Raw genomic sequence first — 115,343 nt, 5'->3', positions numbered from 1 at the left:
ACGAACTTGTGACCAGCCCCGATCATCGCCTGGATTGAAGCCATATCCGCCTGGCTAATATTCTTCTCGTCGTCGAGGAGCGTGCCGTCTAAATCAGTAAATAAAAGTTTCATCAAGCCAAATATAGAAAGTCCGTCTAGCCAATCCGAAATATTTATTTACATTTTTCAAAAAAGAAGGAAAGCCTTATGCAAATCGATGATTTACTGAAAGAAGCAAAAAGCGTTGCCATTTTTGGGCACGTACGCCCCGATGGAGACTGCGTGGGTTCTACGCTCGGTCTTTACAACTACATCTGCGACAACTACCCGACTACGAAAGTCCGCATTTTCTTGGAACGCTTCCCGGAAAACTACAAGATTCTCTCCAATTCCAACGAAATTAATGAATTTTACAACGATGAATTCGGCTCGTTCGATTTGGCATTCCTTTTGGATTCATCCACATTCGATCGCGTCGGCGCAAACGGCGAAAGTTGCATCAAGGCCGCTAAAAAGACTTGCAACATCGACCACCACATCAGCAATCCGCTGAATCTCTGCGACGTCAATTACGTGGATGCAAAGGCAAGTTCCGCTTGTGAAGTCCTTTACTTTTTAATGGACCCAAGCAAAGTCAGCAAGGCCACCGCAGAATGTTTGTACCTCGGCATCGTGCATGACACAGGCGCCTTCAAGTTCAGCAGCACCGGGCATAAGACGATGACTGTCATCGGCGACCTGCTTGAAAAAGGCATTGACTTCACACGCATTATCAACGAGACGTACTACACGAGAACGTACACCCAGACGCTCGTAACAGGCTATGTGATGATGAGCAGCAAACTCGCTCTCGACGGAAAGGTCGTCTACAGCTACCTCACGCCCGAGGACATGGACCGCTATTCCGTAACTCCGGTTGAACTCAGTAGCGTCATCGACACCTTGCGCGAAGTCACCGGCACCGAAGTCGCCATATTCCTGTACCCGGTCAACGGCGAATACAAGATTAGCCTGCGCAGCAATTACGTTGTCGATGTCAACAAAGTTGCAGGAGTATTTGGCGGAGGCGGCCACGTCCGTGCTGCTGGCGCAAGTTCCAAGGACTCGCCCGAAGAGACGATTGCAAAGCTATTGAAGGTTATTCAGGAACAACTTTAGACAAAAAACAGCGCGACAGCCAAGAAGACGAACACCGCACCGCTGAACCAGTTCAGATTGCGGTTCGCCTTCGGCGACGTCAAAAGGAACTTCTTGACAGTCCCTGCTAAAAGCGCAATGCACCCAAATACAATCATTGTCGCTAAAATAAATTCACCGCCGAAAATAGCCATCTGCAAGCTCGGGTGAATCGGACGATCCAAGCGCACCGCCGGCGGAATCAGCGAAAGCACAAAAAGAATCACCTTCGGATTCGTGAGATTCATGATAATGCCACGCATGTAAAGGCTACGCGCACTTGTCATTCCCGGCTCCGACCGGGAATCTCCACTCATCTGAACAACGCCGGCCTTCACACCGAAACTCTTGTACGCGAGATAGAGCAGATATGCCGCGCCGAGGCACTGGATGACAAAAAACGCCGTCGGGCTAGCCGCAATCAACGCCGAAACGCCCGCCACAAGCAGACAGGTATGAATAGCAATTCCTGTGCAAAGTCCAAGGATAATGCAAAAACCGAGACGCGCCCCGTAAGTAGCGCTCTGGGCAAGCACAAAAAGGTTATCTGGTCCAGGAGCGATCCCAATGACAAGCGCGGCAATGAAAAATTCAAGCATTACAGTTTACTCAAGAAAGCGTCCACGTCGAGGTCTGCAAGGTCTTTTTGCAATGCGTCAAGTTCATCATCCGTAATTGCAGTGTGATTTTGCTCACGTTCGTCGGCACGTGCATTCGAGACATCGACAAGCTTTTTGAGTGCATTGGCGACCTCGCCCACCGTGCCATCCTGACGCATCACGACGTTCAAGACCTTCGAAAGTTTTTCACGCAATTTCGAGAACTCTTCGCGGTCTAGCTCAGATATTTCCCCATGATAGCACATCAAGGGGGTCTGGCACCTAGCACACGGAAACACCATCATATTAGAGAAGTCTCCGTCTATCTGGACCTTAAATTTCGTTCCGCAATGCGGGCATTCGATATCCATTTCACTCATATACCATAATGTAGAATTTTTTACAATTCCTAGCCAAATACAGCAACAATATTTTATCTTTACGGAGTCCATCTCGATTTGTGCTCTCACTATATTTTTCCCTATTACCTAAAACCTATTACCTAAAACCTAAACTATGCTTTGCCACTGGCTATATCAAACAACAAACATTGACCTTTTTGACGGTCGTCTGTTCCGTGCGGGTGTTGCCGCCATGCTTTCCATCATCCTGGTGCTCTTCTTCATGCCGAAGTACATACGCTTCTTGCAGAGATTGGACGCCACGAGCGATTTCGACAAGGACGGAAAGACAAAATCTCCTCCGATTATGGGCGGCCTCCTCCTCGTGATTGTCGTTGAAATTGTTTCACTGCTCGTTTGCCAGATGAACGGCTACACCATCTCGACTCTCGTGATTTTGGCACTGTTCAGCGCCGTGGGCGCCACCGACGATATGGCCAAGGTCCGCGCCAAACGCCTCGTGAACCAAGGCAAGCTCAAAGCCGCCGAATACATGGACAAGGCGGACGGCATTTCCAGCTCTCTTAGACTTTTCCTCTACTTCTTGTTTAGCTTTGTCGTTGCCGTTTTCTGCTACAAGTTCATTCCCGAACTCAAGGGCGATTTGACCATTCCGTTCTGCCCGATTGACGTTTTCCAAATCCATCTTCCCAACTGGATTTTCGTTGCCTTCATGACGTTTGTCATCGCCGCATCCGCTAACGGAACGAACTTCACGGACGGTCTCGACAGTCTTGTTTCTGTACCAATCCTCACCAGCATGGTGTTCGTTGGACTCGTCGCTTACGTGAGCGGAAACTTCATCTTTAGCCAGTACTTGAGCGTGCCGTACCTCCCCGGCTGCGACGAACTCTTCCCGCTCGCCACCGCCATCGCAGGCGCACTGCTCGCATACCTGTGGTTCAACAGCCCTCCGGCTGAAATCTACATGGGTGACGCCGGCTCCGTCGGCTTCGGTGCAGCCATCGGCATCATGTTCATCTTGGTTCAGGCAGGGCTTTTCCTCCCCATCGTTTGCATCATTATCATCGCCGAAGCTTGCTCCGTGTTGATGCAAATTACATGGTTCAAGATTACCAAGAGAACGACCGGCACCGGCAAGCGCATTTTCCTTTGCGCCCCGCTCCACCACCACTACCAAAAGAAATGGGATGGCCGCTTCCCGAGCAAGCCGCTCATGAACTCCAAGATTGTGTGGCGCATGCACCTCGTGAGCATCTTCGCCCTCATCTTTAGCATGGTTGTGTTCTTTGGTATTAGATAGTATGCGGCTTCGCCGCAGTTACTAGTTATCAGTTAATAGTTACTAGGAAAGCCCCAACCGCAAATACAAAACTTGTCATGCCCGCCACCGAGCGGGCATCTCCTTTTTATTATATTACATCGCATGAATATTATCGAAACTTTGAACGCCGCAGGTCAGCAAGAACTGGCCCAACATTTGGAATCCTTGACGGGTGATGCCCGCGCAAATTTGGAACGCGATATTTTGAGCCAGGACTGGCAAGAGCTCAAGGCTTTGCATGCCGAAAAGTCCGCAGCCAGCTTGAGCGATAACGTTTCTGCCGACCTTACTCCGATGCCGTGGAAACTCGCGACCGACGATCTCCGTTACGACTTCTGGAAAGAAACGGGTGAAATTCTCCTCGGTCAAGGCAAAGTTGCCGCATTCCTCGTAGCAGGCGGTCAAGGTTCTCGTCTCGGTTTCGATGGTCCGAAGGGCATGTTCGATATCGGTCTCCCAAGCCACAAAAGTTTGTTCCAGCTGCAGGCCGAACGTTTGCGCAACTTGGGTGCCCGCGTGGGTCACGCCATCCCGTGGTGCATCATGACGAGCCCCTTGAACCACGAAGCGACCGTCAACTTTTTCACTGAAAACAATTTCTTTGGCCTGAACCGCGAAGACATTCGATTCTTCCAGCAGGGAACGATTTGCGCCCTCACCGCTGACGGCAAGGCTGTCCGCGATGGTGAAGACCATTTGGCTCTTGTGCCCGATGGAAACGGCGGTTGTTTCCGCGCTCTCGCCCAGAGCGGAACGCTCGCTTGGCTTGTGGAACGCGGCGTGCAATACGTGTTCCTCTACAGCGTCGATAACGCCCTCTGCCGCATTTGCGACCCGGCATTCATTGGTGCCCTCGCCGAAAAAGGCACGATTCTCAGCGCATCGAAGGTTGTGCACAAGGCCGGCCCAAACGAAAAAGTCGGCATTTTCGCATTCCAGAACAAGAAGCCGGGCGTTGTCGAATACAGCGACCTTCCGGAAAACTTCCGCGACATGACGAATGCAGATGGCAGCCTCACGTTCGACGGCGGCAACATTGCTATTCACTTGTTTAAAATCAGCGGACTTCGCAAGTTGCAGACAAGCAAGCTTCCGTGGCACACCGCACGCAAAACCGTTTGCGGCATCGAAAAGTGCTTCAAGTTTGAACAGTTCCTCTTTGACGCCTTCCCGCAGCTCGGTTCCATGCTCCCGTTCGGCGTCGTGCGCGAAGAAGAATTCAGCCCGGTCAAGAATGCCGAAGGCAACGATTCTCCGAAGACAGCTCGCATCATGATTGGCAAGCTTCACCGCGAATGGCTCCGCAAGGCGCACGTCAAGATTGACGAGAAGAAGTTGTACGAAATTTCGCCGACGATTAGCTACGCTGGCGAAGGTCTCAAGCAGAGCATCTTTGACCGCGAACTCGGAAGAAACATCCTGGAATTTGAAGAGGATTAACCAGGCGTCAGCCTGTCATTCCCGCGAAAGCGGGAATCTCCATTTCAGCAAAAGGAGATGCCCGACTAAATCGGGCATGACATTAGTGAGAAAAACTTTATATAAAATTTTTCTACATACCTTATTATGTTTGCCGAACATATTCTATTCGGCATTTTTTACAGTCGTTTTCCCAATTTACAAAGCTTTGCACAAGAAGCGCGCCTACGGGCGCGTTGAAAAGCACTTGGCAGCCGCAAAGGAATACGTTATACGGAAAAGCGACGGCACTAACAAGATACCGCGCAATATGAAAAGCCCGAACATAAGCACGATTGCAAAGATAAATGCGCGCGACACATTCAAAGGCATCTTCTGGAATGCACTCGAATCCTACCGCGGACTCGCCCGTTTCAAAAGCGTTGAAAAACGAATCGTGTACGAAAACGAACACATCATTCGCGATGCCATCGCAGATTGCGCCAAACAAAACGCCCCCATCGCTGGCATCAGCATCCACCAGGGCGCATTCGAACTTTTGCACCGCGCTCTTTGCCGCTACAGCGAACACGTACACCTCATTACAGATTCCGTCGGCGACATCGCATTCCGCGAAGTCCTCAAAGACCTCCGCAGTGATCCGCACCTGACCGAATACCATCCCGACGAAACAGGACGCCTAATCCGCGAACTATTCCGCACTAAAGGCATTTTAGCGATGGTCATCGACCAAGGCAAGCATACCAAAGGGAACACGGTCTCGCTATTCGGTCGTCCAAGCACGCTTTACTTGCGTCTCCCGAAAAAAATAAACGAGATGGGAGCAGGAATCGTTACATTCCGCACGTGGAGCGAAAAGAAGCGCATCGTCATCCGCTTCGAAAAATATTACCCGCCAAAGTACGATATACAACATGGTCGCGAGACGTCCGCCAGATTATACGATCAAAGCTTAAAAAATGCCGCGCCATCAGAAAGCCCGCTCGTCACGGGAATCGCACGCGAAGTTGAAACGTGGATTGCCGAGCACCCCGAACAGTGGAGCTGGAATTACCACGGGAATTTCACAACCGCACTCTAAAGCAATCACACCCCAATTCACGAGTTCGATTCTACGTCATCCCGAACGTAAGTGAGGGATCCAGTAAAGTTTTTGCTTTTTTATTTCGTGAATTAAATCTTTTTTATATTTAAACACAAAAAGAGATTTACAATGCCTTTAAATGCCGAAGAAGAATTTCAGTTAGAGTGGATCAAGAACCACCAAATGGAAGACAAGGACGAACTTGCCGAAATCCAGGCCGAGGCAGAAGCCGAAGCAAGACCGCAACGCGCCACACGCGGCAAGAAAATGCGCCGCAATCCCGCTGCATGGGAAATGCCGAACCCCGAAGATGAAATCGACCTTCACGGCCTCACCTCCGAAGAAGCCGCCGAAGCCGTCGAACGCCGCATCGACGACCTCCTGATTGCAGGCCTCAGCGTTCTGCGCGTGATTCACGGAGGAGGCAACCCGGAATACGGCAACGTCAAGCGCATCATCGACCGCAAAGTCCGTTCCGAATGGAAAAATCGAGTCGTTTTCTACAAGGTTGAACCCGACAACGCCGGTTCCAGCATCATGAAAATCGGCAAGCCGCGCCCGCAAGTTGCAAAAAAGAAGAAATAATGAAAAAAATTTCACTTTTTTTGCCCTTACCCCTTTAAAAGTCGATAAGAATTAACTATAATTGTGCGCGTCAACGACGAACCGTCAAGACAAAACAAAACGGAATATAGCTCAGCCTGGTAGAGCGCTTGCTTCGGGAGCAAGAGGTCGTGAGTTCGAATCTCGCTATTCCGACTAAAACAAAAAAAGACTCCTTTACGGAGTCTTTTTTGTTTTATACAGCATAGAGCAAATGAGAACTCACAAAGTGAGTTCGACTAAATTGCCCAGAGAGCGAAGCGAACTACGGGCGATTTAGAGATTACGCCGCAAGGCGTAACCCGAAGGGTAAAATACGAAACGCAAGTGAGGATTTTATCTTATCTCGCTATTCCCTTATCTCGCTATTTCATATGATTCCGGCTCGAGGCCGGAATGACGTTAAAAGAAACTCATAACACGTCAAGCCATAACCCGCAGAAGCATCCATCACTACCAGCAAGGCGAGTGAAGCGAAAACAAACTTGTTTGTTTTCATTTCCGAGCCATAAAGGGAGGCTCTTTAGAGCCATCTCGGCTCGAGATTTTTAATCTTAAAATTCTTCTTAGAACTTGATCTCGAACGAGTCGGCTTTTTTGTCGTCTTTTTAGAGGATTTGGAGTTTTTATGGGAGTTATTGTTCATTTTTGACATAAGGATTGCCTTTGACGCACCAACGTACGCCGATTTTAATTAAACTTTTTTGAGGGTAATTCCGACACCTTGTCGGAAAAACACAAGAAAGGCGGATGCAATCCGCCTTATATTTATAAGGACTCTATTCTATTTTCGTACATCTAACCGAGAAGCCGTTAGCCTTCAATTCTCGATGATTTTTAGAAACAGGATTTTCATTTAAAGCAGAGATTAAACCATGATGAGCACGGATTTCCTTATCTTCTTCATATTCTTCTGGGCGGAACCACGCAGCAAATCCATCTATTTTTTCAAATTCGCCATCTACGTTTCTCAGACCAGCACCAATTAAGGAGAATCCACTTGTATTTTTTCCTTGAAAACACTGCGAACGAAGGCCTTTTACTCCATCGCCGTATTGATCGTTATAATCTCTAATTATCTCGTAATCATTCCAAGTAAACAAGCGCCAACCATCCGGACAAATACCTTGATGTTTACGCCTTATATAATCAGAACAACTTTCTGTATTGCAACGGCTAGGCAACTGCATCATTTCGGCCCACTGGTACAAGCCACCATACTTGTCACAATTCGTGGTATCGTTATTGTAGCAATAGCGTTCAATCTTCGTATCGTCATTTTGATCATTTTCACCAAGAACCATTTCACCGATATTCAGATTTTCAGCCATAACGGTCACCTTTTCCCCAGTCTTTGAAGAAACTGCGGTATAGTAGTAGTAACTACGGCCATTACGCGGGTCGGTAAACTGTTTGTAAACTTCCTTCTCTATATTCCAGTTCCACGCCAAGCAAGTACTATGGTCATAAGGAACATACTCGCTACTGCTAGACACTTTTTTACTTGAACTCGATGCAGGAGCAACAGAAGATGACGAGACAATCTTTTGGCTAGAACTGGATTCTACTTTTTTGCTAGAAGAGGATTGCTGACTGCTACTGGATACTTCGCTGCTGCTCAGGACAACGGAAGAAGATGAAGAAACAGTCTTGACAGAAGATGAGGAAGTAATCTTTTGACTAGAACTTGACGGATTCCCTTCGCTACGCTTCGAGGATGACGATTTCACGTCATTGCGAGGAGTCGAAGACGACGAAGCAATCTTTTGACTACTAGAAGAAGATGTCTTCGTCACACTTGATGAAGACAGCTTCTTGACCGAGGAAGAAGATTCATCCTTTTGGACACTGCTGGAAGAATCTTTTTCTTCGCTATTGGGTGACGTACCGCTATCGCCGCCACAAGCGATGAGGGCTATGGACAAGAAAAGAGCTAGCAGGGATTGCTTCGCTACGCTCGCAATGACGCTATTCATTCCAAACTTTCTCATTCTGTACTCCTTTTTCAGCAGCAAGCGCAAAACAAGCACATGCCGCAGACCTCTTCCATATACCCAATAAATATTAGAAATTTATTATTAAGCACCTCAAGAGGTCCTGAGACCATAGGCCACAGAACCCGTTTGAGGTGTAAGAATTAACCCTTATTGACTTCTGGGATACCGATTTCGATTTTTCCGTACTTGGCTTCGTAAGCCTTGAGGGTTGCACCAAGCATAATGGCGAGGCGCTTAGCCGTAAACGGAGTCATCACCACACGTTCGGCGAGATCAACATCGACCTTTTCCTGGTTCATTTTCCAGGCGCGATTCACTCCCATGAGCACCATAACTTCTTCGCGGCCGGCAACAACATTGGTCGCATTCACATAAAGGCTCTTCATGCTCGAGTCGTTCCACACGACTTCAGGTTCGTTAGAAACAACTTTTTTTTCTTCGGACATTTTAATCTCCAAATTTTAATACATTACAACTCGTTTATGTAAGTCGTTTACAGTCAACAAAATACGTTATTTTAAAGCTACAAAATTCCTTCATTTTCGCGAAATTTCGTTTAAAATAAGCAATATTGCCAACTTTTCACGCTTCACACAAACGATAGAATATAGTATAAATTATCAAAAATCAAGCTTATAATTTAAATAGTGGGAAAAATCACTATTCTGCCTCTCCCCACCGTTTTTCCGGATTCGGGCAATGGTCCTCATGACCGTCTGGCCAAACCCAAACTTCATCTGCAAACGGACATGATTCGCACTTACCGCCAACAGCACAAATGTCAGCGCTATTATTAAAGAATAGACTTCCTTCATGCATCACATTCGAAACAGAAAACGCTCCCGACCGCAAATTATTACGCAACGATTCTAGCGGCGCATCATCCAACGCATACATTTCACGGAGCGCTTGCGAAGCGGAACTCAGCAACACCACTTTATTCCACTTGATTCGATCAACCCCAATTGCAGAAGCCCAAGACATAATCTCCGGCACATCCTGCAAATTTTTCTTGTGCAGTGTCACTTGCAGCGAGACCGTCGCGCATCTCGCATTCCCGCGCAACTTGTCGCGCACCCGAACCAACTTTTCAACGTTCGCTTTCCAGCCATCAAACTGTTCCGATGCCAAATAGCTTACCTTAATGTCGCTGCAAGAGCGCAACAGCAATTCCATCGCAGCATCACTTCCCCAATTTCCAGGGAACGTCCCATTCGTCGTGAGGTTCAGCGGAAGCCCAAGCGAATCGCACAATTTCAGCAGTTCATCAAAATGCGAATAGAGTAACGGTTCTCCCATCGTCGAAGGAATCACTTCTCGTAACAAACGTTTGCCCGAAACATCCCGCTCCGCAGCATACTTTTCAATCGCCGCCCGTGCAATTTCAAAATTCATTTCGCCCATGCCAAACGCGCGACGTTCCTTATTACAATAAAAAAAGCGTTCCCTACCATTATCCGGCGGGCAATCCCCGTTACCATTCTCAGCACTCCGCGCATTACAATTACGCAAAGCCCGCTGGTTCAAAAAACACAGCGGACAATGCAAGTTGCAAACGTCGGGATTTGTAAGTAAAGTAACGCGACGCATTTTCAGCGCGCCTTACTCTCTATGTTCTCTAAGGTACTTAATTGCAGCAAGTCCCGCAATAGCGCCTTCGCCAACGGCTACAGCCACCTGGAGCGTGCCACCCGTGCAGTCGCCAGCAGCAAAGAGTCCTGGAACTGTTGTCTGGAAATCCTTATCAAGCACGAGCTTTCCAGCATCGAACGCAGCGCCAGCTTTCAAAGCCAGATCCGTTGCATTCGCACTACCCATAGCCACAAACATGCCGTCAAAATTGGCTTCAAGGCCATCGTCAAACTTCACGCCTTCAAATTGCCCAGCGCCCTTGAGCCCCGTAATCTTGCGGGTTTCAATCTTCACGCTTTCAGGGAATTTCGCTGTGAGCTCAGCACCGTTCGTCAAGAGTGTTACGCTGTTGACTACAGACAAAAGTTCAGTCGCTTCGTGCAACGCATACTCGCCCGAACCAAGCACAGCCACATCCTTTTTACGATAAAAGAATGCATCGCAAACAGCGCAATAGCTCACGCCGTGGCCTTCCATCTCCGCCATTCCTGGGAGCGGGGTCTTCTTGCGGGCAGAGCCTGTTGCCATCACGCAAACCTTTCCGCGATACGTACCATTCAAGCCCGTCGCCACAAAACCAAAACCGTCAAACATGAGGTCCGTTACCTCATCGTCCACGATTTGCGCACCAAGAGCAATTGCCTGTTTCTTGCCGACTTCGGCAAGTTCAGCCCCCGTGAGCGGTTTTTCAAGACCAAAATAATTTTCAATTTTGTGGGCCTTTGCAAGCGCGCCTACATCCTTACCCACAAGCTGAACCTCAAGTCCAGCACGAAGACCATAAAGGGCAGCCGAGACACCGGCCGGTCCATGCCCCAAAATCAATATATCAGCCATAATAACCTCAACATCAATATACGATTTTATTTATTTTAAAACACATAATAATTAATGATTTTGGATACCAGGACGATGTTGCAACGCTACCCGACGCGAGATTTATTTGTTGAAGCTGGATATGGTCCCAATTTTGCGGACCAGCTTATTCAGAATGCCTATAGCAAACTTTTTGAGGGCGATCCGATCGACGAGCGCATCTACTTCGAAGCGTCCGACGACATGGCATACATCATCGACATTGGGCACGACGACATCCGTTCTGAAGGCATGAGCTACGGCATGTTCATTGCCGCGCTAACCGACCACGAAGTCACGTTCGACAAGCTCTGGAACTTTTCCAAGCGTTTTGTCCGCAACAACGATGGTCCGCACAAAGGATATTTTTCATGGCAAGTCAACACGACCGACTTTTCCATGATGGACCCAGGCGCAGCTCCTGATAGCGAAGAATACTTTGCCGCCGCCCTCCTTATCGCCGCAAAGAGATTCAACCGCGAAGACCTCCTCAACGATGCCAAAGAGCTCATCCATGATATCAAGTACAAACCGCAGAACGAACTTGTAGGCCCGATTATCGATCCGGAACGCAAGCTCATCAAGTTCTCCCCCGTTCTCGGCAACGACTTTACCGACCCAAGCTACCACACAATGGCATTCTACCGCATGTTCGCCGAAGCAACAGGCGATGAATCCTGGCTTGAAGTCGCACAGGCGAGCATTGAATTTTTGCAGAAGGCGGCCCACCCGGTCACCGGTCTTTGCGCTGACTATGCCGAATACGACGGCACACCAAAGGCCATGCCCTGGTTCCCCGAAAGCAACAACTTTAGCGGAGACGCATGGCGCGTTGCGCTCAACTTGAGCCTCGACTATGCCATCTTCCACGGACACGAAAGCGAAAAAGAGATCTGCGAACGCATCTTGCACTTCTTCCAGAACTGCACGCCGTACCTCTCCGACTACTCCGTCGACGGAGGCCCGTACCCGCACCAAGGCCGAAACGCGACGCCAGGGCTTATCGCCATGAACGCGGCCGCCACGCAAGTGCTCCCGTTCGATGACCCACGCATTACGCCGTTTGTCAGACGTCTTGCAGCGCTCTCCGTGCCCTATCGTTTTTGGCGTTACTATGACGGGATGTTGTACTTAATCGGATTACTCGCCACCGCGGGAAAAATCACACTCTAAGGAGGATCGTATGAAACTACCTGCCATCTTATTCATTGCGGCAAGCTCTATTGCTTTTACCGCCTGCGACGATGTTCGTGTTGAAAAATACCCGAATGGGAACGTCCGCTTCGAAGCCACCTACGTCAACGACAAGAAGGAAGGCATCGAAAAGGAATACTACGATGACGGTACGCTCAAGCGAGAATCCAATTACGTGAATGACCGCCGCGAAGGTGTGACCAAGGAATACTACAAGGACGGTACACTCCAGGCCGAACTCCCGTACGCGAACGGTTACATCGAAGGAACAGTTATCCGTTACCACAAGAACGGCAAGGTTGCGACAAAGGCCGAATACAAGCAAAATAAGCAAGTTGCATTCGGTGAAACTTACAACGAAGATGGCAGCCCAGCTACAAGCGGCAGCTACAAGGATCCGCGTGACGGCATCTCCTATGAATGGATTGTCATTGGCGACCAGCTCTGGACTGCAGAAAACATGAACTTCGCCACCGCCTCCGGTGCAATTTGTTCACAATGTAACCACTGGGGACGCCTTTACGATTTCCAAAACGCACAAAAAGCTTGCCTTGAAGGTTTCCACATGCCGAGCAAAGCCGAATGGCAAAAGCTCCTGAAAGTCGCCGGCAAAAAGCCGGGTGTCGCGCTCAAGGCTGGATACGGCTGGGATCCAATCAAGCCGGAATCCCCGATTTTCGGAAACGGCAAGGATGAACTCGGATTTGGCGCAAAGGCTGGCGGCGCACACTTTGCCAAGAGCGATGTCGCTATAAAGGACCGCAAGTTTGATGAAGCCGGTAAAAAGGCATACTTCTGGACAAGCGAAGGTGACGTCCTCGTATTCTTCCACGACAAGGATATCGCCAAGTTCGAAAAGTTCAATCCCGAATTCGGTGCAAGTCTCCGCTGCTTGAAAGACTAGTCGTCATTAATTTTATATAACAAAAAACTCCTCGGCATCACCGAGGAGTTTTTTCAACTTTAGCAACTAGTTACGTTGTATATTCTGCGTTGATTTTCACATAGCCGTAGCTCAAGTCGCAAGTGAATGCGCTTGCAGATGCCTGGCCGATGTTCAGCACGAGCGTTACTTTGTATTCACGCTGACGAACCACGGCATGCAGTGCAGCCGTCTGCTTTTCATCCAGCTGTACCGGACGGCCACCTTCGAGAACCTTGACTTCACCGAAGTAGAGGTCCGTGTGTTCGGCAACCATGTTGCAGCCGCTAGAACCAGCACTGCTGAGGATGCGGCCCCAGTTCGGGTCTTCACCGAACATAGCGCACTTGGCGAGGTTCGACGTACCGATGAAGCGGGCCATGCGGAGTGCTTCTTCGTGGCTTTCAGCCTTTTCAATGCGGAGTTCGATGAGCTTCGTTGCACCTTCACCGTCGCGGACAATGTCCTTGGCGAGGCTCTGCATCACGAGCGTCAAAGCTGCGCGGAATTCACCCTGTTCGCTGAGGGAGAGGTCTTCGTACTTGATGCCGCTCATGCCGTTAGCAAGCATGATGCAAGTGTCGTTCGTGCTAGTGTCACCATCAACCGTAATAGCGTTGAAGGAGTCTGCGATGTTAGCGCGAAATTCAGCAAAGAAGTCAATCGGCAAAGCAAGGTCAGTCGTGATGAAAGCGAGCATCGTTGCCATGTTCGGGTGGATCATGCCAGAACCCTTGCAGGCGCCACCGATAGTCACCACACCCTTTTCCGTCTTGATTTCCACAGCGTGGCTCTTGAGAGCAAGGTCCGTCGTGAGGATGGCGCGGCCGAATTCTTCGGAAGCATCAGCGTGGAGCTTTTCCACGAGCTTCGGGATACCGGCTTCGATCTTGTCCATCGGCATCAAGTGGCCAATCACGCCCGTGCTGCAAACAAGCACGCTCTTCGGCGTGAGCTTGAGAGCTTCTTCGGTAAGCACAGCCATGCGTTCAGCATCGGCATAGCCCTTTTCGCCCGTGCAAGCATTAGCGTTACCGCTGTTCACGATCACAGCAGATGCAAAGTGGGCATGTTCCAAAGCGGCCTTGTCGTAAAGGACCGGGGCAGCCTTCACCTTATTGGTGGTAAAAACGGCGAAGCAGCGGGCAGCCTTTTCGCTCTTGAGAAGAGCCATATCGGCATTGCCGCTGGCCTTGATTCCGGCGCAAATTCCAGATGCGGTAAAGCCCTTGGGGGAGCAAACGCCGCCTTTTTCCAACACAGTGTACATAGTATCTCCTAAAAAGAAGCTTTCTTTGCGATTCTGGGCTCGCAAAGCCCGTTAAAATTTTTACCTTATGGAGCATGGAAAAGATCATGTTTACACAAGAGGCTTACGACAAGCTCGTTAAGGACCTTGAAAATTTAAAAAATGTTGAACGTCCCCGCGTACTTCAAGAATTAGTTGATGCCCGTGCACAAGGCGATTTGAGTGAAAACGCAGAATACCATGCTGCCAAGGAGCGCCTTGCCTCTATTGACAACATCGAAATGCCGAAGCTCCAGGACCAACTCGCCCGCGCCCAGGTGATTGCTTTTGATGCGAACTCCGACACCATCAAGTTCGGCGCCACCATCACGGCCAAGAACCTGAAGACCAAGCGCGAAATCGTCTACCAGCTCGTCTCCCCCGAAGAAGCCGACGCCCTCAATGGCAAGATTAGCTTCAAGAGCCCGATTGGTGCAGCCCTTATGGGCAAGAAGCGCGGCGATACGGTCGAAGTCGTAACGCCCAAGGGCAAGAACCAGTTCGAAATCATCGATTTCAAGTAATCCATGTTCGTAACGCTCATCGGCAAAGACCAGTTCAGCAAGGACAAGCGGATTGAAAAATTCCTGTCCGAGACTCTTGGCGACCGGATTTCAGATCCGATGGCCAAGCAGGTGCTGTACGCCACAGACACAAACATCGCTTCCATCTCCGATGTCATCATCGAAGCATGCGATTCCGTGTCGATGTTCTCGCCTGAACAGGTCATCGTCGTACGCAAGGCAGAAGCCCTCAAGACCGACGACATGAAAGCACTCGCCAAGTGGCTCCCCCATGCAGCAAGTGGCAAGTTGCTCTTCGATTTTGAAACGCTTCTCGCCTCCAGCGAGCTCTACAAGGCCCTCGCAAAGGTTGGCAAGGTCGAAAAGTTCGACGTTCCGAAGCAATACGAAATGGCAGACTGGATTTCTGCAGTCATCCCGACACACTTTAACAAAGCGATTGAGCCTGCGGCATCGCAGTACCTCGCCGAAGCGCTCGGCAACGACACCAAGCTCGTGAGCGAAGAAGTCGAGAAAATCATCCTCTACGCTCCGGACTGCAAAAAGATTACGCTCGACCTCGTGAAAACGATGGTCGTCTCCCAGCGCGATATCCCGACCTACGAGATTGAAGGATTCTTTGGCATGCAGAATGCCAAGGCATACGTCCAGAAGCTAAACGAACTCTTGAACAGCGGCGTCGACGCCATCCGCATTTCGAACACGCTGTACAACTACGCGCTCTCGCTTTTGAACTACGGCTCGCTTACCGCAAAGGGCGTCTCGCCCGAAGAAGCCGCTAAAAAAATCGGCAAGAACTACTACATGTTCGTCAAAAAAGGGCAAGCCGCCGAATGCTGCCGCCGTTGGCGTAAGCCGCTCCTCGTGCGCGTACTTCGCCGTCTCGCCGACCTCAATTACGAAATCAAGAGTGGCAAGTGTCCGACCCGCATGAGCCAGGAACTCGCCCTCGCCGCCCTCGTCGTGCGTTAATTAGAACATAGAACGGACGCTTGCTTGCGGACTACAAATGAAAAAGCCCTGGCAGAGCCAGGGTTTTCGAATTTACTAATTATTAATTCCAGTCGTCGTGAGAGTTTTCCGGAACCGGAGCTTCCGGAGTTTCACCCGTCACTACCGGAGATGTCATAATCTTGTCATCGACCGGCTTGAGTTCCGGTGCTGTGCCAGAAACTTCTTCAGACTTTTCAGAAATATCGACATTACCGATGTAATTGCGGATAATGCGCGGCGTCACAAAGATTACGAGATCCTTCTTCGTAATAGACTTGCGGGTATACTTGAAGAGGTTGCCCAAAAGCGGAATGTCCTTGAGGAACGGAATGCCGCTTTCGCTTTCCGTATTTTCGTTACGGGTAAGGCCACCGATCACGACCGTTTCACCGTCAGCCACAACCACCTTGGTCTTTGCTTCCTGGGTCGAAATCACGACTTCACCCTTTTCGTCATAGCCGTAGGAGTTGTTTTCCGGATGGAGGTCAAGCAAGATGCGGTTGTCGCCAGAAACATGCGGCGTCACTGTGAGCTTGATACCCGTTTCCACCATCTTGGTCGAAGATTCGCCACTATCGTCAATTACGCGGATTGAGACCTTGTCACCCATGAACACCAAAGCTTCGGTGTTGTCGAGCGTAGAAACCTGCGGAGAAGCGAGCACTTCCGTAGAAGCGTCACCCATCAAGTTCGAAATGGCAATCTGGAGATTGTTGTCGAGGAGGCTTGCCGTAATAGCAGTGTTAGCCTTGGACACAGCCGGAGAAGTACCGTTCGGGAAAGACTGGATTGCACCACTGATTCGGCTAGAACCGGCAGTAGCACCCGTTGCTGCAGCTGCTGTACCCGGAGTGAGAGATGCAGAACCCAAAGCAGCCGTCCAGTCCACACCAAGTTCACGGGCAAGTTCGCTGTTCACGACAACAAGCTTAGCCGTAATCATGATCTGGAGCGTTTCGACGTCAAGTTCAGTAAGGGCATTGCCCATCTGTTCGATCTTGCTTTCGGTATCGTAAACGATGATGGAGTTCGTGCGTTCCACCACAGAAATCTTGCCACGGTTGGACTTCATGCTTTCGAGCACCTTGACCAGTTCATCAGCCTTGGCATGGTGCACCTGGAAGTTCTTACGGACCAGAGGAGCATTCTGTTCGGCCTGATTTTCTTCGTCGGCAATCTTCTTCTGTTTGGCCTGGTAAGTGCTCAAGCGCTGGATGGAAATGTACTTGTCCTGAATCACCCACGTGAGGTCATTCATGTTACAAATAATGTCCAAAGTTTCCTGCCAGGTCTTCTTGGTCACGCGCAAGCTGATCTTGCCCTTGACATCGGGGGCAATCAAGATATCCACGCCGGCAATGACCGACACGGAACGGAAAATGGCTTCGTAGTCCATGTTGACGAAGTTGAAGTCATATAACTTCTTATTCGGGGCAACGGAACCTTCGGCAGGAGCAGCCCACGAGGTCGCAAAACTTGCAACCATGATAAGAATCGTCAGAATTTTAGTCAGCTTTTTCACTTTTGACCCCCAAATTTATCGGGAAGACCCATAGAGTAGCGACGGCTCACCCCGAATTCCTGAATCAAGAAGAGCACATCAGTTTGTGTAATTTTAAGAACTTTTCCGTTCATGATCTTATCGCCTTCTTTAATCGTATAAGACACGCCCGAATTTTTGGAGTCAACAAGGATTGCCACCGGCTCCTCGGATTCCCAAATAATACCCACCAGTTCCACCTGGTCAATATTAATCCCTTCTTCAACAAGTCCCTTGATTTCGACAAACGGATCACGGCGACCGAAGGAACTGTAAGTCACACGATCTTCATAAAGTTCGTCAAGAGCGCTTCCACCAGGTCTCATGCCCTGCGTGAGCAATTCACCGCGTTCCTGGTCCACCTTCTTCAAGCGTTCCATCTGCACGGCAGAAAGTTCATCGGTAAAGCTCACAGCGCGGCGGTTCACATAACCAATCTTGTTACCCACCTGCACCTTGCGGTAAAGTCCAGTCAAGTCCATGTTTACAAGGCGGTCACCAAAGACCACACGCTGCATGACCTGGGACTTTTCACTCGGAGAAGCATAGAATTCCGTTTCATCGGCGACGACAATCAATTCACGCACAACCGGGCGCAAATGGAATGTCTGCGTACTAGAGACGACCTTCTTGCTTTCCTTTTCGTAAGTCTTCACAAAATCCGAGAATTCCGGCACAGCATCCGGAGACTTCATCCAATCACGAACGTAGATACCGTTCGGGCGAGCACTCCAGAATACAAAGCCTTCGCGACGGATTGCATTTTCAGACGTCTGCAAAATCAAGGCGCCATCCTGCACAAGGATTGCCGGGCGGGCACCAGCAGAAAGCTGGATATTGAGGCCATTCGGATCCCAGAAGACAGACTTCACGAGAGAACCCGCATTCACCTTGAACACCGGAGAGCGATCCGGGCCCTGAATTGCAACTGTAATCAAGAACGAACCATTCGGGTCAGAAACGTTGCCAATGCTCAAGCGGGAATTAGCCACCAAGCGGAACTGTTCCATGCCAGAACCGATAAGCACCGTCATTTCCTTTAAACCCGGAAGCAAAGCCGATGCCCCAGCAGGCGTAGCCGCAGCGGCCTGTGCGATATTTTCGCGGGCAGCCTTTTCGGCGGCCTTGCGTTCAGCGGCCATGCGCTTTTCTTCTTCGCGGGCGGCCTTACGGTCAAGAGCAGCCTGCTTTTCAGCAGCCTTGCGGTCGAGTGCGGCTTGTTTTTCTGCGGCCTTGCGGTCCAGGAGAGCCTGTTTCTCTGCAGCCTTGCGTTCGGCAGCCAAGCGCTTTTCTTCTTCGCGAGCGGCCTTTTCGGCAGCTGCCATCTTACTGGCAAATAGCTTCGAAAGCGTCCAGGACTTGCCATTCTTGCCAGCAAACTTCAAGAGGAAGCTAGACTTATTCAAGGCAATGGCGTTCTTGTCCGAATTGACCGAAGCGCCCACCTTCATTTCAATCTTCAAGAAGTCCATACCGCGATACGGTTCCTTGAACACCTTCATGGAACGCACATACGGCGAAGACTGGTCGACATCGAAATCACCGACGCCAAGGGCGAAGTCGGCATCCGAGAAACCGACGGTCAAAGTTTTTGAAGCGTTATCATACTTCTGGAAGAATGTCGGCAAATTCTTGTCAGAGGCAAACTGGAATACCATCTGGCAATTCTTTGAACAATCAAAGCGGACATCCTTAATCAGTGCAGCCTGCAAAGCAACTGCACTCGATAACAGCATAAGAAGGAACTTGCATTTCATTATTTGCCAACCTTCTTGGATGTATAAGTGGTCAAGTTGAAGTTCACCGACATGGTAATCGGCGTCCAACCGTGAGTTTCAGCCTTCTGCACTTCGGCAGCGATGCCCGAATAGCGAGAAAGTTTCAAGTTCGTAATCGCAGTCGGGTAATTGAAGTTTGCAATTTCAGCAAACAGGTAACCGAGCATGTGATAACCGGAATTGACCGCAATGGAATAGCGGTTTTCGATGTAGTGTTCCCTCTCGGAACGACCTTCCGGATTGAACTTCTGGATTTGCACGCCGGAGCTACGAAGCACAGAATAGAGGTCCTGCAAGCGCAGAGGAACCTTTTCTTCTTCCGGGAACATTTCCTTCAGCTTCTGGAAATCCTTTTCGGCCTGCGCCAATTGCATTTCGAGTTCTGCAACGCGGTTTCTCTTGGATTCAATCTTCTTGAGTTCGTTCGTTGCAGAATCTAGCTGACGCACAAGATCGGTATGTTCTTCCTCAAACGGAACCCATACATACTCATAGACAGAATATGCCGCCAGCAAGATGACAACAATCATCGCAATGCAGTATATATTCTTTTTGTCTTTAAAGTCAATATTAAGGTTGCCCATATCAACCCTCCTCTCCAAGGTCTTTCTTGAGTTCGACCTTGAGTGTAAAGCTATAGGCCTCGTCGCCATCCACCTTCGTTGTAGAAATGGATACCAGCGAAACCTTCTCTACGCTGACTTGCTTTTCGAGCTTGACCATGTATTCTGCGACTTCGGAGAAGTCAAACGTCGTCCCCTTCATTTCGAGATTGAATTCGCTCACCTGCGACACGCTCATAAGCCACATGTTCGGAGGCAGCACCGAAGAAATATTCTCGAACAGGACGACCCAGCGCTTTTTGCTAATCTGGATGGACTTGAGCGCGTTAATCTTGGTATTGATAATGGACTGGTGCTTTTCGAGTTCGCTGATTTTCTTGAGCAGCGGGCGTTCACGTTCTACAGCAGCTCTTGTAGACTGGAGTTCAGCTTCCTTGCTAGAAATCTTTTCGAGCGTGTAAGCATAAATGAACAAAGCCGCAAAAATAGAGACAATGAAAAACACCGTAGGCCACACGACACGGCGGTCAGTAAGCCAAGTCAAGTCCTTTTGCTTTTTGCGGTGTTCACCCGGCAAAAGGTTGATTGTAATTGCAAGCGCCTTGTTGGCACCCTTATTCTTCTTCGTAGCCATTAGAACTTCCTCATTGCAAGTCCCAAAGCCGGGGCGTAAATGTTAGAGAGAGCAACAGACATGCCTTCCTTGTCGACCACGCTAGAATCGCATTCCACAGAGCGGAAGGGGTTCACAGTCGCCGTTTCAATCCCGGTCTTGTCTGCAATATACTGCAAGAGACCCGGAACAGAAGCTCCACCGCCACCGATCAGGATTCTTTCGAGCGGACGGGAATCTTCCGCAGAAGAATGATAGCGGATACCAAAGGTAATCTGGGACATGAGTTCTTCGAAAGCGACCTTCATGGCGTCTTCGAGAACAGAAATAGCAACGCCTTCAACAACCTTCAGGTCGTTCTTTTCGAACATTTCATGACATTTTTCGGCAGGAATATCAAGGCTAGAAGACAGTTTGTTAATAATGACATTCAACGAACCGCCATTCATGGATCGCACGGAGTGGAAGGCGCCATCCTGCATAAAGCCCACACTCATCTTGTTGTCACCAATATTAAAAATGGCCGTTGTCTTCTTGCGTTCTTCATCGGTTGCAGTCATGGCGAATGCATTCAGAAGGCCGAAAATATCGACATCCAGCGCCGAAAGTCTAATGCCCTTGCGGGTAAAGAACTGCGCCCAGGAATCGAGCATGGAGCTCTTTGCAGCCACCACGTTCACCTTGACTTCATCGCCTTCGCGGGAGACAACCTCGTAGTCCAGAACGTTGTCCTGGTCGTCGAACGGCGGACGGGACTGAGCAGTCTGAACAATAATCGCTTCTTCGTTTCCGTTCTTGGGGACCTTGATCGAGAGGCGGTCGACAAGCACACCACCTTCGCCGGCACCGCAGTTCACCGATGCCACAACATCCACATTTTCATCAATCGGGTGGCGAAGCATCAACTTGGAGAAAGCCTCGCCCAACTTGTCGAAGCCGTCCTTCTCCTTCTTTGCGCCATTTTCAGCAGTCAAATCTTCGGAATCACGTCTTTGGATAAGACCATTGATGATGGAGCCTGCAGGAACAGGTTCCAAATCCACTTCGCGCACAATTCTTTTACCGTTAGCATCATGATAGACCTTAACGTACTTGATGCTGTAGTGGCCAACATCTATGCCAACAGTTTCGCGCTCTCCACGAATTCTAGCAATCAACCCTAAAGCCAAAATAAACTCCGATAGGAAACAATACTATGTAAATTTTACTTTCATAAACATCGAATGTCAAGCGAAAAATCATCTCTAAAACACATAAATCTAAGTTGTTACGCCATTTACCTCGTTTTTCTTAGACTTTGTTTTGCGCGTGACCTCAAAAATGTACTGGAGGACGCGTTCCTGGGTCCAAGCATACGACCCAGTGAACACCGCCGAGATGGAATTGAATAGCGGGAAATTGGGGTTACGGCGCCCCAAATTGTTCAAAATCTTGACATCGACATTCTGAACGCCAAACGTCGGAAGTTCAAATGAAATGGAAATCTGCTGATCCGGTTTCACGTCTTCGGCAAGTCCAAGCAGAATACCGCCAGCAGAAAGGTCGTAAAGGACCCCCGAGTGCACCTCGCCGTTCGGGAACGTCGCCGTCACCGGGAAATCAACGACCTCACGGACCCACTTACGCAACTGTTCCTTGTCGAGCTGGTCGCTATGGGTAAAAATTACGTTATCTGGAGTAGCCGCAAAAACCGTCAATCGTTTTGAATAAACGGCATCGTTCATACGGGTCCAACGGATAAGCACACGCGAGCCCTGCAACGACTTGGCGAGCGCCACAGACCCATCAATCTTTACGCTCCAGGTCTTTTCGGAACGTTCAACGATTTTCACGCGTCTAAAAACTTGACCGCTTTCAAATTCCAAGTCCACAGAATCGCCGACATTGAACTGCCTTGTCGAGCTAACCATGGCCAAAGGATTTGAACCGGTAAAATCCATCTTGCGTCTCAAGCCCGCAATCGCTTCGAGAGTTTCATCGCGGACAGAGAACACATTACGGATGCGATAAAATTCCGAGACAGCAGCTTCAAAAAGTCCAGAAGAATTGAGCACGGCGTCCTTGTTTTCGAACTTGGACGAGCGAACGAGTTTTTCCAGAGTACGCACTTCCTTGGGCGTAAATTCAAACGCCTTAATCTTCTCGTTGAACGCATCTGTACCAAACATCACTTCATTTTCGCGACGATTGTACATCAGCTGCACTTCAATCAGCACAAGCGCTACAAACGGAAGAACAGGAAGAATATAGTACTGGAAAATTTTCCAGGCTTCTTGAAGACTACTTTCCATCGGCCCTCACTACAGTTCTGTCCAAACCCCGTTGATGTAGCTTGCGAGGATGGACGACGGGAGAACCTTCCCCGTAAGCGGGGAATTGCAGACGTGGCCAGCAAAGTCGCTTTCGAGAACAGTGTGCGTCTTTTCCGGAGCAAGCACCACCACGCTTTCGCCGGCGGATTCTGCACCAGCCAAACGAGCAGGAGCAGTCGAAAGGAGTTCGATAGCACGAGCTTCGCCAACACTTGCCACAAGTTTGTTCCAAATAGCAGGGAGTGCGACTTCCAAGGAAAGTGCGCCCGGCACGGAATCTTCGAAGTTCACGACCGTATCCTGGCGGAGCACCGGCGTGTGGTTCACGCTAATCGCATTGACGGTTCCATCGACAACACCCTGCCACAAGGCTTCGCGGTCTGCAGCCGAGCGAATCGGCGGGAGAATGTGGTATGCGGAATCGAGCGTTTCGAGGCAGGAATCGTCCAAGAGCAAGTGGTACAAATTCACATCGCAAGTGACATCGATACCGTTCTTGCGAGCGTTACGGACGAGTTCAAGAGTTTCACCGCAAGTGACCTGCTTGAAGTGCACCGGCACCTGGAGGAATCGAGCCGTTTCAAGAACTGTATAGGCGGCAATCGTTTCGGCAATGCGAGGAATGCCCTTCATGCCGAGCATGTCGGAGTAGGCACCTTCGTGAACGCAACCACTGTGGCGGAGCGTCTTGTCCATCGGCTGGAAGAAGAAGCGCTTGCCCGTCATCTTGCCATATTCCATCGCCAAGCGGAGGAAACGGGAATGCGGAATCACGCCGTTACCATCGCCAAAACCAGCGACACCGGCTTCGGCAAGTTCGACCATTTCGGCCAAGCTATCCGAGCCAAAACCCTTGCTGTAAGCGCCGAGGAACTTGATATCGAAAGCATCTTCGCCGCGTTCTTCGGACTTGAAGCGGTTCACCATTGCAGTGTACTTGTCGGCATCGTCAATCGGGTTTGCGGCACTTTCGTAAAGGCCACCGTAGAAACCGCCCTTGCGCAAGGCATCAAAGCCATCGGCAAACGTGTAGACGTCATCGCGGAGCGGTTCCATAAAGTCAATGCCAAGGCCAAAGAGGGCCGGCATCACAAGCGCGCCGTTGCAGTCAAATTCAACCGTTTCGGCATTTTCGCAAGCGTTCAGGCGAACTTCGTTCTGAAGTTCAAAAGACTTGCCGTTCCAGAACTTTGCATTTTTCAGAACGACATTCACAAGACGACCTTTACAAGGTTTACGCATTTTCATTGTTGCGACCTCCAGCCAAAAGGAAGAGAACGGCCATACGGACGGCGACACCGTTGGTCACCTGATCAAGAATTACAGAATGTTCGCCATCGGCGATGTCGGAATCGAGTTCCACGCCGCGGTTGATTGGACCCGGGTGCATGATGATGACCTTGTCCTTAGCGCATTCGAGGAGTTCTTCCGTGATGCCGAACGTATTGCGGTATTCGCGCATGCTCGGGAGGAGAGCATCGTCCATGCGTTCTTTCTGCAAGCGGAGAGCAATGATAGCGTCGGCGTTTGCAACAGCCTTCTTCACATCCGGTTCCCATGTCACATGGTTCATGAGGTCTGTATTGCGCGGCACAAGTGTCGAAGGTCCACAGAGCGTCACGTGAGCGCCCATCGTGGACATACCCCAGAGGTTACTGCGGGCGACACGGCTATGGCGGATATCGCCAATGATCGTGACGTTCTTGCCTTCGAGCGTTCCAAGCTTTTCTTCGATTGTAAGCATGTCGAGGAGAGCCTGCGTCGGGTGTTCATGGGCGCCGTCGCCAGCGTTCACGATAATGGCGTTGCTGTTGTCCGCAAGGAACTTCGGCACGCCCGTCCCCTTGTGACGGACGACCACGATGTCAATCTTCATGGCTTCGATGTTGCGGAGCGTATCGACGAGCGTTTCGCCCTTCTTGACGCTGGAATTCGAGCTTGCGAAGTTCACCGTATCGGCAGAGAGGCGCTTTTCGGCAAGTTCAAAGCTAGTGCGCGTACGGGTGCTGTTCTCGAAGAACAAGTTCACGACCGTCATGCCCCGGAGGCTCGGCACTTTCTTGACCGGACGTTCGAGAATTTCGCGGAACTGTTTTGCATGGTCCAGAATCAGACGGATATCATGCTTGGACACTCCACGAAGTCCAAACAGGTGTTTAATTTCCAAAGCGCTCACTTTACGCCTCCACTTCTACGAGATAAACGGAATTTTCTTTATCAATAGGTTCTATCGCCACGCGGACTTCCTGGTTCCTAGCGGTTTCGACCGTAAGGCCTGCACAATCCGGCGCAATCGGGAGCTCGCGGTGTCCGCGGTCCACGAGCACGCAAAGGCGAATCGCCGCCGGACGGCCAAGGTCCAAGATGGAGCGCATGGCAGCCAAAGCCGAACGGCCCGTGTAGAGCACGTCATCCACGAGAATGACCGTCTTGCCTTCCACAGAAGCAGGCATTTCGGTAAAGCGCATTTCGGTCGCCACCTTCTTGCGGTAATGGAAGTCGTCACGGTAATACGTGGCATCGAGGCAGCCCATTTCAATGGGCTTGCCAAATTTCTGGGAAAGACGCTCGGTGAGCTTTTTGGCAAGTGGAATTCCGCGGCTAGCCATGCCGAGCACAATCATGTTGTCGGCGGACGGATGCATCTTCGCAATCTTCGCCGCCATTTCGTCCAGCGCAAATTCCATCGTCTGCGCCGTAAGAAGCTCGCTTACTTTTTTGCAGTTATCGTTCATAAAACAGTCTTAGTTATTAATCGTTAATCTTCAGTCTTTTAATTTCCTGACCATATTTTTAGGTGAATGTAGTTTTTTTAGGGGCTATTTGCCTTAGCTAGTTGTAAAACACCCCCTTAATTTTATATATATAGGCAAAAAAACACTAGTTACAGGAGCCCCAAATGGCATTTAATCAGTTAGACAAACCGCAGGCAGGCGAAACCATCGCCATCATGAAAACCAACCATGGCACCATGAAACTCCGCCTTTTCGAAGAAATCGTCGGCGAATGCGCCACAAACTTCATTGAACTTGCAAAGCAGGGCAAGTACGACGGCGCTCCGTTCCACCGCATCATCAAGGACTTCATGATCCAGGGCGGTGACTTTACACGTAAAAACGGCACCGGTGGCCACGCCGCAAAGGGTCCGGGTTCCACCATCGGCGACAAGTACGACAGCCGCCTCACCCACGTCCGTGGCGCTCTCAGCTGGGCAAAGACTTCCATGCCGCACTCCATTGGCAGCCAGTTCTTCATCGTTCATGGTAACAACGTGCACTTCCTCGACCACGAACAGTGCGGTCCGGGCCCGGCTGACGGCTACTCCGTATTCGGCCAGCTTTACGAAGGTTTCGATGTGCTCGACAAGATCGCCGGTGTCGATACCGACCGTATGGACCGCCCGTACGACGACGTGATTATCGAATCCGTCACGATCGAAAAGGCTTAATAGACAAAAAGCCAGTCTTTACGCGATGTCATCCCCGCCTCCGAGCGGGGATCTCTTTTTTAAAACAATTTTGAAAAAAATTTCAGTTTTTTCAAAACGCACCCTTGACACGCACAACAACTCATTCTATATTTGTGCGCGTCCTCGGGGTTATAGCTCAGTTGGTAGAGCGCCTGCATGGCATGCAGGAGGTCAGGAGTTCGACTCTCCTTAGCTCCACTAAAAAGACTCGCTAAAAAGCGGGTCTTTCTTTTTTTTGTTCAAAATGTATACCCAGTTATAGCCAAATTAAATACGTTGAAAAAACACCCCGAAAATCCATTACTTTTTTCAGTAGGCCTGTCATTATAAAATAATATTTTTGTATTTTATTCAACATTATGGTCAGGCTTACAAAAATTTCGTCATTCATACTCACCGCCGGAGCTCTCTGCTTCGCCGATAACGCAAGCACCGTCTGCGACGCATCCAAGATGGACGCGTTCGCTTATGAGGACTGCATCGCCGTCCAACGAGGTGCAAAACTCGACAACACGGACTTTTCCGAAAGGGCAGCCCCGCCGGCCGAACTGGTTTCGGAATCTTACGTTGAGCCTTTTAAATACGATCCGTTCAACCGCGACGCCTACCTCACATCATCATTCGGCGAAAACCGTGGCACCCGCTACCACGCCGGCATCGACTTCTCCACACAAATGGAAGAAGGCTGGCCCATCTACGCTCCCGAAAACGGCTACATCAAAGAAATCAAGACCTCCCCATTCGGTTATGGCAAAGTCATGTTCTTTGAAGGCGAAAGCGGAAAGACCTGGGTATTCGCCCACCAAAGTAGCTTTACCTCGACCGTAGAAGACCTGATCAAACAAAAGCAGTACGCGACCAAGAGTAATGACGTTTCCATCAAGCCGAACCTCCGTTTCCGCAAGGGCGATACGCTTACCTTCTCGGGAAGCACCGGAATCGGAAATCCGCACTTGCACCTCGAAGTCCGCCTGAACAAAGACGACGTTACATCGCCATGCCAGCTCGGTGTCAAGTGCCTCGACACGATTGCACCGCAGATTTTCGGAGTTGCCGTTTGGCAAGGGAACGAACTTTCGCTCACGACTGACGAATCCCTCCGTAACGGTTGTGTCGAAACACCCGTCAAGAACGAGTTCAACTTGTCCATGGCCATCAAGATTGCCGACTACAGCCGCGAACCCAAAGATAACCCGATGGCCATCCGCCGTCTAGAACTGTGGCGCTACGACGACAAGATTTATAGCAAAGTTATGGACAACCTCAGCTATAAAAAGATGCTTGACATCCGCAACGAACTTCTTTGGGCAGAAGAAGCCGACACCGCAGGCGATTGGCACTACATCGATGCAAAGCTCGGCCCCATTTCCACCTACAGGCTTGAAGTCGAAGATTTTAGTGGACACGTTATCAGACGCGAATTCAATTTCCACCAGTCTTGCAAGGACAATGGCAAGCTCGTTCTTACTAAAAACCAGAACACGCCTCTTTACACGTTCTTGAGTAAGAGCATGCTCGACATTTACCGTTGCGAATCCGGCTACAAGTTCGCCGCTTTGAACAAGGACGAACAGCCCATCAACAACGACCTCTGCAAGATTTTCGATCACAGCAAGCCGCTCCCGATAGGAAAAATCGTCGAGACATTCCCCGAAACAAGATTCATCCGCTACAGCGCCGATGCAGGCTCTACAGGCACAGGCCGCAGCGTGAACGAACTGATTTCAATTTATCCTTACGGCAAGTACAAAACGAACATCAACTGGTATACCAAAGTCGGTAACGTGAAGATTTCCCAGAAGATTTCGGGCATTCCGGTTGTTGGCGACACATCGCAGAGAGTCCTCGCCGTCACGCGCAATCAAACAGATAGCGTAGACTTTTACGAATTCCACCCGAAGGGATTGCAATTCTACGGCAAGTGGAATGTATGCATCGAAAACGACGACAACTCCGCCCCGCTCTACTGGCTCGGCGAAACGTCACGCCGCTGGTTCTACTTTGAAAAGCAGACAGGTGGGAAGAATCGTTGCGCCACAACAAACGAACTTAGAGACCTAGCCAACATCACAGACGAAGACGGATTCTCTCTCGGATTCCCCTACTGGGCAGAAACGCTTGTCGCAGGCATGTACCAATCTGCATTGAAGATTCCGCTTTACTCCAGATACGCAGGCATCCCGGACGGGAACGCCATCAGCGTCAAGTACAAGAACAAGTGGATTGCCGCAGAATACGATTCCGAACCTAGAGAAATCATCCTTCTCGGAGACGCACTCCCCGACGCAGGCGAAACAATCACCGTTGAAATCACGGACGATTCCAAACGCAAGACTAAGAGGGATATTACAATTCCGGGATTCTAAAGTTCGCGGTAAAGCGTAAGGCGGCGCTTGCAGCCAAGCGCAAGCCGAATAAGGTCACGAATTTTGTCGTTCAGACGCGGGAAATCCACCGGATGGACGGCAATACGTGGAACGCCGAACGGGATTTTCAAAATGCCTTCGGCATACAGAAAAGCAGCCTTTTCTGTTGATTTCGGAATGCCCGCAAAACTGGCCACAGGCGATGCATAGCGGACACCTTCAGCAGTCGTAAGCGAGAAGCGGTCTTCGTACAACATTTTTTCTGCACGGACTTGACCTTGCAAGAACTTGTTGCTAAACCAAGTCGGCGGAACAAACGCCACAGGCGCGTCCGCATTTCCGTTTTCATCAGCAAATAACTTTTTCCAAGATTCTAGGGCCGCTTGCAAAAGGCGGCTCGATTCATATTCGGAAAGCCCCGCAAATTCAGCCTCGCCTCCCGTGAGATTCATACCCACAAGCCCCGCATAGCTGCGGCCCTGGCTGAATTCGGCTTTATGCTTAAAGCCATGCAACGCAAGTTCAAATCCTTCGGACTTGAGCTTCACGAGAGCAGCGCGAAAATTTTCAATGGCTTCGTCTGTAGCGTTCTCCGTATCGGGAATTACAAGTAAGCTAAAAGGCCCTCCGGCCAATTCCTTGAGCTCTTCAAGAATCGGAGTCACTTTCTGGTAGTTCCAGATGCTTAAATCATGAAAACAAAGGAGAAAACGCTTGCACATGGTTGTGAAGATAGCAATAGTTCGGAAAACTAATTTACTACATTTACCTTACTATGTTCGAATCTATCATTCTCGGCCTGTTGCAGGGCCTCGCCGAATTCCTCCCCATCTCTAGCTCCGGCCATTTAGTGCTCGGGCACGAACTTTTAGGCATGAACGAAGCAGGCATGTTCTTCGACATCATGCTCCACGCAGGCACACTGCTTTCAATCTTCGTGGTGTTCCACAAGAAGATTACAGACATCATCGTCGGATGCCTCCGCCGTGACCGAGACCAGCTCCGCGAAGCGGGCTACATCATTCTCGCTAGCATCCCGACAGCACTCATCGGCCTCGGCTTCAAGGACGCACTCGAAAGCCTGTTCGAAAATCCGCGCGCCGTCTGCGTTGCAGAACTTTTCACCGGTCTTTTGCTTTTCACATCGCAGTGGGGCCCGACCGGCGCCAAGCACCCGGATAACGAAGGCGTCAAGATGAACTGGTGGCGCGCTCTCGTGACCGGCACCGTGCAGGGCATCGCTTGCATTCCGGGCATCAGCCGCAGCGGTTCGACCATCAGCGCTATGATGTTCATGGGCGTGAACCGCAAGTACGCCGGCGAGTTCAGCTTCCTCATGAGCATTCCGGCCGTTGGCGGTGCAGCACTTCTCGATTGCATCAAGTGGATCAAGTGCCAGACAATGACTCCGGAAAAAGCGCTCCTCAACCCGGAAAAGGCTTTGAAGTGCGTTGACGCCGGCGGATTCACCCCGGAACTCTTAGTCGGCATGATTGTCGCATTTATCTTCGGAATCATCGCCCTCAAGTGGCTCATGAACTTTGTCCAGAAAGGCAAGTTCCAGCACTTCGCTTGGTACGTCTGGGCAGTCGGTATATTGGGATTGATTTTCATAAAGTAAAAAATTAAAAAAAGTCCTTTTTTTTCAGCAGCACTCGCTTTGCGAGTGCGATTTTTATTTTTTTTGCTTATCTTTATTTTTATAAGAAGGGGAATTTTTATGGCGAGATTTATTTTAGCGTTTTTATTCGTATTTGCTGTTTTTGCGAACGCCAATGTTGCCCGACCATCCACACATGGGAAGCTCCACGTTGTAGGTTCAAACCTCTACGACCACAAAGGCAATCTAGCCGTTCTCAAGGGATTCAGCACACACGGGCTCACTTGGTTCCCTAAATACGTCAATCAAGGTCTTTTCCGCCAAATCAGTTCCGAGTGGAACACCAACTTGATTCGACTCGCCATGTATTCTTACGACTACTGCAACGGTAACAAAAAGAAAAATTTGGAAATTCTCGAAAAAGGTGTCGAACTCGCCATCGCAAACGACATGTATGTCATCATCGACTGGCACATTTTACAAGACAATAATCCCAACGAAAACCTTGCTGAAGCAATCGATTTTTTTAACAAGATTGCAAAAAAATACGCCAATATTCCCAATGTCATTTTCGAAATCTGCAACGAACCCAACGGCAATACCACTTGGGACGACATCAAGGAATATTCAAATCTGATCATTCCCGTCATCCGCAGATACAATCCCGATGCATTGATTCTTGTCGGAACACCGAACTACAGTCGAGAAATTCAATTCCCTGCCAAGGATCCTTTGGAATTTAAAAATGTCATGTACGTGTTCCATTTTTACGCGGCCTCGCACAAAGATGATTTTCGCCAAAAGCTTAGAAAAGTCGTAGCCTCAGGCACGCCCATTTTCATTACCGAAAGCGGTCTCTGCGAAGAAGATGGCGATGGGCATATTGACTTGGAAAGCGTCAAAAAATGGTACAGCCTTGTCGATTCATTACATCTAAATTATACAATTTGGAGTTTATCCAACAAAGATGAAACTTGCGCCATTGTCAATTCGGATTCTCGCGCATTAGAACACCTGACCGAAAAAGATTTGACATATTACGGGAAACTCGCACGAGCAATTATACGCAAAGAAGATGTCGATTCGATTATACCCGACAAAAGCATCACTTCCGATTTCAAGTTGATGTCACGAACGAAGCCCTACATGCTTTGGCTTATATTTGCTGCACCGGCGCTCATTATCGTTTTATTATTAACAGTAACAAAAATCGTTCTAAAAAATTTAAAAAGAAACCAAATCAAGACCTATACGCAATTATACAAATACGGGCACACCGAAGATAAAGTACGCAAGCCAAGTTTTTGGAGAAACGCCGTACTGATTATAGGAACTATTTGTACCTTGATTTACCTTTGCTGGCGAATGACATGTTCCATCCCATTTGCATTCGGAAACATCGCCGTAATAGGAAGCGTCATTTTGCTCGCTGTAGAAATTCTCGGATTCATAGAATCATTGATTCATTACAACGACATGCTCAACTTGAGGAAATATCCGCTACCGCAAATCAAGCCCGAAGAATTCCCGGATGTCGACATTTTCATATCCACTTACAACGAACCTGTTGAACTTTTGCGCAAGACCATTATCGGCTGCAAGTACATAGAATATCCCGACAAGAACAAAGTACACATTTATCTTTGCGACGACCATCGCCGCCCCGAAATGCGTAAGCTTGCCGAAGAACTGGGCGTAAATTACTTTGACCGCCCCGATAACAAAGGCGCCAAAGCCGGGAACCTGAACGAAGCCTTAAAGCGAACAACATCGCCTTACATAGTGACTTTAGATGCAGACATGATTCCGCGCCGCAAGTTTTTACTCAAGACCATCCCCTACTTTATCGATGCCGAAAAAATCAACGAAACTTTGCCCGAAGAAAAGCGCTTTCCGCTCGGCATTGTACAAACACCGCAAAGTTTTTACACACCGGATGTTTTCCAACATAATTTGTATGCAGAAACAATTGTTCCGAACGAACAAGACTTTTTCTACCGCGTAATCGAAGCGGCAAAGACTTCCTCAAACAGCGTGATTTACGGAGGCTCCAATACAATTCTTTCAAGAAAGGCGCTAAACAAAATCGGCGGTTTTTACACGGAATCCATCACCGAGGACTTTGCAACCGGCATGCTGATCGAATCATCTGGATTTGCAAGCCTTGGGCTTTCGGAAGCGCTCGCCTCGGGAATTGCGCCCAACTCGTTCAAAGAGCACATCCAGCAGCGCACCCGCTGGGGGCGCGGAGTCATCGCAACGGCCAAGCAGCTCAAGTTTTTACGAAATCGCAAATTGAACTTTGCGCAAAAATTAAGCTACCTGAGTTCCGTTTTATATTGGTTTTCCCCCATCAAGCATCTAGTTTATTTGCTATCACCCTTGATGTTTGCCGTTTTTTGCATTCCCATTTTCAAATGCACCTTGCTAGACTTGATTTTATTCTGGCTACCGATGCATATTATGCAGATTATTTCGCTGCGCGTTCTTAGCCGCAACATGATTTCAACTCGTTGGAGCGGCATTTACGAAACATCCGTCATGCCATTCTTGCTGATACCCATCATTAAGGAAGCGCTTGGCCTCACGCTTTCGACATTCAAAGTCACCAAGAAAGAAAAAGCAAACGAAAGAATTATCGACAAAAAGAGCCTTATTCCCTTTATTGTGTTATTGACACTGACCGTTTTGGGAATTGCGCAAATGACTTACATGTTCATTGTTTACGAATACATCGGAGTACTCGCCATATTGTTCTGGCTATTCATCAATTCGTATTACCTTATCATGTGCATTATGCTTGTTCTCGGACGCGATGCAGATGGCGAAAACGTGAAAGTTCGAGCCGCGGAATTGGTTGAGGTCACTAAAGAAGACGGCTGCCGCGTAAGTGGCATTACCACAAAACTACTTGAACACGGAGTCGACATTTACACAGACAACATGAACGATTTGTACCTAGGTGAACCCATCAATTTTGAAATTCAAACGACGAGCTACACGCTGCAACTCAAGGGAACTGTAGTTGCAGAACATCGTTCTAATAATCCGCACATTCCAAGCGTCTATACCGTCGAAATTCTCGATTTTAACGGCAAAAAGGACGAATACATCCAGATGCTTTACGACCGCATTTCAACTCTGCCGCAATACCTGAAAATCGGCCGAGGAGCACTATTCGACATCTGGAGAAACATTTCTCATAGAATATCGTCTTAAAAATCGAGACATCATTACTATCAAACGAGATTGCGCGAGCGGTCTTGTGTGAGCAAAAAGCGCCTCGTATTAACGAGGCGTGATTGACGCTTTCAGCGTCCGCGGCTTTACTCGGTCATGAAATTATGCAAGCTTAATTTCGCGACGCTCGTTTTGCACGCTTTTGCGAGAGCGAACGCTCTGAAGGTGTTGTTATTTTGCATTAGCGCGAGCAGTCTTGTGTTGGCACGGTTATTGCATATATTCCCGCGAAAACAGAGCGGAAACACGCAAAATGTTTCATTTTGAAACTTTCGAAAGTTTCCTGCTTCAAAATTTAACAAAGGACAAGAAAACATGGCAACTGAGAAGATGGAATTCCAAACTGAAGTTCGCGACATGCTGAACTTGATGATTCACTCGCTTTACAGCAACAAGGAAATTTTCCTCCGCGAACTCGTTTCGAACGCAGCGGACGCACTCGACAAGCGTCGCTTCCTCTCGCTCTCCGACGCAAGCCTCCTCCCGGTAGGCACTCAGCTCAAGATTGACATTTCCGTGAACAAGGAAGGCAAGCGCCTCGTTGTCGAAGACAACGGTATCGGCATGAACAAGGAAGACTTGATTAACTGCTTGGGCACGATCGCTCGTAGCGGCACCAAAAACTTCATCAAGAACTTGAAGGATGCCGACAAGAGCAGCGTTGATTTGATTGGTCAGTTCGGTGTGGGTTTCTACTCCGTGTTCATGGTCGCAAAGAAGGTCGAAGTCTTGACGCTCAAGGCTGGCGAAACGCAGGGTTACCTGTGGAGCTCCGAAGGCACGGGCGAATTCGAAATCAGCGAAGCTCCGCGTACCGACGTGGGCACCAAGATTACGCTTTACCTCAAGGACGGCGAAGAAGACGAAGACTGGACCTCTGAATGGAAGATCAAGGATATCGTCCAGAAATACAGCGGTTTCGTGAGCTACGGCATTTACTTCCACCCGGAAGCAACGAAGAACGACAAGGGCGAAATCGAAGAAAAGCCGGAAGAACGTTTGAACGACAAGACCGCTTTGTGGCGCCAGAGCGAAAAGGACGTCACCGAAGAACAGTACAAGGATTTCTACAACGTCATCAGCCATGAAGCCGACGAACCGGCCGCCTGGAGCCACAGCCACGCCGAAGGTTCCCAGGAATTCTGGAGCCTCGTCTACATTCCGTCCAAGGCTCCGTTCAACATTTGGCACAACGACGCTTTGCACGGCCTCAAACTCTATGTGAAGAAAGTCTTTATCATGGACGACTGCAAGGACTTGTTGCCGCCTTGGCTCCGCTTTGTGCGCGGCGTGGTCGATTCCGAAGACTTGCCGCTGAACGTGTCCCGTGAAATCTTGCAGAACAACAAGATTATCACGAACATCCGCAAGCATGTGATTAAGAAGGTGCTCGACGCCTTGCAGAACATGGCCGACAAGGATGTCGCTAAGTACAACGCCTGGTGGCGTGAACTCGGCATGGTCTTGAAGGAAGGCTTCTACATGAACTGGGAACATCTTGACGAACTCAAGAAGTTGCTCCGTTTCGAAAGCACCAAGACCGAAGGCGACGCTCTCGTTAGCCTCGACGAATACGTAAAGCGCATGCCGGAAGGTCAGAAGGAAATCTACTACCTCGTGGGCGACAAGAACGCCATCAAGTCGAACCCGATGCTCGAAGCCTTCAAGGCCAAGGGCTACGAAGTATTGCTCATGAGCGACGGCATCGACGAATTCATGATGTCTAGCCTCACGGAATTCGGCGACAAGAAGTTCCACGACATTTCCCGTGGCGATGTAGACTTCGAAAAGACCGAAGAAGAAAAGAAGGCCGAAGAAGAAAACAAGGGCATTTTCAAGGGCCTCTGCGAAAACTTGCAGAAGGTCTTGGACGAAAACATCAAGGAAGTCCGCGTGTCTAGCCGCCTCAAGGACAGCCCGTGCTGCCTCGTGACGAGCGAAGATGCTATGAGCGCCCAGATGGAACGCATGATGAAGGCTATGGGCCGGAAGAACTTGCCGAAGAGCAAGCGTATTCTGGAAATCAACCCGACGCACCCGATTTGCGAAATGCTCAAAAAGAAGGCCGAAGCGAACGAAGATCTTGGCGATTGGCCGAAGGCCCTCTACGGTCAGGCTTTGCTTGCCGAAGGTTCTCCGCTCCCGAACCCGGCTGAATACGTCGCTGCGGTCACACGACTGCTCGGCCAAGCTGCTGGTAAGTAAATCCTACCGGGCCTCGCTCTCGTTGCCACGCCCGGTTAATACCGGGCGCTTGCAACTCACAACCAAGTTGCTGACTGCAAGCGTGAAGTGACGCCTTCGGCGTCATCCTGAGCGACCTCAGGTCGCGAAGGATCCAGTAACACATTTCATACAAAAAGGCCGCGATTCACTCGCGGTCTTTTTTGCTTTTCTGCGACACTCGATTTGCTAGTCTTTGCACTACTTCGTAGTGCAAATCGCTTCGCCTCGGTCATGGGAAAGCAAGCTTTCCCGCGACACTCGGCTTGCTAATTTTTGACGCAGCGGACTGGAAATGCATTGTCCTTACCCGTGTTGCCCACAAATGAATCATCGTTTAAGCTTGTCAAAGACACATTGCACGCGACGACTCTTCTGCAAGTCTCATCGCACCACTCATCGCTTTCGGCCTCTGTAGACGTCCACAAAACCCCGAGATAGCCAATCTCGCTGTAAATGGGATATATTCCATTGATAAACCTGTATCCAGCAGGCGACGCCGAAAAGGAATAATCATCCGTACCGTTACCGCCTTCAGACCAACCAGAAGTTGATTTGAGTTTTTCACCTGCAGTCTCGGAGCCGCCAATTGCGGCAAACAAAGTATCATATTCAGCCTTCGTAGGCAAATGCCAGCCACTGGGACACGCCCCCTGCACTGGATAGGTGGGTGTACACGTTTTTTGATAACCGCAGCCTTTGCCGTTTTCACTCCATACGCCAGCACTGTCCATTGCTGCGGCCCAAGTGTAAAGGCGACCGTACTTGGAGCAGTACTTAGCGGAGTCATTGAAGCAATAGGAACTATCCGTCTCAAAATTAAGATTCTCAGCCATCCAAATCTGCGAACCTATCTTCACGGTTTTATAAGTTTGTTTATCACGGGAGTCCGTTAGCGTGCCATATTCGCATTCATCTTTAGTTTTTGTTTTGCAGGCTTTTGCCTCGGGCACTATAATAACCGGGGGTTCTATAATTTTAGGTTCGACATCCATCACGCAACGAACAGAATAGCCGTCGTCTTTGTTTCCAGAGCGGATATCCGCACCATCATACACACTCTGAAAATACACGCATCCACTACTGTTTTCATATTCATTAGAACTCCAAAAGAGCGCTTGATACCCCTCCTCGTAATAATCGTCTTGGTAGAGCCAGTCCCTGTAACCAGCAGGAAGCACAGAAAAACCGAAAGCATCAGTCGCATCGCCACCGCGATTCCATCCACTCGTCTTGAGTGTTATGCCAGCGACTTCTTCGCCCCCCACCGCGTCAATCAAGGTTTTCCATTCCGCTGTGGATGGTAGATGCCATCCCTCGGGACAAGCGTCCGCAGCTGCAGTCCATACATATAAGCGCCCAAACTTATCGCATTTATCTTTTGAATTATTGTAACAATAGCAATAATCGTTTTTGTATTTAGCCTCTCTCCTGTAATTCAGGTTCTGGGCCATCCACCACTGGTCACCGATTTTCACAGTCTTGTAAGTTTGTCCGTCGCGGTCATCCACCAATTCGCCATACTCGCAATTATCTTTAGTTGAAGTTTTGCAGCCTTTGGGCACAGCTACAGAGCTCCCCGATTTCGCAGATGAAGAAGACTTTGCGCTAGAAGAAGAGTTTGCCTTGCTACTGCTAGACTTTTCATTAGACGAAGTTTTGGAATCCAGAATGCAACGGACGGACATTGCATTGATCATCGGCTCACCCCAAATATCAGCCTTTGCGTAACGATTCTCCAAAGACATGCAGAACGCGTGATCAACTAGAATCCTATTGCCATCAAGCCTAGTCGATGTTTCAACATCTTCCGTAGAACTCCAGAAATACGCCTCTGTCTTGTCGCCAATAAAATCGTACGATTCAATATTCTCAGTGACATAATCACTCAAATCGTCTTCCTTTCTGAAGCCTCCAGGGAGGGCCGTAAAACCATACTCATCCGTTCCAACAGTTTCTTTTTTCTCAAATTTCCAGCCGTCAACAGACTTGAGCTTTATTCCCGCATTACCGCTACCGCCAACTGTTTGGATCAAGGTTTCAAATTCGTCCTTAGAGGGCAAGTGCCAGCCGCCAGGGCAAACTTCCGTCGCGGCATCCCACTTGTAAAGGCGACCGTATGTACCGCACAAGCCCGGATGACTATTTTGCATGTATGAAGGTTCTTCGCCAAAGCAGTAGCTAAGGCCCGAATTATAATTCAAGTTTTCCGCCATCCAGACCTGGTCGCCGATTTTCACGGTCTTGTAGGTTTTGTTGTCGCGAGGGTCCTTCATGGTGTTGTTTTTCTCGTCATATATAGCCTTAGCGCTGTTCGCACTTGAGGATGTTTTCGCAGACGAAGAAGACTTAGCAGAACTAGACGAAACTTTTTTACTTGACGAGGAGTTCGCGTTGCTGCTGCTGGATTTTTTCACAGCGCTGCTAGACACAGGTTCTTCTGAATCAGCATTGCTGCCAGAATCACCACCGCAGGCGGTAAAGACAGACATAGCCGTCACAAGCAAGAACGGCAAAAACCTAGCAAACATTTTCATAAACATCTCCTCCCCATACATTTGAGGTAAATATAAGTAATTTGAGGATTTAAAAAGGCGATCCCGGAACAAAAGCAACCAAGGCGAACGCTGCGAAAATGCTTGCATTTTCATAGCTGAGCCGAAGGGCTTTGTACTTGTACAAGTCCGGGATGACAAAGCAAGAAAATCTCATTCCACAATTTTTTCAAGCAGCGAAATAGCCTTTTTCATCTGTTTTTCGGGAACAGATGAATAATTGATGACAAATTCATGTTGCGAAGGTTCGTCCATCGTGTAGTAATCCGAAAGCGCTCCGATGCGTACGCCTTTTTCAAGCGCTTGTTTGCAGAATTCTTCGTCAGAAAGTGCTGTGTTTATTTTTAGAATAAAATGCAGACCGGCATCCTGTTCGGCAATTTCAACGCGATCACGAAGTTTGCTACGACGAATCGTTTCAAGCAGAGCATCACGACGATGGCGGTAGAAATTACGCATGCGGTTGATGTGCTTTTCGTAATGTCCGCCGCTGATGAATTTTGCAAGCACATACTGCACGAGATTCGAAATCGTACAAGTGTAAAACGAAAACTCTTCGCGAAACTTTTTCGCAAGCGGTTTCGGGAGAATCATATAGCCCACGCGCACTGTCGAGGCAAGCGTTTTAGAAAATGAATTTATATAAATCGTTTTGTCTTGCACATCAATGTTTTGGAGAGCCGGAATCGGGCGCCCCACCATACGGAACTCGCTATCATATTCGTCTTCAACAATGTAGCGGTTGCTAGATTTTGCAGCCCAGCTTAAAAGTTCATAGCGACGGCTCACAGGCATCACCTTGCCAGTCGGGAAATGGTGCGACGGCGAAAGATGAACGACATCTGTGCAAGTTTCTTCAAGCTGGTCTATGCGAACGCCCTGTTCATCTAGCGGGATAAAATTGCAAACGACATTTAGCTTTTGGTAGATTTTAGAAATTTTGCTATAACCAGGATCTTCAACGCCATACTTTTTATCAAAGCCCAAAAGCTGCACAAGCCAAGTGTAAAGGCAATCTGTTCCAGCACCGACGACAATCTGTTCTGGATCCACGCGCATCCCGCGAAACTCTAGAAGCATCTTGGCGATCGCTTTTCGAAGCGCGATAACGCCAGAATTCGGCGAACGAGTCAGCAGCTCATTTTGCTGTTCGCAAAGAACTTTTCGCGTAATCTTCGCCCACGTCGAGAACGGGAACGTCGAAGCATCTACTTGATTATTGACGAAATCGGCAATGTAATGTAGAGCCTTAGGCGGTTCAATGCGTTGCGATTCACGGGATTGCTTGGCGGGAATAGGCTTTGGGAGAATTCGCGGATTTTTTGATTGAATCACCGCAACGAAAAAGCCCTTGCGCGGGAGCGAGTAAATAAAGCCTTCGGCTAAAAGCTGCTCGTATGCATTTTCAACAGTCACGACGCTCACGCCCAACGCATTTGCAAACGGACGCTTCGACGGAAGCTTCGCATCCGCCTCCAGACGCCCCGACAGAATATCATCCTTGATAGAACGATACAAGAAATGATAAAGAGTATCATCCCCCGCCTTTGAGATATCATATGAAAGCATTTAGGAAATCCTTTTCTGTAAACCAAGAAGGCGATGCCCGAATAAATCGGGCATGACATCATTATTATAACGAGCGAGGACCGTTTCGAGTGTTTTTACAAAGCGACAAAGAGTAATTCATAAACTGACCACAATCTGACATTAAACTGAACCTATTAAAATAATAGAAATTTGAATATTTGATAAAGTCAATAAAAAGTCTAATTTAAGCCTCAAAACGAAACAAACGCAACAAGGAGAACCCAATGCCTACAGAAAACCGCTACGAACTCAACAAGAATCTCGCCCAAATGCTTAAAGGCGGAGTCATTATGGATGTGACCACCCCGGAACAAGCAAAAATTGCAGAAGCAGCCGGTGCTGCCGCCGTCATGGCACTCGAGCGCATCCCTGCCGACATCCGCGCCGCAGGCGGAGTCTCGCGCATGAGCGACCCCAAGATGATCAAGGGCATCCAAGACGCCGTTTCCATCCCCGTGATGGCCAAGTGCCGCATCGGTCACTTTGTCGAAGCACAACTTTTGGAAGCCATCGAAATTGACTACATTGACGAAAGTGAAGTACTCTCCCCCGCCGATGACGTCTTCCATATCAACAAGCACGAATTCAAAGTGCCGTTCGTCTGCGGAGCCCGTGACCTCGGCGAAGCCCTCCGCCGCATTGAAGAAGGCGCTTCCATGATCCGCACCAAAGGCGAACCGGGAACAGGTGACATCGTGCAAGCCGTCCGCCACATCCGCCTCATGAATCAGGAAATCGCACGCATCACCTCTATGCGTGAAGACGAACTCTTCAACCGCGCCAAGGAATTGCAAGTTTCGTACGAACTCGTAAAGTACGTTCATGACCACAAGCGACTCCCCGTCGTGAACTTTGCCGCAGGTGGCGTTGCCACCCCTGCTGACGCCGCCCTCATGATGCAGCTCGGCGCCGAAGGCGTGTTCGTCGGATCAGGTATTTTCAAGTCCGGCAATCCGGCCAAGCGTGCCGCCGCGATCGTGCAAGCTGTCACAAACTACAAGGACGCCAAACTCATTGCCAAGCTCTCCGAAGATTTAGGCGAAGCGATGGTCGGCATCAACGAAAACGAAATTGCACTTTTAATGGCTGAACGAGGAAAGTAAATGAGCGAAAACAAAACAAACATCCACATCAAAATCGGCGTACTCGCCGTACAAGGTGCATTTGCTGAGCACCGCCAGATCCTTGAGAAGCTCGGCGTTGAAACGTTTGAAATCCGCCAGTTGCGAAACCTCGAACAAGATTTCGATGGGCTCATTTTACCCGGCGGCGAAAGCACCGTACAAGGAAAGCTTTTGCACGACCTCAGACTTTTCGAGCCTTTACGCGAACGCATTGAAAGCGGACTCCCCACTTTTGGCACTTGCGCAGGTCTTATATTGCTTGCCGAGAAATTGAGCAATGACGGTCACACGTATTTTGCGACAACGCCCGTCACTGTAGAACGCAATGCCTACGGTCGGCAGCTCGGGAGTTTTTACACCGAAGAAAATTTTGAGGGAATCGGGAAAATCCCGATGACATTCATCCGAGCCCCGCTCATACAGCGCGCAAGCCAGGATGTGCAAATTCTCGCGACCGTTCAAAATCAAATTGTCGCTGTGCGATACAAGAATCAACTCGCTATTTCGTTCCACCCAGAACTCAATAGCGATTTACGAGTGCATCAATATTTCGTGGAGGAAATAGTGAAAGCGAATCAAATACAGGCAAAGAAAGCTGCTTAAATAATTAGCGCGTAACGAGCGCGATAATAGCTGTTATAAGACCGCCAACAGCAACACCCGCCAGCACAATAAAAGCCACCATCATCCACTTGACGTACTTCGCCAGGCGAACAACCATGGAATTTTGGTCTTTGGCAAATTGCTGATAAGCGTTGAGAGCAGCCATCACCGTAAAGCCCACATCATCAAGCCAGCCAAACAGCGGAATCGTATCCGGGACCGCATCAATCGGAGATAAATCGTAAACCACCGCAAGCATAGCGATAATCACAGAAAGCGCTTTCCAGACAACGGGAGCGCCATTCTGTTCATCCCCCGTTTTCACAGTTTTCCTTTCACGATGCATATCGTTCATATCGTGAACTTCAACATCATCGTAAACTTTACCATTAGCCATTCAAACCAATCCTTCTAATCAAATTACTTTTTAAATATACAAACAAAAAGAAAAAGACTACCGATTTCTCGATAATCTTTTTCTAAAAGTATCTGCTATTTGCGCCGTTTAGCGAACGTTCCTAGCCATGATATAATTTACTTGTCTGGTAATTCGGTTCAGACGTGAGGTTCACACCGAGGCGGCGGAACACACCAACGTCAACCTGCGAAAGAATCACGCTGGAGTGGACTTCGCAATGGCGGAGTTCCGGGAGTTTTTCGAGCGCAATCTTTGCATTGTAATCCGTCAGAGCGCAAACGGAGAGAGCCACGAGGACTTCGTCCATGTGGAGGCGCGGGTTCTTATGGCCGAGCTGCTTGGTCTTGAGGTTCTGAATCGGTTCAATCACCATCGGAGAGAGCAAGCGGACTTCGTCCGGAATGCCAGCCAAGTGCTTGAGAGAATCGAGCAACATAGCAGAAGAAGCACCAAGAAGCGAAGAAGTCTTACCCGTAATGATCGTGCCATCGTTCAATTCAATAGCGACTGCCGGACCGTTCGTTTCTTCAGCCTTTGCCACAGCGGCGACAGCAACCTTGCGGTCCTTAGCGCTGATGTGAGCCTGTTCCATCACAAGTTCAAGCTTGTAGACTTGATCCTTTTCGGCATTGCCCTTGCGGACTTGGCACAAAGTATTGTAGTAACGGCGAATGATTTCAGCATTGGCGGCTTCGCAAACAGCGGCATCGTCAACAATGCAGTTGCCAGCCATGTTCACGCCCATGTCCGTCGGAGACTTATACGGAGACTGTCCCAAAATGCGGGTGAAGAGAGCGTTCAGCACCGGGAAGATTTCGACATCGCGATTGTAGTTAATCGTCGTTTTGCCGTAAGCTTCCAAGTGGAACGGGTCAATCATGTTCACGTCGTTCAAGTCAGCCGTTGCAGCTTCGTAAGCGAGGTTGACCGGGTGCTTGAGCGGGATGTTCCAAATCGGGAACGTTTCAAACTTGGCATAGCCAGCCTTGACACCGCGCTTGTTTTCATGATAAATTTGCGAGAGGCAGACAGCCATCTTTCCACTACCCGGACCCGGAGCGGTCACCACCACGAGTTCGCGAGAAGTTTCAACAAATTCATTCTTGCCATAACCATCATCGCTCACCACGAGCGGGATGTTGCTCGGATAACCGGCAATCGGATAATGGCGATAGACCTTGAGTCCGAGGCCTTCGAGCTTTTTCTGGTAAGCAACTGCGCTCGGCTGTTCTTGCCAGCGGGTCAGCACCACACTGCTCACATAAAGACCATAACCGCGGAAAGCGTCAATCAGGCGAAGAACGTCCTGATCGTAGGTAATGCCGAGGTCGCCACGAACCTTGTTCTTTTCGATGTCGCCAGCATTGATGGCGATGATGACTTCGGCCTTATCCTTGAGCTTTTCGAGCATGCGAATTTTGGAGTCAGGAGCAAAGCCCGGCAAAACGCGGCTTGCGTGATGGTCATCAAAAAGTTTACCACCAAATTCAAGATAAAGTTTTCCACCAAATTTAGAGATACGTTCTTGAATTTTTTCAGATTGAGTTTTTAGATAAGCATCGTTATCAAAACCAACTTTAAACATATATCACTACCATTTTTAGGGTTTTCACAATTATAAAAAAATGTAAACCACTATCTCAAGTCCAAAAAACTATTTTTTTGCCATATTTCTAAATTTGTGGCATACATGTTTACATATCGCTACAGAGAACTCGCTGTCGCCCTTGAAAAAAAAGGCGAAGTCCGTCTTGCGCTCGCCAAGACGCTCCGAGTGAACCCCGAAGAAATCTTCAATCTCGAAGTCGAACGCTTTTCGCTAGACTCCAGACGCAAAGGCGACTTGCACTGGTCTTACAATGTCGTTTTCGACCTGAAGCGCAAAGTCCGTGCTACGGGGAACAACGCCCGCGGGCTCATCGAATCCAAACGCGAGATTCGCAGCCTCGATGCAGAACCGTTAAAAGACACTGTAGCGATGGCTAGCCACGTGGATGTCATTGGAGCAGGGCCTAGCGGTCTTTGGGCTGCGCTACATCTTTTGCGCAAAGGGTTCTCTGTCGACATTTACGAACAAGGTAAGCAAGTTGAAGAACGTTTTCGCGACATCCGCAAATTCTTTGTAGACCGCAAGTTCAACGCCTACAGCAACGTGTTATTTGGTGAAGGTGGAGCAGGCGCATTCAGCGATGGCAAGCTCAACACCCGTAGCCGCAACCTGTTCAGCGAAACCGTACTCAAGGACATGGTAGACTTTGGCGTTGACGAAAGCGTTGTCACGTTTGCAAAGCCGCACATCGGCACAGACAAACTCGTACTCATGTTGCGTCAAGTCCGCGCCGAGATTGTCCGCCTCGGCGGGCATATTCATTTCAACACGAGCCTTGAAGATATTGAAATCAAAGATGGTCGCATTTGCGCGATCAAGCTAAGGGAGATTCCCGCATGCGCGGGAATGACAAGTGCGGGCGCAGGGATCGCGGAATCGCATTGGCAACCGTGCGAAGCGCTGGTCCTTGCAGTCGGGCATTCCGCTCGTAGCGTTTACGAGATGCTCCACGCTCGCGGCGTGACTCTCGAAAGCAAGGCGTTCGCCATGGGCGTCCGCGTCGAACACCCACAATCGCTCATCAACATGCGACAGCTCGGACTGAACGTAGATACAAGACTCACTGGAGCCGCCGAATATTTCCTCGCCACGCCGACAATCAACAAGACTTCGAGCGCCTACAGCTTTTGCATGTGCCCCGGCGGAGTCCTTGTGCCATGTGCCTCGGAACCGGGAACGCTTGCAACAAACGGCATGAGCTACAGCCGCCGCAATGGTGCATTCGCGAACGGAGCCATCGCCGTCCCGATTACAGCAGGCGCCGAAGGCTTTGACATTCCTTCAAGCGGTTCGCTTTTTGGCGGTCTCGACTTGCAACGAAAAATCGAAACAGACGCCTACAACGTCGGCGGAAAAGTTTACGCCGCTCCCGCGCAAACGATCAAGAACTTCCTCGCCCACCGCGAAGACAAAACGCTCCCCAAAACCACCTACCCTTGCGGACTCGTGCCAAGCAATCTGTGGGATTGGATGGACAAGACGATATGCCAAAGTCTCGCCGAAGGCTTCCAAAATTTTGACCGCAAAATTCCGGGATTCATCAACGAAGGCCTGATTGTCGCCCCCGAAACGCGCACTAGCTCGCCGCTCCGCATCACGCGCAACAACGAAACACTCGAAAGCGTAAACACCCAAGGGCTCTTCGTCCTCGGCGAAGGAGCTGGCTACGCAGGCGGAATCGTCACCAGTGCCGCAGACGGCGTACGACTTGCACACTACGCCAAAAAATGCAAGTAAACCATTAACTAGTAACTAAAAATGATTACACGTACTATCGATCGCAATTTTGCAAACATGCGCCTTGACCGTTTCCTCCGCAAGGCATTCCCCGAAGAATCGCTCTCGGTGTTCTTCGCTGTCATCCGCAAAAAGAAAGTCCGTGTAAACGGCGTTGTCGGCAAGGCAAACCAGATGCTCGTCGAAGGCGACGTGGTCAACATTTACGAGAACTTCAAGTCGGTAAGTGACGACGACCAAAAAGGGGAAAGCCTTCCCCTCGCTTCCGCCGCCGAAGCGGCTCCCGCTACCCCTTCGAGCGGGGACACCCCGCAACGCCCCGATGCAAAAAGCGCAACAGGATTTGCCAAGAACAAGTCCACCTGGGGCCGCCACCTCACAGGCGCCGAAAAGCAAGCACACTGGGGCGCTCACGAGCTCGACCTCGTCGTGCAAACCGAAGATTACGTGATTGTGAACAAGCCCTCGGGACTCGCAAGCCAGCCGGGCAGCGGCACGCGCCCAGGCGAAAGCCTCGTAGAATACCTCTGGGAATGGGGACGTAACGAAGGTCTCGATTTCAAGCCGACCATCGCCCACCGCCTCGATCAAGAAACTTCCGGCCTCATCATCGCCGCACTCCACGGCGACACGCTCCGTGACTTCACCCGCATGATTCGCGAACATGTCGTAGATAAATTCTACTTTGCACTCGTCAAAGGCAACCTCAAGAAAGACCGCGGCACCATCAGCGAATCGCTTTTGCGCACAGACAGCGCCAAGGGCAGCAAGATGCTCGTCAGCCAAGATGACGAAAATGCACAGAAGGCTATCACGCATTACCGCGTCAAGCAGCATTACGAAGGCTACGATCTCGTGAAAATCAAGCTCGAAACCGGTCGCATGCACCAGATTCGCGCCCACTTCGCAAGCATCGGGCATCCGCTTCTCGGCGATACGCGTTACGGCGACTTCGCGCTCAACCGCGAAGTCAAAAAGCTGTTCGGACTGAACCGCTTATTCTTGCACAGCTGCCGCTTGGAATTCGATTGGCAAGGCGAACATAAAGTTTTTGATTGCCCGCTCCCCAAGGAACTCCGTGACGTCATCAAGCAGCTCAAGCCGATGCGTTACGAGCGTCCTGAAAACAACTTCCAAAGAAGCAGACGATAAAAGAGCTAAGCACGCACTAGCGGGAAATCGAACTGAATCGAGCGCGGGGTCGCAAACTTGTCAAAAGTAATTTCGTAACAGAAGTTCTTTTTATCGACACCGCTAACGGTCCCGATTCCAAAAATCTTGTGAACCACACGATCGCCTACCGCAAATTCTGCCGTAGGCGCTTTCTTTACCGCGCCAAGACTCTCGTCTTCATCAAAATCGCCCATCAAGTCGCGATTGCGGTCCGCTTCCGCAATAAAAGCCCGTGCCGCCAAAAGCAAATCATCCGAGAATCCACGCGCCACATCGAGCTCGCCCATGTCCATTTCGAGCAAGAATCTCGACGGATAACGCGACCCGCTCTCGCCTGCCACGCCATCTTCGGCATCGCTCAGACATAGCACATTTTCGGCACGCGTGAAAGCCACATACGCAAGCCTGCGCTCTTCTTCGAGCTGAATCTTGTTCTGCACGCGCTTCACCGGGAAAAAGCCCTCGTTCAAGCCGCACACAAAAACATACGGGAATTCTAGGCCCTTCGCATTGTGGATTGTCATGAGCTGTACGCGATCCTTTTCCTGCGAATCTTCATCGGCATTCGTGAACAGCACGATGTTCTGCAAATACTCATCCAGCGATGCATCTTCTTCGTAGTAATTCTCAAATTCGAGAATCCCCTGCTTGAGTTCCGCGAGATTGTCCAAGCGGTCTTCATCGCCATCCAGGCGAAGCATTTCCTCGTACTTCGTCTCGCGAAGCATCTTCGAAAGCAATTCCGAAACGCGCATATCCTTATAACGCGAGCGGTACTTTTCAATCAGCTTCACGTATTCAACGACATTGCTTCTCGACAAGAATTCCTTGCAGTCAAAATCGATTTTCCGATGGTCATTACCGACCGACGAAAGTTCCGCCTGCGTCGTGACATCAGGCGCCACATCGTTCAAGCGCCCCGCCTCATACACAATTTCAAGCAGAGCCTCGTAAAGTCCGACCTTGCGCGTATCCGCAAACGCCTGCAAAATCGCCATTTTCTTCGGCCCGAACTGGCGCTTGGGCGTATTCACCGTCCGGATAAACGACAAATCATCGGCATACACGAGCATTCGCAAATAGCAAATGATATCCTTGATTTCCTTGCGCTGGTAAAAGCCAACCCCGCTATAGACCTTGTAAGGGATAGACTCCGACATCAGAGCCTCTTCGACAGAACGCGACTGCGAATGCATACGGTACAAGACCGCAATATCCTTGTAATGCACGCCGCCCGCGCCATTTTTCACGGAGTTTTGCACCGCATTCTGGATGCGCTCTACAATCCATTTCGCTTCTTCGCGAGTGTTCTTCGCATGGTAAAACACAGGCGTCTTGCCACCTGCACGAACCGGTTTCAAGACCTTTTCGATTCTATACTTGTTATTCTTGATAACCGCGTCCGGCACCTTCAAAATGCTCGGCGTCGAGCGGTAATTGTTCTGCAACAGGATTGTCTTCGTGCCTTTATGGAATTGGTCAAATTCCAAAATGCGATTGATATCGGCACCGCGCCAGCCATAAATCGTCTGGTCCGGATCGCCCACCACAAACAGGTTCTTGTGGTAGCTCGAAAGCAAATCCGCCAAGCGGTACTGTTGCCCGTCAATATCCTGGTATTCATCGACCATCACGTACATCATGCGCTTGCGCCACTTGTCGAGCTTTTCCGGAAAATTCTCCAAAATATATAGCGTCACCAGAATCAAATCGTCAAAATCGAGCGCGTAATTTTTCTTTTGCTCGTACAGATAGCGGTAATAAACCGCCATCCACTTGTCCGGAGCCTCGTCCGCAAGCTCCACCAGATGCTCGCGTTTCTCGTTTTCAACCGCCGGCGCATTCCCGGCAGCCGATACATTCTCCTCATCCGCCAAGTGTTCCGCAAACAGCGACACATACCCAATATCATTCGCCTTGCGGCCACCCACAAAATCAAGGACACTGCTAATTTTCAAATCCTTGAGCGAGAATCCCAAATCCGCATACGCCTTACGCAAAAGCGACTTTTGGTCGTCCTCGTCCAGAATCATAAATTCCTTCGGGTAATTCAGCACGTGGATTTCTTCGCGCAAGAACTGCACGCAAAAGCCGTGGAACGTCGAAATGTAGCCGCTATCGTCGCCACCCAGAATTGAGCGGATGCGCTTTTTCATTTCAGCAGCAGCCTTATTCGTGAACGTCACGCAGAGAATGTTCGCAGGCGAAATGCCCATTTCCTTCACGAGATACAGATAGCGGTGCGTGAGCGTCCGGGTCTTGCCTGACCCCGCCCCAGCTACCACACGTACATAGCCTTCGGTCGTCTCGACTGCCTCAAGTTGCTCCTTATCCAAGCGGGAACGCTCCCATTCGAGGGAGTTTTCAACATTTTCGCTTTTTTTCGGGCTTTTTTCCATACGCGAGCCGCCTTGTAGTGAACATCTGTTTTACTGCACAAAAAGTAATCTATTTATAGAAATCCGTCAAGTTTTACGCCATTTTAACCCCACCGTTCTATCTTGGAGTACCACCATAAACTTTTCCTAAGCTTTTTGTAAGATTCAAGGTATATTTAGAAGCGGAGCAATGATAAAACCACGTTTTTAAGCAAAGAGGAAAATATGTTTACGACACTTTCCAAAACTGTGGGTATCGTTATTATGTGTAGTACGGTGTCTTTGTTTGCGCAAGAGGATCCAATTGCAGTGATCCCCTCTTTTGATGACTATGAAACACCCGTGACTCAAGTCCCGAGTGGGTATATGCTTGTCCCGGCAGCGCCACAGGTTGCACCAGCTCAGGTCCAAGTCATCCCAAATACCGACAACCAGAAATTCTATCAGGACATGAACCAGCAAGTTCAAGTGAGCGAAAGGCCTGCTGTTGAACCACCTGTTGAGAAGAAAGAAAATATCGTCGAGCCACAAGCCGGCGAACCGTCCAAAAAGAACCGCTTACGGACAAATAAGACCATACAGAGTATGAACTTCTATTTGCCCATCGAATCGGAAACCTGGAAAATAAAGCCCCAGCGCTACGACTGGAGTTCTATAGGCTACCAGTTCAGCTGGACCCGCTACAAAACAGAAGAAAACAGCTATTCTTCTGTATTCGGACTCGGCATAGGCTTCTTAGTTGGAGACCTCAACAATGAATATTTTAGGGAAAAAATCGACTTGAAGGGCCTTGATTTCAATGTCAAGGTAGGCCTCGGCATGGCTCCAATATCGAACGACTTCATCGTTGCCTTCCACTTCATCTGCGGACTCGACCTGAAAGTTGTCGAAGGAGACATCGCCGTACAAATGAACAACTCATTTTCAAAGAAGTACACTCACGGAGCCGCATACGCTGACACATTCATCGGCGGTGACCTGATTCTCGGTTATCACATTTTCGACTCGTTGGGTGTAATTGCCGGTGTAGACATAACGACAAACGCATTTGGCATAGGAGTTTATTACACGGAAACCGAAAATGACTCCAATGCCCATAAAATGAACTACCTGTTCTCAGGAGTCAACATCACACCGCATATAGGATTGTTCTTCGTCTTTTAATTCATATCTATTCTCTCCTCCAAAAAACACTCCCTCCCCTGCACGTAAAAGTGCAGGGGTTTTCGTTTTTAAAAGGTTCTTTTTCTTCCTTTTTTTGTATATATTAAAAATCAGACAAATTTTTTGAAGAGGGAATCAATGATTATCGTCAACACAGACTTTATCAGCGGCAAGGAAATTGAAACCATCCAGCTCGTCAAGGGGAGCATCGTATTTTCAAAGAACGTTGTCCGAGACGTTTTCGCCGGGCTCAAGACTATTATCGGCGGGGAAATCAAAGGATATTCCGAGATGATGAGCGAAGCTCGCCAAGAAGCGACGGACCGCATGATTCGCGAAGCCACCATGATTGGCGCAGACGCCATCGTGAATGTCCGCTACGCCACAAGCTGCCTTATGGCAGGCGCAGCCGAAATTATTGCCTACGGAACGGCAGTCCGCTTCAAGAAATAGCCACTACAAATAGCGCTGGCATAAAAGGATTGCAAGCGCAGTCGCAAAAGCCATATAGGTAAACACAAAAACCACCGCCTTTTTACGACTGCCTTCCAAACGAATCTCAGGCAGTGTGCTCATAAAGCATATCTGCCACAAATCAAAAAGGATCCAAGCAATATTCACCGCGGCAAGACTCAAACCGACATGATGCGGAGCAATAATCGCAACAAGGGTCAAATAAATTTTAATGCTTCCCGAAACACTATTCGCAAGCAAGAAGTTATGCGCCCCGACAAATCCGCCCAAGCAAGCAACGACTGCCATTTGAGTCCGGTTGCGAGGTTTCAATTCACTAAAGTCCATTCGATCTCCCATATACACACTCGATGCCAAAGGTAAAAACTTTCTCTACATTCAAAAAATTTTATAGTTCTTACATTTTAAACACGGTGATTTAAATCACAAAACTTTCTATTTTTTAATTATGTCTAATTCATTACTTTTTGGAAAATTCGCTGCAGTCCTCCCCGCGGGCGGCCTCGGCAAGCGCATGGGCGGGACAATTCCCAAGCAATTGATGAATCTTGGCAACAAGCCTGTTTACCAATATAGCCTTGAAACATTCCTCAACATGGATGAAATCGCAGAAGTCGTTATTGCCGTCCCAGCCGATTGGAAAGACTACTTTGAAAAAGATATTTTTAGCCGTTTGAGTCCCGCATTTGGAACCGGATACGGGAATACTTTAAACAAACTAAGAATTGTCGTTGGCGGGAAAGAACGCTGGCAGTCCGTGCAAAACGGAGTGAACTCGCTCACTAGCGGCGCTGAATACGTGCTCGTCCACGATGTAGCACGCCCGTTCATCAGCGAAAAGATTATCCGCGACATTTGCGAAACGCTCGTCAACAAAGGGAGTTGCCTCGTCGCAAAGCCAGCCATCGACACCATCAAGATTGCAAGCGATGGCCGCGTCGAAAGTACAATTGACCGCAATAAGGTCTGGCTCGCACAGACTCCACAAGCGGCCCGCATCGATTTGCTCAAGAGCCTCTACGCCCGCATCGAAAAGGAACCGCTGAACTTCACGCCGACCGACGAAGCAAGCATCCTCGAATTCTTTGGCGAGCCCGTCTATATCGTCAAAGGCGAAGCGGCAAACGACAAACTTACCACGCCCGAAGATTTCGAGATCTTCACGAACAGGGCAAAATACATTTAATTTTTACGAGGTAAAATGAAATATTTCAGACTCCTTGGCATTCTAAGCGCCTGCGTTCTTATGACTTCATGCGCACAATCCCTTTCTGTATCCAAGAAAGAGACTTTCGAGCAAAAATCAGGCGTCATCGGCGTGTTCCGCCAGCCTGTTGGTTTCTGTAGCGGCGGATACCAGCAGCAAATCAAACTCGGCGGTGAAAAAATCATCGTCAAGCCCACTTGGACTAGCGAACAGGACAATCTCTTTTCGGCATATATCCAACCGGGAAAAGCAGATTTAGAGTCTTATAGATACTCTTGTGGCTTTACGGAAACAACACTTACCCTTGCTGAAAAACACGGCGTCGTCGTTCCGCAAAACGGTTTCTGCAAAATCGTCATTTCATTCCTCAATAACGATGAATTGTTCTCGAAAAACGAAGTCCTGCTATTCAACCAATTCAAAAAAGAAGAAGTAGCGGCTGAGTTCGACGATATTCCTTATTGCGAAACATATTAAGCAATTTATCAAGCTAATATTTTCTACATTTACGCCGAAAAATTAAGCAGGCATGGATTTTGCGGACCATCTAGGCAAAACGCCGAGACTTACGCAAGTTTCGTGCCACAAAGGGTAATAAAATGAAAGTTTCTTTGAATTGGCTTAGACGTCACGTTGACCTTCCGGAATCTGCGGAAGATGTCGCAAAGGCGCTCACCTCCATCGGTCTCGAAGTTGAAGGCATGGAAGAACCGGGCAAGGTCTATGACAAGTTGCTCGTTGCAAAGGTTCTCACTTGCGATCCGCACCCGGATAGCGATCACTTGCACATCACTACCGTGAACGACGGCACGAACACCATCCAGGTTGTTTGCGGAGCCCCGAACGTCGCTGCAGGCCAGACGGTTGTGCTCGCCCCGATTGGCGCAGAACTCCCGCTCCCTGATGGCACCAAGCTCAAGATGAAGAAATCCAAGATTCGCGGTGTCGAAAGCTTCGGCATGATTTGCGCCGAAGACGAAATCGGTCTTTCTGACGACCACGGTGGAATCATGGTTCTCGACGATTCCATCCCGGCAGGTACGCCGTTCGTAAGCCTCGGCATGTACGACGTCTGCTTCGAACTGAACGTCACGCCGAACCGCCCGGACGCTCTTAGCCACCGCGGTGTCGCACGCGAACTCGCCGCCAAGTTTAACCGTCCGCTCAAGCCGCTCGCTTACAACTTCAAGGAAGATTCCGAAGATGCAAGCGCCGCCATCAGCCTCGAAGTCGTTCCGGGCTGCGGCTGCTCCCGCTACGTGGGTCGCGTCATCAAGGACGTGAAGGTTGAAAAGTCTCCGGCATGGCTTGCAAAGCTTTTGCACGCTGTCGGCATGAACAGCATCAACAACGTCGTCGATATCACGAACTTCATCTTGATGGACGTCGGTCAGCCGCTCCACAGCTTTGACATGGACCAGCTCCACGGCAACAAGATCAAGGTCCGCCGCGCCGTGAAGGGCGAGCATATTGAAACGATCGACCACACCGCACACGAACTCATCGAAAACGACCTCGTGATTTGCGATGGTGACCGTCCGGCTTGCGTCGCTGGCGTGATGGGCGGAGTCGAATCCGAAATCGTCGACGCTACGAAGAACGTGTTCCTCGAAAGCGCCTGGTTCAACCCGACCGTTATCCGCAAGCAGGCCAAACGCCTCTGCATCTCTACGGACTCCAGCTACCGCTTCGAACGCGAAATTGACTTTGCTACGCAGGACGAATACAGCAAGTACGCTTGCGCCATGATCCAGGAAGTTGCTGGCGGCCGCATTCTCAAGGGTTCCGTCGAATACACCGGCGAAGACCACAAGAAGGAAAACAACCAGGTCACGCTCCGCGTCGCTCGCGCCGCCAAGGTCATCGGCATGGAAGTTTCCACCGAACAGATTGAAAAGTTCCTCACGGGTATCGCTCTCGAAGTCGTGAAGAAGGACGCCGAATCTCTCACGTTCAAGATTCCGAGTTTCCGCCCGGACCTCGAACGCGAAGTTGACCTCATCGAAGAAATCGCTCGCCTCATCGGCTTTGACAACATTCCGTACAGCTTGCCGAAGTTCACGATGCAGCCGAACGAACTCCCGGCTATCGAAGTTTTGAACCGCAAGATCCGCAAGACGCTTTCTGCCATGGGCCTCCACGAATGCTTGAGCCTCCGCTTCACGAGCAAGGCCCGCACCGAAGCCCTCTTTGGCCCCGAAAGCGATGACCGTCGCAGCAAGCCGGCTCTCCTCTTGAACCCGCTTTCCGAAGAACTCGGTGCTGTGCCGACGAGCCTCCTCCCGAACTTGCTCAAGGCCGTTGCCGAAAACGAAAAGAACCGTCCGGGTTCTGTTCGTCTGTTCGAAGTTGCCAAGGGCCAGTTCAAGCGCGCTCGCAAGGACGAACGCGATCCGGGCTTTGACGAATCCAACCTCGTCGCCCTTACCATCGCCGGTAACTTTGACGTGGATCCGCTCAACGACAAGCCGAAGCAGATTGATTTTGCCGCCTTCAAGGGCTTTGTCCAGAGTTTCTTCAAGCGTCTCGGCCTCGTCGTGGAATTCCGCGCCGCCGCAAAGCCGGAACTCTTCCTCCACCCGGGCAAGCAGGCTGAAATCGTCTGCAACGGCACGGTTCTTGGAACGATGGGCGAACTCCACCCGAACTGCCTCAAGGCTAACGAAATCAGCTACGAGACTTACGTGATGGAAGCCGATATGGACAAGATGGAACACGAAAGCCACAAGAAGATTGTGTTCCAGCCGTTCAGCCGCCAGGTGCCTTCGACCCGCGACATCTCTATCGAAGTTGCAAAGACGATGACTCACGAAGACGTGCTCGCCCGCATCAAGGCTCTCAACCCGAAGAACCTCGCGAAGATTACTCTCAAGAGCATCTACGAAGGCGAAAAGATTGAAGCCGGCAAGAAGAACATGGTTTACAGCCTCACCTACCAGGCTATGGACCGCACGCTCACGGACGACGAAGTCAACAAGGCTCACAACAAGCTTCGCGACAAGCTCGTTCAAAACGGCGACATCGTGCTTCGCTAATGCGGCATAGCCGCAGTAACTAGTTATTCGCTACTAGAAAAGTAAAAGGCCCGCGTTTAAGCGCGGGTCTTTTTGTTACATATAAATAAAATTAATTCCCGCAAAGCCGAGTATCACCGCTCCCACTCAAGATAAAAGTGGCAATCGAGGCATAGCAAAGGCCCTTCCCGACTTTTTCCATTTTGTCATCAATGTTCTTCCGGCTTTCTGGGCTAACGACTAACGTTGGATTATGGAAGCCTGCCGGAATTGTTTTCGGTAGCTCTGGAGTTTCATCGCGAAATTCATTTTCAGCAGGTTTAAAAATCAAGTACTGATCTTCAATTGTAGGGACATTATCCGTTTCAACTGCAGGTTTTAATGCAAGTTGCGCTGCGCAAAGTACGCTACCAGCAAGCACAGCAATAGCAATAGACTTTAATTGAACCATAAACACTCCCCTCAAGCGCGAGCCTAATTCAAGCCAAGCTGTTCGCGTACATTCTTGATAAATTCATATTCTTCGGGCGATATATTAGTCCTGTTGTAGTCTTCGTGCGAAGCATTCGCAATACGGACCATGCAGTTTATCACGAGAACCTTTGAATCACGGGACTGCGACTGAAGAGCCTTGACGCAAGCCTTAGTACGGTCGCTTGCCGACTTGTAGCTTGCATAAAGGTCGTTAAATTCATCCCAACTGGCGTTCGGAGTCACTTCGTCATGAATCTTGTCGAGTTCGGCACTTTCCGCTTCCGTTGCCGAAGTCGCCCCCGGCAAAAGCTGTTCATTCTCGTGGTTATGCGAAAGGCAGGCCGTCTGCCAGCACAAAATCAAAAGCGCCATATCAAAATTCATAAGTACCTCTGTTTGACTATTTACATTTATAAAGATACGAAAATTAAGCGCCGATGGCGTAGTCTTTAGTCAATAGCTATTAGTTACTAGAAACTCTTAACTAAAAAATCCTGATTACTTTACTATATTAAACAGCATGGCATACATCGCAATGGCGCGTAAGTGGCGCCCGCAATCATTCAGCGATATGGTCGGTCAGGAACATATCGCAAAGACTCTCGAGAACGCCATTCAGGGCGGTCGTCTCCATCATGCATTCCTTTTTACCGGCACCCGTGGTGTGGGCAAGACTACTAGCGCCCGCATCCTCGCCCGCACGCTCAACTGCAAGGGCTCTGACCCGCTGCACCCGTGTGGCGAGTGCGACAGCTGCAAGGATATCGCCGGTGGAAACCCGATGGACGTCTATGAAATAGATGCGGCCTCCAACACCAGCGTCGACAACATCCGCGATGTGATTGAACGTGTGCAGTACCCGCCCGTCATCGGCAAGTACAAGATCTTCATCATCGACGAAGTCCACATGCTCTCGACAGGCGCCTTCAACGCTCTTCTCAAGACGCTCGAAGAACCGCCGTCCCACGTGATTTTCATTTTTGCAACGACCGAAGTCAACAAGGTTCCGCAGACGATTTTGAGCCGTGTGCAGCGTTTTGACTTCAAGCGCCTGACCGTAGACCAGATCCGCAGCCGTCTCCGCTACATTTGCGAACAGGAAGGCATCAAGGCTACCGACGAAGCCCTCGACATCTTTGCCGAAAAGGCCGACGGTTCCATGCGTGACGGTCTCACCTACTTTGACCAGGCATACGCCTTTACCGGGAACGAGATGACCGCGGAATCAGTCCGCTCCGTCCTCGGCATCCCGCCTGTAGAACTTTTCTTCTCGCTCATCCAGTCCATCGAAAACCACGACATCAAGGGCTGCTTCCGCATGGTGGATGATGCTGTAAAAATCGGTATCGAGTTCATCCCGCTGCTCGACGGCTTTGGCAAGTTCCTCCGCAATTTGCTTTACGCCCGCCTCGACGCCTTCACACCAGATGCGCTCAACATCACCGAAGAGCTCTACACCAAGTACAAGAGCTGCGCACAAAGTCTTACGAACGGAGACATCCTCCGCATAAGCAAGATGCTTATCGACTTGCAGGGTACGCTCCGCTACAGCACGAACCCGCGCCTCCTCGTCGAGACGACTTTTGCCCGAATGGCTTGGCTCGACCGACTGGTCGATTTGCGAAAAGCTCTTGCAGCGATTAACGATCCTAAAAGCGCCGAAAACGACGCGGTAAAAAAAAAAGTAACTGAAGTCAGCGCCATGATAGACGCCCAGGAAGAAGTCCAGGCGTCTTATGACGACCCGTTTGCAGGCTACGATCAAGGTGGTGTGCAAGCATTTTCACGTTACGAAATTGCGGCCGCATGGCCTTCCATACTCTCCAACATCGCTAACGACGGCGACTACGTGTTCTCCGCCGCTATCGCAGGCACGACGCTTGAAACCGGCGACCCCGAGCAGAATCCGTTCCCGATTGCGCTCACCTACGCAGGCACAACCGAGAATGCCGAAAACTGGGGCTACCGCCAGATGACGGAGCATCCCGAATACGTCGAACGCGTGACACGCATTTTGGAAGACCGTCTGCAGACAAAAATTGCGCTTTCCATCCGCACGCGCGCCTTCACCGAGAGCGAACTTGCCGAACAGCGCGCCGCCAAGATGAGCCCGTACGAACTCGATTTGGAAAAGGAACCGGGGCTTGCGAAACTCCAGCAGATGTTTGCAACAGAACTCGTCTTCACCAAGAAACTCAAGAAAGCGGCCATCGTTTCACAATGCGATGAAGAAGATTGCGACGCATAGATTATCATGGCCCCTATCGGTCGCAAGCTCCCTCCAGGGTGACAATTAAAACGTCATCCTGGAACGAAACGTAGTGTAGTGATAGGATCCAACCAAATAAAAATTCTATAATTACGAATGGAAAACAGTCATCCTGACACGCAAGTGGAAGGATCCAATAACCTTTAATACACTCAAAAAGCGAGGATATATTCATGGACATGAGCAAGATGCTTAAGGACCTTCAGAAAATGCAGAGCAAGATGCTTAAGGCACAAAACGACCTCAAGGCACAGAGCTTTGACGCCGAAGCCGGTGGCGGAATGGTGAAGGTCGCCATGAACGGAAAGGGCGTACTCACAATGGTGAAGATCAATCCGGATGCCGTCGACAAGGACGATGTCGAAGCTCTCGAAGACCTCATTATGGCAGCCGTGAACTCCGCCGTCAAGAAGAAAGACGACGCCCAGCAGGCAAGCATTTCGGACATCACCGGTGGCATGAAAATCCCCGGTTTGATGTAATTTTGAGCAAAAAACGCTGATTTACGCAAATTAGGCTGCTATTCATCCCTACATTTGTGCACTTCATCAAAAACAGAAAAAAGCACCCTTATGAAAAGGGTGCTTTTTTTTTACATTTGGCTAGCTTAATATATTAGGAGAACGAATGTCAAGGAAATTTTTAGTCCTTTCCGCCCTTGCTTTAGGGCTGATTGTACCAGCCTCGGCAAAAACCTACACCCGAGATGAGGCGATCAAGACCGCCATGGAAAATTCTTCGGACATCAAGAGCGCCGAAGAAGATCTCGTTTCTGCAAATTCCCAAGTAGACGCTGGGTATGGTAACGCCTACCCGTCCATTGACCTTAGTGCCAATGTAACCCGTATTTTCGGGCTTGATGACGTCAAAAAAACATCAGCCCTTGCGGATGCCGCCAAAGATATGGCCGACAAAAAGGACGACGCCGGATACCCCAAAGCAAACGCTTTTGACCAAAACGTAATGGGTCCTGCCGTGGATGGGCTTATTTACGGCATGAAATCCCAAGGTTATCGCTGGCAGTCTAGCGTGGGCCTCACACTGACCCAGGTGCTCTACGCTGCAGGCAAGGTCGGTACAGCCATCGACATCGCCAAGGCATACAAGCACTTGCAAGAAGTCAACCTTGATAACACGAAGTCGAAAGTCCGTTACGAAGTTGATAACGCTTTTGACCAGCTCATTTACCTGGATTCTTCCATCGCCATTGTTGATGAAAGCATAAAAATCACTCAGGATAACCTTGATTTTGTGGAACAAGGAGTCAAGAGCGGACTTGCCACAGAACTGGACTTGGCAAGAGTCCAGCTCTCCATGGAAGCCCTCAAGGTCGACAGAAAAGCACTCGAAGACAAGCGCCTCCTTGCCAAGAACGCCCTTCTCAACACCATGGGTCTTGACTGGGACAACGACGTTCAATTCAACGGAGAACTCCGTAGCCCGGAATCCAACCTCCCGTACCCGGACACCTCCATGGCAAACGTCAAGCAACGTCGTAGAGAATTGGTGATGCTCCAAGCTACCGAAACGATGAAAGAAAAGAACATCGAAATCGAAGAAGGTGGCTACAAGCCGACAATCGCATTGGTTGGTGGTCTCAAGTACGCAAACAACCAAAACAAGATTACCGAATGGGACGCACCGAAATGGGACAAGCTCAATAAATACGTTTCTTTGAACTTGTCGATGAACCTTTTCAATGGCATGCAGACCAAGGAAGCAGTGGTCCAAGCTAAATCCAGCCTCCGCAGCACCCAGATCCAGAAGGAAACTGCAGAACGTGGCTTCCGCGTGCAAATCGAAAGCTGCGCACAGACACTCGCCTCCGCAGAACGCAATCTTGAAGTTTTGAAGAATAACATTGACCTGGCCCAGCGCATCTACGACATGACCGACGCGGCTTTCAGAAACGGCATGGAAACGCAGCTCAACCTGCTTACCGCCAACATGGACCTCCGCAAGGCAAAACTCAACTACTTGCAGGGGATTCTCAACTGGAACACCGCTTATAACGCATTGCTCCAAGCCACAGGTGAATACTAAGATTTAAGAGGAAGACAATCATGAAGACCATTACAAAATCAATCATTACTATTTCTGCCCTGTCGCTCCTCCTCGCTGGATGCGGCGACGCCAAGAAAGACGCCAAGTCCGAAAAGAAAGTTTCGACCATCGAAGAAATCCAGAAGGTCAATGGCAAGCCAGCCCGCGTCGTGAAGGCTGCTACAGTCAAGCTCACAGACGTCCGCGCCTTCAGTGGCACCATCGAAGGTAGCCAGCAGACGACAGCAACCGCCAAGCTCGGTGACCCGATTGCAAAGATCAACGTCCGCGTTGGTTCTCGAGTCAAGAAAGACCAAGTTCTCGCGGAATTCGTCTTTACGGGCGACAACACGGCTTACCAGCAAGCACAAGCCGCCATGGAATTGAACGAAAAGACCCTAGCCCGCACCAAGGAAGTGCAGGCTAAGGGCGGTGTTGCTCAGAGCACCGTCGATCAGCTCGAAACTCAGATTAGCATTTCCAAGATGCAGATGGAAACCGCACGCCGTGCAACGCTCGTGCTCGCTCCGTCTTCCGGTACCATTACCGAAGTCAAGCACAAGGTCGGCGAAGTCCCGGGTGTCGGTGGCGCCATGTTCACCATCGCAAACCTCGACAAGGTGATCCTTAAGCTCAACGTCACAAGTTCCGAAATCGGATTTTTCAAGAAAGGCGCCAAGGCGACAATCGAACTCAACGGCGAAAAGCTCCAAGGCGAAGTGAGCCTCATCCCGCTCGCCGCAAACCCGATAACCCGCTTCTTCCCGGTCGAAGTGACCTTCAAGAACAAGAACCGTAAGCTCCTCCCAGGCATGTACCTCACCACAAAGATTGACGCCCGTGAAGTTACAGGCGTTACCGTCCCTGTCGAAGCCATTGTCTATAGCAACGGCGTGAACTCGGTTTGGACAGTCGATAGCGAAGGCAAGGCCAAGCGCAAAATCGTGCAACTCGGAGTGCAAACCAAGACCGACATTCAAATCAAGGATGGCCTTAACGAAGGCGATGTCGTGATGGTCGAAGGCCAGAACCGCATGAACGATGGCGACAAGGTGCTGATCGTCGAATAATCGACACTGGAGTATAGTCAATGATTAAAGCCAGTATTTACAAACCAATCACCATGCTCATGGTCATCTTGACCGTGGTGGTGTTCGGTCTTTATACCTATTCCATGATGGTGGTGGACTTGATGCCGAAATTCGAAGTCCCCGTGGTTACGGCCACCATCATTTACAAGGGCGCAAACCCTGAAGAAATCGAAACCACAATTATCAAGCCGATTGAAGAACAAGTGGAACTCGTGGACGGTATCGACTACGTGCAGTCCATCTGCTTGGAAAACTACGGCATTATCGTCGCCATGTTCAACATGGGCGTGAACGTGGACGTTGCCGCAAACGACGTGCGTTCCAAGGTAGACCTCGCCTCTGCGGACTTCCCGGACGCCGTGCAGGCTCCGATTATTTCGAAGGTCGATATTAACGGTGCAGCCATCATGGCAATCTCGTTCACCGGTCCTCTAAACTCTACAGAACTCCGCCAGAAAGTCGAAGACGAAATCGAACCGCTCTTCACTTCTGTTTCCGGTGTTGCTAGCGTTGATATTTTCGGTGGTACAACCCGCCAGATTGCCATCGAAGTCGACAAGGAAAAAATGATGGACCGCGGTGTCGATATCGGCACCATGATGGGCCTTTACGGCATGTCCAACGTTAACCTCCCGATTGGTGAAGTTATCGGCAAGCACAAGAACACGTCTGTGCGTACCGCAGGTAAGTTCAAGAACCTCGATGAAATGCGCAACATGGAAATTCCGACGGAAAAGGGAGTCGTCAAGCTCTCTGAAATTGCCGTCGTGAAAGATACCATCGAAACAATTACATCGACTTCCCGCTTTAACGGCATCAACTCAGTCGCACTCGATATCAAGAAGCGCTCCGACGCAAACGTCGTGGAAGTTTCCAGAGGCGTGCTCAAACGCATGGCAGAAGTCAACAAGACTCTCCCGGAAGGCTTCAAGCTCACGCTCATTTACGACAAGTCCGAAGCCGTGAACGAATCTATCGATAACGTTATCCAGAACATCATTATCGCCATCGTACTTACCGCAGGCCTTTTGCTCTTGTTCCTCGGCAAGTTCTCGACGATGATTATTGCAGCTCTCACCATGCCGATTTCCGTGATTGGTGCATTTACACTCATGTACTTTGCAGGATTCGGCATCAACATGATGTCCCTCATGGCTCTTTCGAGTTCTGTGGGTCTGTTGGTGACAAACTCCATCGTTGTGCTTGAAAACATCAACAACAAGCTGAATCTAGGCCTTGATCCGAAGGAAGCCGCCTACAAGGGCACTTCTGAAATCATGATTGCCATCATGGCTTCGACACTTACAAACGTTGCCGTGTTCGTGCCGATTGCATTCATGAAGTCCATCGTGGGTATCTTCTTTAGAACATTCGGTATGACCATGGTGTTTGCAACGTTCGTGTCGCTCCTCGTGACATTTACGCTTACGCCGCTTATGGCAGCCTACTTGTTCAAAGGCAAGAAGAAAGACGCTAACGGAAACATCATCGAAGAAAAGCCAGGCATTGTCGGAACCATTCTTGGTCTTTTCCCGAAGGTTTTGAACGGATTCCGCTTTGTTTACTTGAAGGTTCTCGGTTTCTGCCTTTCTGTTCCGGGTTTCTTAGTCCAGGTTCTCGCTCTTATGGGAACATGTGCTATCGTGTACCTTATGGCTACGCAGTACTTGACCGTTGAACTTACCCCGAGACAGGACCAAGGCATGATGAGCATCAAGCTCGAAATGCCCGTAGGTACGAATATCGAAACGACCGACAGCGTGGCTCATATTATCGAATCCCGCGTCAAGGATATTCCTGAAATTGTCCACTACAGCATGAACGTGGGTGGTTCCAACGGCTTTACGACCGTAAACCAGGCTACCATGCGTGTAAGGCTCTTGAAGGACTGGGAAAAGAAGAAAATGAAAGACTGGAAGGGCAGACATCGCAGTACGGACGAAATCGTCGACTCCATCCGTCCGTACCTCGCCAACATTCCAGACGCCTACATTTCCGTAAAGTCCACCTCCGCCTCTGAAATGCAGAACAACTCCGCTGGCGATGTGGTGCTCGAAGTGAACGGTCTCCATGCAGACTCCGTCATCAAGGCATCTCAAATCGTCCTTGACCGCGTCAAGGAAAAGATTGACGGCATCGTGGATATCAAGACGAGCTATGAAGCCGGTAAGCCTGAAATCCGCTTGGTACCGAATCGTGCAGCACTTGCCGACTACGGTGTAACGCTAGAAACCGTCGCAAATTACAACTACATTGCAGTGAACGGTTTCGAAGCAGGACAATATACCGAAGACGGTGAAGAATACGACGTTTATGTGCGCTTGATGGAAAAGGATAGACAGAGCCATGCCGACATCGAAGACTTGCCAGTCAAGACGCCAAAGGGCTACGTAAGTGCAAGTGAGCTCTTCCACATCGAAGATGGTGCAGGTCCGACACGTATTGACCGTAAGCGCAAGATGAGACGTATTGACGTTTCGATGAACTTGCTCCCGGGACATACGACCGGTGAAATCATGGGCAAGCTCGGAAAGCTCACCGCAGAGATGAAGGACGAACTCCCAGAAGGCATCACGTTCAGCTTCGGTGGTAACGCCGACATGCAGAACGACATGCAGAAGGAATTCTTGACCGCAATCGTGATGGCTATTATCCTCACCTACATTTTGCTCGTCGCCCTCCTCGAAAGCTTTGCCCAGCCGTTCATTATCATGACGACCATCCCGATGGGTGCTATCGGTGTGCTCCTCGCCCTTATCTTTACAGGCAAGGCACTTTCCATGATCGCTCTCATGGCAATCGTTATGTTGATTGGTGTGGTGGTGAACAACGCTATTCTATTGCTTGACGAAGCAAACCGTCTGTTGCGTAGTGGCAGCATGGGACGCCGCTCGGCTATGTTGACCGCCGCCAAGGCTAAGTTCCAGCCGATTGTGCTTGCAACGCTTGCATCCGTGATTGCCCAGCTCCCGCTCGCATTCGCTCTCGGTGGTAACGTTGCCGCCATGACTCAGCCGATGGGTATTGCATCTGTGGGTGGCTTGATTGTGTCCGCAGTGCTTACCATGTTCCTTGTGCCGACATTCTTCTGGCTCCCGAACGCTTTGTTTAGCAAGGTCAAGAAAGGCGCCAAGAAACTCCAGGCCAAGATGAACAAGGCTTAATCAAGTTTCATTAGACAACTCCGCAAAGTCCCCCACCTCGGGGGACTTTTTTTGTTGAATAAGTTCGCCGTTTTGCAAACGGTTGTTTGCAAAATTTGCGTGAAAGTGATTTTTCGAGATTGTTGTTTGTATTTTACGGGGATGAATACAAAAAACTTGTCAAAAAATTGGTGCCAGAAAAACGGGATTGCGATTGTCGAAAGCGCCGGGGAAAGCGCTCAGGAATGCGCCGCACCCATAAAAATCGCCGTACCGAATGCAACCGATGAATTCCTCCTCGAAAAAATCCGTTTTGCCACACAGCAACGCATTGTCCCTGAGCAACACGCCCCTGCCGAAATCAAGATGATGCACAGCCACGCAGAATCAATCGATGACGAAGATTTGCTACAGCATCTCAATCATCTCGAGATTTCACGAAATTCATCTTGGGAATCAGAACCGATTATAAACCTCGTCGATAGCCTTATCATCAAAGCGCTCCAGAAAAAGGCAACCGACATTCACCTAGAACCGTTGGCAGATGCGCTACGCGTGCGCTTTCGCATTGACGGGCTTTTAACGGAATACAGGACATTTCCGCAATGGCTTACCGAACCTGTACTGATTCGCCTCAAAGTCATAGCCAATGTCGATATCACGGAACGCCGCTTGCCACACGACGGGAGTTTTGCCTTTGAAGACTTTCACGAAAAAGTAAACGTCCGCGTGAGTACCATTCCCGTAAACAACGGAGAGAAATGCGTGCTGCGATTGCTCCCAGCAAACGATTCCGCACAAACGCTCGACAGCCTTGATTTTAACGAAACGACACTCCAGGCAATTCGGAAAATTTTCAGCGCTCCGCAAGGGCTGTTCCTCGTTACAGGCCCCACAGGCAGCGGAAAAACCACAACACTTTACGCAGGACTCCGAGAAATCATCCAGCGGAAAATAAACGTCACGACCATCGAAGATCCGGTTGAATACGAACTCCGCGGAGCAAATCAGGTTCCCGTCAACGAGAAATGCGGATTCACATTTGCAGCCGCATTGCGTTCTATTTTGCGCCAGGATCCGGACGTGATTCTCGTCGGAGAAATCCGCGATGCCGAGACCGCACAAATTGCGTTGCAAGCCGCACAGACTGGGCATCTTGTGTTGAGCACGTTGCACACGAACAGTGCAAAAGTTGCGGCGGCGAGACTTCTCGATTTAGGCGTTCAAAAGAGTATCTTGGACGAAGCATTGCTAGGCGTGTTCGCCCAGCGCCTCGTAAGGAAGCTTGATAAAACAGCATCTAGTGAATCTACACCGCAATACAAAGGCAGAACAGTCGTCTGCGAATTGTTACTCCCCAACAACACCTACGCCGACGGCACCATGCAAGAAAACGCCACCCACCTCATCCACCAAGGAATCACCACCGCAGAAGAAATTGAGAGAGTATTAGGATCATAATAATTCTTATTCAGCAAATCAAAAAGCATTGAATCCGTTTAAAGCGAGAATAGTTTATTAAAATAAAAACAGAAGAAGTGAACTATTTCTTAGTTCACTTTTTCCCACCAAACCAATCGTTGATGTCTTCGCCTTCTTTCATCGACATTTTGCCAAATTGATCTACGCCATCACCGAGCACAACCGTGCGGATATTCGCATTCGCAAAAACAGTCTGCAAATACTCCGTGCCACTGCGCCCCGCTTCATCTTTATCTAGGCAAAGCACGACACTCTTGTTTTTAAAGAGCGGGAGCCATTCTGTCTTGAAAGAACGCACGCCCGGGATTCCAATTGCCGCAATGCGTTGTCCCAAGAACGTAAGCGTATCAACCACGCCTTCACAAAGGTAAACCCAGCCAGGCCTTTCGTCAAGCGCCGAAACATTGTACGGGAACGGCACCGTCCCGCGCAAGTTCAGCTCCTTCGGCACAACCGTGCTATCAATTGCGCGCGCCTGAAAATAAAACGACCGGCGTTTGGTATCAAGATACGGGAAAAATAGCGGATGCTTGTAATACCTCAAGTTCCCTTTTTCACTGAAAAGCCCCACGTACTTGAGTACTTCCAAATCATAAGTTTCCTTGAGCTTGTTGTTCAGCGCACCATAATCCGTAATCGTGCGCAAAAGCATCTTGTCCCAAATCGGCTTGTAAATGCGACGGCGTGCAAGGTAGGCAGCCGCAGGCGTCTTGTCGACAGGACTCAACATTTTCAAGAACGAGAGGATAATCTTCTTGCGTTCATCTTCGCTTACAAGCTCTTTTGCAGGCTCGGGAGAGCGGTATTCAAGAGCGGCATCACGGACTGCAGTTTTTGCAACAAGTGCGGCACTTTGTTCTAGCGACACATTCGAAGCAGGAGCTCGATTCGGCATCGTTGATGCAGAGGCGGAACTCGTCGTTGATATGCGATTTTGCGATTGCGGCTTTGCACCACGCAACAGGAATCCGTACGTTTCCTTGAGCCAGTTCAAAGCTTCCAGAAAAGAACAATTCTTGACAAACTGCACAAGCGAAATCACATCGCCACGAACATCATCACAGACCCAGCAGCGGAATGTTCCGCGTTCTTCGGAGAACGATACAGATGGAGTTCTATCACCATGCGCATGGCGTGTCGGGAAAAAGCAACGACAACGGCCACGCACCACCGGAAGGCCTAAATCCATAGCCACCGTCGTAATCGAGAGTGCAGCCTTAAATTGTTTGAGTTCCTCTTCTGTCATTGCACCAAGAATATATATATTTTCGTCATGATTATTCAAGAAAATATACCGATGAGCGAGCACACGTCCTTTAAAGTAGGCGGTCCCGCACGATATTTCATCAAAGCAGAATCCGTAAGCGATATCAAAGAAGCAATCGCATTTGCAAACGAGCACGCGCTCCCGAACTACATTCTCGGTAAGGGCACGAACTTGCTCGTCTCTGATAGCGGATACAACGGCGTCATCATCCAGCTCGGTAAATTTTTCTCGGAAATCACAAATCTTGGTAACGGAAAGATTTGCGCTAAAGGCGCCACACCGCTTGCCCGCCTCGCCCGCTACACAATTAATGAAGGACTCGCAGGCATCCACAAGCTTGCCGGCATACCCGGGAGCCTCGGCGGTGCAATTTACATGAACGCAGGCGCTTACGGTCAAGATGTTTCGCAGACTTGCATTGAAGTCGAAAGCATCGATGCCGCAGGCAATTTGCATACGCGAGCCGCAGCAGATTGCGTCTTCAGCTACCGCCATAGCATTTTTCAAGAACTCGCTACATCTGAAAATGCAGAAACTATTCTTTCTGCCACATTCCAGCTCACACCCGCAACAGAACTTGGCAAGACCGCCAAGGATCTCGAAAGCGAAATGCAGGAATGCATGACAAAGCGCCGCAATTCGCAACCGCTTTCCATGCCCAATGCGGGCAGCACCTTCAAGCGTCTAGATGTCGGCGCCGCCGAAACGCCGACACAAATCGCACCAGGTTACTACATCGAACAGGCGGGATTAAAAGGCTACCGCATAGGCGGCGCCGAAGTGAGCCGAGTGCATGCAAACTTTATCGTAAACGCAGACCATGCCACCGCCGCAGACATCAAATCACTCAGCGAACACGTTCAAAAAATTGTCGCCGAAAAATTCGGCATTAACCTTCACAGAGAAGTGATTCTGCTCGGGAAATTTTAGTATTTTATCCTCAAAAATTTAGGATAAGCTTATGATTTGCCATAAATGCGGAAAAGAATACGAAGACGACATGCCTAACTGCCTTTGGTGCGATGCACCCAACTTGCAACATCCAGCCAACAAGGGCAAGCAATTCACAGAAGCTCCCGCACAAAGCATTTCAACAGAACCCACAGAAACAGAAACCACAGAAGCGCACCCCGCAGGCCTATTCATGTGGAGCGCCGCCATTTTTGCAGCATGCAATCTCGGCTACTTATACATCGCAATCCTCATCACATTTTTCCATAAAAAAGCATTACAAGAAAATAAAGCCCTCGGCCGTTTTTTCGTGGGAATGTTAATCGCAAGCATCGGACTTTACTTTATAACAGCCCCTGTCATCGGAACAATCTGCAGGTCACTCTTAAAAATTAATGAGCTTAATGGAGGTCATTCCTCATCAACTATTTTGCTCGCCTTAAGTGCTCTGTACCCCATCACGCAAGGATTTATCGGAGCCAAGCTACTCAAGTTCTACACGCCAGACTATAAACCCGAAGACTACCGCAAAAAAAGCATCGTGGGTGTCATTACCGCAATCGTTTTGTTTATTATTTGCGCGTTATGCGGTTTTTATACTGACATAGCGCAAAACGGTTCGCAGTTCACACAAATTCTAACGAAAAAATACTAAAAGTCTACTTAACAAGAGGATCGTACTTGTTCAAGATTTTCACAACCAACACGTAAACCGCGCCGCCGATAAATCCACCAAGCGCATCGGCAATCAAGTCATAACCGCTGCAGTCACGGCCTTCCACAAAGCTCTGGTGATATTCGTCCGTGCAACCGTAAGCAAGTGCAATCGCCATAACAATCAGCACCTTGAACCACGGCTTTATAGACCACTCACCACGAGCCCACCACATGCAAAAGCAACCCGCCAAAGTAGCGTATTCGCACGTATGCGCAAGTTTATCCCATACATGCAGAAAGTCTTCGAGTTCATAGGATGTCATCGAAGAAATCTTGAAAATGATAGCCATGCAGAGGATGGCAGGGACTTTTCTAAAAAACGGATACTTGTCAAAGAGCGATTCAAACATGCGCCCAAATTTAGCTTTTGTAAAAGCTATTCGTTCTTGAGCAAGCGCTTGGAGACGACATTTTTGTATTCTTCTTCTGCCGTCATGTCGTTGATTCGGTTACTCTTCTTGCCATCTTCGTAATTTTCGAAGAAGCAATACGTCTCATAGACTTTCCTTGCCTTAATCTTCTTGCCATTTACGAATATGGCATCAATTTCAAAATGGGCAATTCGGTTCTGCTTGAGGCGAATCGGCAATTTAAATGAATTTGTCATCAATTCATCATCTGCAAAGGTCTTTACCACAACACCCTTGCGCTTCACGATAATCTTCTTGATTTGACTCAAGTCCGAGCCCATCAAGCCCGCCACGCTAAAACGGAGCGTCGCCGGGATATCACGCTCTTCGGGCAATACGTGGATACGTTCACGACCAGAACCTTCTATGACAATCGAAGGCTTGAGTTTTTTTGGCTGGACCGTATCCTTAGCAGCCGTAGACTTGCGTTCATTAGCCTTCGTCAAGACTTCCGCCATCTTCGCCGAAACAAAGTTCGTATGCCAGGTATGGCAAATGTATTCCACTTCGCCATTGCTGCAATTCACAACAAAATGCTTCGGACCAAACGCCGTGGAATCCGCCCATTCAAACGTTCGCTTGTAAAGCCCGCTTTCAGGAATCGTATCGACAATTCCGAGCACAGAAACAAAGCTTCCCGGAATAAACAACGCTTCAAGCGTCACACTGGGCTTGCCAATGTATTCATTCAGGACCTTCGGCTTAAACTCAATCTGCGAGCTCTTTATGAAAGCCTCAGCCTTTTTCTTGTAGGCTTCATCAAATTCCTGCAACATCGATTCAAGCTTGTCGAGATTCAGCTTTGCGGCATGCACACCGAGTTCTGCCGCGGCACCCGTTGCAATAGAATCAAGTGCACGAGCCAAGACAAGCGAGCCCGAACTTGCAAGCGATAAAATCTTCACGCCATTCGTATTGGCAATCAACGTCTGTCCACTCTTAATTGGCTGAGCCGTATCGTTACTTACCGACACGTCAAGACGGCCTTCCTTAAGCGAGGTGATTTCCAAGCCATAGACATTTTCGATAAAGCCAGCCGTTCCACGAACTACAGACGAAACATTCTCTGTACGGATTTCGAACTCGTCCTTGACAGCCTGCTTTTGCACCTCGAACAACAACTTTCCATAGCGGAGCGCTACAGTCATTCTTGTTTTCAGTTCATCCGCTTTAGTGACTTCAATAGCCAACTCCGACCGACCATCAGTCTTGAGCGCAGAACCGTCATCAACAGAAATCACAACCGAAGACCCCGCCTCGGTCACAATCGATGATTTTTCATGAACAGATAAGCCAACCTTCAACGACTTAGCATGGCTATCAGCGGTCTTCACATGGGCATCACCCAAAACACTCTGGACAACGCCATTAAACAAAGGCTTTTCGGGAACCGCATTTAACGATTCTTTTTTGGAGGATTCAGAATCGCCACAGGCAGAAAAGGATACGGCAAAAACGAGGGCCAAGCCCAAAAGTCCAACCCTAAAAATCTTTGCCTGATTGTTTCCTACCATGTTTTTTAATCTAGTAATTAAAATTTCAAAAAAGAAATTTACAATCACTTTTCCCCCTCGATTAAAAACAATAATTTGCGTACCGTCACACGTTTTATGAACCACACAAATACGTAACAAAATAAATATAACTAAAAATTCTAAATTTTTACCTATGAAAGCAATTACATTGAAAGCCGGGCGCGATAAATCCGCCCTCCGTTACCACCCGTGGATTTTTAGCGGTGCCATTGATGAAGTTGTTGGCGACCCTGCGCTTGGTGACGTTGTCGAAGTTTACAGCTATCACAGCGATTTTCTGGGCCTTGCGGCCTACTCCCCGAAATCCCAGATCCGTGGCCGTTTCTGGACATTCGGAACCGAAGGTAAAAACGTCAAGATTGACCGAGAATTCTTTAGCGACATTTTGGACCGCGCCATTGCCTCCCGCAAGAGCCGTGGGTTCGATATCCACGACAAGGAATGTGCATTCCGCCTTGTGAACGCCGAAAATGACGGCATTCCGGGTTGCATCATCGACAAGTATGCCGACATCTACTCCGTCGAAATCCTTGCTGCAGGCGCCGAAGTCAATCGCCAGATCATTTACGAATTGCTCGCCGAAAAGACAGGTTGCCGTGGCATTTATGAACGCTGCGATTCCGAAGTCCGCAAAAAGGAAGGACTCCCCCTCCGCACAGGCGTTGTATTTGGCGAAGTTCCGGACGAACCGGTCATCATCAACGAAAACGGAATTCTGTTCCCGATTGACGTGAAGAACGGACACAAGACAGGCTACTACCTCGACCAGCGCGATGCCAGACGTCGCGTGGGCGAACTCGCTCGTGGCAAGAAGATGCTCAACTGCTTCTGCTACACCGGCGGCTTTGGTCTGTACGCTCTCCGCGGTGGCTGTGAAAAGGTTTACCAGGTCGATGTTTCCAAGGACGCGCTCAAGCTCGCCAAGGAAGGCATCATGCGCAACAAATTAAGCACGGCACATGCAACACACGTCGAAGCAGATGTCTTCCAGTACTTGCGCAAGTGCCGCGACAAGGCCGAAACGTTCGACTTCATCGTGCTTGATCCGCCGAAATTCGTCGAAAGCAAGGACAACTTGCAGAAAGGCGCCCGCGGCTACAAAGACATTAATTTACTTGCAATGAAGCTCCTTGCCGAAGGCGGCATGCTCGCTACGTTCAGCTGCTCCGGCCTTATGGAAATGGACTTGTTCCAGAAGATTATCGCCGACGCCGCAGCCGATGCCCACCGTCGCGTGCAGATTATCGAACGCTTTGGACAGCCCGCCGACCATCCCGTGAACACGGCCTTCCCCGAAGGACAATACCTCAAAGGCCTCCTGGTTCAGGTTGTGTAAAAAGAGCGAAAAAGCTTTCAAAAAACTTACTACACAGGTGACAAAGCCTGTGTAGTTTTTTTATAATTTTGCAAGAAGCAAAAAGGTATATGTGGACGGTTTTATAGAGGTTAAAAATGTATTTAGTCACTTACGACATCGGTAATTCCTTTATAAAAGCAACGCTCACAAAAATTGCTAATTCGATTGAATTCGTAGGAGCAACCGTCGTAAGCACACACAGTACCTCGACTTTAGGCGGCAAGGGTGTTGAACAGAGCACCGAACAATGGTGGGATTCCATCTGCCGCAGCACAAAGGACCTCCTTAAAAATTACGGTATTACAAGCGACCAGATCAAGGGCATCAGTTTCTGTTCACAGATGAACGCAACTGTGCTCGTCGACGCCAACGGAAATACTGTACGCCCCCCTATGACGTTCCTTGACAGACGTGCCGACAAGGAATTCAAGGACTACTTCGACCATGGTTTCAAGATCCACGGGCTAAATATCTGGAAGCTCATCAAGGCAATGCGCCACACAAGCATGGTGCCTGTCGGAGCTTACAGCCCCATCTGGAAATACAAGTGGGTGCAAAACAACGAGCCCGAAAAATTCGCTAGAGTCGATAAATTTTTGGACGTTGGCGACTACCTCCTGTACAAGACTACCGGCAGATTCGTCCGCACCGAGGACTCCGCATTTTGCACAGCGCTCAACGATTGCCGCAAGGGACATTCCGGCTGGAGCCATACAATGGCGAAGGCTTACGGCATCAAGGAAAAACACTTGCCCGAAATTGTGCAAAGCACCGACATCGTTGGTCGTATCACCGCAACCGCAGCCGAGCAGATGGGCTTGAAAAAAGGGACTCCCGTCATTGCAGGTGGCGGAGATGTCGCTATGGTTGCCGTCGGCTGTGGCAACACTCAAAATAACCAGACCAGCATCTACTGTGGAACTTCAGGTTCTGTCTGCACGGTCGTCGACCATATCATTCAATTTGCCGACATCATGATGATTGCAGTCAAGGGCCCGAATCCCAGGCAAAAGTATCTGTATGGCGAACTTGAAACCGCAGGCAAGTGCTTTGCATGGGCGCGTGAACTTATCGGCAAGCTAGACAATTCGCAATACAGCTACGAAGAATGCGCATCGCTCGTTTCGAAAGCGGAACCCGGCGCACACGGGCTTTTGTTCACGCCGTTCATGAATGGTTGCAAGACTCCGTTCGAAGACGGAGACATCCGCAGTTCGCTTTCAGGCATTAGCTTGGAAACAACTCGTGGAGACTTGCTCCGAGCTGTCATCGAAGGCATCTGTTTCCACTTCCGCTGGCTCTTGGAATGCCAGGCCAAGAAGTGCAAGATTTCTGACACGATCCGCTTTGCGGGCGGCCTTGCAAGAATCAACATCATGAACCAGATTCTCGCAGACGTCACCGGGCATACGATCGAAACAGTCAAGCATCCGCAGTACGTGGGAGCGCTCGGCGCCGCAGCAGTTGCAGCAATCGGGCTTGGACAGATGAAGTTCGAGGACATCCACAGCTATATCGAGATTACAAACACGTACACGCCGAATCCCGAGAATCACGAGATTTACAACAAGCTCTACAAGAAGTTCCTGGATAAAGTCAAGAGCGACCGAAAGCTTGTGAAAGGATAAATCCTCAAAAAAAAGGAGATGCCCGCCCTTCGACAAGCTCAGGGACCTGAGCGGGCATGACATCTTAAAAATTAATGCCGGGACGAGCCCGGCATAATTTTATACGAAATCTTTCAGTTGTAACTAATAACTAAAGACCATTGACTAATGGCCAATTAGCGCTTGTTACGCGGGAGTTCGCTAGCGTGCTTTTCAAGCCACACAGCGTCTTCGAGAGCGCGTTCAGCTTCGGTCGCCCAGTCAGAATCCGGGAATTCACGGACAACATCACGGTAGCGCGTTACAGCACTGTGGAAGTCACGCATTTCGCGATAGATGTTGCCCATCTGGAGCATCGCAAAGTAGCGTTCGTCCGGCGTGATTTCATTTTCGAGCAAAGCCTTGTACATCTGGAGAGCGGCTTCGTGATAGCCATCCGCATAAAGAGCATTGGCGTTGGCAATGGAATTCGAAGCGGTCGGAGCGACGTCTTCCCTCTGCGGTGCAACGTCAACAGACTTCGACTTGTCGTTCCCGCTCTTCTTAGCTTCTTTCAAGGCCTTGGCTTCGGCTTCCTGCATGGCCTTTTCTTCGGCAGCGGCACTCGCAACAGCGTTGATTTCGGCCAAACGATCTTCAGCAGCCTTGCGGAACTTGGCATCCGGAGCGGCCTTCTTCAAGTATGCAGAGAGATACTTCTTTTCCTGTTCGGTACGCTTGCCCTTCTGGTTGATCTTTGCCAAATAGTAGTTAGCATCGTTACCGCGTTCCTTATAAGAAAGTCCCTTCTTCAAGTTGAACTCGGCCTTGTCGTATTCTCCCATCTCATAACGGGTTAGGCCTGCATAGAAGTAGGCACCGGCATCGCCAGGCTTCTTCGAAAGAACAACTCTCCAAAGCGGAGCGGCTTCAGCATAGCGGCCTTCGGCAAGCAAAGCCTTGCCCTTTTCAAACGGATCTTCAGATGCGGCAGCCGTTGCGGTCGCCGGTTGTGTAGCCTTCGGGGTTTCAACCTTTGCAGGAGCGGCGGTCTTTGCCGGTTCCGCCTTTGCGGCAGGAGCCGTTTGCGCAGGCTGAGCAGTCTTTGCGGGTTCTGCCTTAGTTTCGGCCTTCGGAGCACTTGCTGCAGCAGCCTTACCGCCCTTCATCTTAGCACGTTCGGCATCAGCCTTTGCCTGCTGGCCCATGGCTTCGTAAGCCTTTGCGGCACCTTCGTATGCTTCAGTCAAGCTCGGGTCATAACCATAAGCGAGGCGGAAGTTTGCGACAGCACCCTTATAGTCCTTCATCTTCATGCGAACCTTGCCGGCCGCCATGTAAGCTTCGGTATTCTTCTTATTTTCAGCCAACATGGCACGATATTCACCAAGAGCCTTGTCATACTGACCCTTGGACTCAAAACGGGCACCCTGTTCAATACGGGGGTCTACAGCCCAAGATTGAGACATTCCAACCAACAACGCAAGTGCGATAAAAGACAATTTCTTGTTCATAGCAAAAAATTTAGTAAAAACCATTGACTTTATGACACAGATTGACGATATTACAAGCAGAGACGTGGATAATTTTAATTATCCGCAAAGGAGAAAAAATGAAAATCACAGAAGTTGTCGATAAATACAAACCGGACGAACAGGAGCTCATCATCGAAGCTTACGAACGTGAGGGCGGCGACACCGAAGATGTAGATCTCATCCTCCTTGACCGCATCTGTGCTCGACTTGGACTTGGGCTCGACAACGATGACCTAGACAACGACGACATTGCCGAAGAAGTCAACTTTGACGAATACGGGAGCCATTTCGGGGATGTGTCCGAAAGCGAGGACGAACTGTAAAATCTAGCAGTGACATTTAATGACATAATCTTTATCTATTTTATAAACAGTTAAAGATAAACATTAAGGGTCACTCATGATAAACATTCATTTTCCTAATAGCCCGTCCAAGATTTTTCTTCTTTCGTTGACCGTAGTCGTCTTCGGGCTTTTCGTTTACCTCTCGGGGAGCTATGCCTCTGCGACAGTATTTTCTATACTGTACGCCTTTTTTGCTGTTGCCGATTAATCCGCGACACAGCGGACGTAGAGTCCTTTATAAACGCTAGCGTCGGTTCGGTCGATATCCTTATCGGCGCGGTTAAATTCCCACGAACGTGCGGTATTCTCCTGGATAGAAGTCAAAGACCAGTAGTGTCCGGAATTCATGCCGTCGCAGTAATTATCCCAGTCCTGACAACCGCCCTGCCCTAAATTGTCCCAATCGAGCGTTGCACGGTCTTGCTGGAAATCACGCCATTCACCGTCATCCGGCAAGTGCCAGCCCGTCGGGCAAGCCTTGCGCGCTTCTTCGTAAGTGTAATAACGGCCAAACTTTTCGCAGAAGGACTTGTCTTCTACATAGCACTGCTTTTCAGAAGTCACACTGAATGCGAGGTTTTTCATCATCCAGATTTTTTTGCCACGGACGCCAACCTTGTATTTTTTATTGTCGCGCTTATCCGTAAAAATCATATCCTTCGGGGAGATATTCTTTTCGGCAAACTGGTCACGCGCAAAGACGCAACGGATCTGAACAGCATCGGCTTCTTCGATATCCACGTACTTCGTTGTACCACGCTTGGTTTCAAGCCTTATAACATGATTCGCCGGACCACGCACTGCAAAATAGACAAAGCCCTTTCTTGCATTCACCACTTCATCCATTTCAAACTTGTAAAAGCCACGTGAAGAATTTCCAACAAAATCACTCATATTCTGAATTTTGTCGGAACCGGAAAATTTTTCTTCGATGAGTTCATCCCAGTCGGTTTCATCTGGGAGTTGCGTACCTTCAGGGCATGAAGCCTTCCAACTATCGCTTCGATAAAACGGAACACCATTTTCGTCGGTAAAGTATGCGGTCTTGCTGTATTTGAGACTTTGCTTAAACCAGTTTAGAGAGCCCGAGGGAATCCCGCGATAAACACGCCCATCCCTATAATCCTTAAACTCTGCTGCGTAATTATGGGTGACCACAGACACGGTCAAAACAGCAACGGCGCACAACGAACGCCACACCTCATCCAACATCAATAACCTCACAAATAATAGACTTACGAAGTAAGCCTACACAATATATATACGCTTTTTCGGAAAAAATGCTATAAAAAATTGTCAAAAGTAAAAAATAGCGCCAATATTGCCCGGAATTGCCCAAAAAGAAATTTTCTTTTTACAAACTTCATGCAATTTAAGGACTCCCAGGCTCACGCCAACCCCCATAAGCGATCCAACTACAACATCAGTAGGATAATGTTTTCCGGCAACCACGCGCAAGGCGCCAACAGCCGCAGCAAGCGTCAATGACGACGCCCAGACGAGACTTTTATATTGAGAGTTCGGGTAAATTTCAGAGAACCATTCACCTGTAAACACAGCCACCGTAAACGCGGCCGAGGCATGCCCTGAATAGAACGAGCCGTAAGCCTCCCCACGCGCGGACTCCGCCTTTTTGCGGCCTTCACCACGTTCCGCATAAATGTAAGGGCGCGGCCACAACTGCGATGAACGGACAATCTGGTTCAAGGCATTCTGCAAGGCAATCGCTTCCACAAACATAAGCGTAAAGGCACCAAAGTCATGACCATCGGCATCGCCCTTATACCAGGAGTACCCCGCCAAAGCCAAAGGAGCAACCGCCAAGGCTCCCGAATAATGGCTCACGGTCATAGCCCACCCGCTGTAATGCCCAGCAAACGGGCGGTCCCAAGGCAACAGCTCCGATTTGGGCTTCAAGTCGCTCGAAGAGATGCGCGACATCCCATAGTACTGATAAACGCCTAGCACCGAAGTCATAACGATTCCAAGCAAAAGCGGAACATCCAAGCGAACAGAGACATCGTAATGCCGAGACGCGGAATTTTCTACGGGGAGTGCGCCGGATGCGATTCCTGATGTGCCGGGCGTACTGAAAGCAAGCGTTGTCGAACACAACACCGCAAAAAGCACTCGAAATAAGCATTTAAATCGCCCAGAAAACATCAAAGTCCATCTAAAAATTTATATTCACAAACACAAACATACAAAAGTATTGGCGGAACACGTGACAAATTCGAATTTAAACCAGAACCGAGAACCGATCATCCCGAACATGGAACTTTTTGGAGCCATTTCCGACGAAATGCGCCTCAAGATACTGCTCCTACTGGACCAGTCCGAATTTACAGTCAACGAAATCAAGGACATTCTGGATATCCACCAGAGTAACGCAAGCCGCCATTTGGCAAAGCTTTCGCAATGCGGGCTCGTAAAAGACCGTCGCGACGGCATCAAGGCTTATTACCGCCTGAGCGAAGAACTTTATATGAGCAGCCGCCTGTTGCAGATTATCCGCGAAGCCTACGACGAACTGCAGGACAAGGATATTCTCAAGTGCCGTGCCGCACAAGCGCTCGAAGAACGCACCGACAAGACCAAGGGTCAAATCCACAAGCTCGACCAGGCCGGCGGTAGCCTCAAGGCGCAAATCAGCCTGTTCAGCAAGCTCATGGTGCCGTTCGAAAACGCCGTGGACATCGGTTGCGGCGAAGGCGGAGACCTTTCGCTCATGCTCGCAAGCCGTTGCAAGAACGTGACCGCCCTCGACTACGATCCGAAAATCATCAGCGGATTCCAGCAGATTTTGCACCAGAAAGGCATCGAAAACGTGACGCCCAAGGTCGCCGACATGACGCAGACGGGTCTCCCGTCCAACTATGCAGACCTCGTCCTGATGAGCCAGGTATTGCACCATGCAACGGACCCGCGCCTTGCCCTCAAGGAAGCGACCCGCATCTTGAAACCGGGTGGAATGCTTGCACTTTTGGACCTCGCCCAGCACAAGGAAGAATCGTTCCGCACGACGCACGGTCACATTTGGCTTGGTTTTGAACGCAGCCAGCTCGAATTCTTTGTGAAGGAGCTCAACTGCAAGGTCGTCGAAAGCGAAATCATCCCGAGTGAAAACGAAGTCGACAAAAAGCTCCCCGTGATTTGCATGATCATCACGAAAGAGTAAAAAATCGCTTGACCGTTTTGCGAAAAACAAATATCTTTATAAAAAAAGCCAAGGAGAAACCTTATGGGAAAATTGATTAAGTACGTCGTGATCGCCGCAGTGTGCATTATTTCTGCATTCGGCATCTACAGTCTCGTCAAGACCGCCAAGACCGACGAAAACACGCTCGAATAATCTCGATAGCAAATTCGTTCAAAAGCAAACAATTTAACAAACCGTAGTGGGCATCCTCTGCGGTATTTTTATATTTCCTGACATGAATTTCCTCAACAAGAAACCCGCATTCTTTGTGGCTATGGCCACAGTTTTCTTTGCGATTTTGCTGTTCGTCTTCCGCGATTTCGCATTCGATTCCAGTCAACTCATGCTCAACAGCGACCAGCTGAACGGCATCGGCAGCCGCATTTTGCGCACGTTCGACGTCATCCTCACGGAATGGGATGATAGCCGTCTTGGCGGTGTCCCGACGATTGACGCGCTCTTTGCCGACGCTTACCACCCGCTCGTATGGACGCAATTCATCATGGATCCGGCACGTGCCGTCGGTTTCAAGTTCATCTTGACCGTATGGGTAGCCTTCATGAGCGCTATGCTCCTCGCCTGGAACTTGACCGGCAACAAGTGGTGGGGCTCGCTTCTCGGATTCCTTTATGCATTTTCGCCGGAATACTTCACTTACATTTACGGTGGCCACGATGGAAAGATGATGGTTTTCGCCATCGCCCCGTTGGCTCTCCTTGCCATCCGTAAGATTGTCCGCGACGGAAGCCTTCCCTACCTTATCGTCTTTTCGCTTAGCGTCACCTGGATGATTCTCGGAAGCCACTTGCAGCTCACGTATCTCTTCTTGTGGGGTGCAGGTCTTTACACGCTTTACGAAGCAGCCTTCCATTGCAACACACTTGCCATCCGCGGTAAACGAGTCGGACTCGCTGCCGCAGGCCTCGCCTTTGGACTTGCCCTCAGTTGCTTCCAGGTGATTCCGCCTTACCTCTACACCACGACGCAATCAGTCCGCGGTGAAGGAGACCACACCAATTACGGTCACGCCGTGAGCTGGTCCTTCCATCAGGAAGAAATGGCACAGATGCTCATCCCGGGATTTATCGGTGTCGACGTCTACGAACAGGACGAAAAGACGAATGACCTGAAGAGCAGTTCCTTGGTCAACATCACCATGGACGAATACCGCAAGATGGCCGAATCCGGCAGTCAAGGGAGCCCGTTCTACTGGGGCCATAACAGCTTCAAGCTCGACCACAACAACGCAGGCGCACTCCTCACGTTCCTCGGTTTCCTCTGTCTGTTCCTCCCGGGCAAGCGCCGTTGGGCTAGTTTCTGGGGACTCGGTGCTGTCGTTGCTTTGAGCTACGGCATGGGCGACCATTCCCCGCTCTTCAAGCTCTGGTACAATATTCTACCGGGCGTCAAGAACTTCCGCGCTCCGGGCATGGCCCTTTTCTGGCTCCCGCTCTTGCTCGTGATGATGGCAGGCCCCGTGCTCAAGGCTCTCTCCGACGAAAGCGAAAATGCAGCCAAGAACCGCAAGGCATTATTGCATGGTGCCGCCATGTTTGTCATTCTACTTTTGCTCGTCGTGATTGCTCGTTTCAACTGGACACTCTTTATCAGCCCGTTCGGATTTGTCGTTTGCCTCGCCTACGCAGTTGCATGCCTCGGCGTGATGAGCCTCGACGATCAAGACAAGGCCATCAACGTCCAGAACTTTGTCGATGCATTCAAGTCCAAGCTTCCGGGAACTTCTAGAAGCGTCCAGGCAGCCGTCGTTATCGGATTTGCAATCATCGGGCTCTTCCTCATGAGCGGTCAGAAACTCTTGAACGACCCCGTCACAGCCCCGTACTTCAAGCCGCTGAACGAAGTCGTGATGAACGCCACCGCCTCAAAAATTCTTCCTAGTTTCTTCTTGATTCTTATCGTCATCGGCGTAAGCTTTGCCGTATTCAAGTGGAAAGGGAGCATCCCTGCCAAGGTCGGCATTCTCGCAGCAGTTGCAGGCCTTGAGCTCATGACCATCAACGGTGCGTTTATCCAAAACGTGGCCGCCAAAGAATACTTGCAGCCGAACAACGGCGTCGTTGCTGCGCTCAAGGCTCCGTTCAAAGCAGATTCCATCAACCAACCGCGCGTACTTTCGCTCTCGCGCAATAAGGCTATCAGCGGAAACATCTTCCCACAGTACCACATGCGTAATGCGGACGGTTTCCACGACAACGAACTTGCAAGCTACCGCGAATTCCGTGGCGGTCAGGGCAATGCGAACTACTTGATGAACATCAACGAACCGGATGGAGCACATCCGTTCCTCGACTTGATGAACATCAACGCCATCATCTTCGACACACAGCGCGGCACGACCTACATGCCGATTACAACCGCCATGGGCGAAGCCTACATCTACGGTGAATCGACCACGATGGAAGATTCCAAGGCCATTGACGCGCTCAAGAACGGCTTTGAATACCGCGAAAAAGTCATTCTCTCCGAAGAACCGCAAAACAAGGGTGAAGGAGGCATCGCACAGGGCAAGGCAAAGCTTGTTGCAAGCCCGAAGATGGACACGCAAGTGTTCCAGGTCGAAAGCGACCGCGCAGGTTTCATGGTTATCGCAGGCAACTACCACCCCTACTGGAAAGCAACCGTCAACGGCAAGGAAGCCAAGGTCTACAAGGCATTCGGCGACCTCCGCGCTGTTGAAATCCCGAAGGGCAAATCCGAAGTCCGCATGGAATACCGCAGTAAGCCGTTCCACGCATGCCTCAAGGTGAGCCTGTTTGCAGCCATCTTGCTCATCGCCTTCGGAGCGTTCGTCTTCGTGAAAAGCAAGAAAACGAAGAACGCATAATACAACGCAAGAAGCACCTGTAATACAAGACGCGCACAATTCATAACAGGATGCGCGCGGTCTTATAACGAGACGCGCGCAACTCCATAACGAGATGCGCACGGTCCTATAACGAGACTCGCAAATTTCACTACAAGACGCTCGCCAAACGCGAGCGTTTTTTCGTACAAAAAAATCCCGCCAGGGGTTACCTGACGAGATTTTAAAAGGGTGATTCCCGATCAAGTCGGGAATGACAACCAAAGGGTGCGATTACACAACCTTCGTCATGCCGCTCATGCGTTCGCGGAGCCAAGCACCGACTTCTTCCACCGGATGCTGACGGATGTTCTTGTTCACCTTGATGAGTTCTTCGTTATCGACAGCGTTGGTATTGCCTTCGTTGAAGATATCGCCAATGTCGCCCTTCTTGACTTCGTTCTTCATGAAGTCTGCGAGGAGAGGAACGCACTTGTTAGCAAACAGGTAGCAGCCGTATTCAGCAGTATCGCTGATGACGCGGTTCATTTCGAACAGCTTCTTACGAGCGATGAGGTTTGCAATGAGCGGAGTTTCGTGGAGAGATTCGTAGTAAGCGCTCATCGGCTTGATGCCCACAGAGCACATGGTTTCGAATGCGAGTTCCACACCGGCCTTGATCATAGCGGTCATGAGAACGCCACGGTCGAAGTATTCCTGTTCGGTGATCTGCTTGTCAGTTGCGGCAACCTTTTCGAATTCGAGTTCGCCAGTTTCGCCACGCCACTTGAGGAGGTCCTTGTCGCCAGCTTCCCAGTCGACCATCATCGTGCTGGAGAACTTGCCAGAGATGATGTTGTCCTGATGTTCCTGGTAGAGCGGCTTCATGATCTTCTTCATCTTTTCAGCAAGTTCCGTTGCGCGGATCTTAGCCGGGTTGGAGAGACGGTCCATCATGTTCGTGATGCCACCATGCTTGAGGGCTTCAGAAATCGTTTCCCAGCCGTACTGGAGGAGCTTCACAGCGTAAGCCTTATCGATACCGAATTCCTTCACCATCTTGTCGTAGCAAAGGATCGTACCGGTCTGGAGCATACCGCAAAGGATGGTCTGTTCGCCCATGAGGTCAGACTTCACTTCGGCGACGAAAGAGCTTTCGAGAACGCCCGGACGGTCAGCATGGAGACCAGCGGCGTAAGCCTTGGCATAGTCCCAGCCCTTGCCTTCAGGGTCGTTTTCCGGGTGGACAGCGATAAGGCACGGCATGCCGAAACCACGGAGGTATTCAGAACGAACTTCGGAACCCGGTCCCTTCGGAGCGACCATGATCACAGTGATGTCCTTGCGGATTTCCTGGCCTTCTTCGACGATGTTGAAGCCATGGCTGTAAGAGAGAGCTGCGCCCTTCTTCATGAGCTTCATGATAGCCGGGATCACGTTGTGGTGCTGCTTATCCGGTGTGAGGTTGCAAACGAGGTCTGCATCCGGAATCATTTCTTCATAAGTACCGACCTTGAAGCCGTTTTCAGTAGCGTTCTTCCAGGACTGGCGCTTCTGTTCGATGGCTTCCTTGCGGAGCGTGTAGGAAACATCCAAACCGCTATCGCGAAGGTCGAGACCCTGATGGAGACCCTGAGCACCGCAACCGACGAACACAATCTTCTTACCCTTGAGGGCTTCAACACCACGGCTGAATTCAGAATGTTCCATGAAACGGCAGTGGCCAATTTCTTCGAGTTGGCGACGCATAGGGATAGAGTTGAAATAATTCATTTTTTTGAACCTCTGTTAAATAAAATGTTCCAAGCGGAAAGATAGCAAAGTAAAGTGGAAAAAGTTACTAGTTTCCATCCACTAGTTACTAGAAAACGTAAAAAAACGGGACTGGAGGGGGAAGCCTCCCCCTGATTGCAGCCCCGGTACGCCGGGTCTTCCATCACCCCTACTGCGGGCGCTCAGTCGCCGCCCCGCAACGCCCCGGCTTCATCAGCAAAAAAATTCTTTGCTACATTAAAAAAGTCCAACAACAAAAGGTCTCCCTATGCCCATCACAAACAAAGCTACAGTCACGCAATGGAACGAAGAAAAAGGATTCGGTTTTGCAACCGCAAACGGAATAAAATACTTTGTCCATATTTCAGCTTTAGGGCATCCCGTGAGACCGCCTAAAGTCGGTGATACAATCATCATCTACAACTTCGGCAAAAACGAGAAAGGTGCAAAAATTGAAAAAGGATTTCTCGATGGTGTCGCCTCACGAGACGAGCAAGTAACCTCCCCGGTGCGCAAAAATTATCGCAAGGCGAAAAAATCCAAGATTGCTGTGATAGTCGCGATATGCATCGCGTTGGCATTCGCATTCGACATATACGTAGTTTACACAACCCCCGATGATGCCCCCCGCAAGAAAAAAGTCTGCCTATTAAAAGAAAATCCCGCCGAAAAGGAATACACATCAAGACTCCATGTTGCAAAGTACATCTGCGACAATGACCGTCTACCTTCCTATTATGTAACCAAAAGCGAGGGTAAAAAGCTTTACGAACAAAAAACCGGCAAAACATTTGTGAAATGGAATTTCAATCCGCATACAACGCTCGGCGTGATGATCGGCGGAGACTATTTCGACAATCGCGAAGGAAGACTTCCGACAGCGTATTACTACGAAGCCGATGTCGATTACTTCGGCAACAATCGCGGCACAAACCGCCTAGTCTATAGTAGCGGCTGTAACATTTATTACACCACCGACCACTACAAAACATTCAGCAAAATAATGTTTGAGAAACAACCTTGAATTAAAATTTGTGCGTTTTAGAAAATCCCGCTACCCTTCAAATTTCCAGCCGCAATCGTTGTGATAAATCATCTGGCGAGTCATGCCGCCGTCGATGCAGATATTTTCACCGGTGATGAAACCGGCCTTGTCGCTAGCAAGGTAAAGCACCATATTCGCGATATCGAGCGGGTTTCCGACACGACCCGCGGGCTGCTGCGAAGCATCAGGACCTTCGTAGACTTTGAAATCCGTATCAATCCAACCCGGCGAAATCGAGTTCACGCGCACACGGCCTGCAAAACTCACAGCAAGCGCATGCGTGAGTGCTGCAATTCCGCCCTTCGCCGCAGTATAGCTTTCGGTTTGTGGTTGGCTCATGCGATCGCGAGACGACGAGATATTTATAATGCTAGCGCCCTTTGCAAAATGCGGCGCAAAAAGTTTTGCAAGATAAAACGGAGCGGTCACGCCGACAGCAAGCGCATAACTGAATTCTTCGTAACTACATTCGTCAATACCCTTCATCAGCGGGAGTGCGTTATTTACCAGCACATCCACATGCCCGTATTTTTCGATAACAAACTGCGCAAACTTTTCCAAAGTCTCTTTCTTTGAAAGATCCCCGACAAAGCAGGAATTCTCGCGAATGTCAATGAACGCGACCTTCGCTCCTTCTTTTTCAAATTCACTCACAATAGAAGCGCCAATACCATGCGCCCCACCCGTCACCACGACCACTTTATCTTCAAACAATTTCATAAGGTTAAATATACATTCCTGTTCTTTACAAGTGAGTCGCTGACAACCATTGGCGACAAAATAAAGCCTTTTGCAAACGGTTGGTTGCAAAATTTAGGGATTCATCGTTTTTTGCGAATTTTCTTTTTAGCTTTTCCCTCCCCCCCTAAAAGAGGTCCTAAATGTTCATAACACTCATTCATTTAATCAATTTGAAAAATACCCTCATTAAATACATCAAGAGCTTCTGTAGATAGAGACGACTTTGACAAGATATTGACTTTTCAACATAATATATGTATATTACAGATATAAAAGTACGATTTGATGAGGAAAAAGCCCAAAAGGTACTCGAAAAACACGGAGTCGTCATGGAAGAAGTCAGGCAAGAAATTCTTGCCGAACGCTTTAAGCCCGAATTGGTTAGAAACCAGCGAGACCACGAAGGCCAGCGGATGTTTCTAGTCATTATCAAGGGTTATGTCATCTGCGTTCCGTTTGTGGAAGAAAAAGACGGGACATTCTTTCTAAAAACGGCTTTTCCAAACCGAGTCTATCAGCGGAGGTACGAAAATGGCGAACTCAGAATTTGATCCGATGGATGAAGAAGAAAGACTCCTCATGGAAGCCATTGAACGAGGCGATACAGAACCTCTTCCTAAAGAAGAAGAAGATCGCATTAAAGCATCAATCCGCGGGTCGGCTCACAACATAACCATCCGAATGAAAGACGCAGATATCGAAGGTATGAAGGCTAAGGCCGCACGTCTTGGCACAAGCTACCAGACACTCATTAACAGCCTTATACACCGCTATCTCAACGGAGGTGTAATCATCAAAGAATCTTTTTAGCCTCTACTCCGCAAATCCGGGAGGCGGCAAGTGCATACCGGCCATCAGGAGTTTATGTTCGCGAGCGTATTGCATAATGCGTTTGCGGCTTGCTGCAGATTTTTCCTTGTCCATGTCGTAATTGGAGTTGATTTCGGGATGGTTCTTTTGCAAAGCGTAGCCGTGCATCAAGTCGCCGATTACGAGCAGATTTGAAATTTGGAAAGCGGAGTGTCCCGGCGTATGGCCAACGGCATCCATTGCAAGCACACCATGCGGGAGGCTGTCTCCAAACGCAAACAAATGAAGTCTATCTTTATAAAGAGCCATAATGTTCTTTTGCAAATCATTTTTCGGAATGTCGTTCATCCAAGCATCATATTCCACCTTGCCTGCATAAACGGATGCATTCTTAAAAACCTTTTCCATCTTCCCGGCGCTACCGCTTTTCACGAGGCCTGCAATGTGATCTGCATGGAAATGCGTCAAGTAAACAAGCCCGATGGAATCTGGATTCACTTTCAAAGCTTCAAGACGCTTTAAAAGCTGTCCGCCCCACGCTCCAAGACCAGCGTCAAACAGGATGTACTTGCCATCGACCTTCACCAAGAACGTGCTGACAGAAGCCGGGAGCCCCGCAGGCATATTCAAACTTTCATAAAGCGAATCGTTCGCATCGCTGAAGAGTTCACGAGGCATAAACTTTTTACCCTCGTTATCCTGAATCCAAGTGACCGAAGCTCCGTTCGCAAGCGCAATGGTTTTCGTACCCTCGACAGCAGGCGTTTCCACTTTTGCAGACGTCTCGCGACTCAACGCGGCCTTATTTTCTGTAGAATTTTTTGTTGAATTTTTCGATTCGTTGCAGCCAACGACAGTCAAAGCAAGCGCCGCAATAAAAGGAATAAAAATATTGTCAAACAGTTTCATATGAGTAAATATATACTAAAAGACGCAGGATTACATTCGCAAACTTGACACACAAGACTCATTATCCTATTCTTTCTGCAAATGCTCCAGTTTTTCGATGTCACAAGAGATGCCCCCTGGTTTCCGCAGGTCAAGGCGCTGTACGAATCGGCGTTCCCGGCGAACGAACGCATTCCAATAAAGCATTTGCTCGACGATAAAATCAAGCGAGAATTTTTGGCATTTTTCGACAAGGAAGATGGCGAAAATACCGCGGACGAAAATACTGCGACTCCCAGGTTCTGCGGGTTTTCAAATTCCATCACGCACGGGAGCATTACGAACATCATCTATTTCGCCGTCGTTCCAGAACTGCGCAGCCGCGGGTACGGCTCACAAATTCTGCAAGTCATTCGCGAACAACACCCCGACACACGCATCGTCGTCGATATCGAAGTCGAAGAAGATTCCAAGGACGCCGAAGAACTTGAACGCAGGAATCGTCGCCGCGACTTTTACCTGCGCAACGGCTTTGGCTCCTCCCCTGTCGATTACGTCTGGCAAGGCGAGCACTACCGCCTACTCACCGCAGGCGGCACCGTCACCGAAAAAAAATTCCGCGACTTCTGGAAAGAAATTCTGAAGAACGTCCCCGGAGCAAAGTACCCGTAAAAATCTGAAAATCAACAGCCACTTCGGCAGCACCAAGGCTCCAAAAAAAATGGCCCAAAAGCCAAGAATCTATCCAATTCTTCTGATTTTTTCAGCGTCAAACCGCTTGCGAACCCGCATAAATAAAGGTATATTCAAAAAGTAGGTCTTATAGGGGCTCTTTATGAGCTGAGGTAAAACACCCGTGATGCTTGTTTTTGCAGGATTCTGTAGTACGACTACAGGGCAGCGTTTGTTGATGGAAGGAATTTCAAATTTAGTTGCTGCAAAATATAGAGTTTTTTGGGGTGAACACGAAGATTTCTCAAGTGCTGTTATGCAAACTTGGGGCTTTGATAACTTTAATCCATAAAATATTTATTAGGAAGTGAATATTGTTTCAGATGACTCGAAATTTTTTTTTCTTATGCAGCTTTGCTTTTGTGTTTGTATGCACTTCGTGTGATGGAAAGGCCCTTTTTGAAGGCTATGGAGAGTTTCATTTTAAGAAAAAAACTTCAGATGGGAAACAAATGGAACGTTGTGTGATTGAAGGAAAAAAACTTTCGGTATATGAAGAGAATGTTGAGGCTGATTTTTGGAGTCGTCTGTATTTCTCCATTGGTGCGAAAAATTTAAACCGTGTTTATCGATTTGCTTATGAAAATGAATCAGAAAAAGAATTTTTTGGAACATATCAATTTCCTGTAACGACGGGAATAGGGGCTATTCATGAAAATACTGGTATGGTTGTTGTAGAAACATCCGATTTAATAACAATTTTCTATAATAAGGAACCTGTAGATGGTTTTTTCATAGAGAAAAACCCATTTTCAAAAAAAATACTTTTTGTATTTAAGTCTAGATTGTCGGAATTAAAACGTAAAGAAGGAGTGTGTTTTTATTATATATAAGTTTATTTTGTTGTTTTTTTATTTGTGTTGTATCAAAACTCTTTTATGCCTTGACGAACGCGGCAATGTCATTGTGGCTCATTCGCCTCTCAGATCTTATAGGGGCTCTTTGGGGGCAGAGGTAAAACTACACCTTTGAAAAAGTGGTATATTGTCCTAAAAGAGTTTTATCATGTTTAGTTAAGTCTTATAGGGATTCTTTAAAAGCCGAGGCAAGCAATGATAATCGCAATCAACAAAGATGATCCGTGGTGGGAAAAGACCCGCACTTTCGCGAAAGATTGCCCATGGCAGCCGGGGCGTCGTTTAGCCGAGCGAATGTCAAAGAACGATTTCCTAGACTGGGAAAAAGTTTTCGTTGCTGTACACGGTGAAGATGTTGTCGGCTTTTGCGTTCTCGAGGAGAACGGGAACATTCCTGCGAAATTCAGTTGCAGCCCTTTTATAAATCTCATTTACGTTGGCGAAGAATTCCGGGGAGAGCGGCTATCCAAAAGCTTAATTGACGCAGCGCTTGATTACGCCCAAAGGCTCGGCTACAAAAAAGTTTATCTCAAAAGCGAGCACCACGGCCTATACGAAAAATACGGGTTCAAGAAGATTGCTGATTTCGAACCAACGGTCGGGCTAGCAAACCAACTGTTTGAAATAGAAATTTCAGTTTAACGTTAGCCTTTTAGCACTCATTCGTGGCAAAAAAATCTTTTGACTTTTCCGCCCTTTTTATCCTATATTAAAAGTATGAAATACTTAAAAATGTTTTTGAGGGTTCTGCTAGGTATTTTTATGACCTATGCAGGTATCAGTCACTTGACCATCGCTAGGCAGGAATTCCTAGCGCAGGTTCCTTCATGGTTTCCGCAGAATCCAGGATTCCTGGATTTCGTGGTATTGGCCTCGGGGGTTGTCGAGATCGCTCTCGGCCTCAGCATGATATTCTTGTACAAGCACAAGGGTACGGTTGGCGTACTGCTTGCGCTGTTCTACGTTGCTATTTTCCCGGGCAACATCAGCCAGTACGTGAACGGCATCAACGCATTCGGACTTGACACTGACCAGGCTCGTTTTATCCGCCTGTTCTTCCAGCCTGTGCTGATTGCCTGGGCACTCTGGTCCACTGACGGCGTGCAGAAGCTCAAGGAATGGCGCAAAAGTCCTAAAAAGGCGGAATCTCCGTAAAAAAAACGCCCATCCCTAAAAATGCGCCTGTAGTCACAAATGTCCACAGGCGTTTATTTAATTTTTGCCAAACTATATTTGAGTATATATTTACAGGAAAACCGTTCCGCAGTGACCATTTAAAAGGCGTTGTTTATGGGATATTCAAATTTTTTCACAGTGGCTGCTTTCGGCACGCTATTTGCGGTCTCCCCCACATTGGCCATCGACATTACCGTTGATGCAAATGCGGGCATCAAGAAAATTTCGCCGTACCTTTACGGGCGAAACATCGACAAAATCAGCGATGGCGACGCTGAGGTGACCGAAGAAGAGTCTGCCTTCATCAACCAGATGCTCGAAGCAGGCATCCACATGTTGCGAGCGAACAACGGCAACAACGCCACGCGCTACAATTGGCGTCACAAAATGACAGTTCACCCCGACTGGTATAACAACGTGTACTCGCACGATTGGGCGATTACCGCACAAAAGGTGCTCGACAACATGCCGGGGATCGACGCGATGTACGCCTTCCAGCTCACAGGCTATGCAGCTAGTAGCACTGACTACAACTTTCCCGACTGGAACTGGAAACAAGAACACGGCACGTACGCAACGCAAACGTTCGACCTTGCGGGCGGCGGCGAAGTCTCAGAAGACGGAAAGACGCTCATCAAAGCGGGCGACCCATCGCTTTACAACATAGAATGGCCGGCCGATTCTACGGTAGCGATTATCCCGCATTGGAAAGACGAACTCAAGTTTGATATGAGCCGTTTCAAGTATTGGAGCATGGACAACGAGATGGAAATTTGGCGCGGTACACATTCCGACCTGGATTTGCCCGTCACGGGAGACTTTCTCGTTGAGCGTTACATTGACGTTGCCAAGAAGGCGCGCGCCCAGTGGAAAGACATCAAGCTCACCGGCCCTGTTGCCGCAAACGAATGGCAATGGTGTTCCGTATCTTCGTACAACAAGGAAGACCGCCCTAAAGGCGAAGACCGCAACTACTGTTGGCTAGAATACTTTATCATGAAAGTTGCCGAAGAACAGAAAAAATCTGGTGTTCGCCTACTCGATGTTTTCGACATTCACTGGTACCCGACAGAAAAGGATTACGAATCACGCGTGAACTGGCATCGAGTCTTGTTTGACACGACCTATAACTATCCAGGCGCAAACGGCATAAAGATGGTCGGTGGCAACTGGGACAATAAAATCACCAAGGAGTACATCTTCAAGCGTATCAACGACTGGCTCGAAAAATATTTCGGCAAGGATCACGGCATTACGCTCGGCATTACCGAAACCGACCTGAACGATTCTGATCCTATGGTGACAGCACTCATTTACGCGTCATTCCTTGGCACCATGCAGGACAACGGTGTCGAAATTTTCACCCCGTGGACCTGGGGCGACGGTATGTACGAAACAGTGCACCTTTTCAGCCGCTACGGTCATCCAAACCGAGTGCAGTCGACTTCAAGTAATGATTCGCTGGTATCCGCCTACAGTTCAATCAGTAACAAGGGCGATTCGCTCACAGTCATCTTCGTGAACCGCGCTGAAAAGGACGCACAAGAAATCAACCTCGATCTTGCGAACTTCGCCTCCGACGGAACAGTCAAAACACTCACCTTGCAAAATCTCCAAGGCGAAACGTTCGTTTCGCACACAAGCAACGCCTTGAAAGAGAACGCAGTTGAAGCAAATGCGCAGGGCGGAACGACCACTGCGACGGGCTACAGCATAAACAGATTCAAGATGACGCTCCCTGCAAAATCCATCACCGCGGTGCTACTCACTACAACTACGCCAAAACAAATCGACGCCATAGCCCCCACGAGAAGCGCTCTCACAGGGAACCTGCTGCACCATGAAAACGGCAACTGGTTTATCGACAACGGTTCAGGGAAAGTGCGCCGTATAAACGTGTTCAACAGTCTCGGGCAAAGCGTACTGCGAATGCACGCCATCGCCCGCGGAAACATCCGCATTGCAAGCGAAGTACTCGGCAGAGGCAATTTCATTGTGCGCATAGAAACTGCAAGCGGAACGCAAATGCAAAAAATAACAGTGAAGTAGAATTTATCTATAGCAATAACTAATGAAAGCCTATCATACCAGAACGCTAATCTATCAAGTCGTTCTGGAATCTTGATAGGTGTTCGAACGGCAAAATTTGGCGTCCTCTGAAAAGTCCGCAACCATCGTTAATCAATTGATTGTTGATGGCCTTAAACATATTCACGTCCAGCTTTGAAAGCTCAAGTTCCTGCAATTTCGTCAGACGCTCATAAGCATCGTCAAAGTAAACGCACTCGCCACTCGGAATTTGATCGTGCTTGGAACGACGCGTTTCTTGTGTTTTTTCATACCCGAAGTGGTTTGCATCACCGATTTCGGCAAAGTCATCCATATCTTTTGTTCTAAGTTGTACTTCCGTATAGCAACGCGCAAGATTATCATACATCGTTATGTGCAACGATTGATAACCGGAGCTTCGCGGAGTGACCACCGAATCATGGTAATAGGGTTGAACGGCTTCTTTTAGCAAGTCGCAATGGCCGCCATCCTTGTGTCTTGAAATTTCTGGAGTAAAACCTCGTTCCTCCAAAAATTCAGGCATGACGTTTGCAATCTCGTAAAGATACTTCCGTTCAACCTCGCTCCGCTCTTCACCTTTTTTGATATGGCAAGCAGGCATCGAAATAACGATTCGATAAGCAATCAAGTCGCGAAAATTCAGCGTGCTTTTAATTTCGGCTTCAGACGGGAACACTCCATTTTTCTTGTAATAGTTGTAAACAAATTCAAGGATATAGCCATTGAATTTTTCTTCGGCGCGAATCAAGGACTTGATGCGTCCTTTGAACGTAAACGCCAAGAAGGGATATTCCCTCGTCATGTACTTGTAGAACTCTTTGATTCTTTGAGACTGAGAGGTCAAGAAGTCGTTATGCTCCAAAAGCTCTATTATCTGTATCAGAAAATTCGAATGAGCAAGATCGATGCTATTATGCGTTTCCTTAGCACTGTTTCTGAGATCATTTGAATATTGATGCAAAATTTTCAGCACCGTATTTCCAGAAAACAAATAGTCGTTCAAAGAAATCATCTTACGCCTCCCGAGCAAGAATTCTTGCGGTTTTTACGTGTCAAAATATAACAAAAGCTCTTGCGAATTCTAGTGAAATAAGGTAAATTGCAAAACAAATATTTTTTGCATTTCAAAACATTACGTACGATGTAAAAGAGGTTTCAAAAATTGTAACAAATTACAAAAACTTGAAAAACATTAACCTAAAATTTTCAGAAAAAATTTTTATGGAAAAAAGAGAACTTAAAATTCACGGCATTTACAAGCACTTCAAAAATCGCTACTACATTGTTGAGGGAGTAGCGAAACATTCCGAAACCGACGAAGAATACGTCATCTACCGCGCACTTTACGGCGATAATGCAGTTTGGCTTCGCGAGAAATCCATGTTCCTAAGCGAAGTCGATCACGAAAAGTATCCGGACGTCAAACAAAAATACCGTTTTGAAGAAGTTGAATTAGGATAAATTATTTAATTTTTAACAAACCTTACAATATCTATTGAACCCGCAGGCGATTTCACAACAATTCCGTAAACGCCAGGCGGCAACGAAGACAAGTCAAGATCCTTGCGGAAATATCCATGAACTTTGTGAGATCCATTCACGGACATAATTGTATAGCGGAACGAGTCCATACTTCCGCGAACAAGCAAACGATTTCCGCAAATTTCCACTCCATACGATTTTGAAAAATGCGGTAAGGCAACTACATCCGAATCTCTATTCAACGAATCCGGTACATCTAGAGTTTTCGCAACTTTAGCCTCGCGAGCATCATCAAAGAACTTGACCATTTTATCGAGATTCGCCTCGACATACATTTCATTCCCTCCATGGGAACCGCCCTGCACAGAAACAAGTTCCGCCACGACATTATGCGCCTTGAGGGAATCGTAAAGTTCCTGACTCTGTTCCTTGTTCACAATTTGGTCGGACGTCCCATGAAAAAGGATTATAGGCGTATCATCGTCACTTGCGTAATACGGTGAACTCGCCACCATCCACTTGTCTTTATTACCCTCTCGTTCAGCACCGATAAAAGCGCCCTCGTATGTTCCCGAACCCATGAAATTATTGATTGGATTCATTGTATAAATATCTGTCGGCGGAGACCACAGCGTTGCCGCATCAATACAGCTACTGAACGAAGTAAATTCACCGAGCGAGCCCACTAAATCTACAGTCACAGGCCCAGACTTGCCTTCTTTCAAGCCACAGGTTGTTGCGACCAAACTAGAAAGGTGACCACCCGACGAGAACCCTGACATGGCAATAAAATTCGTATCGATTTTATACTTTGAAGCGTTGCCACGCATAAAACGCACAACAGCTTTGAGGTCATGAAGTTGCGCCGGATAAATCGCATCGCTTGCGGAACGGTGATTCGGAGTAACCACAGCATAGCCAGCCTTAAGAAGCGCCGCACAGATTGTATTTAAATCTGCAGAACCCTTGGAATTGTTCTGGCTCCAAGCGCTACCGTATGTATGGATAACAACCGGATAAGAATCCTTGCTCTCCTTGGGCAAGTAAATATCCAGCGTATGGTAGACTTTGCCATCGCCCGCGTAATTTACATCGGCAAACTTTTCAGAGTACTCCATCTTACTGTTACCAGATTGCGGACCGCCAAATCCACCACCTCCGAATCCACCGCCGCCCCACTGAGCGAACGCAGAAACAATAGTGGTAAAGTAAACCGCTATAGGCCATTTTTTCATATACACTCCAATCAACATCGGTCCTAACACACGGACCCCATCCAATTAAAATTTATACACAAAATAGACAAACAAGCAATTAGGGCAAATATTTCCATTGTTTTATTTTACAACTAACGATTGAATGTATTTTCATTACTTATATTATACGTTATGAACAAGAAAACACTTATAGCTTCGCTTATTATTATCGTCGGGATTCTCATGATTACATTCTTCGTGAGAGACTGGCTTGTATTTTACAACTGCGGTGCCGTCGAGCAGTGTCTCGTTGAAAGCAGCAACTACCAGAATATCGCAAAGTTCGCTGTTACCGCCATCATGACGGTTGTCGTATTTTTCATTGGCGGGAATTGCCTTTGCAAGCGCGACCGCAACTTTTTGCAGGCGGGTTTCGCTATGGCTTTGTGTGCGGACTTCTGCTTGAAAATCATGCATAATTACGCACACGTTCTAGAACACCGTAGCGATTACACGTTGCTTGGCATTTGCTTCTTTATGGTTGTGCAGGCACTTTTCATTTACCGTCACACACGCACAAGCGATACGGACAAGAGCTCTCCGTGGATTTTGATTATTCCGTTTACAGTCATGTTTATTGCAAACGCGCTTCATCTGTTCCGCATTTTCGAAGGACCGACAGTCCCGATTATCGCAACTTATGCAGCATTCCTCATTTGCTCACTCGTTGTCGCCTGCAAGGTTCCTAGCAAAGGATATTTCCCCGCTAAAAACGCACGCAACATCAAACGCGGCATGATTCTATTCTTCTGCTGCGATGCATGCGTAGGCATTTCGCTTGCAACCGGCGATGACCACAGCGTTCAAGAAATCGTGGCCACAGTCGCCAACAACTTCGTATGGTATTTCTACACGCCGGCCCTGATTTTACTCGGGCTCAGCGGATACAAGAGAAAAGAGTAATTTATTTAATTGTCCGGCCCTTGAAATCGTAGGCACGAGGCTCTAGCTTCGTGCCATTATTGTTAGGCACGCCCCCATTACGATCGCCGAACTGCACGTAAAGCATCCCATTCTTACGGAAAACTCTAGCGCCATAAGCAGGGGCAATCGTCCGCGCAGTCTCGTGGATTCCAACAGACGGGTCCTTCGTCGGGATTTCATCACCTGACTTGAGCAAGCGCCACATCTGGTTCCATTCCCAGTCATCAGCCCAACTTTGCACCACGCGTTCGCCATCCGTCGTTGCACGCAGATACATATTGCTGTGTTGCATTTTCATGCGCACCACGGAGCCCTCGTAGCCGGATTGCTTTTCCATAACCACCTTTTGATGCCCGCCGCCGTTCCACTTGTATAGCCCCATCGTCACACCCGCATCGGTTGACTCATTCGGCGTATCTAGCGAGATATCGCCAAAATTGATGCGGTAAGTCGTCGAAGAAAGCGGAGTTATCGTCGCAATCGCATTATCGCCGCTGCAATCGCCAAGCGCAAGCTTGTCCTCGGCAGTTCGCGTCATGCATGTACCAAAATTCATCGACATAATGCGCACGGTATCGGGCTTTGCTGGTTTCGCCTGCCATACACGCACCCAGTCTGCTTCGAAATACGCAGGCTTGTCCGACGTGATTTCAATATCATCGCCCGCCCAGCCGCCAATCGCCAAATTCACGATAATGTACTGCGCCGAAAGCTGCTTGATTTCAGTCGGGCGGTTGTAACTTGCAAACTTTTTGTCGTCAAAATAAAAGCTAAGCGTTGACTCGTCCCATTCCACCGCATACGTGTGGAAATCCGCCGAGCGGTCCACATTGTCGTCCTTATGGCCGCCAAAAGAGGCTTCGTGGTCCCATGCTGAACCATGGCTGTTGTACCAGCTCGGGTCGGTGTAATGTAAATAGTAATGGTGTTGCTTGCGTGATGCTGGGATTTCCAAGATGTCAATTTCTGGAGGCCAGCCGTCTTGCAACGTCCAGAACGCAGGCCAAGTTCCCTTTTGTGAGGGCGCCTTGAATCGGCCTTCGATATAGCCGTACTTAACCTCAAATTTTCCCTTCGTGTCAATTGCACCCGAAGTGTAATCGACCGGGATTTCCTTGTTGTTGAACTTCGCCGTTCTGCCCTTGGCATCCGGGTGTGTTTTCTTTTCGCCCTTAAGCTTGAGGGTTCCATCGGAGACAATCACGTTTTCTTTGGCGCAGTAGGCGCGATGGTTATGCGTCGGGCCCCAGTTGTACGTCGAATTCCACTTTTTCGTGTCAAGCGAAGTGCCGTCAAAGTTATCTTCAAAAACGAGATCCCAGCCGCTAAAGTTAGACGGCGGGGCAGCAAAAGCGATAGTCGCGAGCGCCACGATGCTCGCAATGACGTGATTCTTTTTCATATCCAATTCCAATCCTCACCCACAGCCTTTGCAAAAATTGCCACCACCAAAAACAAAAATGCCGCAGGTCTTATAAATATACCTACAGCACTTCGATAAGCCTAGTTAAAAGTTGTAAAAAAGCCCCGAATCTACGATTTTTGAGCTTTACTTAGCGTTCATCACGTGTCTGCGCCATTTTCCGCTCTTCCAGCGACGCCAGAAAATCAGCGGAGCCGTGCTATAAACGGCAACTACCACAATCCAAGCGTAATGGGCCGGCAGATGGAAGACGTAAGCCACGATGTACAAGGCAATCGCCACGAACCAGTTCATGATACCGCAAGCGAACATCACCCAGACCGTATCGCCCGCACCGCGAAGCGCACCCGCATAAATCACAAGCAAAACTTCGACAAAAATGTAGAACGTCGCAATCCGAAGCATGAACATGCTCATCGGGCGAGCCGCATTAAAAATCGCAAGCGCGCTTTCCGTCGCCTCGGCAACATCCGGCTTGAAAATATCCGTCAGCACTCCCGGCAAGAAGATGAAGAAAATCCCCATTACCAGGGAATAGCCCCAGCCGAGCTTAAGCCCGGAATAAGTCGAACGCGTCGCCGCAGCAGCATTCTTAGCGCCCACATAGCGCCCCACCAGGCTCGTCGACGCGACCTCCAACCCCATCAGCGGCACATACGCCACCAAGTCCCAGTTGAACATGATTGAAGATGCGGTCGCCGCCTCAGGCCCAAGCGCATGAAACATCAAAATCAACGACTGAAACGCCGCCATATTCAAGAACATCTCAACGCCAGACGGGATTCCCTTTTGCAAAAGTTCGCGGGTCAACGGCCAGCTAAACGCAAAAGCAAAACGCGTGCGGAACCGACGATGGCAACTATTGCTAAAGAACTTCGCAAACAGAATCACCGTAGAAACCACATTGCCAATAAGCGTGCCATAAGCAGCGCCCGCAACGCCCATCGCGGGAATCGGACCGTAGCCATAAATCAATACAAAGTTGCAGGCCACGTTCACAATCATGCCAGCGAAAGCCGCCTTCATCACGACCTTGGTTTCGCCAATACCGCTAAAGAAACACGGAGCCGCGTTACGCAACAAGTTGATTACGCCACCGAACATCAAGATGTTGAAATACGTCTTCTGGTATTCGAGCTGATCCGCCGGCAAATGCTCCAGTCCAAATGCAAAATGCCCCAGCGGAATCGTGAGGTACAAAAGCGGCACTGAAATCAGCGACAAGTACACCGACTGCATGAACACGCGGGCACAATCCCAGCGTTTTTTACCACCCAAGCGCTGAGCCACCATCGCCGTCGTATAGCTAATCGCTCCCGTAAAAAACATCGTGAGTGCAAGCTGCACCGCCCCCGCCCCAAGCGCCGCATTCATTTCGGCAGGGCCAAGCTTCGAGAGGAACAAACGGTCGATGAACGTCATGAACGTATCAAACGACATCGACAGAAGCATCGGGAGTGCCACCACGAGCACATCCTTCACGTCCCCGTTCTTCTTGAATTTCGAAGGTTTATAGAACCTATTTAAAATAGCATCAACCATAGCTTGGCAAAGATAGAAAAAATCAAAGACCGCGCGACAGCCGATTTTACTTTCCTATTTCTTTTTTCAGCCTCAAGAGAACTTCTTTCTTATCTGAATCCGAGTTAAACCAAAGGCTATCGATATACAAGCCATCGACAAAGCCTTTGGCAAGCGCCTCGTTGGCATGCTCCTGAGTATCCCACTTTTTTATCTGTAACGTGATAGATTCCTTGGCAAGCGAAGATGAAGCCTTCTTCAGCAGGGACTCATCTTCTGCGCGAACTACACCCACAGAAAACGTCAATGACGTTTCCTCTTTTTTGACAGTTGCGCGTTTGCGGGCACAGCAATCAAAACGAGCCATCGCAAGGGAACTCAGCAAAATACAAAGTAATACAATCTTTTTCATATGAATTCCTAGAAGTCAAACATCGCTTCTACACCAAAAATAAAGGAAGGATCATTCTTATTCCCTTCGGACGGCCAATCATCGCCATACGGGATATCGACAAGCACCATCGAAATAATATCTATTTTAAAGTCAGGAACATTAAAGTAGAATCTTCCGCCGATGCGCGCAGAGCCCAAGTCATCCTTTTTATCTAAGCTGTTCGTATGCAATTCCAAAGGAACGCCGATACTCAGATATTCATTCACGGCAACGCTCGGCTCCAACGCGACAAAGAAGTATTCCGGTCGCGTCGTGATTTCTAGACTTGTACGAATAGGGTCATCGATGAACGCATAGAACAAAGAGCCCACTATGCAAAATCTCGAAATATCAAATGACGGTTCTGCAAGCAAAACATGATTCGAGACAGCATCGTCACTCGCAAGGAACACGGAATGGAACCCGTATAGTCCATGGAACGCAAAAGGGCCAAACGCAAGCGATAAATCTAACCCCGCATAAAGTTCATTGTAGTCTTTACGCTGATAGCTTTTGTAATCAAAATAAGGACGGAAAACTTGATTTGCAATTTCTAGGTTGTACGCCGCATGAACTTCATACGTATAACCTTCCAGACAATCCATTCCCATGTACTCGCCAAACATGAAATGGTAATGGCAACTTTGGTCATTGCCCGCAGTGCCAAAACCTATATCAAATTGCAATCCGTTCCACTGGAATTCTAAACCGCGAATCGTCTTTTGCGAAATGCCTGCAGCGTCATCGCGCGGATCCCCAAAATCATAATAATTCTTGAAAATACCTTCAAAAAATTTCAAGTCACCAACGCGAAAGAAAGTGCGTTCCGAACGAGTGTATTGAATATACGCACCATTAAAGACAACAGCAGGATTTACGGGATCCATAGACGATTCATCACCCATGTCCATCCCTTCCATATCCTCCATTCCGTTCATCGCCATCCCCATCGCTTCGAGTTCAAGCCATGCAGACCAGCGATCGTTAAAACGAAGGTCAAAGTCCAAATCTAGCATAGATTCAAAACGGTGCGTAACCTTAGACTCATCCGTATTCCAATCGGCATAAGCGTGGACCATCACCATCCCAGAAAGGTCCAACTTCGGGCGAATTTCAGAAAAAGCGACACCAGCAAACAATAAAACGCATGATAAAATTATTTTATTCATAACACAAAGGAGTATCTTTTTACAGATACTCCTCCCCATAATTAATAATTACTTGTCACCCTTGATAAAGTTGTCGATATAGTCCGTTACCGTTTCTACAGCGGCTTTGGAACCCCAATGTGTATTATGGTCCGCATCTTTGACTTCACGGAACACGACTTTCTTTGCCTTAGAAAGGCCATCCTGCAACGCTTCTTGCGACTTTTTATCGAATATAGCGTCCTTTGTACCCCAGATAATTTGGACATCCGATGTAATCGAAGAAAGACGATTCGAATTATCAATCTTCAACAAATTCCTGACGAGGAATTTCCATGCATAGTAAGGAACTTGTTTTAAATGTTCCAAGTTCGCCGCCTGGAATTCTTCATCGGAATTCGTATTTTCGCCCCACTTTTCAATGAAGGATTCAGGAAGTTTCTGCGTGGAATCGTAAGCAAAAATTCCATCAAAATTTTTATCACCTGTGCCATTCACAAGCCAATCTATCGTGGCACTCGTTTCATCGACCGCAGCGCCCGAGCCAATCAATGTAATGGATGCAATTTTATCGGCATGCAAAATAGAGAGTTCCTGCGCCACAAACGCGCCTAGAGAATGACCAACAATATGCGGTTTCTTCAGTTCAAGTTTATCAATAAAGGCTGCGATATCATTCGTCAATTCCTTGAGCGCATAAGCCGATTCTTCAATAGGTTTATCCGTCTTTCCGTTACCGCGGAGTTCCGGAACATAAACGCGATAGCCCTTCTTGGCAAGCACTGGCGCCACCTGCGACCAAGAAACGCGACCATCCGTAAGGCCGTGGATCAAAATGACAGGAGTGCCCTTTTCGTCACCCGTGACCGTATAAGCCAAGTGGATTCCTGTAGACAAATGCACAGCCTTTTCGGTCCAATCCACTTCCTGATAATCCGAAAATCTCTTGGTCGTAAAGGTATTGTTCTTGCCCATAAAATGATGGCCATTCACTTTTGCGTTGTCTTCAAAAGCGTAGACATCCGTATTGCTGCTACCCACATGAACCACATCGGCACTACCCGAGAAATCGACGCGGCCAGAGCGCTTAATCAACAGATTTCCCGTGACCTTGACGTTTTTAAGCACCGTTGCGCCCGGCGTTGACGTATTCACCGTCAAGACGCCTTCAATCGTCGTATCTTGCAAGAAGATGATGCCATCTTTAATATTTTCATCGCCAAGCGTCAAGCCGCTTGATGCAGATTTGTGGTCACCAGATTCCGTAGCATGACCAGAATGTTCATCGGCAGCACCGGAATGCGTTTCGCCAGAACCGGAGTGTTCTTCCGTAGAATGGTTTTCATGATCTTCAGAGGTTGAAGGAGCGACAGAATTTGAATCGTCATCAGAACATGCAGAAAGTGAAAGAATAGAAGCTAAAATAATAGTCGAAAGTTTCGTACGGTTTTTAAAGATATTCATTGAATCCTCCATTGTTGAGTTGTTTTAGCACGCACAATGATAGATTCTATAAAGACTTTTGTCCAATACTATTATTTCATTACTGATGATACAATTTTTTTATAACTAAAAAAGGAGCAGCATTCCGCCACACCTTTCAATTACAAATTAATTCACACAAGCTATCGTTTCAGTTTTTTCAGATTTTCCAAGCGATTGAGTGCTTCGTAAAGCGTTTCATCTTTCTTCGCGAAATGCAAACGAACAAGATGGTCCACCGGTTCGCGGAAGAAGCTCGAACCCGGGACAGCTGCAACGCCCACCTTCTGCGCCATATCGATGCAGAATTGTTCATCGGGCAATGTGCCGGCCGCGCATTTCGAAGCGCTACAAGATTCGCGGCGACCGTATCCGAATTCCGAAATATCAATCAGTACAAAATAAGCCCCTTGCGGTTCGGTAAAATGCAAACCGAGATTGCGGAGTCCGTTTGTAAATACATCCTTCATGTGCGTGTAATGCGCCTGCAAACCCGTATAGTATGAGTCGTCAAAACGGAGCGCCGTCACCGCAGCCTCCATCAACGGAGCCGCAGCACCCACCGTCAAAAAGTCATGAACCTTCTTGATGCGTTCCATAACCGGTTCCGCAGCAAGCACATAACCCAAGCGCCAACCCGTAATCGAGTAAGTCTTGCTCAAGCTGCTACATTCAATCGTGCGTTCGAACATTCCCGGGAGCGTCGCTATGTACGTGTGGCGATGCGGAGCAAAAAAAATATGCTCGTAAACCTCGTCTGTAATCACATATAAATCGTACTTGACGGCAAGCGATGCAATAATCGAAAGTTCTTCGTGCGTAAAAACCTTACCGCTCGGGTTCGCCGGATTGCAAAGCACCAGCGCCTTCACGCCAGGTTGCGCCATCGCACTTTCCAAGACGTTCGCATCAAAGCTCAAGTCCACCGGCGAAAGCGGCACATAAACAGGAGTCGCCCCGCACAAAATCGTATCGGCGGAATAGTTCTCGTAGAACGGCGAGAACAGCACCACCTTATCGCCCGGATTGCAGACCGACATCATCGAAGCCATCATCGCTTCGGTACTGCCGCAAGTAATCACTATCTCTTTTTGCGGATCGTAACGCAGCCCGCTAAAATGGAACTGCTTGTCGCTCAGCGCCTCGCGGAAATTCTGCGCGCCAAACGTAATCGCATACTGGTGCGGTCCCGTCAAAGCCACTTCCGAAAGACGCTTCGTGAGCGCCTCAGGCGGGTCAAAATCAGGGAATCCCTGCGACAGGTTAATAGCCCCGCAAGCATTGGCAATACGGGTCATTCGGCGGATAACGGAATCGGTAAAAGTTTCGGTGCGTTTACTTAACGGTTGCATGGCGGGGAAATTTAAAAATTTTTCTACTATTTATCCAATAGGAGAATTCTATGGTTAATCCCTTACATCCCATTGTTTCGGTGCTTAACACCGCCTTGTATGATTTCTACATTGTCCCGCTGTTTTTGATTGTAGCCGGGGTATTCCTTTCTGTCCGTTTGGGATTTCCACAAGTCCGCTATCTGATTGAAACATTCCGCGTCACCCGCGAAAAGCCATTGCACAAGCACGGGATTTCGTCATTTGCGGCATTGATGGTTTCGACCGCCTCCCGCGTCGGCACCGGAAACATCGTCGGCGTTTCTTCGGCCATTTGCCTCGGCGGCCCGGGCGCCATTTTCTGGATGTGGGTCATCGCCATCCTCGGCGCCGCCTCCGCATTCGTAGAATCCACCCTCGCCCAGATTTACAAACGCCATGATGACGTATCAGGGCACTCCTACGGCGGACCGTCCTATTACATCCAGACAGCACTCGGCAAACGTTGGCTAGGCGTTCTCTTCTCGGGCTTTGTGCTCCTCACCTACATCGTGGGCTACAACCTGCTCGCCTCGTACAACATTCAGGACTCCCTCACCGGCTTTAAATTCTACGACAAAGCATCGACACCGTTCATCGTCGGATTCATTTTAGCCGCCCTCTTCGCTCTTTGCATCTGGGAAGGCGCGAAGAAAATTTCCACCATCACAAGTTACCTAGTCCCCTTCATGGGAACTATCTACGTCATCGTTGCCTTCGGCATTATCATCTACAACATCTCGAATGTTCCTGCCATGTTCGGCACAATTTTCCAAAACGCATTTTCGTTTGACGCTGGATTTGGTGGCTTCGCCGGAAGCTGCATCATGTACGGCATCAAGCGCGGCCTCTACTCCAACGAAGCAGGTATGGGTTCTGCCCCAAACGCAAGTGCAAGTGCAAGCGTTTCGCACCCCGTCAAGCAAGGCCTCGTGCAATCGCTCTCCGTATTCATCGACACGCTCCTCATCTGCTCCGCCACAGCCCTCATGTGCCTCTCGACCAACATCGAACCCAGCAAGGACATTTCGGGAATCATTTACGTACAAAAGTCTCTCGCCTCCGTTCTCGGCAGCAACGGCGCCATCTTCATCACATTCTCCATGTGCCTCTTTGGCTACACCACGCTCATCGGTAACTACTACTACACCGAAGGCTGCCTCCGCTTCATCTTGAACAGGCGCCCAACCAAGAAAATCCGCAATGTATTCAAGACCATCGCGACCGCCATCGTCTTCTTAGGCGCCACATCCAGCGCATCGTTCGCCTGGGACAGCGCAGACCTTTGCCAAGGCCTCATGGTCCTCGTGAACATTCCCGTCATCTTGATACTCTCGCCAATTGCGATTAAAGCTCTCAAGAACTACACCGACCAAAAGAAGAAAGGCCTCGAACCCGTCTACATCGCAAAAGAATGCGGCGTCGAGCAACCCACCGATTACTGGAATCCCGGACAAAAGCTGTAAAAATAGCTGTATACACTCGCACAAAGGACAGGTTACTTCAACCTGTCCCTTTTTTTTATTTAGAAAGTATATAATCTAAAGTAAAAAAGCTACAAAATGTCATATTATGACAAATAAAGAATTTAAATTAAGAGTACCGGGAAAGCTCAACGAGGTATGCTATGATCATGGTCAAAGACGAAACTGGAAGAATCGAATTCTATAAGGAAAACGAAGACGATAAGATTTGGTGGGTCGATTACATTGACCAAACAGGCCTTCATGCAGTTTCTTTCGACAAGAAAAAGATTTTATTCCTTTTTGAAGATTATCCTCATAATTTTACACCAGAAGAAAAAGCCTTATTCGACAAGGAAAACCCCTATTGGGCTAATTTTTTCCACAAAAGGAAATAATCTTGAAATGGGGAAAAACGGCATCATCATAGATTAATACAGCCTTCAAGACTTATTTGCCGTACAATAGAAATACACCTGCAAGTAAACACAATCAAATACTTGCATTTACAATTAAAATGGAGTATATTTATGTACATGAGTACCGTAGCAAAAAATTTCCGCATCGATGCCGATCTGAGCAACCAAGCAAGCAAGCTCCTAGAGGGGCTTGGGCTTTCCATGTCTCAGGCGATTTCTATGTTCCTGCGGCAAGTGGTGCTACAGCAAGGCCTCCCCTTTGAAGTGAAGTACCCGAAACGTTCCGGCGAGCTTTTGGACGCGATTGAAGAAGCAAAGCAACTCGAAGCAGACCCGAAAACAAAACGCTATACGGATATGAACGAAATGTGGGCGGACCTTGACAAATGATATACGAAGTTATCTGGACTAGCCGTTTTAAGAAGGGTTATAAGCGCTGTCAAAAACGTGGGTTTCCATTAGAAGAGCTCAAGTCAGTTGTCGAAAAACTTCGAACGGATCAAGTTCTTGAAGAAACGTATCATGACCATGAACTTTCGGGGATATTCGAAGGAACGAGAGAACTCCATATTCGTCCCGACTGGCTTCTGTGCTATAGAAAGAACAACGGAATATTGACGCTCACCCTTGTGGATACAGGATCGCATTCTGATTTATTCGGAAAGTAACAAAATGGCAATTCCAACGGCATTTCGTTAAAACTGGTAACTAGTAACTACCAACTATTAACTATATTTGACCCACTATGTTTTCACAGCTGACTGATTCTCTAGAAAATACTCTCAAGAACCTGCGTGGGCAGGGCAAACTTACCGAAGAAAATGTGGCGGAATCGCTGCGTGAGGTGCGTCGTGCGTTCCTCGCTGCCGACGTGAACTTCAACGTGACCCGCGACTTTGTCAAGTCTGTCAAGGAAAAGTCCATGGGCGCCGAAGTGCTCAATTCCGTGACCCCGGGTCAGCAGATTGTGAAGATTATCCACGACGAGCTTGTGGCCGTCATGGGTGGCGAAACTAAGGAAATCAACCTCTCCGCACCTTCTCCGGTGGGCATCATGATGGTTGGTCTGCAGGGTTCGGGTAAGACAACTTTCGCAGGCAAGATCGCACTCTGGATGCGCAGCAAGAAGAAGAGGAAGCCGCTCCTCGTTGCCGCTGACGTTTACCGTCCGGCCGCTATCAAGCAGTTGCAGGTGCTCGGCAAGTCCATCGGCGTTCCGGTTTATGACGAAGGCCAGGGCAATCCGGTCGAAATCATCAAGCACGGCTACCAGTATGCTAAGGACAACGGTTTTGACCTCGTGATTTACGATACGGCAGGCCGTTTGCAGATTGACGAAGAGTTGATGCAGGAACTCGAAAAGGCCCGCGACGCGGTTCATCCGGACGAAATTTTGTTCGTTGCCGATGCTATGATCGGTCAGGAAGCGGTGAATGTCGCCGAGACGTTCTGGAACCGCCTGAACTTCACGGGCGTCTGCCTCTCGAAGATGGATGGCGATACCCGCGGCGGTGCAGCGCTTAGCATCAAGAAGATGACGGGCGTGCCTATATGCTTTATCGGTGTTGGCGAAAAGCTGAACGAAATCGACCTTTTCCACCCGGACCGCATGGCTAGCCGAATCCTCGGCATGGGCGACGTGGTCAGCCTCGTGGAAAAAGCTCAGCAGGTCATCGATGAAAAGGACGCCAAGGACCTCAAGAAAAAGATTCTCAACAACACGTTCGACTTGAACGACTTTTTGAAGCAGCTCCGCACGATCAAGAAGCTCGGCCGCATCAAGGACATTTTGAGCCTCATCCCGGGACTCAACAAGCTCCCGCTCGACCAGATTGACGAAAAGCAGTTGGTCTATGTGGAAGCTGTCCTCAGCTCCATGACGCCGAAGGAACGCAAGAAGCCGCAGATTATCGACGGCAGCCGCAAGGCCCGTATCGCAAAGGGTTCTGGCACGGATGCCGCCCGCGTGAACGCCGTGCTCAAGCAGTACGAAAGCATGAAGGAAATGTTCAAGAAGGTCGGCGATTTCGCCAAGCGCCAGAACAACGGCGGCACGATCGGCTCGAACTACACCCCGCCTAAAGACAAGAACAAGAAAAAGAAGAGATAATCGAACGCTCGGCGCTAGATATTCATTCTCGCGCCGATGGTTCTGATAATCGTATTGATGATTTCGTCGCGCCCGCCCTTGAGGGACATCTTGTTCCTGTACATCATGGCGTCGGCGCGTTCAAATACAGCGGCAGTATTCTTGTCGTGACCTTTGTCATACACGGAAATGCCGCAAGCCACAATAACCTTGTCTTCTTCGGCATTGCGCTTTACGGTTTCATAAAATTGCTGTGAAAGCTCTTCGCGGTTAGTGAAATCAGACCCACGCAAAACTACAACAAATTCATCACCGCCCACGCGGAATACGGGGCTATGCTTAAAGGTTTCGCAAATAAGCTTAGCCGCATCCCTGATATATATATCACCCGTCTTGTGCCCTTGCGTATCGTTTACAGTCTTGAGGCCGTTCACATCACAGAGAGCAATCGCAAATTCAATATCCTTACCGCACTTGATTTGCTCATCCAATTTCTTTTCGAATTCGCCGTAAGCGTTCTTGTTCCTGATGCCGGTCAAATCATCGTGGCGAGCCTTTTCATAATTGGCACTCGCCTCTTCCCTGATTTTCTGTTCACGGCGCACCTGCGCATCCACGTTGGTCACGCTGATAACGACATGATTCTTGTCGGCATAGACAGCCACCAAATTCACGTACATCGGACCATTGGGGCTATTCAGTCGGTACGTCATCGAGAACACACCATGTTCATCGAGTTCACGCAAGAAAGCTTCTCGCTCTAAAGCGGCAGTAATCAAAGGAATATCTTCACTATAGATGACCTGCATGGCATCCTTCTTCAGCTGATTGAAGAAGTCATCGCCTTCAACCGTAATGTTCAACTCGCAGAATAAGCGTTCACTCTTGTACTGTGCAAAATGGTCTGTCACCAAATCCACCATGTACAAGGCATCATAGCGCTCAGCAAGCGCCATCACAATTTGTCCGTAAACCTTGCTCTTGGACGCCTTCTGTTCCAATTCCAATCGTTCACGTTCCTGCTTATCAATGTTGGTCACACCGATAATCAAATATTCCCGCCCCTGCGAACGGCCAAGGACAGCCTTCATCTGGAACCAGACGGGTTCCCCTTCCACCAGCAGACGGTACTTGAAATTAAAAGCGTTATCGTCTTGAATCGCTTTCAAGAGCGTTTCGCGGTTGATATGCTCCGAGAACGACTGTTTGTCTTCGGGATAGACGACGGCTTCCATATTGACCTTCGTATCCGCCCAAAAATCTCGCGTATCGGTCAGTTCTAGCTTGGTATGCTTGCCTCGAAATGCAAACATAGCATACTGATTAGTCTCGTTATCGACAAAGAATACGCACTCGTAATCAAGTGAATGTGCTGATGCAACATCTTCAAAAGTCAATTGCATATCCATAGAATGGCCCCTCAAATCACTATACATACTTAATATAACTCTTTATTTGGGGAGAAAATCGAAAAACAACTAGAATTCAGCCACAGATTGTAAGAAGTTTGAAGTATATCACACACTGCCATACGCAGGACTCAAATTTGGCGTTTTTGAATGAGTTTCGGCAATTTTATAGATTTTCGCACCGCTCAATAAATTAATTTATAAGAAAAGGACGGATTTTTTTTTCATTGCCGTCCTTTACACACAAAAGCAAGTTTGCTATATTTGGCATCAAAAGAACTAAAACCCCGAAATTTCGGGAAAAACCCCATAAAGAGGTATAAAATGGCAACTGTTATCCGTCTCGCCCGCTTCGGCAAGCGTCACAACCCGATCTACCGCATCGTCGTCATCGACAACCGCAAGGCTCGCGACGATAGCTTTATCGAACAGGTCGGTTTCTTCAACCCGAACCTCAAGCAGCCGGAAATCCGCTTCGAACAGGAAAAGGTCCTCAAGTGGCTCTCCGTCGGTGCACAGCCGTCTGACACGGTCAAGTCTCTCCTCAAGAAGACTGGCATTTCTGACTTGTTCCACGACCTCAAGGCCAACCGTTCCATCGAAGGCAAGGCTCCGGTCGCTCGCGAAATCAAGTCCAAGCAGCGCAAGTTGAGCCCGAAGGCTCAGGCTCGCCTCGAAGCCGAAAAGGCTGCCAAGGAAGCTGTTGAAGCTCCGGCCGCTGAAGAAGCACAGGCTTAATTACGCCTTTAATAAAGAGTCTCGTGCCGCATGCACGGGACTTTTTTCTTTAGCAAACCACAAACAACCATCTCTCGTCTCTAGTCTCTCGTCTTTCTTCTAAGAAATGCCCGATTCCGAAGAATTCATCACCGTCTGCCAGCTCATGCGTGCGCATGGCGTCAAAGGCTACATCAAAGCGATGCCCCTGACCCACGACCTGACTCGCTGCAAGAGCCTTAAAGACGTGCGCGTTCAAAAGAGGAATGGCGAAGTTTTGGAACTCACCCTCGAAGATGCCAAGCAGGCAAACAACCTCTGGCTTTTGAAATTCAAGGGTTTCGACACTCCAGAAGCACTCTCCCCGCTCGTCAATGGCGACGTCATGATTCCCGAATCCGAACGTCTCCCGCTCCCCGAAGGCGAATACTATCTTGACGACCTGGAAGGTTTCCGCGTCCACACCGAAGACGGTCGCGACGTCGGTGAAGTCATCGAAGTGCAAGAACTGATGACGGTCGATGCGTTCCTCATCAAGTTCGACCTTGCCGTGCAATCCGAATTCAGCAGCAAGTCCATCCTCGCCCCTTGGATTGACGATTGCATCAAGGAAATCAACGACGAAGAAAAGTTCATTGTTTGTGATAGCGACTATTTAAAATCCGTTTGCCCGGAGGAACGATGAAGATCGACTGCATCACCATCTTCCCCGAAATGTTCGCGCCGATGAAAAGTTCAATCATGGGCCGCGCACAGGCAAAAGGCTTGTTTGAGTTCAATACAGTCTATCTGCGAGACTTCGCCATCAACGCCTATGGGCAGGTGGACGATGTTCCGTACGGTGGCGAACCGGGCATGGTACTCCGTCCCGAACCGCTTGCGAAGGCCATTCGCAGCACGGGAGTCAAGGAAGATGGCGGAAAAGTCATCTACCTCACGGCAGATGGCGTCCCCTTCACACACAAGATTGCCAAAGAACTCTCTCAAGAAAACCACCTTGTACTTGTCTGCGGACACTACAAGGGAATCGATGACCGCATCCGCCAGACCGAGGTCGACATGGAAATTTCCATCGGCGATTTTGTCGTGAGCGGAGGCGAACTTCCGGCAATGCTCGTCACGGACGCCGTAGTGCGACTGCTGGACGGCGCTCTGGGCCACAAGGAATCCGGTGAAACGGACTCCTTCGCGCAAGGCGTTTTGGGCTGGCCTGTCTACACCCGCCCCGAAGAATTCGAAGGAAAAAAGGTGCCTGAGGTGCTACTTTCCGGTCATCACAAGAACATTTCAGAGTGGAGACGTCAAGAATCGTTAAAAAGAACGCAAGAAAGACGCCCCGACATCTTTAAAAATCTTGAAATAAATACTACATTTGGCGACAAATAATAACGAGGTACACATTATGTCCCTGAACATTGAAGCAATCCAAAACGAAAATTTGAAGACCGACCTTCCGGAATTCCGTGCTGGCGATACCGTTACCGTTAACGTCAAGGTTATCGAAGGTACCAAGGAACGTATCCAGCCGTTCAAGGGCGTCGTTATTCAGCAGAAGAACTCTGGCATCGGCAAATCCATCACGGTCCGCAAGATGTCCGGTGCAGTCGCTGTCGAACGTATCTTCCCGGTCAACTCCCCGCGCATCGACTCCATCGTTGTCGAACGCTCCGGTAAGGTTCACCAGGCTCGCATTTACTACATGCGCGACCTCCGCGGTAAGGCTGCACGTATCGAAGAACGCCAGGCTTAATTAGCCGGACTTCGAAGGCGGTTATTTCCCGATGATTACGGGGAATTCGCAACCAAGACTTATCCCGCCCACGCGACTCCGCGTGAAGGCGGGTTTTGTTGTATCCTCACCAGAGGACGAAGACAAGAAAATCATCCTTTTGAACGAAGGTGAGCTTGTCGCACTCGATCCAAAAGCGAACAACAAGGTCGTTTTCAAGATCCATCCCGGAAATCTCGTGGGCGTAGGCGCCCTGCTTGAACGCGAACCCGTACGCTATATTTTCCAGGCGACCACCGATTCAACCATCACCATCATCAATGACGAGTGCATGGAATCCGAGCTAAAGGCGCTCCCCGTCTGGCTTTTGGCAGCCATCAAGGCAATTTCGGCCAAAACGCGCCGTATCAACGAGTCCATCCGCGCCGCAAAGACGGAAAATCCGCTCGAAAGCCTCGCCTCTTTCTGCAAATTCTACAGCAAAGACGAAATTTTGCAAAAGCAGTTGCTGTTGCAAGAATTCTCGTGGCTCACCAAGACGCCGTTCCTAGTCGCAAACGAAGCTCTAAAGACGCTTATCCGCCGCAAGATGCTCATCCCGCAAGCCAACGGCTCGACGCTAACCGTCCCGGACCCGCGCCTTCTCGAAATTTTTGCGGATTACCTCAAGACGCAAGAACTTGAACTTCCGTGGCTACCATTCAAGCTCACGCTCCAGCAAAAGAGATGTCTCGTCTGGCTATCGACACTTGAGCCTGACACGACCATAGACGGTTCCGCATGGATGAATTTATTCAAGGAACACAACCTTGAAGTTGGCGTTACAGACTGGCTCCAGATGCAGCAATTTGAATGGTTCATCGAAAAAGAGAACCATCTTTTCTCCCTTAATTTTGACAAAGTAAATTACTATTTATTGGCTTTGCAGTACGAGCCAAATCTCAAGGGGACGGTCAAATGATTTTGAGAGAAGGCGAAAATCTCTGCCTGCAAGGTGACCTCACCCATTCATTTTACATCGTCAAAAGCGGTGCGCTTACAGCAACTTCCAAGGACGAGCAAAACGGTACGCAAGTCCTGAATTTCGGCCCAGGTTCCACATTTGGCGAACTCAGCCTCATCGCAGGCGAGCCCATGGAATACACGGTCCACGCCGAAGAAGACTGCGAAATCGAAGTCGTTCCGCAAAGCACCTTGCACGACACAATGAAAGAGCAGCCCATCTGGCTCAAGTCCATTCTCGCGTTCCTCACACAACGCAACCACATCGCGCAAGAGAACAAGCGCAAAAGCGACTTGATAACAACTTTCCCGTCGCTGTTGTTCGTGCTTTCGAGAGTGCCGGCAAAAGATATTAGTTTAGTCGCACTACAAGACGAAATCGCTCAATTTTCAAAGCTCTCCGCACTTGGAACATACAAACTATTAATTATTTTACAGGACTTCAAGCTCGTCCGTTTGCAATCGGAATCCGTATCTGTAGAGAACAAGCCACTGATCAAGATTCTCTACGAGACGCTCCGCCATCGCGCCATTTACAAGAGCACATCGCCGAACATTCTTTCGCTTACCGACCAGGCTATCCTCACCGCATTCGTGAAAGCCGCCTGCGACAAAGGCGAGCTCCAGTCCGACGGTCTCGTTGCAGTAAACTTGAACGATTTGATTGAGCAGACCAAGCGTACCATGCACGGGATGAGCCTCACCCCGCGCAATCTCGAAACGCTTTTGCAAAAACAGCTCCTCAAAGAGCTCCCCAAAGAAAAATATTGCGCCAACTTCGACAAGCTCCTAAACCTGCTCGAACTCAATCGAATCTACCCGTTGCTAGACAAGAAGCTACTCTAAATTTTCTATTTTTATTCCGTATCAAACAATAAACCTCAATAGAACAAGGTTCAATATGAAACTCTCTGCACTTCTCGTGACACTTTCCTCCATCGCCGCATTTGCTCAAGACGCAGCACAGCCGGAACAGCCGGGCGCTCTCGCTAGCTTCCTCCCGCTCATCCTCCTCTTTGTGGTGATGTGGCTCTTCTTCATCCGCCCGAAGCAGAAGGAAATGAAGCAGATGGACGAAATGCGCAAGCAGCTCAAGAAGGGCGACAAGGTCATGACAGCCGCTGGCATCATCGGCACCATCGCTAGCATGGAAGAAAACATCATCACGCTCCGCACTGGCACCTCCACCATCGAATTCGAAAAGGCTGCCATTCTCCGCGTCATCAACAACGACACTTCCGCTAAAGCCGAAGAAAAGAAGTAATCATGGCCATTCTCCCCATCAGAATTTACGGTGACCCGGTGCTTCGCAAAAAGTGCGAACCCATCACCGAAATCACGCCGGAACTCCGCCAGCTCGCCAAAGACATGCTCGAAACCATGTACGATGCTCCGGGCTGCGGCCTTGCCGCCCCGCAGATTGGCAAGAACATCCGTCTCGTGGTCATCGACACCGCCATCCCAGGCGAAGAAGATCCTCGCCCCTACATCATGTTCAACCCCGAATGGGAAGCTGAACCGGATGCCAAGAACGTCGATTACGATGAAGGTTGCCTCTCCCTCCCGGAAATTTTCTGCAACGTTGTCCGTCCGGACCGCGTGACAGTTCGTTTCTTTGACATCAATGGTGAAGCCCAGGAAATTCATAACTGCGAAGGTCTGTTCGCCCGCTGTATCCAGCACGAATGCGACCACCTCAACGGCGACCTCTTTGTCGATAAGATCTCGACGTCGGACCGCACGATGAATCAGTCCAAGCTCCGCAAAATGGCAAAAGAAACCCAGGCGAAGCTCAAAAAGAAATAAGGTCCATGGGCCTGCTCCAGATATTTTCAGCAGTTGCTTTGACGACACTCTCTTTGGCGACCTCATCTCTTGCGGCCGGCAATTCTGAGTATAGCCCGATCGAAGCAAACAGCGTATCCGAGCAGACCATCGTTCCTCAAAAAATCGCCAAAGATCTCAACCGCCCTATCCAGGTGGGCGTCTTTGTCGGTGTGCCAAACATTTTCGTCCGTCAAAAGAACGAAGAACTGCACATCACCGCCTCTAAAGGCAAACTTAAAATCAAGACAAAATCAAAGCGCCAGCAAACCGCTGACCGACGCGTTTTCAAAGCCACGGGCACTTCTGCTAGCGATTGCATCGCCATCGCAACAGACAAGGCTGGGCTCAATAAAGCCTGCTACAACGGCGAATTTATCGTCACCGCTAATGGCAACAAGCTAAACGCCATCAACGTCATCGACATAGAAGATTACTTGCGTGGCGTCGTTCCTTACGAAATCGGCAAACTCGACGAATCCAAGTTCGAAGCGCTCAAGGCACAAGCTGTTGCCGCACGTACCTACGCGTACAAGCACTTCGGCAGCCGAGTCGCACAAGGCTTTGACGTTTACGCCGACACGCGCGACCAAGTCTACAAAGGTCTCCACAGCGCCACGGCACTTACAGACAAAGCCGTCCGTGAAACCGAAGGCGTCGTGATGACGTACAACGGAGAATTCATCACCGCCTATTACCATTCCACTTGCGGTGGCGAAACCGAAGGCGTTGCCACCTGGGGTCGCCCAGACCACCCCTACCTCAAAAACAAGCCCGACCTCCGCCCCGACGGAACGCCGTGGTGCCGCGAATCCAACTACACCGAATGGACTCGTGAATTCACCGAAGATGAACTTCGCGATTTATTCCAGATAAACGCAAAAGAAGCGAAAGCAAACGTCCCGAGTTTTTCGAGCATCAAGTCGATGCACATTCAAGACACGCTCAAGAGCGGTCGCATCCACACGCTCGTCATCGAAACGAACAACGGTTCTTTCACTGCCAAAGCAGACAAAATCCGCTGGCTTTTCAAGCGCGGTGGCACCATCCTCCCCTCCAGCTTTTTCCGCATCCACAAGAACGGGAATGAATGGATTCTCAAGGGCAAGGGATTCGGGCATGGCGTTGGGCTTTGCCAAATGGGCGCTCGCGCTCGCGCACAGGCCGGTCAAAGCTACATCCAGATTTTAACGCACTATTACCCCGGCATCACGCTGGAAAAATTCAAGAGATGATAGTCGTTTTAAGCCAGGGCTGTGCCGCAAATTTCGGTGACGGTGAAAAGATTGCGCGCATTCTCTCGCAAAAATCCGAAGTCACGTTCGAGTTTCCGGAAGCGAAGCCGGCGCATTCCACAAGAGCAGCGAGTTTTTCTTCCAAGACGCCCGCGAATCTTGAAAATGCCGAGAATTCCACAAGCGCCGCGAATCCCGTGGACTTTCGCACTGAAAAGCCCGAAGCTTTTTACTTGAACGTTTGCACGGTCAAAGGCAACGCGGGCGCCATGAAGCTTCTGCGCAAAGCAGCGAGCACATTTCCAGGCGTTCCTATATACATCACGGGTTGCGCCCCCAAGGACTTCCGCGAAGAAGCTCTCCGCGCCGTCCCAAGCGTTCAATTTACAAGCCTAAAAGAACTTGAAGATTCGGCGCATTCCGCAAATTCTCGCAATGTCCTTCGCGAATCCCCGTTCGTCGGCATCGTGAACATCGAAGAAGGCTGTCTCGACGCTTGCGCCTTCTGCAGCACGCATCTCGTCAAAGGCCGCCTCCACAGCTTTGCGCCCCAAACTATCGTAGATCAAGTCCAAGCGCTCGTCGATGACGGTTGCCTCGAGATCCAGCTCACCGGCCAAGACTGCGCCTGCTACGGTTTTGACATCGGCACGAATCTCGCTGAACTCACGCAAAGAATCCTCACGCACGTGAACGGCAATTACCGCATCCGCCTCGGCATGGGCAATCCGCGCCATGTCCTCGGCTATCAAGAAGCGCTTTTGGATTGCTTCACGGATAATCGCATTTACAAGTTCATCCACATTCCCGTCCAGAGCGGCAGCGAAAACGTGCTCAAGGCGATGAACCGTCGCCACACAGCACGCGACTACGCAACCCTCGCCCACGCCTTTACCGAGCGATTCCGCAAGTTCACGCTCAGCACCGATCTTATCGTCGGCTATCCCGGCGAAACTGCCGCAGATTTCAACGATACGTTAAAGCTTTTGAAAGAAACTCGCCCGACCGTCTGCAACATCACGCGTTTTGTCGCGCGCCCAGGCACCGTCGCCGCGCGTCTCGAAACAGCATCCAACCAAGCGGTCCCCGACGATATCAAGCACGAGCGTTCAGCTATTCTCGCCGAAGCGTTCCAGCAAATCGCTCTCGAGAACAACCGCGAATGGATTGGCGACGAATGCATCGTCGTCACCGAAAAGCCCGGCTACCGCGCCGGAACCACAATCGCCCGCAACGAGGCCTACCGCCCCGTCGCATTACAAGGCACTTTCCCTGCCGGGCAAACGCTCCGCGTCCGCATCACCGGTGCCGAGCCCTTCGCTCTGCTCGCAGAACCTCTCGCCTAAAAAGCAGAACAGGTATAAACGGACAGCGCGCATTTTTAACGCACTCCCAAAACATACACAATAGCAAAAA

106 protein-coding genes and 2 tRNA genes (1 of these 108 running past the window's edge) are annotated in these 115,343 nt (G+C 49.2%); 64 read left to right on the top strand and 44 right to left on the bottom strand.

Going from position 1 to position 115,343, the window contains the following annotated elements; genetic code table 11:
- On the bottom strand, positions 1–113 hold the 5' portion of the coding sequence (locus B7982_RS05075) for a Cof-type HAD-IIB family hydrolase (RefSeq protein ID WP_088659812.1). 745 nt of this gene lie to the left of the window's left edge; only the first 113 of its 858 coding nucleotides appear in the window; the start codon lies at positions 111–113; its stop codon lies off the left edge, out of view.
- A gap of 75 nt (positions 114–188) precedes the next feature.
- On the opposite strand from B7982_RS05075, the gene B7982_RS05070 reads away from it, so the two are divergent.
- Entirely contained in the window at positions 189–1,139 is a 951-nt protein-coding gene (locus B7982_RS05070; protein WP_088659811.1) for a bifunctional oligoribonuclease/PAP phosphatase NrnA, read from the top strand.
- Here the strand turns inward: B7982_RS05070 and B7982_RS05065 are convergent.
- Positions 1,136–1,756 (bottom strand): LysE family translocator, encoded by a 621-nt coding sequence (locus B7982_RS05065; RefSeq protein ID WP_088659810.1) that lies wholly within the window; start codon positions 1,754–1,756, stop codon positions 1,136–1,138. The two genes, B7982_RS05070 and B7982_RS05065, sit on opposite strands and share 4 nt — an antisense overlap.
- Entirely contained in the window at positions 1,756–2,136 is a 381-nt protein-coding gene (locus B7982_RS05060) for a hypothetical protein (RefSeq protein ID WP_088630224.1), read from the bottom strand. Before B7982_RS05060 ends, B7982_RS05065 begins: the two co-directional genes overlap by 1 nt.
- 136 nt (positions 2,137–2,272) lie before the next feature.
- Here B7982_RS05060 and mraY point away from each other — a divergent pair, with 136 nt between their 5' ends.
- From mraY to B7982_RS05035, 5 genes are all read left to right on the top strand, one after another.
- Complete coding sequence (mraY, locus tag B7982_RS05055) at positions 2,273–3,421, top strand: phospho-N-acetylmuramoyl-pentapeptide-transferase (RefSeq protein ID WP_012820076.1); 1,149 nt, start codon at positions 2,273–2,275, stop codon at positions 3,419–3,421.
- Positions 3,422–3,544: 123 nt separating this feature from the next.
- On the top strand, positions 3,545–4,882 hold the full coding sequence (locus tag B7982_RS05050) for a UTP--glucose-1-phosphate uridylyltransferase (protein WP_088659809.1): 1,338 nt from the start codon (positions 3,545–3,547) through the stop codon (positions 4,880–4,882).
- A gap of 187 nt (positions 4,883–5,069) precedes the next feature.
- A complete protein-coding gene (locus B7982_RS05045) occupies positions 5,070–5,942 on the top strand; it encodes a lauroyl acyltransferase (RefSeq protein WP_233138378.1) in 873 nt (290 codons plus the stop codon).
- A gap of 132 nt (positions 5,943–6,074) precedes the next feature.
- Positions 6,075–6,530 (top strand): Smr/MutS family protein, encoded by a 456-nt coding sequence (locus tag B7982_RS05040; protein WP_088659807.1) that lies wholly within the window; start codon positions 6,075–6,077, stop codon positions 6,528–6,530.
- Between the two features lie 100 nt (positions 6,531–6,630).
- Positions 6,631–6,704: transfer RNA gene (locus B7982_RS05035), tRNA-Pro, on the top strand.
- A gap of 623 nt (positions 6,705–7,327) precedes the next feature.
- Here B7982_RS05035 and B7982_RS14865 read toward each other — a convergent pair.
- From B7982_RS14865 to B7982_RS05015, 4 genes are all read right to left on the bottom strand, one after another.
- Positions 7,328–8,539 (bottom strand): FISUMP domain-containing protein, encoded by a 1,212-nt coding sequence (locus B7982_RS14865; RefSeq protein WP_088659806.1) that lies wholly within the window; start codon positions 8,537–8,539, stop codon positions 7,328–7,330.
- 146 nt (positions 8,540–8,685) lie between these two features.
- Complete coding sequence (locus B7982_RS05025) at positions 8,686–8,991, bottom strand: DUF3467 domain-containing protein (protein ID WP_088659805.1); 306 nt, start codon at positions 8,989–8,991, stop codon at positions 8,686–8,688.
- A gap of 214 nt (positions 8,992–9,205) precedes the next feature.
- Positions 9,206–9,940 carry a hypothetical protein gene (locus B7982_RS05020; protein WP_144065915.1) on the bottom strand — a complete coding sequence of 245 codons (735 nt, stop codon included), beginning with the start codon at positions 9,938–9,940 and terminating at the stop codon, positions 9,206–9,208.
- Between the two features lie 207 nt (positions 9,941–10,147).
- Entirely contained in the window at positions 10,148–11,014 is an 867-nt protein-coding gene (locus B7982_RS05015) for an NAD(P)/FAD-dependent oxidoreductase (protein WP_088630229.1), read from the bottom strand.
- Positions 11,015–11,068: 54 nt separating this feature from the next.
- On the opposite strand from B7982_RS05015, the gene B7982_RS05010 reads away from it, so the two are divergent.
- Positions 11,069–12,205 (top strand): glycosyl hydrolase family 8, encoded by a 1,137-nt coding sequence (locus B7982_RS05010; RefSeq protein ID WP_233138377.1) that lies wholly within the window; start codon positions 11,069–11,071, stop codon positions 12,203–12,205.
- Positions 12,206–12,215: 10 nt separating this feature from the next.
- Positions 12,216–13,130, top strand: coding sequence for an FISUMP domain-containing protein (locus tag B7982_RS05005; protein ID WP_088659803.1), 915 nt, complete (start codon positions 12,216–12,218; stop codon positions 13,128–13,130).
- Between the two features lie 70 nt (positions 13,131–13,200).
- On the opposite strand, the gene argJ is transcribed toward B7982_RS05005, so the two are convergent.
- Positions 13,201–14,418, bottom strand: a complete 1,218-nt coding sequence (gene argJ, locus B7982_RS05000; protein WP_088639422.1) for a bifunctional glutamate N-acetyltransferase/amino-acid acetyltransferase ArgJ — start codon at positions 14,416–14,418, stop codon at positions 13,201–13,203.
- A gap of 74 nt (positions 14,419–14,492) precedes the next feature.
- Between argJ and greA the strand changes: the two genes are divergently transcribed.
- Entirely contained in the window at positions 14,493–14,960 is a 468-nt protein-coding gene (gene greA / locus B7982_RS04995; RefSeq protein WP_014545276.1) for a transcription elongation factor GreA, read from the top strand.
- Positions 14,961–14,963: 3 nt separating this feature from the next.
- A complete protein-coding gene (gene holA, locus B7982_RS04990; protein WP_088659802.1) occupies positions 14,964–15,932 on the top strand; it encodes a DNA polymerase III subunit delta in 969 nt (322 codons plus the stop codon).
- A gap of 82 nt (positions 15,933–16,014) precedes the next feature.
- Here holA and pilQ read toward each other — a convergent pair whose 3' ends face one another.
- From pilQ to pyrR, 9 genes are all read right to left on the bottom strand, one after another.
- Positions 16,015–17,475 carry a type IV pilus secretin PilQ gene (gene pilQ / locus B7982_RS04985; RefSeq protein ID WP_088659801.1) on the bottom strand — a complete coding sequence of 487 codons (1,461 nt, stop codon included), beginning with the start codon at positions 17,473–17,475 and terminating at the stop codon, positions 16,015–16,017.
- On the bottom strand, positions 17,472–19,250 hold the full coding sequence (locus tag B7982_RS04980) for a hypothetical protein (RefSeq protein WP_088659800.1): 1,779 nt from the start codon (positions 19,248–19,250) through the stop codon (positions 17,472–17,474). Before B7982_RS04980 ends, pilQ begins: the two co-directional genes overlap by 4 nt.
- The gene (locus B7982_RS04975) at positions 19,250–19,855 is read right to left on the bottom strand and encodes a type 4a pilus biogenesis protein PilO (RefSeq protein WP_088659799.1); all 606 of its coding nucleotides are present in this window, start codon (positions 19,853–19,855) and stop codon (positions 19,250–19,252) included. Before B7982_RS04975 ends, B7982_RS04980 begins: the two co-directional genes overlap by 1 nt.
- 1 nt (position 19,856) lies before the next feature.
- Positions 19,857–20,468 (bottom strand): PilN domain-containing protein, encoded by a 612-nt coding sequence (locus B7982_RS04970; protein ID WP_088659798.1) that lies wholly within the window; start codon positions 20,466–20,468, stop codon positions 19,857–19,859.
- On the bottom strand, positions 20,468–21,616 hold the full coding sequence (pilM, locus tag B7982_RS04965) for a pilus assembly protein PilM (protein ID WP_088659797.1): 1,149 nt from the start codon (positions 21,614–21,616) through the stop codon (positions 20,468–20,470). The genes B7982_RS04970 and pilM overlap by 1 nt, the downstream gene beginning before the upstream one ends.
- A gap of 90 nt (positions 21,617–21,706) precedes the next feature.
- Positions 21,707–22,738, bottom strand: a complete 1,032-nt coding sequence (locus tag B7982_RS04960; protein ID WP_088659796.1) for a PilZ domain-containing protein — start codon at positions 22,736–22,738, stop codon at positions 21,707–21,709.
- 9 nt (positions 22,739–22,747) lie between these two features.
- Positions 22,748–24,007 carry a dihydroorotase gene (locus B7982_RS04955; RefSeq protein WP_088659795.1) on the bottom strand — a complete coding sequence of 420 codons (1,260 nt, stop codon included), beginning with the start codon at positions 24,005–24,007 and terminating at the stop codon, positions 22,748–22,750.
- Positions 23,994–24,935 carry an aspartate carbamoyltransferase catalytic subunit gene (locus tag B7982_RS04950; protein WP_012820097.1) on the bottom strand — a complete coding sequence of 314 codons (942 nt, stop codon included), beginning with the start codon at positions 24,933–24,935 and terminating at the stop codon, positions 23,994–23,996. The genes B7982_RS04955 and B7982_RS04950 overlap by 14 nt, the downstream gene beginning before the upstream one ends.
- A gap of 1 nt (position 24,936) precedes the next feature.
- A complete protein-coding gene (pyrR, locus tag B7982_RS04945) occupies positions 24,937–25,494 on the bottom strand; it encodes a bifunctional pyr operon transcriptional regulator/uracil phosphoribosyltransferase PyrR (protein ID WP_088659794.1) in 558 nt (185 codons plus the stop codon).
- A gap of 164 nt (positions 25,495–25,658) precedes the next feature.
- Between pyrR and B7982_RS04940 the strand changes: the two genes are divergently transcribed.
- The 3 genes from B7982_RS04940 (at position 25,659) to B7982_RS04930 (ending at position 28,594) form a co-directional block, all read left to right on the top strand.
- The gene (locus B7982_RS04940) at positions 25,659–26,207 is read left to right on the top strand and encodes a peptidylprolyl isomerase (protein ID WP_088659793.1); all 549 of its coding nucleotides are present in this window, start codon (positions 25,659–25,661) and stop codon (positions 26,205–26,207) included.
- 146 nt (positions 26,208–26,353) lie between these two features.
- Positions 26,354–26,426: transfer RNA gene (locus B7982_RS04935), tRNA-Ala, on the top strand.
- A 161-nt stretch (positions 26,427–26,587) separates the two neighbouring features.
- Positions 26,588–28,594, top strand: a complete 2,007-nt coding sequence (locus tag B7982_RS04930) for a M23 family metallopeptidase (RefSeq protein WP_088659792.1) — start codon at positions 26,588–26,590, stop codon at positions 28,592–28,594.
- Here the strand turns inward: B7982_RS04930 and B7982_RS04925 are convergent.
- On the bottom strand, positions 28,591–29,316 hold the full coding sequence (locus B7982_RS04925; protein WP_088659791.1) for a polysaccharide deacetylase family protein: 726 nt from the start codon (positions 29,314–29,316) through the stop codon (positions 28,591–28,593). The two genes, B7982_RS04930 and B7982_RS04925, sit on opposite strands and share 4 nt — an antisense overlap.
- A 53-nt stretch (positions 29,317–29,369) precedes the next feature.
- Between B7982_RS04925 and B7982_RS04920 the strand changes: the two genes are divergently transcribed.
- The 3 genes from B7982_RS04920 to htpG all read left to right on the top strand — a co-directional run bounded on the left by B7982_RS04920 (position 29,370) and on the right by htpG (position 35,639).
- On the top strand, positions 29,370–30,215 hold the full coding sequence (locus tag B7982_RS04920) for an undecaprenyl-diphosphate phosphatase (protein WP_088659790.1): 846 nt from the start codon (positions 29,370–29,372) through the stop codon (positions 30,213–30,215).
- Positions 30,216–30,314: 99 nt separating this feature from the next.
- Complete coding sequence (locus tag B7982_RS04915) at positions 30,315–33,413, top strand: cellulase family glycosylhydrolase (RefSeq protein ID WP_088659789.1); 3,099 nt, start codon at positions 30,315–30,317, stop codon at positions 33,411–33,413.
- Between the two features lie 336 nt (positions 33,414–33,749).
- Positions 33,750–35,639 carry a molecular chaperone HtpG gene (gene htpG / locus B7982_RS04910; RefSeq protein WP_088659788.1) on the top strand — a complete coding sequence of 630 codons (1,890 nt, stop codon included), beginning with the start codon at positions 33,750–33,752 and terminating at the stop codon, positions 35,637–35,639.
- A gap of 287 nt (positions 35,640–35,926) precedes the next feature.
- Here the strand turns inward: htpG and B7982_RS04905 are convergent, their stop codons facing one another.
- Both B7982_RS04905 and B7982_RS04900 read right to left on the bottom strand, forming a co-directional pair.
- Positions 35,927–38,194: a fibrobacter succinogenes major paralogous domain-containing protein gene (locus tag B7982_RS04905; protein ID WP_088659787.1), complete on the bottom strand. Its 2,268-nt coding sequence runs from the start codon at positions 38,192–38,194 to the stop codon at positions 35,927–35,929.
- 171 nt (positions 38,195–38,365) lie between these two features.
- Positions 38,366–39,781, bottom strand: a complete 1,416-nt coding sequence (locus B7982_RS04900) for a PLP-dependent aminotransferase family protein (RefSeq protein WP_088659786.1) — start codon at positions 39,779–39,781, stop codon at positions 38,366–38,368.
- Positions 39,782–40,026: 245 nt separating this feature from the next.
- Between B7982_RS04900 and pdxS the strand changes: the two genes are divergently transcribed.
- Both pdxS and pdxT read left to right on the top strand, forming a co-directional pair.
- Positions 40,027–40,905, top strand: coding sequence for a pyridoxal 5'-phosphate synthase lyase subunit PdxS (gene pdxS / locus B7982_RS04895; protein WP_088659785.1), 879 nt, complete (start codon positions 40,027–40,029; stop codon positions 40,903–40,905).
- A 27-nt stretch (positions 40,906–40,932) separates the two neighbouring features.
- A complete protein-coding gene (gene pdxT / locus B7982_RS04890) occupies positions 40,933–41,529 on the top strand; it encodes a pyridoxal 5'-phosphate synthase glutaminase subunit PdxT (RefSeq protein ID WP_369833074.1) in 597 nt (198 codons plus the stop codon).
- A gap of 4 nt (positions 41,530–41,533) precedes the next feature.
- Here the strand turns inward: pdxT and B7982_RS04885 are convergent, their stop codons facing one another.
- Positions 41,534–41,926 carry a YkvA family protein gene (locus B7982_RS04885; RefSeq protein ID WP_088659783.1) on the bottom strand — a complete coding sequence of 131 codons (393 nt, stop codon included), beginning with the start codon at positions 41,924–41,926 and terminating at the stop codon, positions 41,534–41,536.
- Positions 41,927–42,047: 121 nt separating this feature from the next.
- Positions 42,048–43,532: a DUF1846 domain-containing protein gene (locus B7982_RS04880; protein WP_088659782.1), complete on the bottom strand. Its 1,485-nt coding sequence runs from the start codon at positions 43,530–43,532 to the stop codon at positions 42,048–42,050.
- Positions 43,533–43,637: 105 nt separating this feature from the next.
- Between B7982_RS04880 and B7982_RS04875 the strand changes: the two genes are divergently transcribed.
- Both B7982_RS04875 and B7982_RS04870 read left to right on the top strand, forming a co-directional pair.
- On the top strand, positions 43,638–45,293 hold the full coding sequence (locus B7982_RS04875) for an NAD(P)/FAD-dependent oxidoreductase (RefSeq protein ID WP_088659781.1): 1,656 nt from the start codon (positions 43,638–43,640) through the stop codon (positions 45,291–45,293).
- Between the two features lie 21 nt (positions 45,294–45,314).
- Complete coding sequence (locus B7982_RS04870) at positions 45,315–46,445, top strand: RluA family pseudouridine synthase (RefSeq protein ID WP_088659780.1); 1,131 nt, start codon at positions 45,315–45,317, stop codon at positions 46,443–46,445.
- 5 nt (positions 46,446–46,450) lie between these two features.
- Here the strand turns inward: B7982_RS04870 and B7982_RS04865 are convergent, their stop codons facing one another.
- Positions 46,451–48,865, bottom strand: coding sequence for an ATP-dependent helicase (locus B7982_RS04865; protein WP_088659779.1), 2,415 nt, complete (start codon positions 48,863–48,865; stop codon positions 46,451–46,453).
- 204 nt (positions 48,866–49,069) lie between these two features.
- Here B7982_RS04865 and B7982_RS04860 point away from each other — a divergent pair, with 204 nt between their 5' ends.
- Both B7982_RS04860 and B7982_RS04855 read left to right on the top strand, forming a co-directional pair.
- Entirely contained in the window at positions 49,070–50,008 is a 939-nt protein-coding gene (locus B7982_RS04860; protein WP_198953216.1) for a hypothetical protein, read from the top strand.
- A gap of 138 nt (positions 50,009–50,146) precedes the next feature.
- Positions 50,147–50,461, top strand: a complete 315-nt coding sequence (locus B7982_RS04855) for a YbjQ family protein (protein WP_012820120.1) — start codon at positions 50,147–50,149, stop codon at positions 50,459–50,461.
- Between the two features lie 3 nt (positions 50,462–50,464).
- Here the strand turns inward: B7982_RS04855 and B7982_RS04850 are convergent, their stop codons facing one another.
- Complete coding sequence (locus B7982_RS04850) at positions 50,465–50,809, bottom strand: hypothetical protein (RefSeq protein ID WP_088660012.1); 345 nt, start codon at positions 50,807–50,809, stop codon at positions 50,465–50,467.
- A 121-nt stretch (positions 50,810–50,930) separates the two neighbouring features.
- On the opposite strand from B7982_RS04850, the gene ispD reads away from it, so the two are divergent.
- The 3 genes from ispD to pheT all read left to right on the top strand — a co-directional run bounded on the left by ispD (position 50,931) and on the right by pheT (position 54,724).
- Positions 50,931–51,668, top strand: a complete 738-nt coding sequence (gene ispD, locus B7982_RS04845) for a 2-C-methyl-D-erythritol 4-phosphate cytidylyltransferase (protein WP_088659778.1) — start codon at positions 50,931–50,933, stop codon at positions 51,666–51,668.
- A gap of 15 nt (positions 51,669–51,683) precedes the next feature.
- The gene (locus B7982_RS04840) at positions 51,684–52,166 is read left to right on the top strand and encodes a hypothetical protein (protein ID WP_072827234.1); all 483 of its coding nucleotides are present in this window, start codon (positions 51,684–51,686) and stop codon (positions 52,164–52,166) included.
- Between the two features lie 122 nt (positions 52,167–52,288).
- Positions 52,289–54,724 (top strand): phenylalanine--tRNA ligase subunit beta, encoded by a 2,436-nt coding sequence (gene pheT / locus B7982_RS04835; protein WP_088659777.1) that lies wholly within the window; start codon positions 52,289–52,291, stop codon positions 54,722–54,724.
- A 91-nt stretch (positions 54,725–54,815) separates the two neighbouring features.
- On the opposite strand, the gene B7982_RS04830 is transcribed toward pheT, so the two are convergent.
- Both B7982_RS04830 and B7982_RS04825 read right to left on the bottom strand, forming a co-directional pair.
- A complete protein-coding gene (locus B7982_RS04830) occupies positions 54,816–55,154 on the bottom strand; it encodes a hypothetical protein (protein ID WP_088659776.1) in 339 nt (112 codons plus the stop codon).
- 23 nt (positions 55,155–55,177) lie between these two features.
- The gene (locus B7982_RS04825; RefSeq protein WP_088659775.1) at positions 55,178–55,561 is read right to left on the bottom strand and encodes a hypothetical protein; all 384 of its coding nucleotides are present in this window, start codon (positions 55,559–55,561) and stop codon (positions 55,178–55,180) included.
- Between the two features lie 136 nt (positions 55,562–55,697).
- Between B7982_RS04825 and dnaX the strand changes: the two genes are divergently transcribed.
- From dnaX to B7982_RS04795, 6 genes are all read left to right on the top strand, one after another.
- On the top strand, positions 55,698–57,425 hold the full coding sequence (dnaX, locus tag B7982_RS04820; RefSeq protein WP_088659774.1) for a DNA polymerase III subunit gamma/tau: 1,728 nt from the start codon (positions 55,698–55,700) through the stop codon (positions 57,423–57,425).
- 200 nt (positions 57,426–57,625) lie between these two features.
- Complete coding sequence (locus B7982_RS04815; RefSeq protein ID WP_198953213.1) at positions 57,626–57,928, top strand: YbaB/EbfC family nucleoid-associated protein; 303 nt, start codon at positions 57,626–57,628, stop codon at positions 57,926–57,928.
- A gap of 145 nt (positions 57,929–58,073) precedes the next feature.
- Positions 58,074–59,489, top strand: coding sequence for a TolC family protein (locus tag B7982_RS04810; RefSeq protein WP_088659773.1), 1,416 nt, complete (start codon positions 58,074–58,076; stop codon positions 59,487–59,489).
- 20 nt (positions 59,490–59,509) lie between these two features.
- Entirely contained in the window at positions 59,510–60,559 is a 1,050-nt protein-coding gene (locus tag B7982_RS04805; RefSeq protein WP_088659772.1) for an efflux RND transporter periplasmic adaptor subunit, read from the top strand.
- A 20-nt stretch (positions 60,560–60,579) separates the two neighbouring features.
- Entirely contained in the window at positions 60,580–63,744 is a 3,165-nt protein-coding gene (locus tag B7982_RS04800; RefSeq protein ID WP_088659771.1) for an efflux RND transporter permease subunit, read from the top strand.
- Positions 63,745–63,885: 141 nt separating this feature from the next.
- A complete protein-coding gene (locus B7982_RS04795) occupies positions 63,886–65,184 on the top strand; it encodes a GspE/PulE family protein (protein ID WP_088659770.1) in 1,299 nt (432 codons plus the stop codon).
- A gap of 94 nt (positions 65,185–65,278) precedes the next feature.
- Here B7982_RS04795 and B7982_RS04790 read toward each other — a convergent pair whose 3' ends face one another.
- Positions 65,279–66,451: a CHC2 zinc finger domain-containing protein gene (locus B7982_RS04790; RefSeq protein ID WP_088660011.1), complete on the bottom strand. Its 1,173-nt coding sequence runs from the start codon at positions 66,449–66,451 to the stop codon at positions 65,279–65,281.
- Between the two features lie 27 nt (positions 66,452–66,478).
- On the opposite strand from B7982_RS04790, the gene murB reads away from it, so the two are divergent.
- Positions 66,479–67,402: a UDP-N-acetylmuramate dehydrogenase gene (murB, locus tag B7982_RS04785; RefSeq protein WP_088659769.1), complete on the top strand. Its 924-nt coding sequence runs from the start codon at positions 66,479–66,481 to the stop codon at positions 67,400–67,402.
- A gap of 31 nt (positions 67,403–67,433) precedes the next feature.
- Positions 67,434–68,078, top strand: a complete 645-nt coding sequence (locus B7982_RS04780) for a hypothetical protein (protein WP_088659768.1) — start codon at positions 67,434–67,436, stop codon at positions 68,076–68,078.
- 4 nt (positions 68,079–68,082) lie between these two features.
- Here B7982_RS04780 and B7982_RS04775 read toward each other — a convergent pair whose 3' ends face one another.
- Both B7982_RS04775 and B7982_RS04770 read right to left on the bottom strand, forming a co-directional pair.
- Positions 68,083–68,490, bottom strand: coding sequence for a VanZ family protein (locus tag B7982_RS04775; protein WP_088659767.1), 408 nt, complete (start codon positions 68,488–68,490; stop codon positions 68,083–68,085).
- Positions 68,491–68,516: 26 nt separating this feature from the next.
- Complete coding sequence (locus tag B7982_RS04770) at positions 68,517–70,064, bottom strand: FecR family protein (RefSeq protein WP_233138376.1); 1,548 nt, start codon at positions 70,062–70,064, stop codon at positions 68,517–68,519.
- Between the two features lie 154 nt (positions 70,065–70,218).
- On the opposite strand from B7982_RS04770, the gene B7982_RS04765 reads away from it, so the two are divergent.
- Together B7982_RS04765 and B7982_RS04760 are read left to right on the top strand one after the other, a co-directional pair.
- Entirely contained in the window at positions 70,219–71,421 is a 1,203-nt protein-coding gene (locus tag B7982_RS04765; RefSeq protein WP_073424599.1) for a class I SAM-dependent rRNA methyltransferase, read from the top strand.
- A 116-nt stretch (positions 71,422–71,537) separates the two neighbouring features.
- Positions 71,538–73,070: an FGGY-family carbohydrate kinase gene (locus tag B7982_RS04760; protein ID WP_088659765.1), complete on the top strand. Its 1,533-nt coding sequence runs from the start codon at positions 71,538–71,540 to the stop codon at positions 73,068–73,070.
- A 155-nt stretch (positions 73,071–73,225) separates the two neighbouring features.
- Here the strand turns inward: B7982_RS04760 and B7982_RS04755 are convergent, their stop codons facing one another.
- The gene (locus tag B7982_RS04755) at positions 73,226–74,542 is read right to left on the bottom strand and encodes a lipopolysaccharide assembly protein LapB (protein WP_233138375.1); all 1,317 of its coding nucleotides are present in this window, start codon (positions 74,540–74,542) and stop codon (positions 73,226–73,228) included.
- A 98-nt stretch (positions 74,543–74,640) separates the two neighbouring features.
- Between B7982_RS04755 and B7982_RS04750 the strand changes: the two genes are divergently transcribed.
- Positions 74,641–74,886, top strand: coding sequence for a hypothetical protein (locus tag B7982_RS04750; RefSeq protein WP_088659763.1), 246 nt, complete (start codon positions 74,641–74,643; stop codon positions 74,884–74,886).
- A gap of 225 nt (positions 74,887–75,111) precedes the next feature.
- Here B7982_RS04750 and B7982_RS04745 read toward each other — a convergent pair whose 3' ends face one another.
- Positions 75,112–76,119, bottom strand: coding sequence for an FISUMP domain-containing protein (locus tag B7982_RS04745; RefSeq protein WP_088659762.1), 1,008 nt, complete (start codon positions 76,117–76,119; stop codon positions 75,112–75,114).
- 84 nt (positions 76,120–76,203) lie between these two features.
- Positions 76,204–77,025, bottom strand: a complete 822-nt coding sequence (locus B7982_RS04740) for a phosphatase PAP2 family protein (protein ID WP_158212964.1) — start codon at positions 77,023–77,025, stop codon at positions 76,204–76,206.
- Positions 77,026–77,131: 106 nt separating this feature from the next.
- On the opposite strand from B7982_RS04740, the gene B7982_RS04735 reads away from it, so the two are divergent.
- A complete protein-coding gene (locus B7982_RS04735; protein ID WP_233138374.1) occupies positions 77,132–78,085 on the top strand; it encodes a metalloregulator ArsR/SmtB family transcription factor in 954 nt (317 codons plus the stop codon).
- Between the two features lie 256 nt (positions 78,086–78,341).
- Positions 78,342–80,951, top strand: coding sequence for a hypothetical protein (locus B7982_RS04730; protein ID WP_088659760.1), 2,610 nt, complete (start codon positions 78,342–78,344; stop codon positions 80,949–80,951).
- Between the two features lie 252 nt (positions 80,952–81,203).
- Here the strand turns inward: B7982_RS04730 and ilvC are convergent, their stop codons facing one another.
- On the bottom strand, positions 81,204–82,682 hold the full coding sequence (ilvC, locus tag B7982_RS04725) for a ketol-acid reductoisomerase (protein ID WP_088659759.1): 1,479 nt from the start codon (positions 82,680–82,682) through the stop codon (positions 81,204–81,206).
- A gap of 268 nt (positions 82,683–82,950) precedes the next feature.
- On the opposite strand from ilvC, the gene B7982_RS04720 reads away from it, so the two are divergent.
- Positions 82,951–83,706, top strand: a complete 756-nt coding sequence (locus B7982_RS04720) for a ribonuclease domain-containing protein (RefSeq protein WP_088659758.1) — start codon at positions 82,951–82,953, stop codon at positions 83,704–83,706.
- A 30-nt stretch (positions 83,707–83,736) separates the two neighbouring features.
- Here the strand turns inward: B7982_RS04720 and B7982_RS04715 are convergent, their stop codons facing one another.
- Entirely contained in the window at positions 83,737–84,447 is a 711-nt protein-coding gene (locus B7982_RS04715; RefSeq protein WP_088659757.1) for an SDR family NAD(P)-dependent oxidoreductase, read from the bottom strand.
- Between the two features lie 350 nt (positions 84,448–84,797).
- Between B7982_RS04715 and B7982_RS04710 the strand changes: the two genes are divergently transcribed.
- Both B7982_RS04710 and B7982_RS04705 read left to right on the top strand, forming a co-directional pair.
- Positions 84,798–85,019, top strand: a complete 222-nt coding sequence (locus tag B7982_RS04710; protein WP_158212963.1) for a hypothetical protein — start codon at positions 84,798–84,800, stop codon at positions 85,017–85,019.
- Entirely contained in the window at positions 85,000–85,278 is a 279-nt protein-coding gene (locus tag B7982_RS04705) for a hypothetical protein (protein WP_088659755.1), read from the top strand. The genes B7982_RS04710 and B7982_RS04705 overlap by 20 nt, the downstream gene beginning before the upstream one ends.
- Before the next feature lie 3 nt (positions 85,279–85,281).
- On the opposite strand, the gene B7982_RS04700 is transcribed toward B7982_RS04705, so the two are convergent.
- On the bottom strand, positions 85,282–86,187 hold the full coding sequence (locus B7982_RS04700) for an MBL fold metallo-hydrolase (protein ID WP_088659754.1): 906 nt from the start codon (positions 86,185–86,187) through the stop codon (positions 85,282–85,284).
- 81 nt (positions 86,188–86,268) lie between these two features.
- Here B7982_RS04700 and B7982_RS04695 point away from each other — a divergent pair, with 81 nt between their 5' ends.
- From B7982_RS04695 to B7982_RS04675, 6 genes are all read left to right on the top strand, one after another.
- Entirely contained in the window at positions 86,269–86,838 is a 570-nt protein-coding gene (locus tag B7982_RS04695) for a GNAT family N-acetyltransferase (protein ID WP_088659753.1), read from the top strand.
- A gap of 184 nt (positions 86,839–87,022) precedes the next feature.
- Entirely contained in the window at positions 87,023–87,190 is a 168-nt protein-coding gene (locus tag B7982_RS14860; RefSeq protein WP_158212962.1) for a hypothetical protein, read from the top strand.
- 31 nt (positions 87,191–87,221) lie between these two features.
- Complete coding sequence (locus B7982_RS04690; protein WP_088660009.1) at positions 87,222–87,731, top strand: hypothetical protein; 510 nt, start codon at positions 87,222–87,224, stop codon at positions 87,729–87,731.
- Between the two features lie 219 nt (positions 87,732–87,950).
- On the top strand, positions 87,951–88,397 hold the full coding sequence (locus B7982_RS04685; RefSeq protein ID WP_088659752.1) for a GNAT family N-acetyltransferase: 447 nt from the start codon (positions 87,951–87,953) through the stop codon (positions 88,395–88,397).
- Positions 88,398–88,472: 75 nt separating this feature from the next.
- Complete coding sequence (locus B7982_RS04680; RefSeq protein ID WP_088659751.1) at positions 88,473–88,910, top strand: hypothetical protein; 438 nt, start codon at positions 88,473–88,475, stop codon at positions 88,908–88,910.
- 135 nt (positions 88,911–89,045) lie between these two features.
- Positions 89,046–90,980 (top strand): glycoside hydrolase family 44 protein, encoded by a 1,935-nt coding sequence (locus B7982_RS04675; RefSeq protein WP_088659750.1) that lies wholly within the window; start codon positions 89,046–89,048, stop codon positions 90,978–90,980.
- 46 nt (positions 90,981–91,026) lie between these two features.
- Here B7982_RS04675 and B7982_RS04670 read toward each other — a convergent pair whose 3' ends face one another.
- A complete protein-coding gene (locus tag B7982_RS04670; RefSeq protein ID WP_088659749.1) occupies positions 91,027–92,013 on the bottom strand; it encodes a guanosine polyphosphate pyrophosphohydrolase in 987 nt (328 codons plus the stop codon).
- A gap of 209 nt (positions 92,014–92,222) precedes the next feature.
- Here B7982_RS04670 and B7982_RS04665 point away from each other — a divergent pair, with 209 nt between their 5' ends.
- Entirely contained in the window at positions 92,223–92,462 is a 240-nt protein-coding gene (locus B7982_RS04665; RefSeq protein ID WP_088660008.1) for a DUF1653 domain-containing protein, read from the top strand.
- A gap of 5 nt (positions 92,463–92,467) precedes the next feature.
- Here B7982_RS04665 and B7982_RS04660 read toward each other — a convergent pair whose 3' ends face one another.
- The gene (locus B7982_RS04660; RefSeq protein WP_233138373.1) at positions 92,468–93,718 is read right to left on the bottom strand and encodes an alpha/beta hydrolase; all 1,251 of its coding nucleotides are present in this window, start codon (positions 93,716–93,718) and stop codon (positions 92,468–92,470) included.
- 153 nt (positions 93,719–93,871) lie between these two features.
- Between B7982_RS04660 and B7982_RS04655 the strand changes: the two genes are divergently transcribed.
- The gene (locus tag B7982_RS04655; RefSeq protein WP_088659748.1) at positions 93,872–94,642 is read left to right on the top strand and encodes a lysoplasmalogenase family protein; all 771 of its coding nucleotides are present in this window, start codon (positions 93,872–93,874) and stop codon (positions 94,640–94,642) included.
- A gap of 1 nt (position 94,643) precedes the next feature.
- Here B7982_RS04655 and B7982_RS04650 read toward each other — a convergent pair whose 3' ends face one another.
- The 6 genes from B7982_RS04650 to B7982_RS04625 form a co-directional block, all read right to left on the bottom strand.
- Entirely contained in the window at positions 94,644–96,065 is a 1,422-nt protein-coding gene (locus B7982_RS04650) for a glycoside hydrolase family 16 protein (RefSeq protein ID WP_088659747.1), read from the bottom strand.
- 147 nt (positions 96,066–96,212) lie between these two features.
- The gene (locus tag B7982_RS04645) at positions 96,213–97,628 is read right to left on the bottom strand and encodes an MATE family efflux transporter (protein WP_088629278.1); all 1,416 of its coding nucleotides are present in this window, start codon (positions 97,626–97,628) and stop codon (positions 96,213–96,215) included.
- A gap of 46 nt (positions 97,629–97,674) precedes the next feature.
- Positions 97,675–98,019, bottom strand: a complete 345-nt coding sequence (locus B7982_RS04640; RefSeq protein WP_014547040.1) for a MetQ/NlpA family ABC transporter substrate-binding protein — start codon at positions 98,017–98,019, stop codon at positions 97,675–97,677.
- A gap of 8 nt (positions 98,020–98,027) precedes the next feature.
- The gene (locus B7982_RS04635) at positions 98,028–99,209 is read right to left on the bottom strand and encodes a hypothetical protein (protein WP_233138372.1); all 1,182 of its coding nucleotides are present in this window, start codon (positions 99,207–99,209) and stop codon (positions 98,028–98,030) included.
- 48 nt (positions 99,210–99,257) lie between these two features.
- Positions 99,258–100,652 (bottom strand): alpha/beta fold hydrolase, encoded by a 1,395-nt coding sequence (locus B7982_RS04630; protein WP_158212961.1) that lies wholly within the window; start codon positions 100,650–100,652, stop codon positions 99,258–99,260.
- A gap of 161 nt (positions 100,653–100,813) precedes the next feature.
- Entirely contained in the window at positions 100,814–102,022 is a 1,209-nt protein-coding gene (locus B7982_RS04625; RefSeq protein ID WP_088659744.1) for a pyridoxal phosphate-dependent aminotransferase, read from the bottom strand.
- Between the two features lie 50 nt (positions 102,023–102,072).
- Here B7982_RS04625 and B7982_RS04620 point away from each other — a divergent pair, with 50 nt between their 5' ends.
- The 5 genes from B7982_RS04620 to ffh all read left to right on the top strand — a co-directional run bounded on the left by B7982_RS04620 (position 102,073) and on the right by ffh (position 106,032).
- Positions 102,073–103,506 (top strand): sodium:alanine symporter family protein, encoded by a 1,434-nt coding sequence (locus B7982_RS04620; RefSeq protein ID WP_088659743.1) that lies wholly within the window; start codon positions 102,073–102,075, stop codon positions 103,504–103,506.
- A 161-nt stretch (positions 103,507–103,667) separates the two neighbouring features.
- On the top strand, positions 103,668–103,901 hold the full coding sequence (locus tag B7982_RS04615; protein WP_198953210.1) for a hypothetical protein: 234 nt from the start codon (positions 103,668–103,670) through the stop codon (positions 103,899–103,901).
- A 138-nt stretch (positions 103,902–104,039) separates the two neighbouring features.
- Positions 104,040–104,312: a type II toxin-antitoxin system RelB/DinJ family antitoxin gene (locus B7982_RS04610; protein ID WP_198953207.1), complete on the top strand. Its 273-nt coding sequence runs from the start codon at positions 104,040–104,042 to the stop codon at positions 104,310–104,312.
- Positions 104,312–104,590 (top strand): type II toxin-antitoxin system YafQ family toxin, encoded by a 279-nt coding sequence (locus tag B7982_RS15210; protein ID WP_369833073.1) that lies wholly within the window; start codon positions 104,312–104,314, stop codon positions 104,588–104,590. Before B7982_RS04610 ends, B7982_RS15210 begins: the two co-directional genes overlap by 1 nt.
- 77 nt (positions 104,591–104,667) lie before the next feature.
- Positions 104,668–106,032, top strand: coding sequence for a signal recognition particle protein (ffh, locus tag B7982_RS04600; RefSeq protein ID WP_014547033.1), 1,365 nt, complete (start codon positions 104,668–104,670; stop codon positions 106,030–106,032).
- 14 nt (positions 106,033–106,046) lie between these two features.
- Here ffh and B7982_RS04595 read toward each other — a convergent pair whose 3' ends face one another.
- Positions 106,047–107,420: a GGDEF domain-containing protein gene (locus tag B7982_RS04595; protein ID WP_088659740.1), complete on the bottom strand. Its 1,374-nt coding sequence runs from the start codon at positions 107,418–107,420 to the stop codon at positions 106,047–106,049.
- A 324-nt stretch (positions 107,421–107,744) separates the two neighbouring features.
- On the opposite strand from B7982_RS04595, the gene rpsP reads away from it, so the two are divergent.
- The 10 genes from rpsP to B7982_RS04545 all read left to right on the top strand — a co-directional run bounded on the left by rpsP (position 107,745) and on the right by B7982_RS04545 (position 115,273).
- Entirely contained in the window at positions 107,745–108,158 is a 414-nt protein-coding gene (rpsP, locus tag B7982_RS15160; RefSeq protein ID WP_088659739.1) for a 30S ribosomal protein S16, read from the top strand.
- Positions 108,159–108,264: 106 nt separating this feature from the next.
- A complete protein-coding gene (rimM, locus tag B7982_RS04585) occupies positions 108,265–108,822 on the top strand; it encodes a ribosome maturation factor RimM (protein ID WP_088659738.1) in 558 nt (185 codons plus the stop codon).
- Positions 108,819–109,523 carry a tRNA (guanosine(37)-N1)-methyltransferase TrmD gene (trmD, locus tag B7982_RS04580; protein ID WP_014547027.1) on the top strand — a complete coding sequence of 235 codons (705 nt, stop codon included), beginning with the start codon at positions 108,819–108,821 and terminating at the stop codon, positions 109,521–109,523. Before rimM ends, trmD begins: the two co-directional genes overlap by 4 nt.
- Positions 109,524–109,539: 16 nt before the next feature.
- On the top strand, positions 109,540–109,887 hold the full coding sequence (gene rplS / locus B7982_RS04575) for a 50S ribosomal protein L19 (protein WP_073424632.1): 348 nt from the start codon (positions 109,540–109,542) through the stop codon (positions 109,885–109,887).
- 31 nt (positions 109,888–109,918) lie between these two features.
- Positions 109,919–110,827: a Crp/Fnr family transcriptional regulator gene (locus tag B7982_RS04570; protein WP_088659737.1), complete on the top strand. Its 909-nt coding sequence runs from the start codon at positions 109,919–109,921 to the stop codon at positions 110,825–110,827.
- A complete protein-coding gene (locus tag B7982_RS04565; protein ID WP_088659736.1) occupies positions 110,824–111,714 on the top strand; it encodes a Crp/Fnr family transcriptional regulator in 891 nt (296 codons plus the stop codon). The genes B7982_RS04570 and B7982_RS04565 overlap by 4 nt, the downstream gene beginning before the upstream one ends.
- A gap of 55 nt (positions 111,715–111,769) precedes the next feature.
- Positions 111,770–112,132: a preprotein translocase subunit YajC gene (gene yajC / locus B7982_RS04560; RefSeq protein WP_088659735.1), complete on the top strand. Its 363-nt coding sequence runs from the start codon at positions 111,770–111,772 to the stop codon at positions 112,130–112,132.
- A 2-nt stretch (positions 112,133–112,134) separates the two neighbouring features.
- Positions 112,135–112,674, top strand: coding sequence for a peptide deformylase (def, locus tag B7982_RS04555; RefSeq protein WP_088659734.1), 540 nt, complete (start codon positions 112,135–112,137; stop codon positions 112,672–112,674).
- 5 nt (positions 112,675–112,679) lie between these two features.
- On the top strand, positions 112,680–113,927 hold the full coding sequence (locus tag B7982_RS04550; RefSeq protein ID WP_088659733.1) for a SpoIID/LytB domain-containing protein: 1,248 nt from the start codon (positions 112,680–112,682) through the stop codon (positions 113,925–113,927).
- On the top strand, positions 113,924–115,273 hold the full coding sequence (locus B7982_RS04545) for a MiaB/RimO family radical SAM methylthiotransferase (RefSeq protein WP_088659732.1): 1,350 nt from the start codon (positions 113,924–113,926) through the stop codon (positions 115,271–115,273). Before B7982_RS04550 ends, B7982_RS04545 begins: the two co-directional genes overlap by 4 nt.
- Positions 115,274–115,343: the final 70 nt, after the last annotated feature.

Origin of the sequence: Fibrobacter sp. UWB2, from assembly GCF_002210425.1 — a bacterium.
Lineage (GTDB): Bacteria > Fibrobacterota > Fibrobacteria > Fibrobacterales > Fibrobacteraceae > Fibrobacter > Fibrobacter elongatus.
This window is presented reverse-complemented; position numbering and strand designations above follow the sequence as displayed.

Coding starts and splice junctions, on each gene's coding strand:
- B7982_RS04675 (WP_088659750.1), top strand. CDS start 89,046: ATGGGATATTCAAATTTTTTCACAGTGGCTGCTTTCGGCACGCTATTT.
- B7982_RS04980 (WP_088659800.1), bottom strand. CDS start 19,250: ATGAAATGCAAGTTCCTTCTTATGCTGTTATCGAGTGCAGTTGCTTTG.
- B7982_RS04720 (WP_088659758.1), top strand. CDS start 82,951: ATGCCCATCACAAACAAAGCTACAGTCACGCAATGGAACGAAGAAAAA.
- B7982_RS04765 (WP_073424599.1), top strand. CDS start 70,219: ATGAAAGCAATTACATTGAAAGCCGGGCGCGATAAATCCGCCCTCCGT.
- B7982_RS04750 (WP_088659763.1), top strand. CDS start 74,641: ATGAAAATCACAGAAGTTGTCGATAAATACAAACCGGACGAACAGGAG.
- B7982_RS04825 (WP_088659775.1), bottom strand. CDS start 55,561: ATGAATTTTGATATGGCGCTTTTGATTTTGTGCTGGCAGACGGCCTGC.
- B7982_RS04645 (WP_088629278.1), bottom strand. CDS start 97,628: ATGGTTGATGCTATTTTAAATAGGTTCTATAAACCTTCGAAATTCAAG.
- B7982_RS04695 (WP_088659753.1), top strand. CDS start 86,269: ATGCTCCAGTTTTTCGATGTCACAAGAGATGCCCCCTGGTTTCCGCAG.
- B7982_RS04620 (WP_088659743.1), top strand. CDS start 102,073: ATGGTTAATCCCTTACATCCCATTGTTTCGGTGCTTAACACCGCCTTG.
- B7982_RS04780 (WP_088659768.1), top strand. CDS start 67,434: ATGATTTGCCATAAATGCGGAAAAGAATACGAAGACGACATGCCTAAC.
- B7982_RS05040 (WP_088659807.1), top strand. CDS start 6,075: ATGCCTTTAAATGCCGAAGAAGAATTTCAGTTAGAGTGGATCAAGAAC.
- B7982_RS04775 (WP_088659767.1), bottom strand. CDS start 68,490: ATGTTTGAATCGCTCTTTGACAAGTATCCGTTTTTTAGAAAAGTCCCT.
- ffh (WP_014547033.1), top strand. CDS start 104,668: ATGTTTTCACAGCTGACTGATTCTCTAGAAAATACTCTCAAGAACCTG.
- B7982_RS04940 (WP_088659793.1), top strand. CDS start 25,659: ATGGCATTTAATCAGTTAGACAAACCGCAGGCAGGCGAAACCATCGCC.
- B7982_RS04690 (WP_088660009.1), top strand. CDS start 87,222: ATGACTCGAAATTTTTTTTTCTTATGCAGCTTTGCTTTTGTGTTTGTA.
- B7982_RS04705 (WP_088659755.1), top strand. CDS start 85,000: ATGGCGAACTCAGAATTTGATCCGATGGATGAAGAAGAAAGACTCCTC.
- B7982_RS05070 (WP_088659811.1), top strand. CDS start 189: ATGCAAATCGATGATTTACTGAAAGAAGCAAAAAGCGTTGCCATTTTT.
- B7982_RS04760 (WP_088659765.1), top strand. CDS start 71,538: ATGTATTTAGTCACTTACGACATCGGTAATTCCTTTATAAAAGCAACG.
- B7982_RS04610 (WP_198953207.1), top strand. CDS start 104,040: ATGAGTACCGTAGCAAAAAATTTCCGCATCGATGCCGATCTGAGCAAC.
- B7982_RS05060 (WP_088630224.1), bottom strand. CDS start 2,136: ATGAGTGAAATGGATATCGAATGCCCGCATTGCGGAACGAAATTTAAG.
- B7982_RS04640 (WP_014547040.1), bottom strand. CDS start 98,019: ATGAAAAAGATTGTATTACTTTGTATTTTGCTGAGTTCCCTTGCGATG.
- rplS (WP_073424632.1), top strand. CDS start 109,540: ATGTCCCTGAACATTGAAGCAATCCAAAACGAAAATTTGAAGACCGAC.
- B7982_RS04810 (WP_088659773.1), top strand. CDS start 58,074: ATGTCAAGGAAATTTTTAGTCCTTTCCGCCCTTGCTTTAGGGCTGATT.
- B7982_RS04920 (WP_088659790.1), top strand. CDS start 29,370: ATGTTCGAATCTATCATTCTCGGCCTGTTGCAGGGCCTCGCCGAATTC.
- murB (WP_088659769.1), top strand. CDS start 66,479: ATGATTATTCAAGAAAATATACCGATGAGCGAGCACACGTCCTTTAAA.
- B7982_RS04905 (WP_088659787.1), bottom strand. CDS start 38,194: ATGAAAATGTTTGCTAGGTTTTTGCCGTTCTTGCTTGTGACGGCTATG.
- B7982_RS04745 (WP_088659762.1), bottom strand. CDS start 76,119: ATGTTGGATGAGGTGTGGCGTTCGTTGTGCGCCGTTGCTGTTTTGACC.
- ilvC (WP_088659759.1), bottom strand. CDS start 82,682: ATGAATTATTTCAACTCTATCCCTATGCGTCGCCAACTCGAAGAAATT.
- B7982_RS05025 (WP_088659805.1), bottom strand. CDS start 8,991: ATGTCCGAAGAAAAAAAAGTTGTTTCTAACGAACCTGAAGTCGTGTGG.
- B7982_RS04870 (WP_088659780.1), top strand. CDS start 45,315: ATGATTACACGTACTATCGATCGCAATTTTGCAAACATGCGCCTTGAC.
- B7982_RS04865 (WP_088659779.1), bottom strand. CDS start 48,865: ATGGAAAAAAGCCCGAAAAAAAGCGAAAATGTTGAAAACTCCCTCGAA.
- B7982_RS05020 (WP_144065915.1), bottom strand. CDS start 9,940: ATGAATTTTGAAATTGCACGGGCGGCGATTGAAAAGTATGCTGCGGAG.
- B7982_RS04855 (WP_012820120.1), top strand. CDS start 50,147: ATGATTATCGTCAACACAGACTTTATCAGCGGCAAGGAAATTGAAACC.
- B7982_RS04795 (WP_088659770.1), top strand. CDS start 63,886: ATGAATACAAAAAACTTGTCAAAAAATTGGTGCCAGAAAAACGGGATT.
- B7982_RS04815 (WP_198953213.1), top strand. CDS start 57,626: ATGAGCAAGATGCTTAAGGACCTTCAGAAAATGCAGAGCAAGATGCTT.
- trmD (WP_014547027.1), top strand. CDS start 108,819: ATGAAGATCGACTGCATCACCATCTTCCCCGAAATGTTCGCGCCGATG.
- B7982_RS04975 (WP_088659799.1), bottom strand. CDS start 19,855: ATGGGCAACCTTAATATTGACTTTAAAGACAAAAAGAATATATACTGC.
- B7982_RS04800 (WP_088659771.1), top strand. CDS start 60,580: ATGATTAAAGCCAGTATTTACAAACCAATCACCATGCTCATGGTCATC.
- greA (WP_014545276.1), top strand. CDS start 14,493: ATGGAAAAGATCATGTTTACACAAGAGGCTTACGACAAGCTCGTTAAG.
- B7982_RS05015 (WP_088630229.1), bottom strand. CDS start 11,014: ATGGCTGATATATTGATTTTGGGGCATGGACCGGCCGGTGTCTCGGCT.
- B7982_RS04665 (WP_088660008.1), top strand. CDS start 92,223: ATGGAAAAAAGAGAACTTAAAATTCACGGCATTTACAAGCACTTCAAA.
- B7982_RS04595 (WP_088659740.1), bottom strand. CDS start 107,420: ATGGATATGCAATTGACTTTTGAAGATGTTGCATCAGCACATTCACTT.
- B7982_RS04565 (WP_088659736.1), top strand. CDS start 110,824: ATGATTTTGAGAGAAGGCGAAAATCTCTGCCTGCAAGGTGACCTCACC.
- argJ (WP_088639422.1), bottom strand. CDS start 14,418: ATGTACACTGTGTTGGAAAAAGGCGGCGTTTGCTCCCCCAAGGGCTTT.
- B7982_RS04635 (WP_233138372.1), bottom strand. CDS start 99,209: ATGAATAAAATAATTTTATCATGCGTTTTATTGTTTGCTGGTGTCGCT.
- B7982_RS04840 (WP_072827234.1), top strand. CDS start 51,684: ATGAAATATTTCAGACTCCTTGGCATTCTAAGCGCCTGCGTTCTTATG.
- B7982_RS04830 (WP_088659776.1), bottom strand. CDS start 55,154: ATGGTTCAATTAAAGTCTATTGCTATTGCTGTGCTTGCTGGTAGCGTA.
- B7982_RS04930 (WP_088659792.1), top strand. CDS start 26,588: ATGGTCAGGCTTACAAAAATTTCGTCATTCATACTCACCGCCGGAGCT.
- B7982_RS04955 (WP_088659795.1), bottom strand. CDS start 24,007: ATGAAAATGCGTAAACCTTGTAAAGGTCGTCTTGTGAATGTCGTTCTG.
- B7982_RS04915 (WP_088659789.1), top strand. CDS start 30,315: ATGGCGAGATTTATTTTAGCGTTTTTATTCGTATTTGCTGTTTTTGCG.
- B7982_RS04730 (WP_088659760.1), top strand. CDS start 78,342: ATGAATTTCCTCAACAAGAAACCCGCATTCTTTGTGGCTATGGCCACA.
- B7982_RS04550 (WP_088659733.1), top strand. CDS start 112,680: ATGGGCCTGCTCCAGATATTTTCAGCAGTTGCTTTGACGACACTCTCT.
- B7982_RS04670 (WP_088659749.1), bottom strand. CDS start 92,013: ATGATTTCTTTGAACGACTATTTGTTTTCTGGAAATACGGTGCTGAAA.
- B7982_RS05010 (WP_233138377.1), top strand. CDS start 11,069: ATGATTTTGGATACCAGGACGATGTTGCAACGCTACCCGACGCGAGAT.
- holA (WP_088659802.1), top strand. CDS start 14,964: ATGTTCGTAACGCTCATCGGCAAAGACCAGTTCAGCAAGGACAAGCGG.
- B7982_RS04850 (WP_088660012.1), bottom strand. CDS start 50,809: ATGGACTTTAGTGAATTGAAACCTCGCAACCGGACTCAAATGGCAGTC.
- B7982_RS04680 (WP_088659751.1), top strand. CDS start 88,473: ATGAAATACTTAAAAATGTTTTTGAGGGTTCTGCTAGGTATTTTTATG.
- B7982_RS04960 (WP_088659796.1), bottom strand. CDS start 22,738: ATGGAAAGTAGTCTTCAAGAAGCCTGGAAAATTTTCCAGTACTATATT.
- mraY (WP_012820076.1), top strand. CDS start 2,273: ATGCTTTGCCACTGGCTATATCAAACAACAAACATTGACCTTTTTGAC.
- B7982_RS04570 (WP_088659737.1), top strand. CDS start 109,919: ATGATTACGGGGAATTCGCAACCAAGACTTATCCCGCCCACGCGACTC.
- B7982_RS04770 (WP_233138376.1), bottom strand. CDS start 70,064: ATGGTAGGAAACAATCAGGCAAAGATTTTTAGGGTTGGACTTTTGGGC.
- pyrR (WP_088659794.1), bottom strand. CDS start 25,494: ATGAACGATAACTGCAAAAAAGTAAGCGAGCTTCTTACGGCGCAGACG.
- B7982_RS04715 (WP_088659757.1), bottom strand. CDS start 84,447: ATGAAATTGTTTGAAGATAAAGTGGTCGTGGTGACGGGTGGGGCGCAT.
- yajC (WP_088659735.1), top strand. CDS start 111,770: ATGAAACTCTCTGCACTTCTCGTGACACTTTCCTCCATCGCCGCATTT.
- B7982_RS04625 (WP_088659744.1), bottom strand. CDS start 102,022: ATGCAACCGTTAAGTAAACGCACCGAAACTTTTACCGATTCCGTTATC.
- dnaX (WP_088659774.1), top strand. CDS start 55,698: ATGGCATACATCGCAATGGCGCGTAAGTGGCGCCCGCAATCATTCAGC.
- B7982_RS04615 (WP_198953210.1), top strand. CDS start 103,668: ATGATCATGGTCAAAGACGAAACTGGAAGAATCGAATTCTATAAGGAA.
- B7982_RS04925 (WP_088659791.1), bottom strand. CDS start 29,316: ATGTGCAAGCGTTTTCTCCTTTGTTTTCATGATTTAAGCATCTGGAAC.
- B7982_RS05050 (WP_088659809.1), top strand. CDS start 3,545: ATGAATATTATCGAAACTTTGAACGCCGCAGGTCAGCAAGAACTGGCC.
- pheT (WP_088659777.1), top strand. CDS start 52,289: ATGAAAGTTTCTTTGAATTGGCTTAGACGTCACGTTGACCTTCCGGAA.
- B7982_RS04710 (WP_158212963.1), top strand. CDS start 84,798: ATGGAAGAAGTCAGGCAAGAAATTCTTGCCGAACGCTTTAAGCCCGAA.
- B7982_RS04970 (WP_088659798.1), bottom strand. CDS start 20,468: ATGGCTACGAAGAAGAATAAGGGTGCCAACAAGGCGCTTGCAATTACA.
- B7982_RS04685 (WP_088659752.1), top strand. CDS start 87,951: ATGATAATCGCAATCAACAAAGATGATCCGTGGTGGGAAAAGACCCGC.
- B7982_RS04805 (WP_088659772.1), top strand. CDS start 59,510: ATGAAGACCATTACAAAATCAATCATTACTATTTCTGCCCTGTCGCTC.
- B7982_RS05065 (WP_088659810.1), bottom strand. CDS start 1,756: ATGCTTGAATTTTTCATTGCCGCGCTTGTCATTGGGATCGCTCCTGGA.
- B7982_RS04755 (WP_233138375.1), bottom strand. CDS start 74,542: ATGAACAAGAAATTGTCTTTTATCGCACTTGCGTTGTTGGTTGGAATG.
- B7982_RS04885 (WP_088659783.1), bottom strand. CDS start 41,926: ATGGCTAATGGTAAAGTTTACGATGATGTTGAAGTTCACGATATGAAC.
- htpG (WP_088659788.1), top strand. CDS start 33,750: ATGGCAACTGAGAAGATGGAATTCCAAACTGAAGTTCGCGACATGCTG.
- B7982_RS04880 (WP_088659782.1), bottom strand. CDS start 43,532: ATGTTTAAAGTTGGTTTTGATAACGATGCTTATCTAAAAACTCAATCT.
- B7982_RS04630 (WP_158212961.1), bottom strand. CDS start 100,652: ATGAATATCTTTAAAAACCGTACGAAACTTTCGACTATTATTTTAGCT.
- B7982_RS04860 (WP_198953216.1), top strand. CDS start 49,070: ATGTTTACGACACTTTCCAAAACTGTGGGTATCGTTATTATGTGTAGT.
- pdxS (WP_088659785.1), top strand. CDS start 40,027: ATGCCTACAGAAAACCGCTACGAACTCAACAAGAATCTCGCCCAAATG.
- B7982_RS04655 (WP_088659748.1), top strand. CDS start 93,872: ATGAACAAGAAAACACTTATAGCTTCGCTTATTATTATCGTCGGGATT.
- def (WP_088659734.1), top strand. CDS start 112,135: ATGGCCATTCTCCCCATCAGAATTTACGGTGACCCGGTGCTTCGCAAA.
- B7982_RS04650 (WP_088659747.1), bottom strand. CDS start 96,065: ATGAAAAAGAATCACGTCATTGCGAGCATCGTGGCGCTCGCGACTATC.
- rimM (WP_088659738.1), top strand. CDS start 108,265: ATGCCCGATTCCGAAGAATTCATCACCGTCTGCCAGCTCATGCGTGCG.
- B7982_RS04790 (WP_088660011.1), bottom strand. CDS start 66,451: ATGACAGAAGAGGAACTCAAACAATTTAAGGCTGCACTCTCGATTACG.
- B7982_RS04545 (WP_088659732.1), top strand. CDS start 113,924: ATGATAGTCGTTTTAAGCCAGGGCTGTGCCGCAAATTTCGGTGACGGT.
- B7982_RS14865 (WP_088659806.1), bottom strand. CDS start 8,539: ATGAGAAAGTTTGGAATGAATAGCGTCATTGCGAGCGTAGCGAAGCAA.
- ispD (WP_088659778.1), top strand. CDS start 50,931: ATGTCTAATTCATTACTTTTTGGAAAATTCGCTGCAGTCCTCCCCGCG.
- rpsP (WP_088659739.1), top strand. CDS start 107,745: ATGGCAACTGTTATCCGTCTCGCCCGCTTCGGCAAGCGTCACAACCCG.
- B7982_RS04660 (WP_233138373.1), bottom strand. CDS start 93,718: ATGAAAAAATGGCCTATAGCGGTTTACTTTACCACTATTGTTTCTGCG.
- B7982_RS04900 (WP_088659786.1), bottom strand. CDS start 39,781: ATGCTTTCATATGATATCTCAAAGGCGGGGGATGATACTCTTTATCAT.
- B7982_RS05005 (WP_088659803.1), top strand. CDS start 12,216: ATGAAACTACCTGCCATCTTATTCATTGCGGCAAGCTCTATTGCTTTT.
- B7982_RS04700 (WP_088659754.1), bottom strand. CDS start 86,187: ATGAAACTGTTTGACAATATTTTTATTCCTTTTATTGCGGCGCTTGCT.
- B7982_RS04875 (WP_088659781.1), top strand. CDS start 43,638: ATGTTTACATATCGCTACAGAGAACTCGCTGTCGCCCTTGAAAAAAAA.